We start from the raw sequence: 94,838 nt of genomic DNA, 5'->3' as shown, positions 1-94,838 counted from the left end.
ATAAATTATATAATATATTGACTTAATTAATTATTATATTATAAAATATGCGTCTATAATAATTTTTGTTATGTTAACACAATATTTAAAATTTCATTTTAAATTAAAATATTAGTTGGTAGTTTATTTAATTATTAATATCTTGTATAATTTTTATTTTGTTATTATTTTTAATATATAATAAGAAATAGTCAATATTTTAATTAACATGTTGTAAAAATTAATTTAATCAATCAATTTAGTAATTTTAATTATTTTATATTAACTTATAATTATTAAAATAACACTATAGTAGTTGGATTTTTAATGCTTACCAGCAAATATTTATTATTTACCTGTAAAAAAAATACTTCTGATAATGAAATAATTAGTTATCAATTAATGTTACGTGCAGGACTTGTTCGTAAATTATCTTCTGGTTTATATATTTGGTTACCTACTGGTATTCGTATATTAAAAAAAATTGAAAATATAATACGTACAGAAATGAATGAAATAGGTGCTTTAGAAATTTTAATGCCAATAGTACAACCTGCTGACTTATGGAAAAAAAGTAATCGTTGGGAACAGTATGGTCCAGAATTATTAAAAATTACAGATCGTCATAATAGATTATGTGTTCTCGGTCCTACACATGAAGAAGTAATTACTGATTTAATAAGCAATGAATTAAAATCATATAAGCAATTACCCTTAACTTTATATCAAATTCAGACTAAATTTAGGGATGAAATACGTTCTAGATTTGGCGTTATTAGAGCCCGTGAATTTATTATGAAAGATGCTTATTCTTTTCATCTATGTCAAGATTCTTTAGAAAAGACATATAATGTTATGTATAACTCTTATTGTAATATTTTTAATAAAATAGGATTAAATTTTCGAATAGTACAAGCAGATAATGGATCGATAGGTGGTAGTATTTCCCATGAATTTCAAGTAATATCTAATAATGGTGAAGACCGTATAGTTTTTTCAAATAAATCTAATTATGCTGCTAATATTGAGTTTGCGGAGGTATATACACCAAATGTTAAAATTTATCCTTTACCAACAGAGAAATTATTAAAGATTAATACTCCAAATGTAAATAGTATTTCATCTTTAATAAATTATTTAAATATTCCAATTGAAAAAACTGTAAAGACGATCATAGTAAAGGGAAAAAAACACAGTAATGTTAATCTAGTAGCGTTATTAATTCGTGGAGATCACGAATTGAACGAAAAAAAAGTAGAAAAACTTGAATTAGTAGATAAACCTTTAAGTTTTGCTAATGAAGAAGAAATACGTCTTATAATTGGTGCAGGATCAGGATCCATTGGACCATTAGGTTTAAAAATTCCAATGATTATAGATAACACTGTATCAAAAATGAGTGATTTTATTGCAGGAGCTAACATTGATGGTAAACACTATGTAGGTATAAATTGGGGAAGAGATTTACAATTAACTAATATAGCAGATATTCGTAATGTAGTTTCAGGAGATTTAAGCCCTGATGGAAAAGGTATATTAAAAGTTAACAATAGTATTGAAATAGGACATATCTTTCAGTTGGGCACTAAGTATTCTGATACAATAAAAGCAACAGTACAAACAAAAGATAGCACTAATAAAACTATATTAATGGGTTGTTATGGAATAGGTATAACAAGAATTATGGCTGCAGTAGTTGAACAAAATTATGATAAATATGGAATTATATGGCCTATTTCTTTATGCCCATTTCAAGTAGCAATTATTCCAATCAATATGCATTGTTCTGCGATTGTTAAAGAAGTTTCTAAAAATATATATAACACATTAATATCAAAGAAAGTTGATGTTATTCTTGACGACAGAAAAGAAAACCCAGGTGTTATGTTTGCAGATATAGAACTGATCGGTATACCACATATTATAATAGTTAGTGAAAGAAATATGAAAAATAATGCAATTGAATATAAAATACGTCGTACTGGTGAAAAAAAGATTATTAAATATGATAAGATTATTGATTTTTTATTAGAGAGTATTTAATAATTAAATTGTTATTTTATAAAATCGAATTTAAACGTTAAATATTTTTTCATTGTTATTTTTTTCTTTATTTTGATACCAAATTAATTGCCAACTATTCTGACTATTAGTAGATAATCCTTCATATGTAACGAATAGATTTGGTGCACATATAAGAATATTATTATAATATATTAAAGGAATCCGATTACGTTCCCATGGTGGGATGTTTAATTTTTGCCATATATTTTTTATTTTAGTTTTGTTTTTATGACCAACTAAATGAAAATAACCTTTTGCATAAAATTTAATACTAATTAATTCATCAAAATTAGGTAAACGTAATATTTTTTTACTATAATCAGCTTTAAGATAACCTAATTTTTCGGGTAATGTTAATATTTTGTTGCTATTTTGCCAAATTATTTTAATGTTTTTAATCGTTGGTCTGGTAACTGGCAACCAATATAGGAAATTACGAAATCGTCGTATTTCATTTTTTCCTAATTGTAAGCATGGCTGGATATCATTTCCTACTATAATTTTATGATAAATTAATTTTAATATATGATACGATGGCATTAATCCTCCTCTTTTTGCAATCCACCTTCTTAATAATGCATAAACTTTTATAGGATTCATTTCTAATAGTGGTATTAAGTATAAACTTCCGTTATCTTGCATAAGATCATTGAGTTGATTAATTAATAATTCATCAATTAAATATTCTTGTTCCTTACATAATAAACAACTTCTTGATACAGTTTTCGTAAAATTAGGCCATTTAGAAATTATTTTTGGCAATATAGAATGACGTAAAAAATTACGATCATATTTTATATTATTATTACTTTCATCTTCTATCCAGACAAGATTATATTTTTTTGCATACTGTTCTATTAATCTACGAGGATATTCTAAAAATGGTCTTAATATTTTATTTTCCCCAATTATAATGGAGGAATGTATTGCAGATAATCCAGCAGGTCCACTCCCACGTTTAAGTGCTAATATCATTGTTTCACATTGATCATCACGATTATGAGCAGTTAATAGTATTTCTTGTGGTTGCAAAGATGATATTAATGCTTTGTATCTTTCTTTACGAGCAGCAGCTTCAATACCTTGTTTATTATTTTGTTTTTCTATATTAATATTTAATATACTACAATTTATTTTCCATTTAAAACATATTGATCTACAATGATCAGCCCAATTATTTGATCTTGAGTTTAATAAATGGTTTATATGTATAACACGTATATTAGATTTAGGATAATTTCTTTTACATATATATAAACAATGTAATAAAACAGTCGAGTCAATTCCTCCACTAAATGCTACCACAATTTTAGAGTTTCTTTTTAGCAAGCAAGAAATGTTGTTAAAAAACATATACTAATAACCTATTATTTAGTAATAACTACAATCTATTTTTTATAAATCACATTCATATTAAATATGAATATGAAAATTTAAGTTAACCATATCCGTAACTCATTAAACGTTTATAACGTCTACTTATTAATTTATTTACACTTAACTTATCCAGGTAAGCTAAATCTATTATTAACTGTTTTTTAATGTTATATGATATTTCAGAAGGATTTCGGTGAGCTCCTCCTAAAGGTTCAATAATAATTGAATCTATTAATTCAAGTTCTTTTAATCTATTAGCAGTAATATTCATAGCTTCTGCTGCTAATGGTGCTTTATTAATATTTTTCCATAAAATAGAAGCACAACCCTCTGGAGAAATCACTGAATACGTACTGTACTCTAACATATTTACTTTATCACCAACACCAATAGCTAATGCACCTCCAGAACCACCTTCTCCAATAATATTACATATAACTGGTACTTTTAAAATTGACATAGTACGTAAGTTATTTGCAATAGCTTCGCATTGACCTCGTTTTTCAGCGCTTATTCCTGGATATGCACCTGGTGTATCTATAAAAGTAATAATAGGCATTTTAAATTTTTCTGCCATTTTCATCAAACGTAATGATTTGCGATAACCTTCTGGAGCTGGCATACCGAAATTTCTAATTATTTTTTCCTTGATTTCACGACCTTTCTGATGACCAATTATCATAACTGGGCGTTTATTTAAGCGAGATATTCCACCAATGATAGCTTTATCATCAGAATATAAGCGATCTCCAGATAATTCATCAAAATCATCAAATATATTACAAATGTAATCATAAGTATAAGGACGTAATGGATGACGAGATAACTGTAAAATTTGCCATGAATTTAAATTAGCAAAAATTTTGCGAGTTAAGTTAATACTTTTTTTTTTAAGTTTTTAATTTCTTCATCAATATTTATATTTGCATAGTCTAAATAATTGATTGAACTAAGTGAATTAATTTTTGCTTCTAGTTCTACTATTGGTTGTTCAAATTCTAAATACTTAAGATTCATAATTTACCTGTTTTAATTAAACTCAAGTTCTATCTTACTATTTCCTAATAGTAACTGTAACTCATTAATTGTGAGTTCATCTGGAGAAATTAACAAATTTTTACTAAATTGTAATTTTGATTGGATATCTTTTTTATTTAAATAAACACTAAGAGGAATTTTTTGTGATTTATTATGCTCGATTAATTTATTAATTTGGTGTAAAAATTTGCTGTTATACTGCTCATCGTTTATTATTATTGACAATCCACTTAGATATTTTTCACGTGCTTGTTGGATATCCATTACTTCTTGAGCAATCAATTGTATACCATTACGAAAATTATCAATTTTAATTTGTCCTTTGATAATTATAATATTATCTTTTATTAATAATGATTGATATTTTTCTAGTATTTCTGTATAAAATATTACCTCTAATTTACTAGTACTATCATCTAATATACAAATAGCAATACGATTTCTATTTTTAGTTATCATTATTTTTATTTCAACTGCTACTCCAACAACAGAAATTATCTTTCCTGGTTTGATTAAATAAGCATTTTTTAGATTAATACCGTGAGAGTAATAATTAATTTCTTTAAAGTAACAATTTATAGGATGGCCAGTAAGATATAAACCAAGTGCTTCTTTTTCAGCATCAAGTTGTTTTTTTTGTGACCAAGGAAAAACATTCTTATAATATTGTTTAATTTTTTCAGGTTTACTAGTATCAATTTCAAACATATCAAACTGTCCTGTTGTTTGTATATAGCTATTTTGATGAGAAATCTTAATTGCTTCATTAATGGAATTTATCATTGCAGCACGATTTAAATTTAAACAATCTAAAGCACCAGACATAATCAATTTTTCTATTACCCGTCGATTTATTTTTTTCGCAATCACAAGTTTGCAAAAATCAAAAAAATTCTTAAAATATCCCTGCTTTTCCCTTATACCAATAATAACTTGAATATGAGTTTTACCTAAACCCTTAATAGCACCCATACCATATAAAATCTCTTTTTTTTCACTTATAAATTCGTATAGGCTTTTATTTATATCTGGTGGAAGCACTTTTATTTTCATACGAAAACATTCATCTATTAATCCAATGATTTTTTCTGTATTATCAATATCAGCAGTCATAGCTGCAGCCATAAACTGGGCGGGAAAATGAGATTTCAACCATAAAGTTTGATAAGATAGTAATGCATATGCAACAGAATGAGATTTATTGAAACCATATCCAGCAAATTTTTCTAATAAATCAAATATTTTTGTCGCTAATATGGCATTAATTCCTGATTTTTTTGCTCCTTCTATAAAAAATGATCTTTGTTGAGCCATTTCTTTTGGATTTTTTTTACTCATAGCACGACGTAGTATATCTGCTTTTCCAGGTGTATACTTAGCAAGTATTTGAGCTATTTGCATAACTTGTTCTTGGTAAAGAATAATACCGTAAGTAGATTCTAATATTGGTTTTAAACTTTCATGCTGCCATTTAATATCAGGATAAGATATAATTTCTCTTCCATGTTTTCTATTAATAAAATTTTCTACCATACCAGATTGTAATGGTCCTGGACGGAATAGTGCTATTAATGCAATGATATCTTCGAAACAATCAGGTTTTAATCGCTTAATTAAATCTTTGATTCCACGAGATTCAAGTTGGAATACAGCAGTGGTTTCTGCAGACTGTAGCATATTAAAACTAGTTTTATCTTTTAATGAAATTTCATGAATATTTAGTAATGGTTTTTTGTGTTTATTATTACATAAATTTATCATTTTAATTGCTAAATTTATTATTGTAAGAGTTTTTAACCCTAAAAAATCAAACTTAACTAATCCAATATATTCCACATCTTTTTTATTAAATTGTGTAACTGTATTAGAACCATTTTCATCGCAATAGATAGGTGTAAAATCAGAGATTTTAGTTGGAGAAATGACTACTCCACCAGCATGTTTACCTATACTACGATTTATACCTTCTAGTTTTTTTGCAGTGTCTATAAGAATCTTAGTATCATCATCTGTTTGATAAAGTTCTAATAACCTTTTTTCAACTTTCAATGATTTTTCTAATGTCATACCTATATCAAAAGGAATTAATTTTGCAATCCTATCTACGAAACCATAAGGATATCCTAATACACGTCCGACATCTCTAATAACTGCTTTAGCTGACATAGTCCCAAAAGTAACAATCTGTGAAACAGCATCTTTACCATATATTTCATAGACATGATCGATGACCTGATCTCTTTTATCCATACAAAAATCAATATCAAAATCAGGCATTGATATACGTTCTGAATTTAAAAATCTTTCAAATATAAGATCGAATTTTATAGGATCTATATCTGTAATATTAAGTACATAAGCAACTAAAGATCCAGCACCAGAGCCACGCCCAGGACCTACAGGAATATTATTATTTTTTGCCCATTGAATAAATTCCATCACTATTAAAAAATAGCTAGGAAAACCCATTTTATTTATAGTGTTTAGTTCAGATTCAAGACGTTCATAATATTGTATTCTTTTAGTATTCCTTTCTTTCTGATCTTTAAAAAGATATTTAAGCCTATTATCTAAACCTATTTTTGATTTATTAATTAAAAAATCTTCAGGACTCACATTTCCTGTAGGAAATTTTGGTAAAAAATGTTTTCCTATTTCTAGTATAACATTACATCTTTTAGCTATTTCAACACTATTTTTTAGTGCTTCCGGTATATCTGCAAACAACTTGCACATTTCCTCTTCGCTACGCATGTATTGTTGCTCACTATAAATACAAGGACGTTTATCATCATTAATAGTATAACTATTATTTATAGCTACTCTAATTTCATGAGCATAAAAATCTTTTTTATTAATAAAACAAACTTCATTAGTTGCTAATACAGGAAGGTTTTCAGTAATAGCTAGATTTATTGCTTCATTTAGATAATCCTCTTCATGAGGACGTCCCGTTCTTATTAATTCTAAATAATAACGATCAGCAAAATTTTTTCTATAAAAATCCAAACACTTTCTTACTAATGGTTTTTTATTTAATAGTAATCCACGACCAATATCACCGTTACGCCCGCCAGAAAGAATAATCAATCCTTCTTTTAACTCACTTAACCAATCTAAATCTATAACAGGACCAGAAACTCCATATCCTCGCTTATAAGCACGCGAAATAAGTAAAATTAAATTATTGTAACCAATATTACTGGAAGCTAGAACAGTGAGTTTAGTTGATATATTATTACTAAATAATTTATTATTAACATTAAAATCAGCACCAATAATAGGCTTAATACCCATATCATAAGACATACAATAAAATTGTATTAATCCAAACATATTAGTAAAATCAGTAATTGCTATAGAAGGCATACCTAGCAAAAAGGCATTATTGACTAAGGAATGAATTTTTATTAATCCATCTATAATAGAGTAATCGCTATGAACACGTAAATGTATAAATTGTGGTTCTTCTTTTATATTCATAATATTATTAAATTTTAATTGTATTAATTATTAATCAATAATAGCCTTATATACTGGTTTAAAGCTCAGTCTATGATATGGTGTAATTCCATGTTTTTTTAGATTTTCAATATGCATTTTAGTAGGATAACCTTTATGTTGAGCAAAACCATATTGTGGATATAACGAATCTAGCATGATCATTTCTCTATCACGTGTTACTTTTGCGATAATTGATGCTGCACTAATTTCACTAACTTTGCAATCACCTTTAACAATTGCTCTAGTTGGAATTGACATATTAGGACAATGATTTCCATCTACTAGAATATAATCTGGTATAATTGATAGATTATCCACTGCTCTTTTCATTGCTAACATTGTTGCATTAAAAATATTTATTTTATCAATTTCTTGTGCTTCTGAATAACCTATACTCCATGCTAAAGAGTTTTGTATAATTTTTTTATAAAGAAATGTTCTTTTTTTTTCTGATAATTTTTTTGAATCAGATAAACCATTTATAATTTTAGTAGATGAAAAAATTACTGCTGAAGCTACTACTCTACCGACTAAAGCTCCTCTACCTACTTCATCTATACCAGCAATTAGTTTATCTTTAAACATTTACCATTCTTCCAGTACCATGTAGTATTTTATATATATAAATTAAATTTATCATTTAATAAAATGAAAGAATTTTTAGTTTTATAAAATATAAGAAATATATAAAATAAATTTTTAAATTTAATTGTTATATCATTCCTATCTAATTAATCCTCTAGTTGATTGATTAAAAAAATCACAAAAAGGTTTTATTATAATATGTTCTTTTGACATTATTTTTATTTGTGATTTAATTTCATTTAGACTTTTTCCACTTCGATAAAGTAAATTATAGATATATTTAATAGTGAGAATAGATTTTTTACTAAAATGACGACGCTTCAAACCTTCAATATTAATTCCTGAAGGAACAGCATGATTGCCATATGCAATAATATAGGGAGGTACATCTTTTACCACTCCTGAACAACCTCCTATCATTACATGTTCACCAATAGTACATTTTTGATGAACAGCTGTCATACCTCCTATTATAGTAAAATTCCCTATTGTAACATGACCTCCTAGCATTGTATTATTAGCAAAAATACAATTATCACTAATTACGCAATCATGTGCAATGTGAGTATTAACCATTAATAAATTATTATTACCTACAGTCGTAGTACCTCTTTGAATTGTACCCCTATGAATTGTAACACCTTCTCTTATACAATTATAATCACCAATATCAACGCTCATAGGTTCACCTGTATATTTTAGATCTTGATTTACTTCACCTATTGTAGAAAACTGATAAATTTTATTATATTTTCCAATTTTAGTGTGACCATTTATAACAACATGTGATTTTAATATTGTTCCTTCACCAATTTCAACATTTGATCCAATAAAGCAAAAAGGACCTATATAAACTTTTGGCCCAATAGTTGCACCTTTTTCAACAATAGAACTAACATGAATATTATTAGAATAATTATTAAGCATATTTCTTTAATTACGTGCACATAGCATAGTAGCTTCACAAACTATTTTCTTATCAACAGTAGTTACCCCCTTAAAACGAGTAATACCACAACGAGTTTTTTCAAATGCAACTTTCATAATCATTTGATCTCCTGGAACTACAGGAAGCTTAAAACGAGCATTTTCTATACCCGCAAAATAGTAAAATTCTTTGGGTTTTAATTTACCAATACTCTTAAAAGCTAAAATACCTGTTGCTTGAGCCATTGCTTCTAAAATTAAAACTCCAGGAAAAACATGTTTTCCTGGGAAATGACCCTGAAAAAATGGTTCATTAATAGAAACATTTTTTACTGCTCGCAAGTATTCGTGATTTTTTATTTCTATAACACGGTCAACTAATAGAAATGGATATCGATGAGGTAATAATTCTAAAATATCTTCAATTTTCATAGTGCGCATTTTATTAATCAAAACACTTTTCCTACTTGAAAAAACTAAATTAAGATCATAAATATAGCGTTGATAAATTCACATAAGAAAGATTTTTAATTAACCGTTAATAAATTATAAATTAGGGAAATAAAATTTTACATCTATAAAAATATTAAAATTTATTCAAATAGATATAATTATTAAAAATATTTCGAATATAAAAAATTAATTTCTATTAAATATATTTTCTTAAAATTATCAATCATTATATAAATTAAGTACATAATATGCTTCATTAGTGAAACATATTATGTACAGATGATATTAAAATCAATTGTTAAATTTTGTAAATATATTTATTTAATATTTTTTAATACTTCTTTAGTAATATCTTTTGTATTTGATACATAAGCAGTTGATTTAGAATCTAGTATTAAATTGTAATTATGTTTTTTTGCAATTTTTTTTATTGCATTTTGAATTCTGATTAATATCTTATTTCTTTCTTCTATTTGACAGCGACGTCTATCTTGTTCAAATTTTTGAGCTTTAAGTGAAAAAATATTTTGTTGTTTTATAATATCTTTTTCAAGTTGTTTTTTTTCAGTTAATTTCATAACCGATTTATTACGATTTAATTTATTAAGTTTATCTTTTAAATTACCTTCTTGTATCTTTAATTCATTAGCACGAATTTTAAATTCATTTTCTATTTTTTTTGTAAAATTAGTTTTTTTAGGTAATTTTTGTAAAAGATCATATATATTTACAACAGCAATATTATCATAAGCTTGTACATAATTTGATAAGATTAAAATAATAAATAAAGATGTTAAATAAAAAAATTGTTTCATAAACATTATCCATAATCCGCTATTGCTATAATCAATTCACTAGTAATACAATATTTATATATCAATTAAAAATCGACAATATATTGTTTATAATAGTTTATTAACATTAATATTATTACCATGTTTTACCAATATAAAGTTGAAAATTATCTATTTTATCTCCATTATACGTTTTTATTGGTATAGCATAAGAAAATTCTAAGGGACCAATAGGTGATGCCCATTTAAAAGAAACACCAGCAGATATTCTAATATTACTAGGAGAATTATAATCTGGCATATTTTTAATATTTTTACCTTTATAAGTTGTTTTCCATTTGGTATCCCATACATTCCCAAAATCACAAAACAAAGATGTCCTTATAGATTCAGCTAATTTTTTATTTAATAACGGAATAGGAAATATCAATTCTAAACTACCGTTAAATAATGCATTACCTCCTATTGTATCTGTTGATACTGTACATTCTTTAGATGATATACAATTAGGGGACAATGACTTTAAAGTTTTTAAATAAACTGATTTCGGACCTACAGTATTCGTTTGAAAACCTCTTATTGTTTTTGGACCACCAGAATAAAAATTTTCATAAAAAGGCATTTCGTGATTTCTAAAAAAACCTGCACCATAACCTAGCCTAAAGCATCCTACCAAGATCCAAGTATTACTTTCATTGATTGGCAAATATTTACTACTATCTAGGGAAATCTTAAAAAAATTATTTCGTGCTTTTAAAACATTAATTTTACTATTTAAATTTATAGAAGATCCTAACAAAGGAAATAATGATTGTTCTAAAGTATCATAATCCCATCCTATGTTAATATTGAAATCATTGGTTAAAAAATGTGCATCTTTTTTTGAAATATCAAAGTTTTCAATATATTTCAAGTACCTATATACAGATATTTGAGGAGAAATATTGTAAATATTATTTTTAATAAAACCTAATCCAACATTTAATGTATTTTCATTATTAATCGGAAAACCTAATGAAGTATCTATACCGTAACTTATATTATTATATCCATAAGATTTATCACTTGATGTCATTCTATTGTAAAAAAAGTGATTAGTTAAACTGATACCATTCACTGTAAAATAAGGATCTATTAATAAAAGATCACCTTGTTTTTGTACCATATCTTTGACAGCATTTATTTTAAAAATATGTCCAGTACCTAACCAATTATTCTGGTTTATATTAACCTGAAAATTCAGAAGATTTTTTTTACCATATCCAACTCCTAATTTAATTCCTCCAGTCTTATGTTCTTTTACTTTATAGATTAAATCCACTTGATCTCGTTGGTTTGGTAAAAAATTTTTTTCTAATTCAACTTGATCAAAATAACTAGTACCTTTTAAAATATTAGTACTTTGATCAACTAAATTGCTATTGAGCCAATCGCCCTCTATTTGTTGCAATTTACGACGCAAGACACTATCTTTTGATATATAGTTACCTTTAAAATAGATGTGACGAACATGGTATCTTTTTCCTGAATTAACATTAAAATATATTTTCACTTTTTTATTCAAATCGTCTATCTTATAATTTACCCGTATGATTGGATATGCATACCCGTAATCAACGATTATACTATTAATTTTATGTTTGGCTTTTTTGATATTTTCAATATTATATATATCACCTATACCAATTTTAATGTTATTTTTTAATTCTTCTAACTTATTATTAAGATTACTGCGAAATTTCACCCCTGATATTTTATATTGATTGCCTTCATTAATATTTACAGTAATATAAATTTTGTTTTTGTTAGGTGTTAGACTTAATTTAGTGGATTTTATTTTAAAACGTAAATAACCATTTTTAAGATAAAAATTACGCAAATTTGTAAGTGCTTCTTCTAATGTTTCTTTCTTATAAGTATGAATTTTAGTTATATCCCACCAGTTTATTTTATCTCTTAATTCAAATAAAGATATTAGTTTTTTATAAGTAAAATTTTTATTCCCAATTATATTAATTTGATCAATTTTTGTAAAAACACTTTCTTTTAATATGAACGTAACATTAGCATAATTATTAGGCAATGGTGTAACAACGCTTTTTATATTGAAATTATACTTTCCTATATTATAATAAAATTCTTCAAACGATTTTTTAGTTAAGAAAAGCAAACTCCGATTTAAAACATTTCCAGCAGATATATTTGAATGTTCAAGTATTTTTTCTATTTTATCTTTTGGAATAACTTCACTACCTACTATATTAACTTTAGATATAATAGGTAATTCCTTTACTTTAATGGTTAAGGTATTTTTATTTTTTATAACCTTAACTTTTTCAAAATTATTTGTTGAATATAATGATCTAATAATGTTTTCAATTACATCACCGTTAATTTTATCACCAACCTTTATATTTATTTTAGGTGATAGTGAATCTATAGAAACTCTTGAAAAACCTTCACAATTAATATTATTAATTCTATTAGATGCATAAGTACTAATACTAATAGAAATTAATATAGTTAAAAATAATTTTTTTATTGTCATTTGTATTGTAATTTTCCTCCCAAATCTGTTTTTATAATGAATTGTAATTGCTTATAAAATGTGAAATATCATTAGATAGTGCAATTGTTATGAAAATAATCAGAATACTAAAACCTATCCAAGAAAAAATATTCTGTATTTGATTAGATAGAGGTTTTTGTATTATTTTTTCTATTATTAAAAATAATAGATGTCCACCATCTAGAATGGGTAAAGGAAGTAAATTAAAAACGAAAAGGTTGATACTAATTAAAGATAAAAATGATAAGTAATGAGCTATTCCGCGTTTAGCTGATATACTTGCTCCATGAGCTATGGTAATTGGACCACTCAAATTGTCTACGTTAAAATTACCATTTACTAAATTACATATCGAAGAAATAATTAGTTTAATTAATTGTGATGTTTTTATGATAGAATGTTTAAATGAAGAAAATAAATTGTATCTGTGTATTATCTTGTAATTTTCAGGGAAAATAATTTGTGGTACTATTGACAAATTATTTGTATTACTACTTTCAATAATTTTATCTACATTAAGTTTGAATTGTAAAATCTTATTTTTACGATTTACTTCTATTTGAATATCTTTTTTTTGATAGTCTTTTATATAATTTATAAAAGGTTTTGCATTTACTAATTTATTACCATCTAATTTAGTTATAATATCACCTACTTGTAAATTATGTTCATTTGTTATGTTAATATCATTTGATTTAGTTACTAGAAATTTGATGATAGGAAGTAATGGTACAATACCTACAATATCTAATGGATCTTTAACTTGTTGATCGAAATTCAATTTATTTAAATTCAATTTTTTTGTATAAATAATATTTTCATTAATGTTAGAAAATGTTAACGTGACACTAGATTTTTTATTTTTAGAAATTAATGCCATACGTACTGTATCCCAGTCTGGTGTATTAATATCATCAATTTTCTTAATTTCCATGCCAGCAGTAATTTGTAATTTTTCTATCGGTGATTCTTTTATAACTTTTCCAATAATTGGAGAAAGTGTTACAGTACTTTGGAAAAATACTATAAAATACATAAAAATCGCCATTATTAAATTAGCAACAGGACCAGACAAAATAATTAAAACTCTTTTCCAAATTGGTTTTCTATTGAATGTTTTATGGAGTAAATGCAAAGGAACTTCATCTGAACGTTCATCTAACATTTTAACATAGCCACCAAAAGGAAATATTGAAATAACAAATTCAGTATCATAAATATTAAATCTAATAATAGATTTACCAAATCCAATAGAAAAACAAATTACTTTAACACCAAAAATTTTGGCCATAAAAAAATGGCCACATTCGTGTACTGTTACTAATAAACTAAAAGTAATTATAAAAAGAGCAATATTCCAGATCATATTTGACATGTTTGTAAAATCCTCAAAACTATTTAATAGAAGCAGCTATAAATAAACTAAATATCGGAATAACTGAAGTTAAACTGTCTATACGATCAAGAATACCGCCATGTCCAGGAATTATATTACCACTATCTTTAACACCAATTTCACGTTTCATCATACTCTCAGTAAGATCTCCTAAAAGAGAAGCAAAAGTAATTAAAATTGGAAATATTAATAAATATTTTTTTGGAAAATCTATTATTTGTAACTGAAAAAACAAAATATTTATTAAAAATGAAAAAATTAAGCTACATAAGAAACCTTCCCAAGTTTTATTTGGAGAAATTTTAGGTGCTAACTTATGTTTACCAAAAATATTTCCAAAAAAATAAGCACTAGAATCTATGCAACATACTAAAAGTATAATAAATAAAATTTGCCAAGATCCAGTAAATCTATCTTTACTATAATTTAAGTATCTAAATACATCTAAGATATAAAAGAAAGGAATAAGAGTAAAAATACCAAAAACAATACGTATTAGATTAGAATTTTTCCAAATAATAGAAGATATAGGATAGGTTAATACTAGAAATAATGCTATTATCCACCAGAATACAGAGAGGTATAATAATAAAATTATTATTGAGGAATTAATACTATATTGGTAAATATGAAGAAAGATCATCAATATAAATAATATTATACCAAATAAAATAGATATTAATATGCGTTTATAAAATAAAACTATTCCAGATAATTTACTCCATTCCCAAGCGGCGAGCAAACATATAGATAAAATAATTAGCTCAAAATTGAATTGAGATAATAAAAATAATGTACAAATCGTAAAAAAAATCAAAATTAATGCGGTAAAAAAACGGTTTTTTAGCACAGATACCCCCCCTATCTTATTTAGTAGTATCCGTTAATATCCTACCATAACGTCTTTCTCTTAAATAAAATGATTTCAAAGCAGTATCAAAAACATTTTCATCAAAATCAGGCCACAAAACATTAGTAAAATAAAATTCAGCATAAGCAATCTGCCATAATAGAAAATTACTAATTCTACACTCACCACCTGTTCTTATTAATAAATCTACTGCAGGTAATTCCTTAGTAGCCAGATGAAATTCCAAACTATCTTCTGTTATATGCTCAGGTGATAATAATCCCTTTTTTACTTTATTTGCTATTTTTTTTACACCTTTGATTATATCCCATCTGCCATCATAATTAGCAGCTATGTTAAGTATTAATTTGTTATTATTTTTAGTTAACATTTCAGCATAGTTAATACGATCTTGAATAAGATTATTAAAAACAGTAATATCACCAATGATACGTAAGCAAATACCATGCCGATTAAGAAGTTCTACTTCTATTGCTAAAGCTGACATAAACAATTCTATTAAAGATGTCACTTCTTGTTCCGGACGATACCAATTATCCCTGCTAAAAGCATACAGTGTCAATATTTTAATATTATGATTTAAAGCAAAACTAATAGACTTCTTTACTGATTCAACACCTGCTTTATGACCATAAATACGAGATTTTTCTTTATTAATTGCCCAACGACCATTTCCATCCATAATAATTGCTACATGAGATGGATTGTTCTTTTGGTTAATATGAAATGAATTATCATAAGACATAATACATAATTTATTTCTTCCAATACGAAAAAGGTTTTATTTTATTATAGTATGATTGAGAAAAATTTAATATATTAATGCATTTATCATGTATTGTAGTTAACTATAACATTGTCAATTAAATCAATCAAACAGTATTACTATAATAATTATTATTAATAATTAAATAAAACTAACTTTTTTTCAGCAATATTTCGGGATATTCGATCTATTTCTAGTACTGCTTCTAATGAAGTTGGTTCTTTACAAGAAAATGCTGTTAAAACAGCTTTATTTAAATAAGCAATATCAGTAAATTTAATTTTTCTATTTAAAAAAGCTTCTACAGCAATTTCATTAGCAGCATTTAAGATAATAGTTGCTGCTTGTCCATCGTTACAAGCATCTAGCATTAATTTTAAACATGGATAACGGATGAAATCTAGTTTTTCAAAAGTAAAAGAAGAAATATTAGCGAAATCAAGTGGGGTTACACCTGTCTTTATTCTTGAAGGCCAAGCCATAGTATTAGCAATTGGTATTCGCATATCAGGATTTCCTAACTGTGCTAAAACACTACCATCACAATATCTTACCATAGAATGAATTATTGACTGAGGATGTAATATAAGTTCTATTTGCTTGGCATTAGCATTAAATAACCAACGAGCTTCAACATATTCTAAACCTTTATTCATCATTGTCGCAGAGTCCACAGAAATTTTACGTCCCATAGACCAATTAGGATGTGCACAAGCTTCGTCAGGAGATATTCTATTTAAATTTTTTAAATCTATATTAAGAAAAGGTCCACCAGATCCCGTAATAATAATTGATTCAATACCATTGTCTTGTAATTCAGCAAATCCTAAATGATTTTGAACCTCAAATGGTAAAATTTGAAAAATTGCATTATGCTCACTATCAACTGGAAGTAATTTTGCATTATATTTTTTTACTGCTTCCATAAATATACGACCGCAAGTAACTAAAGATTCTTTATTAGCAAGTAATACTGTTTTTCCAGCACGAATTGCTGACAATGTAGGTAGTAATCCTGATGTACCAACTATAGCTGCCATTACTTGATCTACTTCATTAAGTCTAGCTAATTCACATGCCATTTTAATGCCAGACAAAACTTCAGTATGTACTTTAAGAGATCTTAATTTCTTACGTACTTTTTTAGCTGCTAGTTCACTAGCCATAGCAGCATAAATAGGTTGAAATAATTTACATTGTTGCACCATTAATTCAACATTTTCACCAGCAACTAGTGCTATAACTTGATAAAGTTCCGGATTAACACGAATTACTTCTAATGTATTAATGCCAACAGATCCTGTTGAACCCAACAGGGTTAATCTTTTCATGACACTTTCCATATGAAGCAAAAAAATTATTTACTATTATAAAGTTATAATAATATTTAAAATTTCATTAATTCATTTTCTTTATTAAAAAGAAAAATATCAATTTGAGTAATATATTTCTGAGTTATTTTTTGAATATCACCTTGCCATATATATTCTTCATCTTGACTTATTTTTTTTTCTTTAAACATATTTCTAATTTTATCGTTATTATCTCTTCTAATATTTCTTATTGAAATACGAGTTTGTTCAGCAGTATTTCTTACAATTTTAATTAATTCTTTCCTCCGTTCTTCAGTTAACATGGGTATGGGAACATAAATATTGTTACCTTTAGAAATAGGATTTAAACCTAAATCAGATGCTTTAATAGCATCTTCAATAAGATTTATGATAGAGCTATCAAATACATTTATTTTTAATGTTCTTGTATTTTCTACATTTATGTTGGATAATTTGTAAATAGGTGTTAAATTGCCATAATATTTCACTGTAATATTATCTAATAAAGTAGTAGAAGCACGTCCTGTACGAATTTTATTGATTATCTTCTTAAATAAAATAATACACTTATCCATACGTATTTCAGTATCTTTTTTTATATCATTAATCACTTTACAAAACCCTTGTATCTATATTAATTAATGTTTTAAATAACTGATAAATTTTGTTAAGTTGATTCTTATTTTTTTATTAATATTAATTTTTAATTATAGTTCCTTCTTTTTTTCCTATAACTATACAACGTAGTGCACCACGTTTATTTATGTTAAAAACATGAATCGGCAAATTATGAGCACGAGCTAATGTAAATGCAGTTAGATCCATTATTTTTAATTCTTGATTTAATACCTGAGAGTATGTTACTTGTTCATATAATATAGCATTGACATTATGAGTAGGATCAGATGAGTATACGCCATCTACCTTAGTAGCTTTCAATACTACATTTGCTTCAATTTCAATTCCACGTAAACAAGCTGCAGAATCAGTAGTAAAAAAAGGATTGCCAATACCAGCAGAAAATATTACAACATGGTTTTTTCGTAAAAGGTCAATAGCTTTTGACCAATTATAATCATCACAAACTCCGGTTAATGGAATTGCTGACATTAAACAAGCATTTATATAAGCTCGATGTAAAGAATCACGAAGCGCTAAACCATTCATTACAGTTGCCAACATACCCATATGATCACCTACTACTCTATTCATTCCTACTTTAGAAAGACCTTTACCGCGAAATAAATTACCTCCGCCAATAACTATTGCAACTTGTACTCCTAATTTAACTAGTTCTTTTATTTCTTGTGCTACAAGATCAAGAAAACTTGCATCAATACCAAAACTTTCATTTCCTTGTAATGCCTCACCACTTAACTTCAGAAGAACACGTTGATAAACAATATTGTTGTTATTTATCATAGTAAATTATCCCTGAGAAAATTATATAAAGGAAATATAAAATCTGGTCGATTGTCTATGTCTGTTATGATTATTTTATCAAAATATAACAAAAACAATGCGATTTATTGCTTATATCGGAAAAAAACCGCTTTAAATGCGGTTTTTAAAAAGAATAAAATTATTTATTCCTTAATTTCAATATGAACTTATCTTGTTCTGATTTTTCACCAACTTCAAAACGTATAAATTCAATTATCCTAGCATTCTGTTCTTGCAAAATTTCATTAACAGTTTTATTTGAATCCATGACGAAAGTTTGTCCAGTTAAAGATATATCATTCTCAAATTTTCTCATACGGCCCTCTATTATTTTCTCTGCAATTTTTTTTGATTTAGTAGATTTTATTGCAATAGCCATTTGAATTTCACGTTCTTTTTCAAGAATATTATTAGGTATATCTTCTGGTTTAACAAATACAGGTTGACTTGCTGCAATATGCATAGCTATTTTTCTAATTAATATTTCATTTATATTTATACCTGATACTAATACGCCGATACGATCTCTATGCATATACATACCAAGTTTTTCTCCTTCCAATATACCTAATCGGTTTATTTGAATATTTTCACCTATCTTAGATACTAAAGAAACTCTTTCTTGTTCAAATTGTTTTTTAAGAGAAACAAGATCAATTGCGGGATCTAAACTTATTCTATTTATTAACTTATCAGCAAAATTTACGAAACAATTATTTTTTGTTACGAAATCAGTTTCACAATTCAACTCTAAAATGATGCCATAATTATTAAATATTTTAACTCTGATAATACCATTAATTGCAACGTTATTTACCTTTTTTAATGCTTTAATAGCACTGGATTTACGCATATGTTCTATAGCTAAGTTTATATCACCATTTACTTCAATTAACGTTTTTTTACACTCCATTATGCCTGCACCAGTATATTCACGCAGTTTTTTGATTAATGCAACACTAATGTCAGCCATTTTAAATCCTTAGTTAATACTTTTATAAATTATTTGTTATTAAAATAATAAAATTTACTTATTTTAATCTTATTAAATTACAGCATGAATTTTATAAGGCACTATAATAATTCCATTAAATATTGTCTTTTATATGAAAATCATGATGATCTTGAGAGCGACTTTCATTTATTGAATTTACTAAAATACCGAGATATAAATTAACTGCACGCATTGCATCATCATTACCAGGAATAACAAAATCAATACCATCTGGATCAGAATTTGTATCTACTACAGCAAATACCGGTATACCCATATTATTTGCTTCTTTAATAGCGATATTTTCCTTATCAGCATCAATTACAAATAGAGCATCAGGTAACCCACCCATATCTTTTATACCACCTAGACTATTTTCTAACTTAGATAATTTACGTCTACGAAGCAAAGCTTCTTTTTTAGTAAGTTTATTAAGAGTACCATCTTGAGACTGCATTTCAAGTTCTTTTAAACGCTTAATAGATTGACGAACAGTTTTCCAATTCGTTAACATACCGCCTAACCAATGATTATTCACAAAAAATTGGTCACATTGTAATGCAGATTCTTTTATTGCTTTACTAGCAGCTCGTTTAGTTCCTACAAATAAAATTTTACCTTTACGAGAGGAAATTTTGCCTAATTCAATAATGGCTTTATTGAACATTGGTACGGTTTTTTCAAGATTAATAATATGAATTTTATTACGTGAACCGTATATGAAAGGTTTCATTTTTGGATTCCAATAACGAGTTTGATGTCCAAAATGTACACCAGCTTTAAGCATATTACGCATAGAAATAATTGCCATTAATACCTCTTAATCTATTATAGTTATATCTGCATGTTATAAGTATGTATTATTTTATATAAATCATTTTTTATGACATACAGTTATTAATTTTGATAATTGTTTATTTATAATAATATTTGATTATTTAATAACACTAACTCAATAGTAACATATTATCTTTAAGTATATTTTATAGAATAATTAAATATACAGACCAAATAAATATAAACTATGTATAAATTAAATGTACGTTTGTATAATCATATGCATTCATTTAACATATGAATGTTAACATAAAAACATTATTAATGTTAGATAAAATCTTATAATTTTGGAATTAATATAATGTCTATCCATTTAAAAAATAAATTGGAAATTGAAAAAATACGTATTGCTTGTCATTTAGCTGCTGAAGTATTAGAAATGATTGAGCAATATATCATACCTGGTATAACAACAGGAAAATTAGACGAAATATGTCATGAATATATGGTTTACCAACAAAATGTTATTCCTGCTTGTTTAGGATATAAAGGATTTCCTAAATCTGTATGTATATCTGTAAATGAGATAGTATGTCATGGTATTCCTAATGATAATCAAATATTAAAAGACGGAGATATTGTTAATATTGATGTAACGGTTATTAAAGATTTATATTATGGAGATACTTCTAAAATGTTTATGGTTGGAGAACCAACTGTTGCAGGGAAAAATTTATGTAAAATTACTCAAGAAAGCCTTTATTTAGCATTAAATATTGTTAAGCCGGGAGTTAATATAAATAAAATTGGTCACGTTATTCAAAAATATGTAGAATCTCATGGTTTATCTATTGTACGTGATTATTGTGGACACGGAATAGGAAAGAATTTTCATGAAGAACCACAGATTCTTCACTATAGAGTAAAAGATAATAAAACTATTATGAAAAAAGATATGATTTTTACTATTGAACCTATGGTTAATATTGGTAATCATAATGTTCATACTATGATTGACGGATGGACAGTAAAAACTAATGATCAAAGTTTATCAGCACAATATGAACATACAGTTTTAGTCACTAATAGTGGATGTGAAATTTTAACATTGCGTAAAGAAGAATTAATTCCATCTTTATTAATTAATAATTAATTCATTTTTAAATCATGTTGTTTTATAGTGTAAATAGTTATAATTGTAGATATGGTTATTTAACAAATATTTTATTATATTTATAAATATTAAATTTAATTTATAAAATTATTTTAGATAACATAACCTATTCAAAAAGATTGTAAAATGGAAGATACATGCAAAACTTAAGAAATATTATTGAATATGCTTTTGAAAAAAAAAATAATCTAACTGTAAAAACAGTAGAAAAAGAAGTAAAAAACGCTATTAATCAAACTATATGTTTACTGGATGATGGAACATTGCGGATTGCTGAAAAAAAAAATGGTAAATGGATTACTCACCAATGGATTAAAAAAGCTATCTTGCTTTTTTTTCAAATAACTAATAGTAGTTTAATTTACGGTGCTGAAACAAATTATTTTGATAAAATAAATATGAAATTTTTTAATTGGAATGCTTTAGATTTCCATAAAAAAGGTATAAGAGTCGTACCACCGGCATCTGTAAGAAAAGGAACTTATATAGAAAAAAATACTGTAATAATGCCTTCTTATATAAACATAGGTGCTTTTGTTGATACTGGTTCTATGATTGATACTTGGGCTACTATTGGTTCTTGCGCACAAATAGGTAAGAATGTTCATATTTCAGGAGGAGTAGGAATAGGAGGGGTATTAGAACCACTACAATCAAATCCTACTATAATAGAAGATAATTGTTTCATTGGAGCACGTTCTGAAATTGTGGAAGGTGTTATTGTAGAAGAAGGTTCAGTAATATCCATGGGTGTCTATATAGGTCAAAGTACTAAAATTTATAATAGAAATACTGAAGAAATAAGTTACGGTCGTATACCGTCTGGTTCTGTAGTGGTTTCTGGAAGTTTGCCATCTAAAAATAATAATTACAGTTTATATTGTGCTATAATAGTCAAACAAGTAGATTATACAACCCGTGCAAAAGTCAGTATAAACGAAATATTACGTAATATTTGATATTTATTTTTAAATAAATAATGTTTTATTATGTAATAATAACATATTATATTTTGTATTTTTCATACCAGGTAAAAGTATGATCATACCTGGTATTAGATTAATGTAGCTAATTAATTGCATTAAGAAATAAATATATTTTTCTTTTATTTCTTTGTATATTAAAAGCTAAAAATGAATATTTTTTTTCTAAAATTCTCCGTAAATCTCCTAAATTCATAATGGTTTTATGATTTACACTTGATATTATATCACCATTTTGTAATCCAATATTTGCTGCTGCACTTCCTGGTATAACACTATCTATATATACTCCTCTATTATTATAAGAATCTCCGTTAGTTAATCCAGCGCCTTCTATTGCGTCAGAAATAATTGCAGAATCTAGTATAATTAAATCCACTTTATCTAACTTAACTAATAAATCAATAAATTTTCTATCTCTTAATAAATGTAACTTTATTGTAGTTCCAATAGGTAAAAAACCAATAATATTATTAATAGAAGATAGACTATCAATTGGTTTATTATTAATCAACGTAATTACATCACCTAATTGCATACCATATTTAGCAGCAACTGAATTAGGTATAATGCGGTTAATAAAAATACCAAATTTAGTATTAAGATTCAGATCTTCTATCATTTTTAGATCAACTGAAGAACCTAACACACCTAATGTAATATGTTTTACTTGTCCATCATTTATTATTTGATTTGTTATTACTTTAACTACATTACTGGGAATTGCAAATCCTATTCTAGTATTACTGCCATCAGGAGTAAAAATTGCAGTATTTATACCAATTAATTCACCTTTTAAGTTTACTAAAGCGCCTCCAGAATTACCATGATTAATGGCTGCATCTGTTTGAATAAAATTTTGATAGTTATAATAATCATTAAATCCCGTACGTCCAAGTCCAGATATGATTCCGTAACTTGCCGATTCTCCAATACCATATGGGTTACCTATTGCTATTGTATAATCTCCTATATTTAATCTATCAGAATTGGCTAGTTGCATGACACTTAAATGTTTCACATTTTTTAATTGAAGTAAAGCAATATCTGATTGAATATCTTGACCAATTAATTTTGCGTAATAGCGCCTATTATCACTTAACCTAACTTCAATTTTAGCAGCATCATTTACTACATGATTATTAGTTACTATATAACCTTTTTCAGCATTAATTATTACTCCTGATCCTAAAATCTTAAAGAATTCACTATCATTGTGTTCATCGTTTTGCATTTTTAATAAATATTTTGAATTAGTTTTATTAAAGTAATATGATTTGCTATCATAAGAATGTTGCTTATTATTGAATTTCACTACATAATGTTTTGTAAGATTAAAATTTCCTTCTGCAATGATGCTAACTACTGCAGGCATGGTTTTTTTTAGTATTGGCGATAAACTAAAATATTTTTGATTATAATTAGCTTCAGCTTTATCAATACCTATAAAATTATTAATTAATATAATAAAGTTAAATGCCCAAAATATTAACAATATTTTTTTCATTTATTAATGATCTCTTGTGAGTTAAAGTTTATACTACTAAATTAATAAACATGAAAATATAAAATTTTTTTAAGTAATATTATTAATTATCTTATTTTGTTAATCGTTTTAATAATGATACTAATACTAAATAAAGTGACAATATATTATATGTCATATGACATAATTGATAGTTAATTAACTTAATTAAATAAAAGTGTATAACGTTATTTTATTATATTTTATAATAAATGAATGTTTTAATTATATTAAAACACTAAAAATATTATATTAGCAATAATATTTTTATTAAAAGAACTAATTTCGGATACTGTATAATTTAGTAAAATAGAAAAATGAATTTCATTATTGCAAACTTATAAAAATGTTTTAATCAAAAAATATTTTATTTAATCTAATTTTTAAAAAATCTTAGAAAGAGATTATTTATGAAAATAGGAATAATAGGAGCAATGCAAGAAGAAATTGATTTTGTGCGTAATATGATGGATAAATGCAAATTGTTTTTAGTAGGAAGATGTAAAATTTATGTAGGATTATTAAGAAATATTAAAGTAATACTTCTAGAATCTGGAGTCAGTAAAACTTTAGCTTCAATTAATACTACAACATTAATTAATTTATATAAACCTGATATAATAATTAATATAGGTACAGCGGCTGGTATTTCTTTAGATTTGGAAATAGGAGATATTGTAATAGCTAATCAAGTTTGTTATCACGATGTTGATATGACTGCTTTCGGTTATGATGTAGGACAAATCTGTGGTTACCCTAGAAATTTTTTTCCTGATAATAAATTAGTTATTCAAATGGAAAGTTGTATTAAGAAATTAAATTTTAATGCTAAAAGGGGATTAATCGTTAGTGGTGATATATTTGTTAATAATATAAAATACTTAATGAAAATTCGCGAAAATTTTCCTCAGGCAATTGCTGTGGAAATGGAAGCTACAGCTATTGCTGTTGTTTGTTATAATTTTCAAATACCTTTTACAATAATACGTTCTATTACTGATTTTGCAGATAAAAAATCACGTGTAAATTTTAGAAAACATTTAATTAGTAGTTCTAGAAAATGTTGTATAGTAATTGATCATTTTTTAAAAAATTTTCAGTTATAGAATATATCCAATAACTCATTGATAATCAAGTAAAATTTAAAGTTACCGATATAATAACACCTTATTTTATATAAAAATAATGATATTTTATTATATTCCAAATGAAGAGCCACAACTACATGTTGTTTTAGCATTAGGATTTATTACTATAAAACGCGAACCTTCTAGATTCTCTCTATAATCTATAGAGCTACCATTAAGATATTGAATACTTATAGGATCAATAATTAGCATTATACCTTGATTTTTAAAAATTATATCTTCTTCATTTTCTTGTTCATCTAATTTAAACCCGTATTGAAATCCACTACATCCTCCACCTGATATATATATACGCAATTTTAATGATTTATTTTTTTTATTATTAATTAGAAAATTAATTTTATTAATAGCTGCATCAGTAAATTTTAATGGCATTAATGATTTTTTATTCATTTTTTAATTCCAATTAAAATATATTCAATAAAGTTTAATAAATTAACATATTAATATATAATTTTATAATTGAATATGAATAATTCATTATCTAATCTTTCTCTATATTATATATATGTAAAATAATATTTGATATAAAATAACATCATTTTTAAAGATAAATTTATTTTAATTACAATGAAAAATTCTAAAAAATTATTTTCTATTGCAAACAATTATATTCCAGGTGGAGTAAATTCTCCAGCAAGATCTTTTAAGCATGTAGGAGGAACTCCCTTTTTTGTTCATAAATCCCAAGGTGCTTATTTATATGATGTAGACAATAAATGCTATATAGATTACGTTGGTTCTTGGGGATCTATGATATTAGGTCATAATAATTCTAAGATTAGTAAAGCAACGATTTCAACATTAAAAAATGGTTTAAGTTTTGGAACTCCTACAGAAATAGAAATTCTTATGTCACAATTAATTTGTAGTTTAGTAAAAAGTATAGAAATGTTACGTATGGTTAATTCTGGAACTGAAGCTACAATGAGTGCAATTCGTTTAGCAAGAGGATATACTAATCGTAGTAAAATTATTAAATTTATAGGTTGTTATCATGGTCATGTTGATTACTTATTAGTAAATTCTTTTTATGATGAGTTGGCTAATAATGATAATCCAATAATATCATCTGGAATTCCATTTGATTTTATAAGAAATACCATAGTTTGTGCGTATAATGATTTAGATTCAGTTCGCAAAATTTTTGAAAATTATCCTACAGATATTGCTGCAATTATTGTTGAACCAGTAGCTGGTAATATGAATTGTGTTTTACCTAAAAAAAAGTTTTTACAAGGATTACGTACCTTATGTGACGAATTTAATGCATTGCTCATTATGGATGAAGTAATGACTGGATTTAGAGTTGCATTAGGAGGAGCTCAACAGTATTATGATATATATCCAGATATTACTTGCTTAGGTAAAATAATAGGTGGTGGTATGCCTATCGGTGCTTTTGGTGGCAAAAAAGAATTAATGAATAAATTAGCACCAATGGGTAAAGTCTATCAAGCTGGAACGTTTTCTGGAAATCCATTAGTAATGGCAGCAGGATATACTTGTTTACAACAAATTAAGAAACCAAATACCTATGAAAAGTTAAATCATTTAACTAGCTATTTATCATCTGGCTTACGTTTAGCAGCAAAAAAAAATAATATTCCAATAATAGTTAATAATATCGGGAGTATGTTCGGATTATTATTTACTAAGGACAATAATGTGACTTGTTATTCTGATGTTTTAAGATGTAATACTAAATTATTTAGAACATTTTTTCATATGATGCTAAAAGAAGGAATATATTTTACTCCTTCTCCTTTTGAAACAAATTTTGTATCTCTTGCTCATACTATGAATGATATTCAAAAAACTATAGATATTGCTGATATTTGCTTTTCTAGATTATAACTTATTTTTTAATTATGATTAAGTAAATTTAATAATCTATTTTATCTATCTTAATTTCAAGAAAAATATAAACTCATTTTTTATCATTAAATCAACAAATTAATTGATAATAAGTTAATATGATTTATTGTACATATAAATTCTTATTTAATAAATCATTTATGTTTTATTTAGAATAATTTCTGTATCATATATCTTTACTATTTAATATAAAATATATTTTGTACTTTCTACTATAATTAAGTTTAAAATAATTTTATGTAGATAATACTATTTATATATTAGTAATTTAAAAAATTAATTACTGATATTAAATTATATTATTTAGTTTTTATTATTCTTTTGGGGGAAATAATATGAAAGAAGAAAAAAAACGTAAAATATCATCTTTAAGTATTCTTGCTATAGCTGGAGTGAAAAGTTACCAAGAAAAACCTAATGAACAATACATGAACGAAGATCAATTAGAACATTTTCGTAAAATCTTAAAAGTATGGCAAGCTGACACGCAAAAAGAAATTGATCGTAGTTTAATTAATATGCAAGATGAAGCCTCTAATTTTCCTGATCCTATAGATAGAGCTTCACAAGAAGAAGAATTTAGCTTAGAACTACGTACTAGAGATAGAGAGCGTAAGTTAATAAAAAAAATAGAAAAAACATTAAAAAAATTAGAAGATGGCGATTTTGGTTATTGCGATTCCTGTGGTATTGAAATAGGTATTCGTCGTCTAGAAGCTAGACCCACTGCAGATTTATGTATTGATTGTAAAACAATAGCAGAAATTCGTGAAAAACAAAGAGCTTATTAATATATTATAAGATATAAAATATTAGCTACTAGCTATTGTCGTATAGTTATATTAATTTATACAATATAATATATAATATGAAAAAATAAATTTTATAAGGAATATATATAATATAATTAAAATAATAAAATTGTTTTAAATTAAATTTTATCTATATGAAAATAATAGGTGTTACAATGATAAATAATGAACTCAGCTTTTTATAATGATTACTTTTTCTTAATAAAATTCAAATATAATTAGTTCTGATTTAATCTGTAATTAAAGTTATTGAATAAACTCATACAATATCTTGTTATTATAAATTATTTGTTATGAGATCGATATTGTTTTTTATATATCTCATATTATTAAAAAACAAAAAATAATTTTGAATATGAATTTGTTTTTTATAATTATAAGGAGGCACCAACAAAGGTTTGAAATATTATCATGATAATGATTCCACGTATAAGACATATGATATCTCGCAAAAACATTAGCAAAAATGCTCTTAAAGTGCTTTATCGATTAAATAAAGCTGGATATGAAGCTTATTTAGTAGGTGGTGGAGTACGCGATTTATTATTAGGAAAGCAACCTAAGGATTTTGATGTAACAACTAATGCTACTCCTGAGCAAATGATTAGATTATTTCGTAACTGCCGATTAGTTGGTCGTAGATTTATTTTAGCTCATATAATTTTTAGTTCAGAAATAATTGAAGTTGCTACTTTTAGAGGAGATAATTCAGAAAAGCAATATACAACCCATTATAAAAATTTTCACTTTAGCAAAAGTGGTATGTTACTAAATGATAATATATTTGGTAAAATAGAGGATGATGCTTACCGTAGAGATATTACTATTAATAGTTTATATTACAGTATGGCTGATTTAAGTGTACGCGATTATGTAGGTGGTTTTCGTGATCTTAGAGAAGGCGTCATTAGGCTAATTGGAGATCCAGAGACACGTTATCGTGAAGATCCTGTGCGTATGTTACGAGTAGCAAGATTTGCTGCAAAATTAAATATGAGCATTGCTCCAGAAACAGCAGAACCAATACCAAGACTTGCCCTATTATTACAAAATATTCCTCCCTCACGTTTATTTGAAGAAGCTCTTAAACTATTTCAAACAGGTTACGGTTATCTTACTTATTGTAAATTATGCCAGTATAAACTATTTCAGTTATTGTTTCCAACTTTAGCAAACAATTTCACAAAGAATAGAAATAGTATAACAGAACGTATGCTTGTGCAATTATTGAAAAATACAGATTATAGAATAAAAAACCATTTACGCGTTAATCCTGTATTTTTATTTGCTGCAATGTTCTGGTATCCACAATTAAAAAGTGCTGAAATAATAGCACAAAAACATTCTAGTGATCTAACATATTATGATGCATTTTCGATTGCAACACACAATACTTTGGAAGAAGCATGTCAGGTATTGGCTATTCCTAAACGTATAACATCTTTAATTAAAGATGTCTGGAAATTACAATTGTATATGCCACGTATATATGGAAAGCGTGCGAAAAAATTATTACTGCATCCTAAATTTAAAGTAGCTTATAATTTATTAATATTACGTGCTACAGTAGAAAATACTCCAGAATTAATAGAACTTAGTAAAAATTGGAGTCAATACAAAACATCAAAAAACAACATTATAAAAAAAATTAGCACTAATTCAAATACACTAGGAAATGATATAATAAAACAAATTAACAATAATATATGACTATAGTTTATCTTGCTTTAGGAAGTAATATCAATAATCCTATATATCAAATCAAATCTGCTTTAGCTGAATTAGATAAAATTCCACAAACAAAAAGAATTGTTACTTCTAAATTTTACCTTACTCAACCATATGGTTTTAAAAATCAACCTAATTTTATTAATATTGTTGTTTCTATGCATACCAATTTATCACCAGAAATATTACTCAAATTTATACAAAACATTGAGAGAATGCAAGGTAGAATTCGTGATAATAATTTGCACTGGGGACCACGTAATATAGATATTGATATAATTTTGTTTGGCAATTTGATGATTAATAGTAATTGTTTAACAATACCGCATTACGATATGATTAATCGTGCTTTTATGTTAATACCTTTAGTTCAAATAGCTCCAAATATTACATTACCTAATGGTGAATCAATTAAGAATATTTTAGATAAATTAGATATTAGCACGGTTAAAATATTGAATATATAAACTACATTACCTAATTATATTTTTATAATAAATATTTTAGATTGAGAATACAATGCAATCAATTATGATCTCTCATTTAGAAAAATGGAAAAAAAAAGGGAAAAAGTTTGCTGCTTTAACCGCATATGATTTTACTTTTGCTAAGTTATTTTTCAATGAAGGTATTAAAGTTTTATTAGTAGGTGATTCTCTTGGTATGACTATTCAAGGTCATAATTCAACTCTTCCTGTAACCATAGATGATATTGCATACCATACTGCTGCTGTATATCGTGGAGCACCAAATGCATTAATAATATCTGATTTACCCTTTATGACTTATTCTACTCCTAAGATGTCTTTTAAGAATGCAGCTAAGTTAATGCGTATTGGAGCTAACGTAGTCAAATTAGAAAGTAATCCATGGGTTATTGAAACAATAAGTATGCTTTCTGAACGTTCTGTACCAGTTTGTGGCCATATAGGTTTGACGCCTCAATCAGTAAATATATTAAGTGGATATAAATTACAGGGTTCAAATGAAAAACATGCAAATCTTTTATTAAAAAATGCAAAAGCAATTGAATCTGCAGGAGCAAAATTATTAGTTTTGGAATATGTCCCGAGTAAATTAGCTAAAGTTATTACTGATACATTAAATATACCCGTAATAGGTATTGGAGCTGGTAATTATACAGATGGGCAGATATTAGTCATGCATGATATTTTGGGTATTACTGATGGTTATATTCCAAAATTTGCTAAAAATTTTTTATCTGAAACAGGAAATATACGTTCAGCAGTGCGTCAATATATTTCTGAAGTAGAATCTGGAATTTATCCTGATTCCGAATATTAATTTTAAGATTAAATGGAAATTATATCGTGTTGATTATAAAAGAATTACCTATACTAAATTATAATATAAAAAAATGGCATAAAGAAAATAAAATTATTTCATTAATACCTACTATGGGCAATATACATGATGGACACCTAAAATTAATTAGTGAAGCACGTAGAAAAAGCGAAATAGTTATAGTATCTATATTTATAAATCCCATTCAATTTGATGATATTAATGATTTATTAATTTATCCTCGTACCTTAAAAGAAGATTATATAAAACTGCAAAACTCTATGGTAGATATGGTTTTTATTCCAGAAATATCTCAAATGTATCCACATGGATATAAAAATCAAACTATTGTAAAAGTACCAATATTATCTTCTATTCTAGAAGGTATACGACGTCCTTCTTATTTTCAAGGAGTAACAACTATAATTAGCAAGCTGTTTAATTTAATAAAACCTAACTTTGCATATTTTGGTGAAAAAGATTTTCAACAACTAGTAATTATACGTAAAATGGTCAGTGATATGAATTTTGATACTATTATTATTGGTGTTCCGACAGTACGTAATAAAGATGGTTTAGCATTAAGTTCTCGAAATAATCACTTAAATAAACAAGAAATTAAGTTAGCATCTTATTTAAATAAAGTAATGGATTATATGGCTAATCAATTAATTATTAATAAAACTAATATTAGGCAAATAATTATAGCATCCAAAAAAATGTTATTTGAAAAAGGCTTAATACCAGATGGTTTAACCATTTGTGATGAAATTAATTTAAAAAAATTAACACCAACAAGTAAAAATGCAGCTATTATCGTAGCAGTAAAAATTGGAAATACCAGACTAATTGATTATAAAAAAGTGATCTTATAAATGACATGTTTTATTTTACTAAAAACAATAATATTTTTTTATTATGTATGTATTATATTTATTTAACTCTTATAACTTTGCCAATATAAGGCAAATTTCGATATTTTTGTTTATAATCTATTCCAAATCCAACTACAAATTCATCTGGTATTACAAATCCAACATATTCAATCTTAATCTTTATTTTTCTTTGTTTAAGTTTATCTAATAATGCACAAATAATTAATGATCTTGGCTGACGTGATTTTAATATATTATATACACTTTTTAACGTATTTCCAGAATCAATAATATCTTCAACCAGCAAGACATCTTTATCCTTAATATCTTCATCAAGATCTTTTAAAATTTTTACATTATCAGACCTAGACATGCTACCATAATAGCTGGAAGCAGTAATAAAATCAATTCTATGAGGTATCTTTATTGCACGACATAAATCTGCCATAAACATAAATGAACCACGAAGTAACCCTACAATTACTATATTAGTATTTCTATTATTATAATAATTATTAATATCATTACCTAATTCAATTATGCGCATAGCAATTGCATGCTCTGGAATCATCACTTCAATAATATGTTTCATAATATGTTGTTTGTTTAGCCTAATCAGTATATTTAATTACATCATATTGAGTCATTGCCATTATTTTTCTAATATTTAACCGTTAACTTAAGTTACATAAAAGTTTATATATTGAGTGATAAAATCATTTATATTTAATAAAATTATGTTGCTAATAAAAAAGATATTAAAAAATATTGTTTATTAATATTATTTTAAATATGTATAATACCTCATTAACCTATTTTTTTGTATTTATTAAATCAGTAATAGTACCTTCAAAAATTTCCGATGCTAATCCTATAGATTCATATAGAGTAGGATGTGCATGAATAGTTAATGCTATATCTTGTGCATCACAACCCATCTCAATTGCTAAACCTATTTCTCCTAATAACTCACCACCGTTATTGCCGACTATAGCGCCACCAATAATACGATTGGTTTTTTTATCAAATATTAATTTGGTAACACCATTCTCACATTGAGAAACAATAGCTCTACCAGATGCTGTCCAAGGAAAAATAGATGTTTCATATTTAATGCCTTGTTCTTTTGCTATTTTTTCTGTTATGCCTACCCATGCTACTTCTGGTTCAGTATAGGCAATAGAAGGAATTACTTGTGGATCAAAATAATGTTTTAAACCAGAAATTACTTCTGCTGCAATACGACCTTCATGCATACCTTTATGAGCTAGCATAGGTTGACCAACTACATCACCAACTGCATAAATGTTTGGAATATTTGTGCGCATCTGTTTATCAACATTAATATAACCGTTATTGATTTTTACTCCTGCTTTTTCAGCATTTAAATTTTGACTATTTGGCATGCGACCAATAGCAACTAATACTGAATCATAATGATTCACTATATTATTATTATCTTTATCTAAAATAGAAACATAAATACCGTCACTTTCTAATTTTATTGAATGGATTTTTGTTTTTAACATTATATTAAATTTATTACCAACACTTCTCATAAAAGTTTTAATAATGTCTTCATCAGCAGCTGGTATTATTTGATCATACATTTCTATTATTGAAATTTCTGATCCCAATGACTCATAAATTGTAGCCATTTCTAAACCTATTATGCCACCACCTATTATTAATAAATTTTTAGGTATGCATGTTAACTTAAGAGCATCAGTTGAATTCCATATTCTAGCATCCTCATGTGGGATTAATGTTGATTGAATTGAACTAGAACCAGTAGCAATTATTGCATTGTCAAACTGAATTACTGTATTGTTACCTTTATAATTTACTAATAAATTATTAGAATCAATAAATTTTCCTAATCCCTGAATGATATTAGTTTTACGAATTTTTGCCATTCGTAATAGACTATTACTAAAATTATCAATAACTTGTGATTTCCAAGATCTTATTTGATTTATATCGATAGATAAATCTTTAAAATTTACACCTTTATTGCTTAAAGATTTCATTTCTCTAATTATTTTTGCAATATGCAATAAAGCTTTAGATGGAATACACCCTACATTTAAACATACCCCACCTAGATTATTATGACATTCTACTATAACCGTTTCTAATCCTAAATCACTACAACGGAAAGCAGCTGAATATCCTGCAGGTCCTCCTCCTATTACTACTACTTGTGTTTTAATATCAATATGCATTTCAACCTCTTTTTATATAATTGATTTTATTTCTTAAATCATCAATATTCTAATATCTGATAATATATTAGTAATTATATTTAGGAAACGTGCACCATCTGCACCATCAATTACTCGATGGTCAAAGGAAAGTGAAATAGGTAACATTAGACGAGGTAAAAATTTTTCACCATTCCAAACTGGTTCTATAGAAAATTTTGAAATTCCTAAAATAGCAACTTCTGGAGCATTTATAATGGGTGTAAAAAAACATGTGCCAATACTTCCTAAACTAGAAATAGTAAAAGTTCCATTTTGCATTTTTTCAACATTTAATCTTCCCTTGATTGCTTCTTGCGAAATATCAATCAATTCTTTTGATAACTGTAGTATAGTTTTTTCTTCAATATTTTTAAATACTGGAACTAATAATCCCTTTGGAGTATCTACTGCTATGCCGATATTAATATATTTTTTTAATATTATTTTTTGTAAATCTACAGATAACGAACTATTAAATTTTGGTATTTGGATAAGAGCAAAATGAACAGCTTTCATAATAAATGCTAATAGATTAATCTTTATATTTGCGTCCTTTTTCTTTATTTCTATATTTTGTTTATTACGAAATTCTTCTAGATTAGTAATATCAATTTTGTCAAAATGTGTAACATGTGGAATTGTTACCCAATTACTACTTAAATTAGCACCAGAAACTTTTTGAATTGAACTTAGTGGAATTTCTTCAAAACTACTCTGATTGATATTACTAATATTTTTATTAGAATAATGAATTTTATATTCAGTAGAATTATTTTTCTTCTCTTTAGATGAAGATTCAAAAAAATTAACTGTCTGTTTTATATAATTATAAATACATTCTTTTAAAATACGGTTTTTTCTACCCTTACCTTTAATTTTAGATAAATCAATACCAAACTTATATGCTAACCTACGAATTACAGGACTTGCATGAACATATATTTCATTATCAATACGATCTATATTATCTATGTTTTCATTTAAAATATTACTATTACATTTTAAACTTATTTCATTAGAAACTGAATTACTAAGTTCGTTAATTGTTTTTAATACCATAATTGAAGAACCAGTTTTTACTTTATCACCAAGCATAATTATAATGCTTTCTACTACACCACTATATGGAGAAGGTATTTCTATTGAAGTTTTATTACCCTCTACAGTAATCAAAGATTGATCTATTTTTACTAAATCACCGATTTTTACTAAGATTTCAGTAACTTCTAGTTCTCCTTGCCCAATATCAGGAATTTCTATTGTGACATTCATAAATATACTACCTCTTATTAAGCTAAACGTGGATTAATTTTATCAGCATTAATTTTAAATTTTTTAATAGCTTCTACTACTAGATTTCTATTTATTTTACCACATTTAGATAATTCAGCTAAAGCTGCAACTACAATATAAGAGGTATCAATTTCAAAATGATGGCGTAAATTTTTACGACTATCAGAACGGCCAAAACCATCAGTTCCTAACACTCTATAATTAATTGTAGGAATATAATTACTCACCTGTTCAGCAAATAACTTTATATAATCTGTTGAAGCAATAGTAGGTATATTCTGAAGTACTTGAGCAATATAAGGTATACGAACTTTTTCATTTGGATGTAACATATTCCATCGTTCACAATCTTGACCATCTCGAGCTAATTCAGTAAAAGATGTAACACTATACACATCAGACCTAATTTTATAAAAATCATCTAATATTTCAGCAGCTTTACGAACATGTCTTAATATAGACCCTGAACCTAATAACTGAATTTTTGTTTTTCCTTCTCCTATTGTTTCTAATTTATAAATACCTCTACATATACCTTTTTCTACTCCTTTAGGCATAGCTGGCATATGGTAATTTTCATTTAGAGTAGTAATATAATAATAAATATTTTCTTGAGATTTTCCATACATGCGAACTAAACCATCATGCATAATAATAGCTAGTTCGTAAGCATATGCTGGGTCATAAGATATACAGTTTGGTATAGTTAATGAATGAATATGACTATGACCATCTTCATGCTGTAGTCCTTCACCATTAAGAGTAGTTCTGCCAGAAGTACCTCCTATTAAAAATCCTCTTGCTTGTTGATCTCCTGCTAACCACATTAAATCACCAATTCTCTGAAAACCAAATATTGAATAATAAATATAAAATGGTATCATAGGTAAATTATTTGTACTATATGATGTGGCAGCTGCAAGCCAAGACGAACCTGCACCTAATTCATTAATTCCTTCTTGTAATATTTGACCTTTTTTATCTTCCTTATAGTAGGCAACCTGAGCATGATCTTGAGGTGTATATTTCTGACCATTTGGATTATAAATGCCGATTTGTCGAAATAATCCTTCCATCCCAAATGTGCGAGCTTCATCAGCAAGAATTGGAACTAATCTATCCTTAATTGAATTGTTTCTTAACATTATGTTTAAAACACGTACAAAAGCTATAGTAGTTGAAATTTCTTTATTTTGTTCTTGTAGAAGTGCTTTAAATTCCTCTAATTTTGGAATATTTAGAGTTTCTGTAAAATTAGATTTACGTATTGGTAAATAACCACCTAATTTTTTTCTTTGATTGTGTAAATAATTATATTCATCTGAATTTTTTTTGAAAGTAATGTAAGGTAATTGTTCGATTATATTATCTTCTATTTCTATATTAAATCTATCTCTAATATAACGAAGATTATTGATATCCATCTTTTTTACTTGATGAGCAATGTTTTTACCTTCAGCAATTTCTCCCATACCATAACCTTTGATTGTATGAGCTAAAATCAATACTGGTTTATTTTTTATATTTTGAGCTCTTTTTAACGCAGCATATATTTTTTTAGGATCGTGCCCTCCACGGTTTAATAACCATATTTCATCATCAGACATATCTTTAACTAAATCAAAAGTTTCTGCATATTTACCAAAAAAATATTTTCTTACATACGCTCCATCACGTGATTTAAACGTCTGATAATCACCATCAACAGTCTCATTCATCAATTGTATTAATTTTCCACTTTTATCTTTATTTAATAACTTATCCCAAAGACCACCCCAAATTACCTTTATTACTTCCCATCCTGCACCAACAAAAATACCTTCAAGTTCATTAATAATTTTTCCATTTCCAATAACTGGTCCATCTAGGCGTTGCAAGTTACAATTAATAATGAAAATTAAATTATCTAATTTTTCACGAGTTGCAATAGTTATTGCACCTTTTGATTCTGGTTCATCCATTTCGCCATCACCAAGAAAAGCATAAACAGTTTGTAATGATGTGTCTTTTAAACCACGATGCAAAAGATATTTTAAAAATTTAGCTTGATAAATTGCTGATAGTGGACCTAAGCCCATAGAAACAGTTGGAAATTGCCAAAAATCCGGCATTAATTTAGGGTGAGGATAGGAAGATAGACCATGTCCACATACTTCTTGACGGAAGTTATTCATTTGTTCTTCAGTCAACCGACCTTCTAAAAAGGCTCTCGAATATATTCCTGGTGATATATGTCCTTGAAAATATACCAAATCGCCTCCATCATTACTGTTTGGTGCTCGAAAAAAATGATTAAAACAAACCTCATAAATGGTGGCAGAAGACTGAAAGGATGAAAGATGACCGCCTAATTCCAAATTCTTGTTTGAAGCTCTTAATACAGATATAATGGCATTCCAGCGAATTGCAGAACGAATACGGCGTTCTAGAATAATATCACCTGGATAATCTGGTTCTTCTTCAACAGCAATAGAATTAACATAATTGCTAATGAATGATTTTGAGTTAATTTGTAAACCGCTTTTGCGGGCAGTGATCAATAATTTATTAATTAAGTACTGTGCCCGATCAATACCCTCTTCACGGATAACCGATTCAATCGCCTGTAACCATTCACGAGTTTCAATCGGATCCACGTCATTATATAACTCATCTGACATGGTACTTTCCTTTTTTCCTCAACTATATATTTTATAGTACATAATAGCAATCTAATAAATGAAAACTAAGAATAGTGATTATCATAAGGAGTATTTGTGATTACTATTTAATTATAATTTCTTTTTTATTATTTATAAATTTATTGAATATATCAACAACACATAATGATATCTTGTTGAGTATACCTAAATATTACAAATTTACATAGAATTATTTTACCTAATAATTTATCATCAACTTATTTATCTCCTGTATCATGTATTTATAAATATAATTTTAATGATATGTCTATAATTATATAAAATATCATGGATATTATTTAAGTTTACTCATTACTATTTTTATTAATTATTTCAAACAAATAATATAATATTATATAACTTGATCACAATGTAAAAAGTAATAATAATTAACAATTTAAATATGTAATCTAAATAATTATCATAAAATTTTTTGTTTTATTTTGACATTATATTTGAACTTTATTTTTTTTTAAATAAAATATGACCTATGCAATAATATATGTTTGTGTATTGTAAAGTTGTTATTTTACATAATAATAGTCATAAAATTCAAAAAATACTGAAAATAGTATTTTAACAAAAATATTAATAGTTATTATTTAATTTATAATATTTAATATAAAAATATTATAAATTAAATAATAAGTTATTACAAATTCATATCTTATTACTAATTTGTAATCTTTAACTACAATAATTTTAGTTATATTTAAGTTAAAATAATAAAATTAAAAATTACCAATTGTTAAAATAAATTATTTTAATTAAATTTATAAGTGTATCATAACACTTTAGTAAAAATAAATTATATGGATTATATGTTAAAAAAAGAAAATTCTAAAATATTTCAGAGGGAAGATAATATGTCTACCCGGAGATATAATTTCCGTGATCGTTATCAGGAATTAATAAAATTAGTCAAACAAGATATACAAGAATCTGTTAGCAGAGCTTTACAGGAAGATTTAGGAGAGCAACTTAACGTTTATAACGATATTACTGCTAATTTGTTACCAAAAAATGTCATAGTATATGCTCAAATTTTAAATCATGAAGAAGGTATTTTTTGTGGCGTGGATTGGGTACAAACAGTATTTAATTTATTGAATCAACAAGTAAATATTAATTGGTATATAAAAGATGGTCAAAAAATCATCCCAGGTCAATTATTATGTGAAATTGAAGGATCAGCACGTATCTTAGTAATATGCGAACGTACTATTTTAAATTTTATACAGACTCTATCTGGTGTGGCTACTAAAACAAATTACTATGTTTCGCTTTTGGATAATACAAATACAAAATTACTAGATACACGTAAAACTTTACCTGGATTACGTACTGCTCTAAAATATGCTGTAGCATGTGGAGGAGGAAATAATCACCGCATTAGATTATCTGACGCTTTTTTGATTAAAGAAAATCATATTATTACTATTGGTTCTATCCATAAAGCAATTAAAATGGCATTATCAATGTTTCCTCACTATCCTATAGAGATAGAAGTAGAATCAATAAAAGAACTAATCCAAGCTATTGATGCAGGAGCAGATATAATAATGCTAGATAATTTTAGTTTAGAAGAAATAAATGATGCAGTAAAAGTTAATAATGGACGTGTAGCTTTAGAAGTTTCTGGTAATGTTAATGATGAAATAATAACAGAAATTGCTAAAACTGGAGTAGATTATATTTCTATTGGAGATTTAACTAAAAATATACATTCTATTGATATGTCAATTAGATTAAAAATGAAATAACTAAGTAAAAAATTTTTATATTTGATAAATAGTATTAAATCAGAATGATTTATTAATATATTATTATTGATAACATAAGGTATCAAAAAATTATATTAACTATTATTTTATGTTCCATTATATTAATAACTATTATTTATTTTCTGTTGATGCTATGTTTTATTTAAAGTGTTATTTAATTTTATTCAGAAAAAGGGTTGTTTTGTGAAAAATATTCCTTATGTAGTAGCACTGACAGGTGGTATTGGTAGTGGAAAAAGTACTATTGCAAATATTTTTGCTAAATTCAATATCACAATTATAGATTCTGATGTAATAGCTTATGAAATAGTTAAACCAGGATCATTTGCTTTAAAAGAAATTATTAAACGTTATGGTTGTTCTATGTTAACTGAACATGGTTCTCTTTCACGTTCTAGTTTACGTGAAAGAATTTTTCAATACAATGAAGAAAGATATTGGTTAAATAATCTTTTGCATCCGATTATTAATATAAAAACTCAAGAGTTAAAAAAAACTGCAAAATCACCCTATATTCTGTGGGTTGTACCTTTACTGATAGAACAAAGAATACAATACCAAGCCAATCGTATATTAGTAGTAAATGTTAGAGAATCAGTACAATTAAAAAGAACACAAACTCGAGATAATGTTAAACTTACTCAAGTAGAAAAAATAATTGCAATTCAGGCAACTCCCAATCAACGCATGGCTTTTGCTGATGATATTATTAACAATACTGGTACAATACAAAACACATTTTTGCAGGTTATTAAACTCCATAAATTTTACATAAAGTTAGCAAAAATTAAGCGGGGATAATATAATGAGTACATCTGTACTGTTCGAACATCCGCTAAGTGAAAAGATGCGAACATGGTTAAGAATAGAATTTCTTATTAATCAATTAGATGAAACTACTCCTATTAACAAAACTATTAATGCATTAATTTTTTTCCGGCTTATTGACGAATTATTAGATATTTTTGAAAGAGGTGATATAAGAACTCAATTATTGCAAGAGCTAGAGCGTCAAAAACAAAAATTACTTATGTGGGCTGATATTCCAGGTGTAGATCTAAAAATAATTGATAGAATAAACAATAAATTAAAAATACAATCAGAGCAATTAATGAACTCTCCTAGAATGGGTCAACAATTAAGAGAAGATGATTTAATTGGTATTATTCGCCAAAGATTAAATATTCCTGGTGGATGCTGTAGTTTTGATTTGCCAGGGTTACATATCTGGTTACATTTTTTACAAGAAACTCGTAATACTCAAGTTCAAGCTTGGCTTGAAACTTTATCACCCGTACATAAAACGTTATCTATGATTTTAGATTTGATTAGACAAGGAGGAACTTTTAGAACTCAAACTAGTCTTAATGGATTTTATCAAAATAATGCTGTAGGAGCTGATTTATTACGTTTACAGATAGAAATGAAAGATTTTATATATCCAAAGATATCAGGTTATAAAAGTCGCTATTCAATTCGTTTCGTACCTCTTGATAAAAAACATAACATAATACCATTGAAATTTGATTTTCAGATAGCATGTTGCTGAATATAATTATTAGTAATAAGTTATTGATTTTACTTATCATAAAATTACATTAAATTAATCATTAACATTAATTAACTTTAATTAGTACATAAATTTTCCTAGATTAAAGTACTAGTGCACCGTGACAACGTTTGTACTTTTTGCCAGAATTGCATGGACATAAATCATTCCTTCCGATTTTATATTTAAAAATTTTTTCTTCTTTTTTTATTTCTAGTGTCAATTTATGTAAAATAGTAATTACTTCATATTTTATGTTTTCTAACATTGCAGTAAACATTAAGAATGATTCACGTTTGTATTCTTGTTTAGGATCTTTTTGTGCATAACCTCTCAGATGAATTCCCTGACGTAAATAGTCCATGGCAGTTAAATGATCTTTCCACATTAAGTCCAAAGTATGTAACATTATTTTTTTTTCCGTACTACGCATAAGCACAGAACCTATATTATATTCATATTGTTTATATTGTTCTGTTGCTTTATTATGAATATATTCACACAGAACATCTTGTTGCATATTAACTTCTTTATTTCTATTAAACCATTCAGAAAGATTAATAGATAAATTAAAATCTATAATTAAAATATTTTCTAAAATAATAATGTCCCAATTGTCTTCAGATTGTGTAATAATATAGTTATCAACTACTTTTTCATATACATCTTTTCTTATATTATTAATAATTTTACTTATATCATCAGAATCTAAAATATTGTTACGTTGGTTATAAAAAGCATATCTTTGTTCATTTGTTACATCATCATACTCAAGTAATTGTTTACGAATATCAAAATTACGATTTTCAACTTTTTGTTGAGCATTTGCTATAGCTTTTGTAACCCATGGATGTTCAATAGCCTCTCCTTGTTTTATTCCTAATTTACGCATTATGTTAGCAATGCGATCAGAAGCAAAAATACGCATTAAAGTGTCTTCCATAGATAAATAAAAACGAGAAGACCCAGCATCTCCTTGACGACCAGATCTACCACGTAATTGATTATCTATACGTCTAGATTCATGACGTTCAGTTCCTATAATATGTAATCCACCAGAAGATATTACTTCATCATGAGATTTTTGCCATAATGACTTTATTTCTTTCATTTTAGTTTCAGAAAGGTCTTTTATTTTAGCTATTTCTGTTCGCCAATTTCCACCTAATATAATATCAGTACCGCGACCTGCCATATTAGTAGCTATGGTTACAGTGCGAGGTTTACCAGCCTGTGCAATGATATCAGCTTCATTAGAATGAAATTTAGCATTTAACACACTATGTTTAATTTTTGCATTTTTCAGTCTATTAGATATAATTTCAGATTTTTCTATTGAAATAGTCCCTACTAAAACCGGTTGTCCACGTTCAATACATTGACGAATATCTGTAATTATAGAATCTATTTTTTCGTTTTCAGTCATATATATTAGATCTGAAAAATCTTTTCGGATCATCGGTCTATTAGTGGGAATTACTACAGTATTAAGTTTGTATATAGAATTAAATTCAAAAGCTTCCGTTTCTGCTGTACCAGTCATTCCAGCTAATTTATCATAAATTCGAAAATAATTTTGAAAAGTAATTGACGCTAATGTACGATTTTCATTTTGGATTTTTACATTTTCTTTTGCTTCAATTGCTTGATGAAGACCATCTGACCAACGGCGACCTTGCATGATACGACCAGTATGTTCATCTACAATTAATACTTCCCCATTTTTGATAATATAGTCAACATCTTTAACAAATAATACATGAGCACGTAAAGCAACATTAACATGATGCATTAATATTATATTGATTGATGAATAAAGTGATTCTCCAGATTTTAAAATGTTTTCATCAACCAATAGTTTTTCTATTTTAGTCAAACCGCGTTCAGATATTTGTACTTGACGTATTTTTTCATCAATCCAAAAATCACCTTCGCCTTGAAAAGTTTCTGAATCTTCTTTATCTTGCTGTACTAAATAAGGTACTATTTTATTAATTTTTATATATAAATCTGAGCTATTTTCAGAAGGACCTGAAATGATTAGAGGAGTACGAGCTTCATCAATTAAAATAGAATCTACTTCATCTACTATTGCATAATTTAATTTTCTTTGTACACGTTCTTCAGGAAGCAATGCCATATTATCTCTAAGATAGTCAAATCCGTACTCATTATTAGTTCCATAAGTTATATCAGCAGCATAAGCTAATTTTTTGCTATCTGTAGACATACCTGGTAAATTTATACCTACGGTTAAACCTAAAAACTCAAATAATGGACGATTATTTTCTGCATCTCTTCTTGCTAAATAATCATTTACAGTTACTATATGAACTCCTTTTCCTGTCAAAGCATTCAGATATGCTGGTAATGTTGCAGTTAATGTTTTTCCTTCCCCTGTACGCATTTCAGCAATACAACGATTATTTAATACTAATCCTCCTATTAATTGTACATCAAAATGACGCATTCCAAATATACGCTTACTGGCTTCACGTACTGTTGCGAATGCTTCAGGAATTAAGCTTTCTAGTACTGCTCCTTGTTTTAATTTTTTGCGAAAATCATTGGTTTTATATTTCAGTTGATCTTCTGAAAGATTTTCAAAATCAGATTCTAGTTCATTAATACTTTCTACTATTTTATTTAAATTTCGAAGAATACGATCATTGCGAGTAATAAAAAAACTAGTAAATAATTTTATTAAGTTCATCATTTTTCTCAATTTCAATATAAAAATAATATATGATAAAAATATAAAATTTTTATTATTTTTATCTAATTACTAATTACTAAATTTCATAGAATTAACTATTATTTATTTTATATTTTTTTACTTAGTTAGTGTTGTCTTACTACTATTTATAAAATATGAAGCTATGATGATATATAGTATATTATTACTAAATAATTATTAAATATCTTACTTATTAGTAAGTATTATTTATATATAGCATTTTTTAATAAAAATATTCAATGCATTATTTTTAGAATATTTATCATAAATCATATATACATAATATATTATTTTCACAATTATTTTTTACGTTATGCATAATATCAAAAATGTCAAATAATTTCTTAAAGAATAAAATATTTTTAACATGAAATACTAGTACTTACATATACATCAAAATAATTAGATTATATATTATAAATAAAAAATTTTTAACGTTATTAGAATAAATACTTTTGTTACTATTATTTAATATATTATCTTTTGTTTCAATTACAATTAATATATAATATTATGAATAATATAACATTAAAACGCTACTTTATAGTTAATTAAATTAACACATATTCTTGATTATTTCTCCTTAATAATATAAGGCTATGTATTATATGATAATTAATCAGTTTGTTTGCGTAAAAAAGCTGGAATATCCAAATAATCAGGCTCCTTATTAACTTTTTGCATTTGGCTAAATAATTTTGCGGATTTTTGATCTTTTTGCATTAGGGGCATTCCACTTTGATGATATCTACAATCTAAAGCTGTTTGATGGTTTAAGGATTTGTTAGGTACTATTTTAATTTCTTGAGATTTGTCATTACCAATACCTGTTGCAACCACGGTAACGCGTAACTCATCATTCATCTCTGAATCTAATGAAGTACCAATTACTACAGTAGCATTATCTGAAGCAAAAGCACGAATAGTGTTACCAACCGTTTCAAATTCATCTAAACGTAAGTCAAAACCTGCTGTTATATTAACTAATACTCCTCGAGCTCCGGATAAGTCGATATCTTCTAATAATGGACTAGAAATCGCTATTTCTGCTGCGTCTTCAGCACGGTCTTCACCACATGCTACACCAGAACCCATCATAGCATATCCCATCTCAGACATTACAGTACGTACGTCAGCAAAATCAACGTTAATAAGTCCTGGACGAGTAATAAGTTCTGCTATCCCCTGAACAGCACCTTTCAGTACATTATTAGCTGCACCAAATGCATCTAATAAAGATATACCTCTACCCAATACTTTTAATAATTTATCGTTAGGTATTATTATGAGAGAATCAACATATTTAGATAACTCAGCTATACCTTTTTCAGCAAAAGCCATACGTTTTTTTCCTTCAAAATTAAATGGCTTTGTTACTACTGAAACTGTTAAAATACCTAAATCTTTTGCTAATTCAGCTACAACTGGTGCAGCACCTGTACCAGTGCCACCTCCCATACCTGCTGTAATGAATATCATATCAGCACCTTCTAAAGCAGAGCGAAGAGATTCTCTATCTTCTTCAGCAGCATTGCGTCCTACTTCTGGATTTGCACCAGCTCCTAAACCTTTTGTGATTTTGTTTCCAATTTGTATAGTTTTTCCTACTGCTGTTTTACGTAAAGCCTGTGAATCAGTATTCACAATAAAAAATTCTACTCCTTCAATTCTTTCACGTACCATATGCTCTACAGCATTACCTCCTCCACCACCGACACCTATCACTTTAATTACTGCTTCATTGTTTAATTCAATAGATTCTAACATCATCTGCTCCTCGATGTATTATATCCTTAAAATAATATTTGCTTTAAATAAATTTTTAATTATATTTTATTGTTTATTATAGATTGTGTATAACTACAATAGTAGATATATAATTTATGAATAATAACTCTTAAATATCATAAGTATTATTTTATATACGTAATATTAACACTTCAATTTTACATACAACTTTATCTGATGATAAATAATATTATTAAACTTACAAAGAAACATTTATCTAAATATAGTATATTGATCTATTAAATGATAATTATCTATTTATAATTATCAATATGATAACATTAAAATATATAATTAATTATTTGATTTTAAGAAATAATTAACGTAAATTATTATCTTTAATAATAAATATCAGGACAAACCAAAAAAACAATTTATAAAATATGACAAAATTTTGTAAATATTTACTTTAATATAAATTATTAATTTATATGATGCAGTTTAATATCATAGTGATATACTGGAACAGTTCAGTTATTATATGATTTAAAAATAACTTTCATTGTTTGCTAATTCTAAAATACTGATAACTAATCTTGAAAAAGAAATTCCTGCTTTTTTTGCTGCTAGAGGAATTAAACTATGATGAGTCATGCCAGGAGAGGTATTGACCTCTAATAAATAAAATTCTCCTAGATTATCTTTCATTACATCGATACGCCCACAACCTGTACATCCTAAAGACTGCCAAGCAGATAATACTAATTCATTTAATTTCGATTTTTGCTGCATAGTCAAACTATTTATAAAATGATATTCCGTACTATTAGATAAATATTTAGCTTGGTAATTATAAAAATTTTTATCTGTTTTTATTTGTATTAATGGTAGTATTTCATCTCCTAAAATACCTACGGTATATTCTTCTCCACTAATAAATTGTTCAATGATAATATTATTATCATAATTTAAAGCTTTTTCTATAGCTATTGGCAATTCACTAATTTTATCTATTTTACTAACACCTATGCTTGATCCTTCTCTATTTGGTTTTATAAACAAAGGCAAGCCTAACATAGAAATAGAATTTTTTGTTGTTATGTCTAAACCTTCCATTACTTGCTTGTATGTCAGCGATACAAACTTACTAGACTTTAATCCTAAACCTTTCCATAATAATTTGGTTCTTATTTTGTCTATAGAAATTGATGAAGCCATTACTCCACTGCCTGTATATGGTAAATTTAAAAAATCTAAAACTGCTTGTATTTTACCGTCTTCACCACCTCTGCCATGTAATGCAATAAATACTTTATTGAAACCATATTCTTTAAGATTTAGTATAGATTGGTATTTTGTATCAAATGCATAAGCATTAATATTTTCTTTACGTAGACTAGATAATATTGCATGTCCTGACATAAGTGAAATATTACGTTCTGATGAGATCCCTCCCATTATTACTGCTATTTTATTATTTTTTTTCATAAAAATTTTATTCTATTTTAATTTTAATTTATAACATGCAATATTGTGTGCAATTTTACCAATATTACCAGCTCCTTGTGTTAAAATAATGTCATTGCCAGAAATATATTTTAATAAAATTTTTGATATATGTTGAGGTTCTCTAATTAAAATTGGATTTAATTGACCAATTTTTCTAATAGCATCACATAAACAATGACTATCAGCGCCAGGAATGATTTTCTCTCCAGCAGAGTAGACATTTAATATCAGTAATACATCTACTTTTGATAGTACATTTGCAAAATCGGTAAGCATATCTCTAGTACGAGTATAGCGATGTGGCTGAAAAATCATTAACAACTGACGATTAGGCCATCCTGATCTTATTGTATTAATTGTTGCATCAATTTCATTTGGATGATGACCATAATCGTCTATTAATATAGCGGTTCCAATATTTCCATTTATATCCTTTGTAGAGAATGTACCTAAAAAATCAAATCTTCTTTTGGTGTTTTGAAAATATTTTAGGGCATTAACAATTGATTTTTCATCAATTCCTTCGTTATAAGATACAGCTATAGCAGCTGCTGCATTCAAAGCATTGTGTTTTCCTGGAATATTAAGCTGTATTTTTAAACATACATGATCTTTTATTATCAATCTAAAAAAACTCTGTGTACCATCTTGTACATAATTTTCTATTCTAAAATCAGCATCTTTACTAAAACCATAAGTAATAGTGGGACGCTTTATATAAGTCATTAAATCTCTTATCGTTATATCATCTAAACACATAACGGTATATCCATAAAAAGGTAAATTATGTAAAAATTTAATAAAAGTTTGTTTTAAATTTTCAAATTTTCCTTGATAAGTATTCATATGATCCGAATCAATATTTGTCACTATAGCAACTATTGGCCTTAAATATAAAAATGATGCATCGCTTTCATCTGCTTCAGCAATAAAATACTTGCTACTGCCTAAATTTGCTTGTATATGTTCTGTTTTTGAAATACCACCATTAACAAACGAAGGATCTGAACCATTTTCTATATATATACTTGACAACATGGCTGTTGTAGTAGTTTTTCCATGTGTTCCTGCAATAGCAATGCCATAACGGAGACGCATCAATTCTGCTAACATTTCTCCACGACTTATTATTGGAATATTTGATTTTCTTGCAGAAATTAGTTCTGGATTATTGTCAGCAATAGCACTGGATACTACAACTAAATTAGCATTATTTATATTTTCTGAACAATGGTTCAAATAAATTTTTGTACCTAATTTAGATAAGTATTTAGTAATAACATTAGGCATTATGTCAGAACCACTGATATTATAACATCCTTCATGTATTAATATTTTAGCAATACCTCCCATACCACAACCACCAATACCTATAAAATGAATATGACTAACATCATGCATTTTTGTTTTTATATTATGAAATTTTATTAATTTTTTTTTATTCATTATTTTAACGTAATTTATTTATTTATAATTAAATGTACATATAAAGAAAAAAGACAATATTTTTATTTTATTATTTTTTAGAAATATTAATAATTTCTTGAGCAATAAGTTCAGTTGCATCATATTTTGCTAATTTTTTAGATTTTTGTGCCATTTCAAGTAATAAAGGTCTATCCCAACATATAATTGTTTTTATTATATCATCTGATAAGTTATCTTTTTCAGGTTCAAATATTTTAGCAGCTCCTATCCGAACAAGATTTAAAGCATTTAGGTATTGATGGCAATCCTTGTGTTTAAATGGTATAAAAATAGCTGCCAACCCTACGGCTGCAACTTCACTAACTGTTAATGCTCCTGCTCTACAAATTATCAAATCTGCCCAAGAATATGCAGAAACAATATCATCGATAAAGTCAGTAACAATATGTTGATCTTGACCTAAATGCATATAAAATCTAATTACCTTTTGTTTATCATTTCTTCCAGTTTGATGCCATATAATAATTCTTTTACCTAAAGAATAGGCAACTTTTAATAAAATGTTATTAATAATTCCCGCACCTTGACTGCCACCTATGACTAAAATTCTTATTGGTCCACTGCGGTCTATGAAACGTTCTTTTGGATTTGCTAACTTCAATATATCTTTTCTTATAGGATTTCCAACTACATAAGCTCCTGGAAAAGCATTTGGAAATCCTTGTAGTACTTTATTTGCTATTTTTGCTAAACACTGATTAGTTAGACCAGCAATACTATTTTGTTCATGTAATATTATAGGTATTCCATAACTCCAAGATGCTAAAGCACCTGGTCCTGAAACATATCCTCCCATACCTAAAACCACATCTGGTTTATATGATTTTATAATTTTTCTTGATTGAAAAAATGCATTAAATATAGAAACTGGTGCTAATAATTTAGTTGTAATATTTTTACCTTTTAATCCATTTATTTTAATGAAATGAATTTTAATATCATATTGCGGAACTATTGTGCTTTCCATATGGTTAGGAGTTCCTAACCAATGCACATTCCAACTGAATTTTTCTTTCATATAGTGAGCAATAGTTAATCCTGGAAAAATATGTCCTCCAGTACCTCCTCCCATAATCATTAATTTTTTGCTCATTTATAACCTCAAACGATTATTTATTTCACCACATATCTAGAATATATAACTAAAATCTTTATCTATTGTATAGCTAATATTATTTCAATAATGAATTATTTTTTTTACTATTTTAATAAAAGTATTACCTCTATGTTCAAAATTATTAAATTGATCAAAACTAGCACATGCAGGAGATAAAAGAACTATATCATTAGGTCTAACTGAAAGAGATATTTGCTTTATTGCTTCTTGCATAGTTTTAGTACGTATTGAAATGTTTGGACACAAATCAGCTATTTTATCGCCATCTTTGCCGAAGCAAAAAATTTTAATTTTTTTAACTATTATAAGATTTATTAAAGAAGAAAAATCTGCACCTTTACTATCTCCACCTAATAATAACCATAATGTACCTTCTGAAGAAATACTACACAATGCAGATTCAGTACTTTTAATATTAGTTGCTTTAGAATCATTTATCCATTTTACTCCATTATGTTCACATACTATTTGTAAACGATGTTTTAATCCTGTAAATGATACTAATGCTGATAAACTAGAAAGATATGGTAATCCTATAGCTTCAGCTAAAGCTAAAGCTGACATTGCATTTATATAATTATGTTGGCCGATGATTTTCATTTCTTCTGTATTGAATATTTGATCATGATATATACTATTTATCCAAAACTTGCCATTTTTATTAATAAGATGATAATCACCCTGATTAATTCCAAAACTGATATATTTTTGATTGAAACTAAATTTAGGAATAGTTAGTTTTTCATCTTTATTAATTACGCAAATTAGAGCGTTTTTATATATACGCATTTTTACAGCACGATATTGATCGATACCTAATGGATAACGATTTAAATGATCTTCAGATACATTTAATACTGTAGCAACATTAGCTCTTAAACTATAAGTAATTTCTAATTGAAAACTAGATAGTTCTAAAATATATAATTGTTGTAATGGAATTTTTAACAAATTCAATACAGGTATTCCAATATTACCACCCACAACCACTTTATAACCAGCTGTTTGTGCCATCTCCTTTATTAAATTAGTAACGGTACTTTTACCGTTTGATCCCGTAATTGCTATTATAGGAACATTTAATTCTCGACAAAATAATTCTACATCACCAACAATTTCTATTCCTTTATTAGCTGCTATTTGCAATGCTGGATTATTTAAACTTATTCCTGGACTTACAACTATTAGATCAGCTTTTAATAAATGGTCAACATGAAAACCACCAAAATAACATTTAATACCTTTAGGTATACTTTTTATACTAGGAGGGAACAAACGAGTATCAATAAGAATAGGATTTACGCCTTTTTTTAAAAAAAAATCAATACATGATAATCCGGTCATACCTGAGCCAATTATAATAATTTCTTTACCTTTGTATTCAATCATAAGCACCGAATATGTAATGAAAATAATCCTAATAATACAAATATAAAAGAAATAACCCAAAAAAATAAGATTATACGAGGTTCAGACCACCCTTTTAATTCGTAATGATGGTGAATAGGAGCCATTAAAAAAATTCTACAACGAAATAATTTAAATGAACTTACTTGTAACATAACTGAACAAGCTTCAATTACAAATATTCCACCCATTATTAATAATAATAGTTCTTGACGCAATAATACAGCAACAGTTCCTAATGCTCCACCTAATGCTAATGAACCAACATCTCCCATAAAAATTTTTGCAGGATAAATATTAAAACATAAGAAACCAATTCCTGCACCTACAATAGAAGCACAAAATATGACTAATTCTTTAGCGTGCATTATATAAGGTATATGAAAATATTCAGAAAAAACTGTATTACTAGTTAACCAAGACACTATGATAAATCCTGTAGCTACAAATATTATAGGAACAATAGCTAATCCATCTAGACCATCAGTTAGGTTCACTGCATTTCCCGTTCCTACTATAACAATATATGATAATATAATAGATAATAATCCTATATGTAATGTAAAATCTTTTAAAAATGGAATTACCAGCTGTGTTGAAATATTATTGGTACTAAAAAAATATAACAATGATATGATAATAGAAATAACAGACATCCATAAATATTTCCATTTAGCTGTTAAACCTTTTGAACTTTTATAAATAACTTTTCGGTAATCATCTATAAAACCAATTATACCAAATCCAATAAATACTGTTATTACATACCACATATAAACATTAGATAAACATGACCATATTAAAGTTGAAACTAAAACTGATATAATTATTATTAAACCACCCATAGTAGGAGTACTACGTTTACTTAGATGAGATTTAGGACCATCATTACGCACTATTTGATTTATTTGCAACCTTTTCAACCAGCAAATAAAATAAGGTCCCATATATAATGAAATATACAAAGATGTTAATAGGCTACCAATAACACGAAATATTAAATTTGAAATTATATTAAAATAAGAGTAAAATCCATCTAAATAATCAAATAAAAAAACTAGCATAATTTTTCCTCTAATAACCCTTTTACTACTAGTTCCATTTTAGCATGTCGTGATCCTTTAATTAAAATAGTGATTTTAGTATGTTTATATAACAAGAACTTTAAGCGTTTAATTAGTGATGTTTTATTTTTATAATGTTCACCTACTGGACTATGTTCACTTATTAGATGACTAATATTTCCTATACTTATTATAAGATCTATTGACATATTAATAGCATATATACCTAATGAACTATGAAGTTGATTGCTATCTTTCCCTAATTCTGATAAATCACCTACTACCATTACGCGATAACCTGGCATTGATGATAATAATTCTATTGCAGCTTGCATTGAACCTATATTAGCATTGTAGCTGTCATCCAATAATATTTGATATTTAGATAAATAGATAGGAAATAATCTACCTGGAATTGGTTTAAATGTTTTAAGACCATTGCTAACAGATTTTAGTGAAGCTCCTAAAGAAAGAGATAATGCAGTAGCCGCTAATGCATTATAAACATTATGTCTTCCTATTAATGGAATATTTAACTCTACTGTGCCATAAGGTGTTTTAACAATAAAATTAGTGTTATTATTTTTAATAAAAATATCGTAAGCAAAAAAATCACTATCTTTATTTTTTAAAGAAAATTTCCATACCTTTTTTCTAATTAAGTATTTTTTCCAATTTAACCAATCATTGCTATCATCATTGATGATAGCAACTCCATGACTAGGTAAATTATAAAAAATTTCACCTTTTGCTTTTGCAATATTATTTAATGATCCAAAACCTTCAAGATGTGCTAATGTAATGTTATTTATTAATACACTTTCTGGTTCTACTAGTTTAGCTGTATAATGTATTTCACCAAGATGAGATGCTCCAAGTTCGATTACTGCATATTTATGTTCATTTGTAAGACGCATTAATGTCATAGGTACTCCGAATTCATTATTCAGATTACCTCTATTACATAAGGTTTTTCCGCATTGATTCAAAATAGCAGCAGTCATTTCTCTAACAGATGTTTTACCTGAAGATCCTGTTAATGCAGAAATACGTGTTTTTACCTGTTTGCGTACCCAAAAGGATAATATTCCAAATGACAAACTAGTATCCTTAACGACTACTTGTGGTACAGATATAGGTAAATATTTATTTACTAATAAAGCATGAGCACCATTTATAATTGCATCATTAGCAAAATTATGTGCATCAAATTGTTTACCAACAATAGCAATAAATAAATTTCCTGGTTTTATTAATTTGGTATTTGTGGAGATATTCTTAAATAAGATATCATTTCCATAAAGTTTACCGTTGGTAATTTCTGCTAATTTACTTAAATATAATGAGATCATTGTATATTATTCAATAACGACTGGACGATTTTATGATCGGAATATTTAAAGTAGTTATCACCTATAATTTGATATTCTTCATGTCCTTTTCCTGCAATTAAAATTAAATCATCATTTTTAGCTTTTGTAATTGATTCAATAATTGCTTTTGATCTATCTCTTATTATATGAACACTAGATAGATCTTTAAAACCATTTATAATATCTTGATTTATTTCGTTTTGATCTTCTTTACGTGGATTATCTTCAGTAACAATAATAATATCTGCAAATTTCTCAGCTATTGAAGCCATGATAGGTCTCTTACTTTTATCACGATCACCACCACAGCCAAATAAACACCAAAGTTTTCCCTTACAATATATACGAGATGATATTAAAGCCTGTTTTAATGCTTCAGGAGTATGAGCATAATCTATTATTACTTTTGGTTTATTAATATTTAAAAATATTTCCATACGACCTTTTATAGGTTTTAATTTATATGCTACTTCTAGTAAAAGATCTAATGGATAATTAAGAGAAAGCATAGTTGCTAAAGCTAGCAATAAATTAACAATATTAAAATTACCAATCAATAAACTATTAATTTTACCAGGACCCCAGCTTGAATCAAAATCAATACTGAATACATTTTTTTGGAATTTTATTGAATTAGCTTTAATCCAACGTTTATTAATATTTATAGAGCGATTTTTATATATACTTACTGCAATTGAGTTAGGAAAATCAAACAACCATTCGTAACCTATTTTATCATCTGCATTTATTATCATTTGGTTTATTTTATGTTTTAAGAAAAATAATTTTTTAGCTGCAACATAATTGCTTATGTTTTGATGATAATCCAGGTGATCATGAGTTAAATTTGTGAATATACCCGCTGAAAAAACTATATCTGCTACACGATGTTGCATTAATGCATGTGAAGAAATTTCCATTGCTGTAAGGTGTATATTTTGTTTATTTAATATATATAATAATTTTTGTATATTTATAGCAGATTCTGTTGTATTATTTGTTTTTTTTAAATTTCTAATTAATCCATATCCCATAGTTCCCATTACTGCACTTTTTTCACCAAGTAACTGTATCCATTGTGCTATCAAATGTGTTACGGTAGTTTTGCCATTAGTTCCAGTTACGCCAATAATTTTTTGTTTTTGACCTGGATTTCTGTAATAAATTTTACCTAAAGTTGATAATTTTTTGTTAAGTTCTGATAAATAAATAATAGGAACTCCATTTATATAGATAATTTTACCATTAGAAACATTATTGCCTGCTTCAGCTAATACAGCAACAGCGCCATTATAAATTGCTTCTTGAATGAAATTCCTTCCATCTGTATAATGTCCTAAAACTGCTATGAATAAATCACCTTTTTTTACTGTACGACTATCTAATCGTATTTCATTAAAAAAACATGTTGGCACATGTGAAATCCATTGATTGATCAAATAATTGAGATTTTTAACTTTTTTCACTAATTTTCTCTTTTATTAAGACAAATTCTAATAAGAACAATAATAAAAATTAATTTTACTCAATATTTTTTTAAAATTATATTAATTGATTTTTTTAATTAAAAAATAGTTTAAGTATTATAAAATATATGTTAGCTTATTTTTTCAGCTATACGTAATATAGCACTACGTGATCTATAATTATTTTTTAGTTCTAAATGGCTTGGGAATAATTTACCTAATGACCTTAGTTTAATATTATTAAACTCCATGATTTGTTTCTCTGTAATTGGTAAACCATAAGGTACTGGTGCAGGTTTACTAAAATCTCTTATGAAACGTTTAACTATTCTATCTTCTAATGAGTGAAAACTAATAATACATAAACGTCCTTTAATAGATAACAATTTAATTGAACTTACTAGTATAGTTTTGAGTTCTTCTAGTTCTTCATTAATCCATATACGTATGGCTTGAAAACTACGTGTAGCAGGGTGTTTAAATTTATCTTTCACTGGTATAGCACATGCAATAATTTCAGCTAGTTCCTTAGTTCTGGTTATTGGCAACTTATTATTTCTTTTTACTATTTCATGAGCTATTCTTTTTGCATATCTTTCTTCCCCATATTTTTCTAACACAAAAGCAATTTCCTTTGCGTTTGCATTTAATAACCAATCTTTTGCAGATATATTAGAATTTGGGTCCATACGCATATCTAATGGTCCATCATTTCTAAAAGAAAATCCGCGATTAAAATCATCTAACTGAGGAGAAGAAACTCCAAGATCTAATAAAATACCACTAATTTTACCTAATAAATCAAGCTTAAATATATATTCTTCTAATTCAGAAAATTTTTTTTTCATGATTGTAAAGCGTGAATCTTTTATGTTCATACCTTCTACAATAGCTTGGGGATCTCTATCTATAGCAATCAATTGTCCGTTATTTCCAAGTTTTGAAAGAATAAATCTTGAATGTCCTCCTCTACCAAAAGTTCCATCTATATAAATACCATTTTTTTTAATATTTAAGTTATTAACGGCTTCAGATAACATTACAGCATTGTGCTCAAATTTTTTCATATTATAGGTAAATTATTTAAATAAATTAAAGTGTTAAAAAATTATTTTTTATAGATATAATATATTTCAAATAAATAAGTTAAAATAATCACTTACTATATTTTGAAAACTAATTTACTAAAAATCATTATATATCAGAAAATCAAAATAGTTTCAAAATTTAATAAAAATATTTTGTTAGATAATTAGATATTATACATAAACAAAAAATGTATTATTGAATAATACCATTACCACGTAATAGACCGATAATTCCTGAACGAACTATTTCAATAATATCTGATATATTTTTAATAACATTCAGAAATGAGTCTAATTTGCTAGTAGTTCCTACAAGTTGAACTGTATAAATTATTTTAGTAACATCAACAATTTGACCTCGAAATATTTCTACTGTTCTTTTTATTTCTTCTTTTTCATAGCCAGTTATTTTTATTTTTACTAGCATTATTTCACATTCTACGCAATTTTTTTGTTTTAATTCAATTACATGTGAAACATCAATTAATTTGTGTAGTTGTTTTTCTATTTGTTCTAATACATTTGCATCACCAAATGTTTGAATGGTCATACGAGATAAAGTAGGATCATGAGTAGGAGCTACAGTTAAACTTTCAATATTATATCCACGTTGTGAAAACAAGCCAACTACACGAGATAAAGCACCAGCCTCATTCTCCAATAAAATTGATAAAACACGACGCATAATTTAAGTTCTCTCCGTTTTGTTCAACCACATTTCATTCATAGCACCACCGCGAATTTGCATAGGATATACGTGTTCTTCTTCATCAACATTAATATCTACAAACACTAATTTACCTTTGGAAATAATATCTAATGCTAACAATAATTTTTCCTTTAATTCGCAATAATTTTTGATTTTTATGCCAATATGACCATATGATTTTGCTAAATCAACAAAATTAGGTAATGATTTCATATATGATTGTGAATGTCTTCCTGAATAAATCATATCTTGCCATTGTTTTACCATGCCTAAAAAATTATTATTTAAATTTAGAACCAAAATTGATAAATTATACTGCAGGGCAGTAGAAAGTTCTTGTATATTCATTTGAATACTACCATCACCTGTAATGCAAATTACAGTTTCTTTTGGAAGGGCAATTTTAACACCTAATGCAGCTGGTAAACCAAAACCCATAGTTCCTAGTCCACCAGAATTAATCCAACGACGAGGTTTATCAAAATAATAATTTAGAGCTGTAAACATTTGGTGTTGACCTACATCAGAAGTTATATAAGCATTTCCTTTTGTTAACTGAAAAATAGTTTTAATTACTGCTTGAGGTTTAATTTTATTACTTCTTTTATCAAAAGATAAGCATTGTTTATTACGCCATGAATAAATTAATTGCCACCATTCTTGTAATTTATTAAAATTCTTAAATTTAATTTTTTTAATAAAATCTAACATAATATTTAAAATTTGTTTAATATCACCTATAATTGAAATATCTGATATTATAGTTTTAGATATTGAAGTGGGATCTATGTCAATATGCATTATGGTAGCTCCAGGACAATATTTTTTTATATTGTTAGTGGTACGATCGTCAAAACGTACCCCAATACCAAAAATGAAATCAGAATTATGCATGGCCATGTTTGCTTCATAAGTTCCATGCATACCTAACATTCCAAGAGATTGATTATGTGTCCCCGGAAATGAACCTAAACCCATTAATGAAGTTGTTACTGGAAGATTTAGGTATTCAGCTATCTCTAACAATTCATTTGAACACTCAGAATTAATTGATCCACCTCCAGAATAAATAATTGGTTTTTTGGAATTTAAAAGTTTTTTCAATGCATCTTGTATTTGTACTATATTTATTTTAAAAACAGGATTATAAGAACGTATATTTACTGATTTTGGCCATTTGTAAGGGAATTTATAATTAAGATCTAATATATCTTTTGGTAGATCTATTACTACTGGTCCTGGTCTACCACTTGATGCTAACCAAAAGGCTTTTTTAAAAATAATTGGAATTTCTTTTGTACATTTTACTAAAAAACTGTGTTTAACAATAGGACGAGAAATACCAACCATATCACATTCTTGAAAAGCATCATATCCAATTAAAGAAGAAGAAACTTGTCCAGATAAAATAACTAAAGGAACAGAATCCATATATGCTGTAGCAATACCAGTTATAGCATTTGTTGCTCCTGGTCCTGAAGTTACTAATACTACACCTACTTTTCCAGTTGCACGTGCTAAACCATCAGCCATATGTACTGCTCCTTGTTCATGGCGTACCAAAATATGATCAATGCCACCGACAGTTTGTAAAGCATCATAAATATCCAATACTGCTCCTCCTGGATATCCAAATATTTTTTTTATTCCCTGATCTATTAAAGAACGCACAACCATTTCAGCTCCTGACAACATCTCCATTATTTGCTCCCAAAGCTCAATAAATTTAAGTTTGTTTTTTAATTGTTCTTTGTAGTGTTTGTAATCAATAAATTTAAATTTCTAAATTATAATAAATATATAAGGTATGAATTTTTTGTTTTAGATAATTTTAAATACAAAATTATACTTTACATATAAAAATAAAATTATTTTCATGCAGAAAGTTTATATTTATTATATCAATAGTAGAAGATGAAAATTTTATACTTGTACTTTTGTAATTTATTTTAAAAATTGGAAATGTTTTTCAAATAAATTAAAAAAAGACAAACAAGTTATATTTATAAAAGATCAATATGATTTATTCACGTTAATAATTATTCAAATTATGGCTATTTTAGTCTGTTCAGTATAAATATATTAATTTTTTTAAAATAAAAAACCCGTGCTTATCACGGGTTTTGCCTCTTATTAATGTATCATCAAGCAAAAAACAAAAGGATAAAAATAATGAACGATAACGTTATTATTTTTGACACTACTTTGCGGGACGGTGAACAAGCGTTACAAGCTAGTTTAAATGTCAAAGAAAAATTACAAATTGCTTTGGCATTAGAAAGAATGAAGATTGATGTCATGGAAGTAGGATTTCCAGTGTCATCTCCTGGAGATTTCAAGTCTGTTCAAACAATTGCACGTATTATTAAAAATAGCTGTGTTTGTGCATTAGCTCGTTGTATTGAAAAAGATATAGATATTGCTAATAAGTCTTTATGCCTAGCTGAAAGATTTCGTATTCACATATTTATAGCTACTTCTCCTACACAAATTTCAACTAAACTTCGCAGCACTTTACCAGAAGTAATTGAAAGAGCGGCATATATGATTAAATATGCTCGCAAATATACTAATGATGTTCAATTTTCATGTGAAGATGGAGGTAGAACACCAATTGAAGATCTATGCCGTATAGTAGAAATAGCAATTAATTCTGGTGCAACAACAATCAATATTCCAGACACGGTAGGATATACTATTCCAAACGAATATGGAAATATTATTAGTCAATTAATAAACGTAGTTCCAAACATTGATAAAGCAATACTATCTGTACATGCTCATGATGATTTGGGAATGGCTACAGGAAATACTATAGAAGCATTACAAGCAGGAGCACGCCAGATTGAGGGTACATTAAATGGTTTAGGTGAACGTGCTGGTAATTGTGCATTAGAAGAAGTTTTACTGGCAATTAAAACACGTCAAAAATTATTAAAATTAAATACAAACATTAACTATCAAGAAATTTATAGAACCAGTCAAATAATTAGTCAAATATGTAATATGCCTATTCCAGTAAATAAAGCAATAGTTGGTTCTAATGCCTTTTCTCATTCTTCTGGTATTCATCAAGATGGAGTATTAAAGAATCGAGAAAATTATGAAATTATAACACCCGAATGTATAGGATTACATAAGCTTCAATTGAATCTTACATCACGCTCAGGAAGAGCTGCTGTAAAACATAGAATGAAAGAAATGGGTTATAAAGAAAGCGATTATAACCTAGATGCTTTGTATGATACTTTTTTAAAACTAGCTGATAAAAAAGGACAAATATTTGATTATGATTTAGAAGCACTAGCATTTATTAACAAACAAAATGAAGATCCAGAGTACTTTAGATTAAATTATTTTAATGTAAAATCAGGATCTAATAAAATTGCTAAAGCATGTGTAAGTTTAATTTGTGGTGTTAATAAAAAATTAGAGACAGCTACTGGCAATGGACCAGTAGATGCTGTATATCAAGCTATTAATTTAATTACTATGTTTAATGCTGAACTTTTAAATTACAAGTTAACATCTAAAGGGCATGGAGAAAATGCATTAGGTCAAGTAGATATATTAGTAAATTATAAAAACAGAAATTTTCATGGAATAGGTTTAGCAACTGATATAATTGAATCTTCGGTGAAGGCTATGATTAATGCTTTAAATAATATTTGGCGTTCTAAACAAGTTGAAAAAGAGTTAGAACGTAAATCAAAAAATCAAAAGGAAATAACATCAGTATGTTAAAAAAGTACTGTATAGCATTGTTACCTGGAGATGGTATAGGTCCAGAAGTAATGGCACAAGCTGTAAAAGTATTAGATGTTGTCTGTAAGTGTTTTAATTTAAACATCGATACAATTACTTTTGATGTAGGTGGTGTTGCTATCGATAAATATGGCACACCATTGCCTGAAACAACAATCCAGGGTTGTGAAAAAGCTGATGCAATTTTATTTGGTTCTGTAGGTGGTCCAAAATGGGAACATCTCCCTCCTGATTTTCAACCAGAGAGAGGATCTTTATTAGTACTGCGCAAACATTTTAATTTATTTAGTAATTTAAGACCAGCAAGATTATACAAAGGGATAGAATACTTATGTCCTTTGCGTATTGATATCTCGAAAAAAGGTTTTGACATTTTATGTGTCCGTGAATTAACTGGTGGCATTTATTTTGGTACACCTAAAGGGCGAATAGGTAAAGCCATGACTGAATGTGCATTTGATACTGAAATTTATTATCGTTATGAGATAGAAAGAATAGCTAAAGTTGCATTTGAATACGCACTAAAACGTCGTAAACAAGTTACTTCTATTGATAAAGCTAATGTACTACAAACTTCTATCATGTGGAGACAAATAGTTAAAGAAATCTCTAAAAAATATCCTGAAGTAATATTAAATCACATGTATATAGACAATGCTACTATGCAATTAATTAAGAATCCATCTCAATTCGATGTATTGTTATGTTCTAACATGTTTGGAGATATCATTTCTGATGAATGTGCAATACTAACTGGTTCTGTAGGTTTATTACCTTCTGCTAGTTTAAATGAAAGCGGTTTTGGTCTATATGAACCTGCTGGAGGTTCAGCACCAGAAATTGCAAATCAAAATATTGCTAATCCTATAGCACAAATTTTATCTTTATCACTCTTATTGCGTTATAGCTTAAAATTAGAAAATGTAGCTAATAGTATTGAAAATGCTGTAATTAAAGCTTTAAATGCAAGATATTATACTCAGGATATATCAAACATAAAACCCATAACCACAGAAAAAATGGGTAATGTTATTACTAAATATATAATTCAAGAGAATTAAAGAAATGAAAACGTTATATCAAAAAATATTTGATGCACATATTATTCATAAATATAATCATTCTACAGGATTATTGTATATAGATAGACATTTAGTTCATGAAGTTACTTCTCCTCAAGCTTTTCAGGGGCTTAGGATTAAAAATAGAAAGGTACGTCAGCCTTATAAAACTATTGCTACTATGGATCATAATGTTTCTACAAAAACTAGAGACATTAATGCATCAGGAGAATTATCCCGAATTCAAATGCAAGAACTGGTAAATAACTGTAAAGAATTCAACATTACATTATATGATATACATCATCCTTTTCAAGGTATTGTACATGTTATAGGCCCAGAACAAGGCATAACCTTGCCTGGCATGACTATTGTGTGTGGTGATTCTCATACATCAACTCATGGTGCTTTTGGAGCTCTTGCATTTGGAATAGGAACTTCAGAAGTAGAACATGTGCTAGCTACACAGACTTTAAAACAAGATAGATTTAAAACAATGAAAATTGAATTAATAGGAAATATTTCTAATGGTGTAACATCAAAAGATATTATTCTTTCTATCATAGGAAAACTTGGCAGTGGAGGTGGTACGGGATATGTAGTAGAATTTTGTGGTGAAATAATTAGTAACATGAGTATGGAGAGCAGAATGACCTTATGTAATATGGTAGTCGAGATGGGAGCAAAAGCTGGCTTAATAGCACCAGATGAAGTAACTTTTAGATACTTAAAAAATAAACATTTTTCTCCACGCGGAGAAAAATGGGAACAAGCAATTAAGTACTGGAATACATTAAAATCAGATCCTGATGCTAATTTTGATTCTGTGATAAAAATCAATGTTTCAGACATAGGGCCTCAAGTAACATGGGGTACTAATCCTAGTCAGGTAATATCTATTGATCAATTAATACCAGATCCTTGTTCCTTTAATAGTATAACTGAACGAAATTCAGCTGAAAAAGCATTAAATTATATGAAACTTAAACCTAATACAAAATTAACAAATATAAATATAGATAAAGTATTTATAGGATCATGTACCAATTCTAGAATTGAAGATCTCCGTTCAGCAGCGATGGTTGTCAAAGGTAAAAAAATTGCATCCAAAGTATATGCAATGGTAGTTCCGGGTTCAGGATTAGTAAAAAAACAAGCAGAATCTGAAGGTCTAGACAAAATTTTTTTAGAAGCTGGTTTTGAATGGCGTCTCCCAGGATGCTCTATGTGTTTAGCAATGAATGATGATCGGTTAAATCCTGGAGAACGTTGTGCTTCTACGACTAATAGAAATTTTGAAAGTCGTCAGGGTTGGGGAGGATTGACTCATCTTGTTAGTCCTATCATGGCAGCAGCTGCTGCTATAAATGGACGTTTTATTGATATAAGAACATTTAGAAAAATAGGGAAATAAAATCAAAATGTCAAATAATTTTTTTCAACATACTGGAATTGTAGCACCATTAGATGTTGCTAATATAGATACTGATGCAATTATTCCAAAACAGTTTTTACATAAAATATCACGTTTAGGATTTGGAAAAAATTTATTTCATTACTGGAGATATGTAGACACATTAGGTAATAAATTAAATTCAGATTTTGTTCTTAACAAAAAGGAATTTCAGCTATCAAGTATATTATTAACTCGTGAAAATTTCGGTTGTGGATCATCTAGAGAACATGCTGTTTGGGCTTTAATTGATTTTGGTTTCCGTATAATTATAGCACCCAGTTTTGCAGATATTTTTTATAAAAATAGTATTAATAACCAACTTCTACCAATACAAGTAAGTGAAAAAGAAGTTGATGAAATGTTTGATTTAGTGACCAATAACCATGGTGTTATGTTTAAAATAGATATCAAAAAATTAAAAATAATTACAGAAAATAAAATTTACCCATTTGAAATAGATTATATTCATCATCAATGCATTATTAATGGAATTGATGATATTCAATCTACATTAAAATATGAGACATTAATTGAAAATTATGAACAAAATGATCTATATTTTTATGCTTAAACATGTAAAAACTGATTTTTTTATATTTTTAATGTATTCAAAATAATTATTACATATGATATTACTGAATTATTTAAAACAATTAATAACTATTCTAAATTGCAGTTCTTAATATATCTGATTTTTCTACCTTGGTGAATAATAGACATTTCTTATAATAAAAATAATTGTAAGTTTTTTAATTAGATGATAATAATTTTAAATATTTAATAATATTAAAATATTAAATTAATTATTATGATTTAATAATTACATTATAAAGTAAAAATTAATCTTGAAAAATAACTATCAAGCTATCATTAGCTTAATCTATTATAATAACTATAATATCCTAGGTATGATATCTTATTAATAATAAGATATTATTATTAAATTAATGATGATAATAATAAAAAGTATAAACGGATAAGACATAATATGAAAAATTGGAAAATATTAATTATTATCATGCTGATAATAAATACAAATTTATTTGCAAAAACTAGATTAGCTGATAGTGTAGCTGTAGTAGTTAATAATGATATCATTCTTGAAAGTGAAATTAATAATACAAATTTTATAAAATATATTAAAAATTTACGGATATCAAACATTAATATTTTACGTAATAAAATGGTTCAAGACCAAATTTTTGAAAAAATAATTTTTCAACTAGGCAAACAACGAGGATTAAATATTACTGATGATAAATTAGATATTATCATCAAAGATATGTCTATTAAAAATCATATTAATTTGAATGAATTTCGTAAAATTCTAAGTGATAAAAATATAAAATATGACACATATCGTAACCAAATACGAAAACAAATAATAATTGCTATTATCAGTAATAAAGAAGTACTAAAAAGGGTACTAGTTTATCCTGAAGAAATAAATAGATTGAGTAAACAAATTGTTTTACATAAATTTAATGAAAATCAAATTAATTTAAGTCAAATTATACTAACACTGCCAGAAAATCCGACTGAACAGCAATTACATGAAAAAATGACATTAGCTAAAAATTTACTATCTAAAATCAAAAAAGAAACTGATATTAGAAGATTAAGTAAACAATATCCTGATTTATTTAAAATAGAAAATATGGGATGGAACCAAATCAAAATGTTACCAGAAATTTTTTCTAAAGTTCTACTTAATTCAAAAAAAGGGGATGTTGTTGGTCCAATTCAAAGTGGAGTGGGTTTACATATTTTAAAAGTTAATGATATTAATAATGATAATAATATTAATTTTAGTGAAATGCAGATTCGTTTTTTTTCTATTAAACTAAATCCAACATCAATGAATCATAAAACTACTTTAACCAAATTAGATAATATTATTTTTGATTTTAATTCCAAAAAAATTGATTTAAAACTAGCTATAAAACAATTATCCAATATTTTGTCAATAAATCAAGATACAGATTCAAAATGGATATTATTTAACGATTATTCTAAGCAAAATATATATAAGATATTAAAAAAATTGGAAAATAATCAAATGAGTAAACCATTTTATTTCCATGGAAATTGGTATATTGTACAAAAGTTAAATATTCGTAAAATTAACGCTTTTAATGTAATTCAAAAAAAAATATCTCTTATGAATGTTATTAATAATAAAATGCGTGAAGAATTTGAATCTATCATACAACAACAAATTGCTAAATCTTATATAAAAATTATAAAAAAATGATTAGTAACCATCGTATAATTATCACTCCTGGTGAACCAGCCGGAATTGGTCCTGATATTATTATTAAATTAGCTCAAAAAAAATGGCCAGTTGAATTGGTAGTATGTGCTTCTCCCAAATTACTTTATGATCGTGCTTATCAACTTAGATTACCAATAAATTTATACTTTTACGATCCTAATAATATTAATAAAAATCGGCAATCAAGTAGTTTAGCTATAATTCCTATCAAACTATCAAACCCAGTAATTCCTGGTAAATTATCTAAAGATAATAGTAAATATGTAATAAAAACTTTAATTAAATCTTGCTATGAGTGTATAGAAGGAAGATTTCAAGCAATAGTTACAGGTCCAGTAAATAAATATATTATTAATGATGCTGGTATATCTTTTACTGGACATACTGAATTATTTGCACGCCTTACATTCACCGAAAAAGTAGTAATGATGTTAGTAAACGAAAAATTGCGCGTAGCATTAGTAACTACTCATGTACCATTAAAATCAGTACCAGACTTTATTACTAAAAATAATTTATATAAAATAATTAATATATTACACCAAGAGCTCAAAAAAAAATTTTCTATTAACAATCCAGCAATTTATATTTGTGGACTTAATCCACATGCAGGAGATAAAGGTTATATAGGGAAGGAAGAAATAGAAATTATTATTCCAGTAATTAATGAACTTAGGAAAAAAGGTTTAAAATTAATAGGACCATTACCTGCTGATACTATATTTCAAGAAAACTTTTTAAAGAAAGCTGATGTTATTTTAGCTATGTACCATGATCAAGGATTGCCAGTATTGAAATTTTCTGGATTTAACAAATCAGTTAATGTTACATTAGGTTTACCTTTTATCAGAACTTCAGTAGATCACGGTACTGCTCTTGAAATAGCTTCTAAAGGAACTGCCAATCCTGAAAGTTTATTTATGGCTGTTAATTTAGCAATCAATATGATTGAGAAAACTAATGAATAATTTTATATATCAAGGTCATTTTATTCGTAAACGTTTTAGTCAGAATTTTTTAAAGGACGAATATACTATTAATAAAATAATATCTACTATTAATCCTCAGGAAGACGAATTATTGGTAGAAATTGGTCCTGGATTAGGAGCTCTTACTAAACATATCTGTAAATATATTGATAAATTAATTGTAATTGAATTAGATTCTAATCTGGTACAAAAATTAAAACAAAATCCTAATTTTGGCTATAAATTAACTATTTTTCAAAAAGATGCAACAAAATTTGATTTTAATAAATGCTTAGCATCAAAAAACAAAAAGTTATTACGTATATTTGGAAACTTACCTTATCACATATCTACTATTTTAATATTCAATATATTTAAATATGTAAATTTAATTAAAGATATGCACTTCATGTTGCAGAAAGAAGTAGTTGATCGCATGGCTATAGGTCCAGGTAGTAAAGTGTATGGTCGTCTTAGTATAATGACTCAATATTATTGTAAGGTTATTCCAATTTTAGAAATTCATCCAAAATCTTTTATACCGGTACCTAAAGTAAATTCTATGTTAGTTCGTCTAGTGCCATATGATCAATTGCCTCATCCAGTAATTGACGTAAATTTATTAAACTATATTACTAAAATAGCATTTAGTCAGCGACGAAAAAAATTAAATAATAGTTTAAATAAAGTAATTCCCGAAAATATATTTAAAGAACTATCAATTGACTCTGCATTACGTGCAGAAGATATTTCAGTTGCACAATATTGTAGTCTAGCTAATTGGCTAGCAAATTCCTGAAAAAAATAGGAGAAAATGTGAGTAAATCAACTAATAATTTTATTAAAATTCAGAGTTTACATATAGAATCACAGTATTATTCAGAACAATCTCGTTATATTTTTACTTATTATGATAATAATTAGAAATATGGATAAATATTCAGTAAAACTACTTAACCGATATTTGTTAATTACTGATGGTAATGTCAAGAAAGTTGAAATTCATGGTAAATATATATTAGGTAAACAACCTTATATTACATCAGGAATTTAATTGCATTATACCACCAGCAGTATAATTCTTGAAACACCAATAGAAATTATACAATGATATTACGTAATATCCAATGAAATAGATGATAATTTTAATGTAACAGTTCCTGTTTTCAGAATTGCCATTAAAAATTACATTCATTGCAATTAACTTAAGTTAACTATATAGTAAATTTTTAATTGGATAAAAATTTATGAGTACATATCTAGTTGGTGATATTCATGGTTGCTACAAAGAATTACGTACTTTATTAAATAAAGTTGATTTTAATCCCCAAAATGATACTTTATGGTTAACAGGTGATTTAGTATCACGCGGACCAAATTCATTAAATGTACTACGCTATATTAAATCAATTGATCATTGTGTTAAGTTAGTTTTAGGTAATCATGACTTAAATCTTTTATCTATTTATGCTGGCATTAATAATGCTAAACCTAAGTATAACTTAACAAAACTTCTAAAATCTGAAGATATTGATGATTTAATTAATTGGTTACGATGTAAACCCCTAATACAAATTGATGAACAAAAAAAAATAATTATGTCACACGCTGGAATTACTCCTCAATGGAATTTAAAAACAGCAAAAAAATGTGCAAGTGAAATAGAAAAAATACTTTCTAGTGATATGTATTCATCATTTCTCAGTTCTATATATGGCAATATGCCTAATAATTGGAGTGAAGAACTTAAGGGCTTAGCTAGATTACGATTTATCACTAATGCTTTTACAAGAATGAGATATTGTTTTAATAACGGTCAACTAGAAATGTTTTCTAAAAATATTATAGAATCAAGTAATATGCCGATAAAACCTTGGTTTGATATTAAAAACAAAATATCAGATGATTACACAATAATTTTTGGACATTGGTCTGCATTAAAAGGAAAAGGTACTCCAAAAAACATTATCGGATTAGATACTGGCTGCTGTTGGGGAGGTAATCTTACTCTTTTACATTGGGAAGAAAAAAAATATTGGAGTACTAAATAATAACTGTTCCCAAAATTTAATATTTAAATATACTATTTATTATAGCGACGTAGTATTTGAAAATTACAACTATATATGTTTTCTTGATCAACACTATGAAATTTATTAAATATCAATTCCCATTCATTGATATTATAATAAGGAAATTTCTTATCACCATTAATACTAACATTAACGTGAGTTAAATATAGCAAATCAGCATAATGAATCATTTGTTCATATATACTTGCACCACCTATTATCATTATTTCATTAAATGTGCTTGAGATCTCGATTGCTTCATCTAATGATTGTGCCCACTTTATATGTTTTGAATTAATAGGATTAGAACTAACCACAATATTAAGTCTTTTTGGTAAAGCACAACCAATAGATTCAAAGGTCATTCTACCCATAATTACAGGTTTATTAATAGTGTTTTTTTTAAACCAAGATAAATCTATGGGAAGTTTCCACATCATACTATTTTTTAGACCTATAAAGTGGTTATTTTCAAATGAAGCAATAATACTGATTTTTTTCACTTTGTTTATATTTTTTAAAAATTAGCTTATTTTATTATTTAATTGTTTATGCAATTCTTGTATAGAAATGATTCTATCCATTGGATCAACATCTAATGCCATTACCGTAGCAAAACTTCCATTTAATGTAGTGTTATAGTATACATTAGATTTTAAAGCACTATTTCTAATCATTCTTGAATCTTCAATTGATTGACGACCAGAAGCGGTATTAACAATATAAGTATACTCACCATTATCTAGACGATCTTGAATATTTGGATATTCTTCATCATGTACTTTTTTTACTACACGAACATTAATACCTGCTTTTTTTAATATCAAAGCTGTTCCATATGTGGCATCTAATTCAAATCCAAAATTTTGTAATTTAACTGCAAGATCAACAATGCGTTGTTTATCGCTTTTTCTAACTGATAACAAAACTCTACCATTTTTTTTCATATTACATTGAGCACTTAACATAGCTTTAGCAAAAGCCTCCTTAAAAGTTCTACCAATACCCATAACTTCACCAGTTGAACGCATTTCTGGACCAAGTATAGGATCAGATCCTTGAAATTTAATAAATGGTAAGACTACTTCTTTGACTGAGTAATAATTTGGTATTATTTCTGTAGTAATATTTTGTTCAGCTAATGTTTTTCCTACCATTACAAGTGCAGCAATTTTTGCTAATGGAATACCAGTAGCTTTAGATACAAATGGAATAGTACGTGCAGCTCTGGGATTTATTTCAATTAAATATACTTCTTTATCTTTAATTGCAAATTGAGCATTCATAAGACCACGAATTTTTAACCCTAAAGCTAATTTTTTTATTTGCTGACGTATGGTATCTTGAATTTCACTATTTAAGGTATAAGCTGGAAGAGAGCAAGCAGAATCTCCAGAATGCACTCCTGCTTGTTCTATGTGCTCCATAATGCCGCCAATTAATAAATTATTTCCATCAAAAATAGCATCAACATCTACTTCAATAGCATCTTCAATAAAATGATCTATTAATATTGGATTATCTTTAGATATAAAGAAAATTGCAGATCTGAAATAATTTTCAAGATCGGATTCATCATGGATAATTTCCATAGCACGACCACCTAATACATATGAAGGTCTTACCAACAAGGGATAGCCAATATTTTTAGCTACTTCTATAGCCTGATCTAAATTAATTACAGTAGCATTTTTTGGTTGTTTTAAGTTGAGATTTTTTACTAATTGTTGAAATCTAGCTCTATTTTCAGCACAATCTATAGAATCTGTGCTTGTACCAATAATTGGAACACCAGATTGTTCTAATAAATGAGCTAATTTTAAAGGAGTTTGTCCTCCATATTGAATAATTACTCCTTTAGGTTTCTCGATACGTACTATTTCTAATATATCTTCTAATGTTATAGGTTCAAAATAAAGACGATTAGAAATATCGTAGTCAGTCGATACTGTTTCTGGGTTACAGTTAACCATAATAGTTTCATATCCTTCTGAACGTAACGCTAGTGAAGCATGAACACAACAATAATCAAATTCTATGCCCTGACCTATTCTATTAGGTCCACCCCCTATTATTAAAATTTTTTCCTTGTTTTGACTTGGATTGGATTCACATTCCTCTTCGTAAGTGGAATACATATATGCGGTGTTGTTATCAAACTCAGCAGCACAAGTATCAATGCGTTTATAAACAGGATGCAAATTATAAAATATTCTTAGATTTCTAATTTCAATCTCTTTTAGTCCAGTTAAATATGCTAAACGCTTATCAGAAAAACCTTTGCGTTTTAACATTAATAAAAATGACTTATCTAAACCATTTATACCTTTTAATATGATTTCTTTTTCTAATTTTATTAGTTCTTTAATTTGTATTAAAAACCATTTATCAATATTAGTCAGTTTAAATACACTATAAACGGACATTCCAGCTCTAAATGCATCAGCAATATACCAAATTCTATCAGAACTAGCAATTTTAAGAGCATTACGAATATTATTTATTAAATTTTCATTTTTATTAATACTTATTTTAGTATCTAAACCATTTACTCCAACTTCTAGACTACGCAAAGCTTTCTGTAGTGATTCTTGAAAAGTACGCCCAATAGCCATCACTTCACCAACAGATTTCATCTGAGTAGTCAAAATGTTATTAGAACCAGGAAATTTTTCAAAGTTAAAACGTGGTATTTTCGTAACAACGTAATCAATAGATGGTTCAAATGAAGCAGGTATTAAATTTCTTGTAATATCGTTTTTTAATTCATCTAAAGTGTATCCTACTGCTAATTTAGCTGCTACTTTAGCAATAGGAAAGCCAGTTGCTTTCGAGGCTAAAGCAGAAGAGCGTGATACACGAGGATTCATTTCAATTACTATTAATCTACCATTATTAGGATTTATTGCAAATTGAACATTAGAACCTCCCGTTTCTACTCCTATTGCACGCAGTACTGATATAGAAGCATTACGCATAATTTGATATTCTTTGTCTGTTAATGTTTGTGCAGGTGCTACAGTGATAGAATCTCCAGTGTGTATACCCATAGCATCAAAATTTTCTATAGAACACACTATTATACAATTATCGTTTTTATCTCGTAATACCTCCATCTCATATTCTTTCCAACCAATTAACGATTCGTCAATTAGTAATTCATTAGTCGGGGAAATATCAAGACCCTGCTTACATATTTCAATAAATTCTTTACAATTATATGCTATTCCACCACCTGTTCCACCCAGTGTAAATGATGGACGGATAATACAAGGAAATCCAACATAATTAGCAATATTTAGTGCTTCTTTAATTGTTTTCGCAATACCTGATCTCGCTGTTTCTAAACCAATATCTTTCATTATATTGTCAAAACGCTGACGATTTTCTGCTTTGTCAATACTTTCAGAATTAGCACCAATCATCTTTATATTAAACGTTGTTAACACTCCTTGGCGATCTAGTTCTAGTGCACAAGTTAATGCTGTTTGTCCTCCCATAGTAGGCAATAAGGCATCTGGTTTTTCTTTTTCAATAATTTTTTTTATTATTTTCCAATGCATTGGTTCAATATACGTAACATCAGCTAAATCTGGATCCGTCATAATTGTAGCTGGATTAGAGTTTACTAAAATGATACGATAACCTTCTTTTTTTAAAACTTTACAAGCTTGTACTCCAGAATAATCAAATTCACAGGCCTGTCCAATTATAATTGGACCTGCACCAAGAATCAGGATAGATTTTATATCTAGACGTTTTGGCATTATTAACTCCTGATTAATTCTTTGAGCAGTATTTGTACATCAATTCAATAAAATGATCAAACAATAACATTGCATCGAATGGACCAGGACTGGCTTCTGGATGACCCTGAAAGCTAAATGCTGGTTTGTCAACATGATGAATACCTTGTATTGTATTATCAAATAGTGAAACGTGTGTTACATATAAATCATTAGGTAAGTTGGTTTTATCTACTACAAAACAATGATTTTGTGATGTTATCATTATTTTGTTATTAATAAGATTTTTTACTGGATGATTTCCACCATGATGTCCAGTTTTCATTTTTACTATCTTTGCACCGTGTGCTAAAGCTAATAGTTGATGACCAAAACAAATGCCAAATATAGGGATTTTAATATTTAAAAAATACCTAATATAATCAATGGCATAATTGCACAAATTGGGATTACCTGGACCATTAGATAAAACAATACCATTTGGATTCATTTTCATTACTTCCTTTGCAGTAGTTTGTGCTGGTACTACTGTTAAAGTACATCCCTTATCTACAAGAATACGCAATATATTAAATTTAACACCGTAATCATAAACTACTACATGATAGGGAAATACATTATTTTCCTTCTGTTGTTTTATAAAACCCTTATTTAATTGCCAATTACCTTTATTCCACTTATAAATATTAGAAGTAGTAACTTTTTTTGATATATCTGTATCTTTACATCCTATAAAAGATCTTGCTTTTTGCAAAGCTAATGAAAAATCCAGATTGTTATCTGTCATTATGCATCCGTTTTGCGTGCCTTTTTTACGTAATATACGAGTCAATTTCCTGGTATCAATATCAGAAATAGCAATGACGTTTTTTCGCTGCAGATATTTTAATAAACTTATTTTATTGCGAAAATTACTAGCTAATATAGATAAATCTCGAATTATTAAACCCCTAGCATAAATTTTATTCGATTCTTCATCTTCAAAATTAGTACCAACATTTCCAATATGAGGATAAGTTAAGAGAATAATTTGAAGAAAATATGAGGGATCAGTTATAATTTCTTGATAACCAGTCATTGAGGTATTAAATACAATTTCTCCTGCTACTGAGCCAATAGCCCCAATAGCACGACCGAAAAATTGAGTCCCATCTTCCAGTACTAAAAGAGCTGATTTAACCAAGATTATCTCCTAAAAATAATAAACTCAGATATAAACAAATTCATAACATTGAAAATTTAAATATCAGTTATAATCAGCTAATATTATATTTTATTTAAAAAGATTTTTTATTATTATTTATAATAAGATTATTTAAATATATAAATATTATCTATTAATAAACGATAAATACAGATAAAAACTTTAACAATTGCTTAACTTTATTAAGTTACTAAATAAAATTTATTTTTATAAAAAGATTATAAACCTAGAACATCCCACATATTAAAAATCCCAGATTTCTTTTTTTGTAACCATTTTATTGCTTTAATTACTCCTAGAGTAAAATTCATACGATTACTAATTCTATGTGTAATTTCTATTCTTTCACCTATGCTTGCAAAGATTGCTGTATGTTCGCCTATAATATCTCCAGCTCTTATTGCAGAAAACCCTATCGATCTTTTTTTGCGCTTACCAATAATTCCTTTTTTTCTATATATTGAATGTTCATCTAATTGCCATTTCATGACATCAGCTATTATTCTTCCCATAGCTAATGCAGTTCCTGAAGGAGCATCAATTTTACTGTTGTGATGTGCTTCAATAATCTCAATATCTGAATTATTTCCTATTATTTTAGCTGTTTTTTCTAATAACTTTAGGATGATATTCATACCTATACTAAAATTAGCAGATAAAACAATTGGAATTTCATTAGATAATTTATTAATTAATTGATATTCTTCTACATCAAATCCTGTAGTACCAATAATAATGGATTTTCTATATTTATGACATATCTTTAAGTTTGTTAGGGTAACTTTTGGGTTTGTAAAATCAACCAAACAATCGAACCTATCTATTATATTAGATATATTATCTGTTACTTTTATACCAATTTTGTTATTTCCAATTAGTGTTCCTGCATCATGATCAATTACAGAAGATCCTGGTTTTACTATAACTCCACTTAAATTAATATTTTCTTTTGTCATTACACTAATTAAGTTACGACCCATACGTCCTTCAGCACCTGTAACAGCGATTCTCATTTTATCCATAATAGTACCTTTATAAAATGATTTTACATTAAATATTTTTTATTTAAATTTGATTAATATTTTACCAGCTAGCTAATTAAATAATTTTAATAAGTTATAATTTAACTATTGATTAATATAAATATATTATCATAAATTAAAAGTAATTTTTTCTTTTCTTCCGATTAACTCTACAATACTGTTATTGCCTAAATTAATTAAATATTCTATAACTTCCTCTACTAAAATATCTGGCGCTGAAGCACTGGCAGTAACACCAATATAATTGATATTTATTAACCAATCATTATTGATATCTTCAGCTGAATCAATTAACTTAGCTTTTTTACCTAGACCTCTTACCACTTCTACTAATCTATTAGCGTTAGATGAATTTTGTGAACCAATAACTAATATTAATTCTGTATGTTTAGCTAAAATCTTAACTGCTGCTTGCCTATTAGCAGTTGCATAGCAGATATCTTCTTTACGCGGACCAGAAATATAAGGAAAGCGCTCTCGTAGTTTATTTATAATTGTAGAAGTATCATCAACTGATAAAGTGCTTTGTGTCATAAAATTAACTTTTCTTTCATTTTTTAATGTTAATCTATATATATCGTTAACTGAGTTTATTACATAAATTCCTCCGTATGAATTTTCATATTGTCCTATTGTACCTTGTGTTTCCGGATGATTAGAATGACCTATAAAGATTGCTTCTATGCCATTACGGCTAGCTTTTTTTACTTCCATATGTATTTTTGTTACTAATGGGCATGTTGCATCTAACAGAATTTTAGGATTAATTTTTTTAACTGTTTTTCTTATTTTTTGAGATACACCATGTGCAGAAAATATCAAAACAGAATTATTAGGTATTTCATCAATACTTTTAACGAAAATGACACCAAGTTTTGTTAAATGATTAACTATATAATAATTATGTACTATTTCATTATATACATATACTGGAGGTCCATGAGTTTCTAAAGCCTGTTCAACAATAGTAATTGCTCGCCTAACACCGGCACAAAATCCACGAGGATTTGCTAGCAAAATTTTCATTATTATTCCAATCTGTAGTGAATTAGTAAATTTAATATAGTTGTTTTTACTTTAGTAATTTAAAATTCAAATGTTTTAGTTATTAATAATATTAAACCTATAAATATACTACAATCCGCAATGTTAAATGTAGCAAAATGGAGATTTTTTATATGAAAATCAATAAAATCAACAACAAAACCATTACTAATACGGTCAATTAAGTTACTAAATGCTCCCCCAATAATTAGTGTATATGCAGTATATACAACATTATTAAAATCACTATAATACATTGTAACTAACATAAATATAATAATAGAGATTGTAAAAACTATAAAAAACCAACGTTGCCAATTTTTACCTTCAGACAATATGCTAAAAGCAATACCATAATTACGACAATACAATATATTCAAGAAAGAAGTTAGTTTATATTTTTCATATAAATACATAACATGCATTATTTCTTGTTTGGTAATTATATCTACGAAAATTATGATAAATGCTAAAAATAAAAACCATAATATAGCTGATAATTTCATAAATTTACTCATTAAACAAATTTACGTTTTTCACTATTTCCAATCATGTTTTCATGACAACGATTACATATATTTTCTATATTAGTAGAAATACTTTTAATATCTTGCGTATAATGCCAACATCTAAAACATTTTTTTCCTTCAGCTTTATAACATTCAATTTTTAAATATTCAAATGATCTACTTTTGTGTGCTAGGTAACTTGCATCATTATAATTTAAAATTTGAACATTAGATGTTAGCAATACAAATTTTAATTCATTCTCTAACATATTTAATTTTTTAGATAATTCTGAACCTACATATAATTTAACATTGGCCTCTAAAGAACTGCCAATAATTTTATCTTTTCTAGCTTGTTCTATTACTTTATTTACTTCACTCTTTATATTTATGATATCTGCCCAATATTCATCATTTAATTTATCATTTTCTGATAAACTAAAAAGATTTTTATACCATTTATCTGCAAATATATACTTAGTGCGATTACCTAACAAATAACCCCAAATCTCATCAGCTGTAAAAGATAAAATTGGGGAAATCCACCTTACTAAGGATTCTATTATATGCCATAAAGCAGTCTGACAGCTTCTACGTTCCAAACTATTTTGCTGCATGGTATATAGTCTATCTTTAATAATATCAAAATAAAAGGAACTCATTTCTATAGAACAAAAATATAGTATACGTTTAACAATGGTGTGAAATTCATATTTTTCATAAAGTGATATAATATTTTTTTGTGTTTTTTGAGCACTACCAACTGCCCATTTATCCAATATTAACATATTATTTGGTTTTACTAAATTACATACCGGGTCAAAATCATTTATATTTGCTAACAAAAAACGTACTGTATTACGAATTTTTCTATATGAATCAACTGAATATTGTAAAATAGAATCAGAAATATTCATTTCTGTAGAATAATCAGTAGATGCTACCCAAAATCTCAAAATATCAGCTCCAAATTTCTTTATTACATTTTTGGGAGAAATTATATTTCCTATTGATTTTGACATCTTGCGTCCTTTACTATCTACGGTAAAACATTGTGTTAACACTTGACTATAAGGAGCTTTATTACTAATTGCAGTAGAAATGATTAATGAAGACATGAACCAACCACGATATTGATCTACTCCTTCTAAATACATATCAGGTTGTTGATTTTGAAACTCTTTGTGTTTTTCAACTACTGTAAAAATAGTGGAACCGGAATCAAACCATACATCAAGTGTATCAGTTAATTTTAAGTAATCATTTGGTTGAGTAATAAATTTTTCAGGATCTAAATCCCACCAAACTTGAATTCCATATTTTTCAACCAAAACTGCTACTTTTTCTATTATATCTAAAGTATCGGGATGTAATTGTTGAGTTGCTTTATTTATAAACAGAGGCATAGGAACACCCCAAATACGCTGACGAGATATACACCAATCAGGTCTATTTAATATCATAGATTCCATGCATGTTTGACCCCAACTAGGAATCCAATTGACTTGTTTAATGTTATTCAATAATTTTGTACGAAGATTATTATGGTTCATATCTATAAACCATTGTGATGTAGTTTTAAAAATAATTGGAGTTTTATGGCGCCAGCAGTGAGGATAACTATGTGATATATCTTTGATACTCAATAATGCATCGTTAATTTTCAATAAATCAATAATAATTTTGTTAGCTTTAAAAATATTAATATTATCTAATAAAGGGTGTATACCTTTGATATATAATCCATTTGGGCTAATTATATTTACTACACTATTAATTCCATATTTTTTTGCAATTGTATAATCATCTATACCATGATTAGGTGCAATATGTACTGCACCAGTACCAGTATCCATTGTAACATGTTCACTTAAAATTACAGGAGAAATATTGCCAAAGACAGGATTTTTGAATTTTTTAAATTCAAGTTGTTTACCTTGACATTCTCCTACGATGATAAAATCATATACTCCAATACGTTTTAATGAACTTTCTAATAAATCTTTAGCAATGATCAAAAATAGATCTTTGACTTTTATCAACTGATAGCAAAACTCTGGATGTAATGATATAGCACAATTTGCTGGAATGGTCCAAGGAGTAGTTGTCCAAATAACTAAAAAAATAGAATCAATATTTTGTGATACTCCAAAAACATCGCGAATTAAATTAGAGTTAACTGCTTTAAACATAACATCTATTGAAGATGAAATTTTATCAATATACTCAACTTCAGCTTCTGCTAATGATGAACAACAATCTATACACCAATATACTGGTTTTAAACCTTTATATAAATATCCTTCCTTAATGATTTTACCTAATACTCTAATAATATTAGCTTCAGTTTCAAAATTCATTGTTAAGTATGGATAATCCCAATTTCCTAAAACACCTAAACGAATAAAATCGATTTTTTGTTTTTCAACTTGTTCACTGGCAAATTTACGACATAACTTACGAAAATTTAAATTACTGTTATGATTTTTTGGTTTGCCTACTAATTGTTCAATTTTATGTTCTATAGGTAAACCATGGCAGTCCCATCCAGGTATATAAGGAGCATCATAATCTGACAGGATTTTAGATTTAATAATAATATCTTTTAAAATTTTATTTACAGAATGACCTATATGAATTTTTCCATTAGCATATGGAGGTCCATCATGTAAAATAAATATTTTTTTTCCTTTTTTAGCTTCTTTAACTATTTGGTAAAGATTATCTCTATTCCAGGAATTTAAAATTTTTGTTTCAGTACTGACAAGGTTCCCTTTCATAGGAAAATTTGTTTTGGGTAGATTTAAAGTAGATTTGTAATCAATCATTATGTTTATAATTCCATTTTTAAGTAGATCTATAGTTAATCATTATATTTCAAGTTCCATTTTATGTTTATTTAAAAAAAAATTCTTAGCAACTATTATATCTTGTGAAATTTGTTTTTTTAATATTTCTAGTGATCTAAAATTTTTTTCATTTCTTATTTTATGCAATAATGCCACTTCTATATATTTACCATATAGATTAATATTTATGCCAAATAAATGTACTTCTAAACGATAAAAAAAATCTTTTATTGTTGGTCGCATACCTATATTAGCTACTCCAAATAAAGGTTTTATAAATATACCATATACTTCAACAGCATAAATTCCTTTTACTGGACATATGTTACGATTTAAATTAATATTTGCAGTAGGAAAACCCAATAAATGTCCTAATGCGTTTCCATATACTATTTTACCGGAAATAATAAAAGGACGACCTAACATAGATTTTGCTAAAATAAGATTGTTTTTTGCAAGAGCATTACGTATAGAAGTGCTGCTAATTCTTTCATTGCTATCATAATCGTATAAATTATCAATAATATTTATCTTAAAATTATATTTAATGCTAGCTTTTTTTAATAAATATATATCACCTTTACCTTTATAACCAAAACGAAAATCATTACCTATAGAAAGATATTTTATTCCTAGTTTATTAACTAATAAATTATAAATAAAATTATTAGGTGACATCATAGAAAAATTTTGATTAAAACGTACACATAATACAGTATTAACTCCATATTGTGATAAATATTTCAATTTCTGACGAAAGGATGTTAATCGTGCTGGTGCATTCTTTCCGAGAAATAATTCAAGAGTTTGTGGTTCAAATAACATTACCATGATTGGTAAATCATATTTAATTGCTTTTTCACGAAGTTTAAATAGCAAAGATTGATGTCCTCTATGAACTCCATCAAAATTTCCAATTGTTAATACACAACCATGATGATGTTGTTTAATATTATGGATACCACGAATTATATTCATGATTAACTCTAATTACAATTAATAGAACATAAATTATCATTATGCATTAAATATTAATTTTAAGAAATATTTTTATTTTATTTACTTTTTCATTAGAAAATTTATTAAATATAATTATTGTCTATTTTATTTGTTAATTTATAAAAAATATTGCATCAAAATAACCATGAATTATTGTAAAGGAAAATATTGACAAAAAAATATTTAACATAGATAATTAAACTTTAAATTTTGATGTACTATAATAAATAATTATTAGGAAAAAATTTTGGCCAATATTAAATCATCTAAAAAAAGAGCTATCATATCTGAAAAACGTCGTAAAATTAATTCTAGCTATCGCTCTATGGTTCGTACTTTTATAAAAAAAGTTTATTCTGCAATAGAATCAGGAGATAAAACAGCAGCTCAAAATGCATTTATTAGAATGCAGCCAGTAATAGATAGGCAATCTTCTAAAGGATTAATTAGCAAAAATAAGGCAGCTCGATATAAATCTAGACTTATAAGAAGAATTAGTAGTCTATAATATATAAAAAATCAACGTGGTTTGTAAATCAACGTGGTCTGTTATTAATTACAAAAATATTTATTTAATTTAATTTTCTATTTATCTATTGTTGGTTATTGGATTTAATGAGGTCTTCAAAAAATTTTTTTACACCATCAAAAAAACGTTTAGAACGTGGACTATTTCGTTCTCCAGTTGGTCCTCCAAAACTTTTTTCTAATTCACTAAGTAGATATTTTTGTTTTTCGTTAAGGCTAACCGGTGTTTCTACCACAACTCGACACAATAAATCTCCTACTACACCAGTTCTAACTGATTTCACTCCTCTGCTTCTTATACGAAACAATTTACTTGTTTGTGTTTCAGATGGGATTTTTAGTTTAACTCTACCATTTAAAGTAGGTACCTCAATTTCACCACCTAGAGCTGCCATCGCAAAATTTATAGGGACTTCACAATAAAGATTGTTATCTTCACGCTCAAAAATTGCATGTTTTTTTACTGATACTTGGACATATAAGTCACCTGATGGAGCTCCATTTTTTCCAGCTTCACCTTCTCCACTTAGCCTAATACGATCACCTGTATCTACTCCTCCTGGAATTTTTACCGATAAAGTTTTTGATTTTTTTATCCTTCCTTGTCCATGGCAAATATTGCAAGGATTCTTAATAATTGAACCCACACCATGACAACTAGGACAGGATTGCTGAACTGTAAAAAAACCTTGTCTAATTTGAATTTGTCCAGAACCATGACAAGTATTACATGTTTGAGGTTTAGTTCCTATTTTTGTTCCACTTCCTCGACATAATTTACATTCCACCAAAGTAGGAATATAAATATCTTTTGTAACACCTAATACCACTTCTTCAAGAGTAAGTTCTAAATTGTAGCGCAAATCTGAACCTCTAGATGATCTTTGACGACGATTACTACCGAAAATATCACCAAACACATCTCCAAAAATATCACCAAAATCTGCATTACTACCCATATTAACTTTTTCAAAAGCAGAATGTCCATATTGGTCATAAGCTGCTCTTTTATTGGAATCAATTAAAATTTCATATGCCTCTTTAACTTCTTTAAATTTTTCTTCTGCCTTTTTATCACCAGGATTGCGATCTGGATGAAACTTCATTGCTAGGCGTTTATAAGCTTTTTTAATTTCACGTTCATCTGCTGACTTATCAATACCTAAAATTTCGTAATAATCATTTTTCGCCATTTTTTCACAATCCTTAACATATTCCACAGGCGCGAAATTTAGGTCGCGCGCCTATGAAAATTTTAATAAGATAATAAAACAATCAAACATAGATGAAATTATTTCTTGTTATCTTTTACTTCTTCAAATTCAGCATCCACTACATTATCATCTTTTTTACTTGTTGTAGAACTAGAATTCATATTGCTATCTTGATTTTTATCTTGTTGAGATGCCGTCATTAATTTAGTTGATACTTCAATTAATGCTTGTATCTTAGTTTCAATTTCACTCTTGTTTTCACTTTTTATCGCATTTTCTAATTCTAATAAAGATGATTTAATAGCATTCTTATCTTCTAAAGAAATTTTATCACCTATTGAATCAAGTTGCTTACGAGTACTATGGATAATTTGATCACCTTGATTACGAACCTTAACTAAATCCTCGAATTTACGATCAGATTCAGCATTTGCTTCTGCATCACGTACCATTTTTTCTATTTCTTGATCATTTAGACCAGAAGAAGCTTTAATAGTTATTTTTTGTTCTTTACCACTATTCTTATCTTTTGCTGAAACATGTAAGATACCATCAGCATCAATATCAAATGTAACTTCAATTTGTGGCATACCTCTAGGTGCAGGTTGAATTCCATCTAAATTAAATTGTCCTAAAGATTTATTGTCATTAGCACGTTTTCTTTCTCCTTGAAGTACATGAATTGTCACTGCAGATTGATTATCTTCGGCTGTTGAAAACACTTGACTGTGTTTAGTAGGTATCGTTGTATTTTTGCTAATTAAAGAAGTCATTACTCCTCCCATTGTTTCAATACCTAATGATAAAGGAGTAACATCTAATAAAAGAACATCCTTAATATCGCCACCTAAAACTCCACCTTGTACCGCTGCGCCAACTGCAACTGCTTCATCAGGATTTACATCTTTACGAGGTTCTTTGCCAAAAAAATTAGTTACTTTTGATTGTACTAGTGGCATACGTGTTTGACCACCTACTAAGATTACATCATGTATGTCAGATATTGACAAACCAGCATCTTTTAGAGCAACTTTTAATGGTTCAATAGAACGTTCAACTAAATCTTCTACTAATGACTCTAATTTCGCACGAGTTAGCTTAATATTTAGATGTTTTGGACCAGCTGCATCTGCAGTAATATATGGTAAATTAACATCAGTTTGTTGAACAGAAGAAAGTTCAATTTTTGCTTTTTCTGCAGCTTCTTTTAAACGTTGCATAGCTAATGGATCTTTATGTAAATCAATTCCTTGATCTTTTTTAAATTCAGCAACTAAATAATTTATTAAGCGACTATCAAAATCTTCTCCACCTAAATGAGTATCACCATTAGTAGCTAAAACTTCAAAAGTTTTTTCTCCATCCACTTCATCTATTTCAATAACTGAAATATCAAAAGTGCCTCCACCTAAATCGTATACTGCAATAGTTTTATTTCCTTTAGCTTTGTCTAAACCATATGCCAAAGCTGCTGCTGTAGGCTCGTTAATTATCCTCTTAACCTCAAGACCAGCAATTCTTCCTGCATCTTTAGTTGCCTGACGTTGTGCATCATTAAAATAAGCGGGAACTGTAATAACTGCTTCGCTAACTGATTCACCAAGAAAGTCTTCTGCGGTTTTTTTCATTTTTTTTAATACTTCAGCAGAAATTTGTGGAGGAGCCATTTTCTGACCTTTTACTTCTAGCCAAGCATCACCATTATCTGCTTTGATGATTTTATATGGCATGATTTTTATATCACGCTGTACTTCCTCATCTTTAAATCTACGTCCAATTAATCTTTTTATAGCAAATAATGTATTCTGCGGGTTAGTAACTGCTTGACGTTTAGCCGGTTGACCGACCAGAATTTCTGCATCCTGAGTGTAAGCTATAATAGACGGAGTAGTTCGATCACCTTCAGCATTTTCTAACACGCGAACTTGTGTTCCATCCATTATAGCTACACAAGAGTTAGTTGTACCTAGGTCAATACCAATAATCTTACCCATCTAAACGTCTCCCCTTTAACTTTTGTCAAATTGGGTTGTGATACCTAATATATAAATAATAACCATTAACTGCAACTTAAACTTATCTTGTAATACGCTTCTTTATAAATTAGTTTCACAACATCTAATGACAGGTACATGGGGATCGGTTATATAACCATCAAGGGTATTTTTAAAAAATATTTGTATTTATATTCATTTTATATAAAATAATATTAATTTATAAATCAAATACGAAATATAGATGCAACATGTATATTATTAAATATACGTGTATTTTTGGTATCTTTAATTATTATATGTATTAAATCATTAATTGTTGGTTAGTACTAAGTGATACTATTTGCTATTAAATTTGGATTAATTTTAATAATTAGGTGGTTATTTAACAATTCTAGACAATGTGGTATACATGCAAAAATACCTGGTATTTTTATATCGCCTTTTTTATCTCTAAAACCTTCTAGTGTTTCTTGAATTGATTTAGGTTGACCAGGTAGATTAATTATTAATGAACTATTACGAATTACAGCAACTTGCCTTGACAATAATGCAGTGGATACAAACCGAAGGCTAATTTGACGCATTTGTTCACCAAAACCAGGTAGTTCTCTATCTGCTATTGCTAAAGTAGCATCAGGTGTAACATCTTTTTTTGTTGGTCCAGTACCGCCTGCAGTTAAAACTAAATGACAATTCATTTTATCTACTAATTTACAAATTAATTTTTCAATTAAATGTTGTTCATCTGGTATTAGGTGAACTTCTAATTTGATTGGTGTATTAATAGCATAATTTAACCAGTTTGTTAATATTGGTATGTTTTTATCATGATAAATACCATGATAAGCACGATCTGATACAGAAATAATTCCAATTTTTATGATATTCATATTATCTCGATTTAATTGATATTATAAATAGCCATAAATTAACAAAATGTATTGAAATTTATTAATTGCTTTGCAGTGATTACTATTTTGGTTAGATTACTATGGGATTTAAAAAATATTTATTTCAGCAAAAATTCACGCAAAATATTAAAATTTGGTTTCATTGTATATGATAATAAAGGAAGTTTATTATATTTTGTTAATTCATAGGGTAATCTTATTTTTTTATTCAAAATATTTTCAATAACATCTTGAAATTTAGCAGGATGTGCAGTTCCTAAAAATAAACCATGTTCTTTTTCTTTTATACTATTTTTTAATACATGCCATGCTATAGTAGAATGAGGATCTGAAAGGTAACCAATTTTATCTAATTTACTAATAGATGATTTAGTTTTTTCATCAGACACTACACCGTAAAACAAATCTGTTAGTTTCCAAGATTTTCTATGAAAAAGTTCTTTTATTCTTGGCCAATTGTTTGGATTACTAACATCCATAGCATTTGATATAGTAGGGATAGTTATGTGTGGTTCCCATATACCACTATCTAAAAATCTGGGCACTGTGTTATTTGTATTTGTAGCAGCTATAAATCGTTTTATTGGTAAACCCAAGGATTTTGCTAAAAGCCCAGCAGTTAGATTTCCAAAATTTCCACTTGGTACTGATATTACTAAATTATTTCTTATTTCTTCAGGAAAAGCAGCTAAAGCTTCAAAATAATAACAAATTTGTGCTAAAAGCCTACAAATATTAATTGAATTAGCTGAATTTAAATGTATTGATTTGTTTAAATATACATCATCAAATGCCATTTTTACTAATGATTGACATGTATCAAAATCACTTTCTATAGCAATAGTTTCAATATTTTCTCCCATTGTACAAAATAACTTTTCTTGTAAAGGACTAATTCTATTTTTTGGATATAAAATTACAACTCTTATATTGTCCATACCATAAAATGCATGTGATATTGCGGCTCCAGTATCGCCAGAAGTGGCAGTTAAAATAGTAATTTTTTCTTTATCACAAATACATGCAAGTATTTGTGCTAAAAATCTGCCACCAAAGTCCTTAAATGCTAACGTTGGACCATGAAACAATTCTACACAGGAAATATTATGAGATATATTCTTTATGGGAACAGGGAAAGAAAATGCGTTTTTAATACACATTAACAAGTTATTTGATGTTATCTCATTTCCTATATAAGAATGTAAAATTTCGTAACTACGATCTATAAAATTAATTTTCAGCATACTATTAATAGTATCTAAATTAAAATTTGGAAGATTTACTGGGAAAAACAGTCCTTGTTTAGACCCCAAACCCTTTTTAGCAGCTTGAATAAAACTTACTTGTTCATTATGATACTTAATATTATATAATTTCATGTTTTTATCCTAATTTTCGTGCACCGAAATTATCTATGCGACAAATGTGAACAAAACCATCACTACTTCTTAAGTAATTATTTTTTAGCCATTCTGCTACAAGATTTGCCTGATCAATTTTTTTACAAATAGTAAAAATTGTAGGACCAGATCCAGAAATGCCACATACCATTGCACCTATAGTTTGTAATTCTTTTTGTACTTTCAAGAAATTTGGCAATAATTTAATACGGTATGGTTCAGCTATTATATCTCTCATTAGCATGAGAGCCAAATTGAGCTGATTGGTGTAACAAGCGTGAATAAATCCAGCTAGTAATTGGCTATGTTTAATACAATCATTTCTACAATATTGTAAAGGTAAAATTGAACGTGCTTGAGCTGTAGATATATTGATACCAGGATATGATATTACCCACAGTAAATCATTAAAAAATGGTATTTTCTGACTGATTATATTATTTTCTTCTAGAATAAATTGCATGCCTCCTAAAAAACATGGTGCTACATTATCGTAATGTATACTATGAGAAATATAACCTTCTAAATTACCCATTAATAATAATAACTCATTATTATCAAGTGGATTACCAAAAAATTCGTTAATGGCTACTAAGCCAGCTACTATAGAACAAGCGCTAGATCCTAAACCAGATCCTATAGGCAAATTTTTTTCTAATATTATTTCTACTGGTGTGATGGTGTTAATTTTTTTACAAAAATATTGCCAACATTGATATATAATATTATCTTCTGTATTATTGGGTAGTTTATTTGCAAAATGTCCTATATTATATAATTTAAAATGATTAGAAGATCTAACCGTTACACAATCACCTAAAATTGAACCATCTATCGGTGCAATTGCTACACCTAAAACATCAAATCCCACATTAACATTACCAATAGATGCTGGTGCGTAAATTTTTACCATTATTATATTCCTAACTTTTATGATAAAGTGTGAAGTAAATCAGCAAATACACCAGCTGCTGTTACATCATTTCCCGCACCATAACCTCTTAACAATAATGGAATAGGTTGATAATAACTACTATAAAATGCTAATGCGTTTTCACCATCTTTAACTTTATAAAGCGGGTTGTTTTCTGATACTTCATCAATTTTTACTTCACATATTCCACCTTTTTGAATAGTACCAACAAATCTAAGTACTTTACCATAATTGCGAGCTTTAGATACTCGATCTTTAAATACATTATCAAATTTAGATAAATATTTCATAAAATTTTCAATTTTGCTCGTATTTTTTGGCACTACGGGTTCAACTTTTATATCTTTTAATTCTAATTTATAACCTAATTCTCTAGCTAAAATCAATATTTTACGAGCAACATCATTTCCACTAAGATCTTCTCTTGGATCTGGTTCAGTATAACCTTTTTTACGCGCTATATCTGTTGCTTCGGATATAGATAATCCTTCATCTAATTTACCAAATATAAATGAAAGAGAACCTGATAGGATACCTGAAAATTTTATAAATTGATCTCCTGAGTTTAATAAACTTTTTAAGTTTTCGATCACTGGTAAACCAGCTCCAACATTAGTTTCATACAAAAATTTGCGGTTTGTGTTATTGGCAATAAAGCGTATCTGTTGATAATAATACCAAGAAGATGTATTAGCTTTTTTATTTGACGTAACTACATGGAAACCGTGAGATAGGAGATTTGTATATTGATTAGCAATTTCTTGGCTAGAAGTACAGTCTACAATTACTGGATTAGACAAATAATATTTTTTGATTAAATTAATCCATTCATTGATATCAAATTGTTTTCCAGTTTTACAGAGATTTAATTGCCAGTTGTTTAGTTCAATACCTCCTAAATTAGTTAATGATTTTTGTGAATTTGCAATTCCATAAACGTATAATTCTATTTGTTTTTCTTTTTTTAAGAAATTTTGCTGTCTATGTATTTGATTCAATAGTGTCTTTCCTACACCACCTACTCCAATTAAAAAAACTTCTATTGATTTGTTATTAACAAATAACGAATAATATATTATTTTTACACTATCTATAATATTGTTACCATTTATAACAATTGAAATTGAGCTTTTAGAATGATTGTGTAATATTGCTTTAATACTGATATTATCATGCTCTAGAGCTGAAAAAATCTTATTATATACTCCTTTAATATTAGATATTTCATCTCCTATAATTGAAATTATTCCTAAATTTTTAATTATTTTAATTGAATTACATAATATTTTTTGTAATTCAAATTCTTTGTTAAATATTTGATTAATTAGTTGCAAATCCTTTTCTAATATGTAAAAACTAATGCTAGGTTCTGAATAAGTTTGTATGAGAGAAAATATTAAAATACCAGCATTTGACACAAAAGAAATTATACGAGATAATACACTCAATATATAATTGACAGCTGGTCCAGAAATATTCAACATTACTATATCACTTAAACTAACTATACTTTTGACTAACTTATTATTTTGTTTAAGTTTTTTATTGCTAATTAAAGTTCCAGTAGATTTGACATTATAAATATTTTTAATCAAACAAGGAATTTTAAAATTATTAAAAATTTTTGCAGTTCTTAAATCAAATATTTTGCAACCAAAATAAGCTAAATCTACTGCTTCAGTATATGATATTGATTTTAATAATTTTGCATTATTAATGTAAGATAAATCACACGAATATAATCCATCGATGTTAGTCCATATCTCGCATACTTCTGCATTAATACATGCTGCTAATGCTGCTGCTGAATAATTTGAACCATCATTTCCCAGTAGTACTATTTCGTTATTTTTATTTCCAGCTATTGAACCAATCATAAGAATAATATTAGTTTTCTTAATATTCTCAAGCTCACTTTTAATTCGTTTACTAGATTCAATTATATCAATTTTAGATTCCAAGTAATTCCCATGTGAAAGTAATTTTTTTACTGGATTGATTATACTAATACTATTATTTCGAACCTTTAATATTTCTGCCATAATAACAACAGAAATTTTTCCTCCTGTAAATATAATAGAAGCATATATTTCATCTGGACAATTTTTTAATAATTTTATTCCGTTAAGCATCTTCCTTATTTTATTAAATTCTAGTTCTATGAAATTGTTTAAATAACCAAAATTTAATTTTGGCTGAATATTGACTAAATCTAATAACAAATTAGAAAAAATATTTTTAGCATCTCTAATATTAATTTTTTTTTGTATTAATTGTAATAAATAAGTCGTAGAAGACAGTACAGTTATCACTTGTCCTTGTTTCGCATTATCTTCTACAATTTCAGCTGCTAGAACCAAAAGTTTAGCATTTTCCATTGATGTTTCACCAAATTTCAGCACTCGCATGAGGCAAACTCTCCTGAGTATTAACAAAAAAGTTGATAAATATCTTTTTTAAGTAAGTTATTTTTCTTTTTTTATGTATATTCACTTTTAATATACATAGTAACAGCGATGCTGAATTTAATTTTTGTAAAATATATTGTTTTAATAATATAACGTTTAATGTAAATAAATTATTATTAAATAATTATTTTTATTAAAAATTAATTATAATTTGACGAATGTATTTTTGTTTATAATATTTTAATCATATTTAATACTTGTTATTTATTTTGAATAATAATTAAATGTGAGTGTTCGGACAAATCACTAGGTGAGATTATATAAAAAAATATGATGAAAATAATTTATTTTTTAGGAATATTATATATATAAGTTTTATAAAACAACTCATACCAGAACCAATTATATTAGTTATTTGAATACATTAAACAATATTTATCAAATTTAAGATTAGTAGTGGTATTTCCATTCACTTGATGTAAGAATGTGTTTAGGTTTTCCAGTGATATAATTGTAGTACGCATTATATAGTAATACATTTTTAACATATTCTCTAGTTTCTCTAAATGGAATAGCTTCAATAAATGCTATAACATGTAATTTTCCAGCACTTTTTTTTCTCCACTTTTTGGTTTTCGATATTCCCGCATTGTATGCAGCAGAAGTTAAAACTCTATTTTTTCCAAGATGTTTAAAAACATATTCTAAATAACCAGTACCAATCCAAATATTTATTTCAGGATCAAATAATTTTTTTAAACCTAAAAATTTTTTAATATTATAGACGTTTATTGTTTGTTTTACAGCAGTTGGTTCAAGTTGCATTAGTCCCATAGCATGCATTAATGAATGCGCTTGAGGATCCCATGCACTCTCTTGTCTTGCAACAGCCATAGCATAATTTTTTGTAATTGTTTTATTATTAGTATATTTTTTATATATACTATTCCATGCTAATGGAAATCTTTCTTTAATATTATCCCAAATTTTAGCGTTAGTAATTGTTTTTACACTTAGATACCACCATTGTTGTTCGTTAGCATAACGAGCTAACATTTTTTTTTGTCTAATAGATTTATTAGCAATTAGATTAGTCCATTCAATATTTGCTAGATTGTAATACTTCCAATAAATCAATTCTCTTATTCTTCTGATTTCTTTAAGTTTTGAAATGCTGTAATCTGGTGCGGGCGAAATATTATGTTTAAATTTATAATTCAATCCTAATTTCTGTGCTGCTACTAAAGAATAAAAACCACGTTTTTTCATTAAGTTACGTAAGATAATATCACCAATTTTTTTATTTCCTTTAAGATAATAAATACTTGACAACCAATATTGCCATTCTTCTTTTTGTTTCGCATTATGTGGTAAATGAATAAGCAACTGTTTTAACTTATTCATTTCATTATACATTAAAGATAAACGTATACGACGCTCAATTAATGATATAGATTTACTATGTATGATTACTTCGTCACGCCATTTCTTTTGTTCGTAGCTGATATTTTCACGAATCATATTACTTGCAACTATATCTTTTAGTTCTTGAATATCTGATGCACTAATATTATTATAATGATTTAAAATTGTTGTAATGGATCTTCTTGCTAATTCAATATCTTTATGTGATAAATGAAACAAAGAATATTTTATTGCTTGCAGAGTAAAAGGACTTAGTTTTGCTTTTTTAATAAAATCTAAGATAGATATAGGTTTTTCTTGAAATTTTATAATCCAATTCCCAGTGTTTTTATAATCTTCAGGTAGTATGTTAGTTAAATATCTTACTAATTTTTCATCATGTGCTTTCATTGCTACACAAATTAATTCTATTGTATTAAGATAAGATATTTTAATATATTTATCTGAAACGAAAAATAATTTATTACAATCTTTTGGTACATGAATACGATTAAGTAAAATTTTTACTAGAATATTGAAATTTATTGGCTCGTTTTTAACAATTGCTTTGGCATAATGCCAATTACATAGAGCTTTTATTTGGCTTGGTGGTTTTGGACTAAAATCAATTAAAGTTTTCCATTTTTTTTGTTGAGCTAGAGAATTTATAAATTGATTACTTATTGAATTTACTACTGGTATATCGTGATATTTCTTAATAAATTTAATTACTGATATTTTTGTTGACAACGAATTAACATCATTATTAATTTTTTGCATTAATATATCAGATTGAATATAAGGATACAGTGGATAATCTTTTAGTTTAGGCAATAATTTATCTATAATATGTATATTATTTTTTGTACAAGCTGCTTTTATGTTTTGATAGTTTCGACGCTGCTCAGTAATAGAATCAGCTTGTGAAATTGTAGTAATACTAATAGAAAAAACTAGAATCAAGTATTTATATAAATTTTTCACTTACTGTTCTTTCCTTAACCTTATATAATTAGTGTTTGTAGTTAATTCCAAAAAAATAAATTGGTATTACTTAAAAAGTATGCTAAAAAATAATTTATCTAAAAATATAGAATTGATATTATTATTACAAAATAAAATTTAATTTTGTATTAACTAAACTGATTATTAACTTAATTATAATTATATTACTTACATATTAAATTTATAGTTAATTTATTAGAAATATTCCACTTATTAATACATAAACATTACAAAAACTAATATTTTTTAAAAAATTAAACTGACAATAAAAGAAAAAATGTTTGAAAAATAACGAATAAAAAATTTTTGCCAAATATTGAATCAAGATATAATTTATTATTTTTAATTAACTATCGGTTAGTATAGTACTACTTAAAATACAAAATATTCCCATTAAATCCGCATGAACAATTTTAAATATTACTTGCTTATTTACATGATAATTTGATCTATAGGCTATTCCTAAACCAGCAGATCTAATCATTAGTAAATCATTAGCCCCGTCTCCTACTGCTATTGTTTGTTCTAAAGAAATATTCAATTTTTGAGCAATTTTTTTCAAACTATATAGTTTATATTTTGCATCTACTATTCTACCAATTAGTTTACCCGTAAGTTTACCTTGATAAATTTCTAAATCATTTGCAACAACATCTACCAGATTTAATTTTTTTCCTAAATAAGATGCATAGTACTTAAATCCGCTAGAAACAATGGCTATTTTCCAATTAAGTACTTGTAATTTTTCAACAAGTTGAATTAAACCAGGCATTAAGGGTAATTTATCAAGCACCTGTTTTAGGATACTTTCATGCACTCCTTTTAACATTGATACTCTTTGACTTAAACTATTAGTAAAATCAATTTCTCCTTTCATAGCACTGATAGTGATATTTTTCACTATATCACCTCGATTTGCTAATCTAGCAATCTCGTCTATACACTCAATTTGAATTGCTGTTGAATCCATGTCCATCAATAATAATCCTGGTTTTTGTAGAGATGGCATCTTAATTAATGGAGCTATATCCCATCCTAATTTATATAATAAATTAATATCATTTTTTGTTATCAACCCTTTTACACAAACTATTTTATATTTATCTATTTTCCAAAAATTAATGATAGTCAATTTAATATTAAGTGTTTTCTGATAATATATTAAACTTTTTTTATTTAATTCTGTTGCATATAATATCCAATATGTTTTATTTAAATAACAACATGTTTTTTCTAATTTTTTAGTATTAGAAAAAATATGAAAATTAGGCCAATGTGAAATATCATTAGGTAAATCTGACAATTTAATATAATCTGACATAAAATCCTTTATTGTTTTATTGTTCTTTTATCTATAATCAATCATAGAAACTACGTATTTGTTTCCAAAATAAACGTTTTTCCTTGTTATTATTTATAAAATTAGATAAAGAACTACAGTGTAAAAATTTAAATTTGCATAAATTTAAATTTTTTATACTACTGACTTCGCCTACGAACCAAAAAATGCAAGAATTCAATTTCTTAATTAGCATTTTTAATTGTTCTGGTTTAGCAATTAATACTTGATAGTGTTGTATACACAAGGTATGTAATATATCATTCATAAATGATATATTTATATCAATTATATCGTTAGTTATTATTACTAATTTTATATAGGATGTTATATCAAAATTTGATAAACCTTTTAATACATTTATCCTATGTAATTTATATTGAATAATCCCCATCTTTTGTAATATCAAACATCTTTTATAATTGATATAATAATTTTTAATATTTATCAAAACAAAACCCTATTAATTTTACATCCATTTCTTATCAAACAATTTTAATATTTATAAATAAATTTATATAAATATCGTTCGATAAAAAACAAATTTAATATTTATTGATTCATAATCAAATTAATAAATTATAATAAACAAAAATAATTTTATTTTTTATTTAAATTTCAATTGTTTTAATTTATTATATCATATATATGCGAGGATGGCGAAATTGGTAGACGCTTCAGTTTCAGATACTGATGTCTTTTCTCTAGACGTGAGGGTTCAAATCCCTCTCTTCGCATGATTTGAAGATTATAGAGATTATGTTTTTTAATATTTTATTTAAAATTAAAAATATTTTATACGATAGGTGTTTTTGTTTACTGTTGAGCTCAAAATTTTATCTAAACTGAATATTACTTAAATATATTGAAACTTAAATTATTTGCCGAAGGCCGGAATCGAACCGGCATGTATAAAATACGGTTGATTTTGAATCAACTGCGTCTACCTGTTTCGCCACTTCGGCCACAGAATTTATTTTTTATTATAGCAACTAATTTACATCAAAATAAAATGTTATTTTTTAAATTATATAATCTTTATGAATTATTTTTTACTTAATGTATAATATCTCTAAACATTTTAATTTTATATTATATGTTATGTAAGATAGAAAAATACAAATTTAAAAAATAATAACTAAATTATAATTATTTGTTTTTTATCATTT

Annotated in this window: 73 protein-coding genes, 2 tRNA genes and 3 pseudogenes; 24 read left to right on the top strand and 54 right to left on the bottom strand. The window is 26.9% G+C overall.

Annotated features, from left to right (window positions below):
- Positions 1-306 precede the first annotated feature (306 nt).
- Entirely contained in the window at positions 307-2,022 is a 1,716-nt protein-coding gene (locus tag FD726_RS02115) for a proline--tRNA ligase (RefSeq protein ID WP_159989942.1), read from the top strand.
- A gap of 30 nt (positions 2,023-2,052) precedes the next feature.
- Here the strand turns inward: FD726_RS02115 and tilS are convergent, their stop codons facing one another.
- The 16 genes and pseudogenes from tilS to rpsB all read right to left on the bottom strand — a co-directional run bounded on the left by tilS (position 2,053) and on the right by rpsB (position 20,905).
- On the bottom strand, positions 2,053-3,396 hold the full coding sequence (gene tilS, locus FD726_RS02110; RefSeq protein ID WP_159989941.1) for a tRNA lysidine(34) synthetase TilS: 1,344 nt from the start codon (positions 3,394-3,396) through the stop codon (positions 2,053-2,055).
- 85 nt (positions 3,397-3,481) lie between these two features.
- Positions 3,482-4,437, bottom strand: a pseudogene (gene accA / locus FD726_RS02105) (acetyl-CoA carboxylase carboxyl transferase subunit alpha).
- 12 nt (positions 4,438-4,449) lie between these two features.
- Positions 4,450-7,941, bottom strand: coding sequence for a DNA polymerase III subunit alpha (dnaE, locus tag FD726_RS02100; protein WP_159989940.1), 3,492 nt, complete (start codon positions 7,939-7,941; stop codon positions 4,450-4,452).
- A gap of 30 nt (positions 7,942-7,971) precedes the next feature.
- The gene (rnhB, locus tag FD726_RS02095; protein ID WP_159989939.1) at positions 7,972-8,547 is read right to left on the bottom strand and encodes a ribonuclease HII; all 576 of its coding nucleotides are present in this window, start codon (positions 8,545-8,547) and stop codon (positions 7,972-7,974) included.
- A gap of 138 nt (positions 8,548-8,685) precedes the next feature.
- A complete protein-coding gene (gene lpxA, locus FD726_RS02090) occupies positions 8,686-9,474 on the bottom strand; it encodes an acyl-ACP--UDP-N-acetylglucosamine O-acyltransferase (protein ID WP_159989938.1) in 789 nt (262 codons plus the stop codon).
- A 6-nt stretch (positions 9,475-9,480) separates the two neighbouring features.
- Positions 9,481-9,915 carry a 3-hydroxyacyl-ACP dehydratase FabZ gene (gene fabZ / locus FD726_RS02085; RefSeq protein ID WP_159989948.1) on the bottom strand — a complete coding sequence of 145 codons (435 nt, stop codon included), beginning with the start codon at positions 9,913-9,915 and terminating at the stop codon, positions 9,481-9,483.
- A 329-nt stretch (positions 9,916-10,244) separates the two neighbouring features.
- Positions 10,245-10,742, bottom strand: a complete 498-nt coding sequence (locus tag FD726_RS02080) for an OmpH family outer membrane protein (protein WP_159989937.1) — start codon at positions 10,740-10,742, stop codon at positions 10,245-10,247.
- Between the two features lie 115 nt (positions 10,743-10,857).
- Positions 10,858-13,269, bottom strand: coding sequence for an outer membrane protein assembly factor BamA (bamA, locus tag FD726_RS02075; protein ID WP_159989936.1), 2,412 nt, complete (start codon positions 13,267-13,269; stop codon positions 10,858-10,860).
- A gap of 31 nt (positions 13,270-13,300) precedes the next feature.
- On the bottom strand, positions 13,301-14,665 hold the full coding sequence (gene rseP / locus FD726_RS02070) for an RIP metalloprotease RseP (RefSeq protein ID WP_159989935.1): 1,365 nt from the start codon (positions 14,663-14,665) through the stop codon (positions 13,301-13,303).
- 19 nt (positions 14,666-14,684) lie between these two features.
- On the bottom strand, positions 14,685-15,536 hold the full coding sequence (locus FD726_RS02065; protein ID WP_159989934.1) for a phosphatidate cytidylyltransferase: 852 nt from the start codon (positions 15,534-15,536) through the stop codon (positions 14,685-14,687).
- 16 nt (positions 15,537-15,552) lie between these two features.
- Complete coding sequence (gene uppS, locus FD726_RS02060; RefSeq protein ID WP_159989933.1) at positions 15,553-16,302, bottom strand: polyprenyl diphosphate synthase; 750 nt, start codon at positions 16,300-16,302, stop codon at positions 15,553-15,555.
- Positions 16,303-16,457: 155 nt separating this feature from the next.
- On the bottom strand, positions 16,458-17,654 hold the full coding sequence (ispC, locus tag FD726_RS02055) for a 1-deoxy-D-xylulose-5-phosphate reductoisomerase (protein ID WP_159989932.1): 1,197 nt from the start codon (positions 17,652-17,654) through the stop codon (positions 16,458-16,460).
- A gap of 56 nt (positions 17,655-17,710) precedes the next feature.
- Positions 17,711-18,268: a ribosome recycling factor gene (gene frr, locus FD726_RS02050; RefSeq protein WP_159989931.1), complete on the bottom strand. Its 558-nt coding sequence runs from the start codon at positions 18,266-18,268 to the stop codon at positions 17,711-17,713.
- A gap of 85 nt (positions 18,269-18,353) precedes the next feature.
- Positions 18,354-19,079 carry a UMP kinase gene (gene pyrH, locus FD726_RS02045; RefSeq protein ID WP_159989930.1) on the bottom strand — a complete coding sequence of 242 codons (726 nt, stop codon included), beginning with the start codon at positions 19,077-19,079 and terminating at the stop codon, positions 18,354-18,356.
- A 160-nt stretch (positions 19,080-19,239) separates the two neighbouring features.
- On the bottom strand, positions 19,240-20,073 hold the full coding sequence (gene tsf / locus FD726_RS02040; protein ID WP_159989929.1) for a translation elongation factor Ts: 834 nt from the start codon (positions 20,071-20,073) through the stop codon (positions 19,240-19,242).
- A 115-nt stretch (positions 20,074-20,188) separates the two neighbouring features.
- Positions 20,189-20,905, bottom strand: coding sequence for a 30S ribosomal protein S2 (gene rpsB / locus FD726_RS02035; protein WP_159989928.1), 717 nt, complete (start codon positions 20,903-20,905; stop codon positions 20,189-20,191).
- A 327-nt stretch (positions 20,906-21,232) separates the two neighbouring features.
- On the opposite strand from rpsB, the gene map reads away from it, so the two are divergent.
- Together map and dapD are read left to right on the top strand one after the other, a co-directional pair.
- Positions 21,233-22,024 carry a type I methionyl aminopeptidase gene (gene map / locus FD726_RS02030; RefSeq protein WP_159989927.1) on the top strand — a complete coding sequence of 264 codons (792 nt, stop codon included), beginning with the start codon at positions 21,233-21,235 and terminating at the stop codon, positions 22,022-22,024.
- A 158-nt stretch (positions 22,025-22,182) separates the two neighbouring features.
- A complete protein-coding gene (gene dapD / locus FD726_RS02025) occupies positions 22,183-23,004 on the top strand; it encodes a 2,3,4,5-tetrahydropyridine-2,6-dicarboxylate N-succinyltransferase (RefSeq protein WP_159989926.1) in 822 nt (273 codons plus the stop codon).
- A 109-nt stretch (positions 23,005-23,113) separates the two neighbouring features.
- Here dapD and FD726_RS02020 read toward each other — a convergent pair whose 3' ends face one another.
- Positions 23,114-24,535, bottom strand: a complete 1,422-nt coding sequence (locus FD726_RS02020; protein ID WP_159989925.1) for a trypsin-like peptidase domain-containing protein — start codon at positions 24,533-24,535, stop codon at positions 23,114-23,116.
- 428 nt (positions 24,536-24,963) lie between these two features.
- On the opposite strand from FD726_RS02020, the gene mtnN reads away from it, so the two are divergent.
- Entirely contained in the window at positions 24,964-25,659 is a 696-nt protein-coding gene (gene mtnN, locus FD726_RS02015; protein ID WP_159989924.1) for a 5'-methylthioadenosine/S-adenosylhomocysteine nucleosidase, read from the top strand.
- A gap of 90 nt (positions 25,660-25,749) precedes the next feature.
- Here the strand turns inward: mtnN and erpA are convergent, their stop codons facing one another.
- Positions 25,750-26,094: an iron-sulfur cluster insertion protein ErpA gene (erpA, locus tag FD726_RS02010; protein WP_159989923.1), complete on the bottom strand. Its 345-nt coding sequence runs from the start codon at positions 26,092-26,094 to the stop codon at positions 25,750-25,752.
- Between the two features lie 177 nt (positions 26,095-26,271).
- On the opposite strand from erpA, the gene hemL reads away from it, so the two are divergent.
- The 6 genes from hemL (at position 26,272) to panC (ending at position 32,299) form a co-directional block, all read left to right on the top strand.
- Positions 26,272-27,558: a glutamate-1-semialdehyde 2,1-aminomutase gene (gene hemL / locus FD726_RS02005; protein ID WP_159989922.1), complete on the top strand. Its 1,287-nt coding sequence runs from the start codon at positions 26,272-26,274 to the stop codon at positions 27,556-27,558.
- A 356-nt stretch (positions 27,559-27,914) separates the two neighbouring features.
- The gene (gene dksA, locus FD726_RS02000; RefSeq protein WP_159989921.1) at positions 27,915-28,370 is read left to right on the top strand and encodes an RNA polymerase-binding protein DksA; all 456 of its coding nucleotides are present in this window, start codon (positions 27,915-27,917) and stop codon (positions 28,368-28,370) included.
- Between the two features lie 432 nt (positions 28,371-28,802).
- Positions 28,803-30,101 carry a polynucleotide adenylyltransferase PcnB gene (pcnB, locus tag FD726_RS01995; protein WP_159989920.1) on the top strand — a complete coding sequence of 433 codons (1,299 nt, stop codon included), beginning with the start codon at positions 28,803-28,805 and terminating at the stop codon, positions 30,099-30,101.
- Complete coding sequence (gene folK / locus FD726_RS01990) at positions 30,098-30,586, top strand: 2-amino-4-hydroxy-6-hydroxymethyldihydropteridine diphosphokinase (RefSeq protein ID WP_159989919.1); 489 nt, start codon at positions 30,098-30,100, stop codon at positions 30,584-30,586. The genes pcnB and folK overlap by 4 nt, the downstream gene beginning before the upstream one ends.
- Positions 30,587-30,638: 52 nt before the next feature.
- A complete protein-coding gene (gene panB, locus FD726_RS01985; protein ID WP_159989918.1) occupies positions 30,639-31,424 on the top strand; it encodes a 3-methyl-2-oxobutanoate hydroxymethyltransferase in 786 nt (261 codons plus the stop codon).
- A gap of 26 nt (positions 31,425-31,450) precedes the next feature.
- Entirely contained in the window at positions 31,451-32,299 is an 849-nt protein-coding gene (gene panC / locus FD726_RS01980; protein WP_159989917.1) for a pantoate--beta-alanine ligase, read from the top strand.
- Between the two features lie 58 nt (positions 32,300-32,357).
- On the opposite strand, the gene hpt is transcribed toward panC, so the two are convergent.
- The 6 genes and pseudogenes from hpt to aceE form a co-directional block, all read right to left on the bottom strand.
- Positions 32,358-32,891 (bottom strand): hypoxanthine phosphoribosyltransferase, encoded by a 534-nt coding sequence (gene hpt / locus FD726_RS01975; RefSeq protein WP_159989916.1) that lies wholly within the window; start codon positions 32,889-32,891, stop codon positions 32,358-32,360.
- A gap of 220 nt (positions 32,892-33,111) precedes the next feature.
- Entirely contained in the window at positions 33,112-34,524 is a 1,413-nt protein-coding gene (lpdA, locus tag FD726_RS01970) for a dihydrolipoyl dehydrogenase (protein ID WP_159989915.1), read from the bottom strand.
- A gap of 33 nt (positions 34,525-34,557) precedes the next feature.
- Positions 34,558-35,367: a 2-oxo acid dehydrogenase subunit E2 gene (locus FD726_RS03690; RefSeq protein WP_370514804.1), complete on the bottom strand. Its 810-nt coding sequence runs from the start codon at positions 35,365-35,367 to the stop codon at positions 34,558-34,560.
- Between the two features lie 14 nt (positions 35,368-35,381).
- Positions 35,382-35,493, bottom strand: a pseudogene (locus FD726_RS03685) (E3 binding domain-containing protein); the annotation flags it as partial.
- 162 nt (positions 35,494-35,655) lie between these two features.
- Positions 35,656-35,817, bottom strand: a pseudogene (locus FD726_RS03680) (biotin/lipoyl-containing protein); the annotation flags it as partial.
- A gap of 17 nt (positions 35,818-35,834) precedes the next feature.
- Positions 35,835-38,498 carry a pyruvate dehydrogenase (acetyl-transferring), homodimeric type gene (gene aceE, locus FD726_RS01960; RefSeq protein WP_159989913.1) on the bottom strand — a complete coding sequence of 888 codons (2,664 nt, stop codon included), beginning with the start codon at positions 38,496-38,498 and terminating at the stop codon, positions 35,835-35,837.
- A gap of 887 nt (positions 38,499-39,385) precedes the next feature.
- On the opposite strand from aceE, the gene nadC reads away from it, so the two are divergent.
- From nadC to zapD, 3 genes are all read left to right on the top strand, one after another.
- Complete coding sequence (gene nadC, locus FD726_RS01955; protein ID WP_159989947.1) at positions 39,386-40,282, top strand: carboxylating nicotinate-nucleotide diphosphorylase; 897 nt, start codon at positions 39,386-39,388, stop codon at positions 40,280-40,282.
- A gap of 213 nt (positions 40,283-40,495) precedes the next feature.
- A complete protein-coding gene (gene coaE / locus FD726_RS01950; protein WP_159989946.1) occupies positions 40,496-41,104 on the top strand; it encodes a dephospho-CoA kinase in 609 nt (202 codons plus the stop codon).
- A gap of 4 nt (positions 41,105-41,108) precedes the next feature.
- Positions 41,109-41,852, top strand: coding sequence for a cell division protein ZapD (gene zapD / locus FD726_RS01945; RefSeq protein WP_159989912.1), 744 nt, complete (start codon positions 41,109-41,111; stop codon positions 41,850-41,852).
- Positions 41,853-41,955: 103 nt separating this feature from the next.
- On the opposite strand, the gene secA is transcribed toward zapD, so the two are convergent.
- The 12 genes from secA to ilvI all read right to left on the bottom strand — a co-directional run bounded on the left by secA (position 41,956) and on the right by ilvI (position 59,239).
- Positions 41,956-44,565 carry a preprotein translocase subunit SecA gene (secA, locus tag FD726_RS01940; protein WP_159989911.1) on the bottom strand — a complete coding sequence of 870 codons (2,610 nt, stop codon included), beginning with the start codon at positions 44,563-44,565 and terminating at the stop codon, positions 41,956-41,958.
- Positions 44,566-45,204: 639 nt separating this feature from the next.
- Positions 45,205-46,356, bottom strand: a complete 1,152-nt coding sequence (ftsZ, locus tag FD726_RS01935) for a cell division protein FtsZ (protein WP_159989910.1) — start codon at positions 46,354-46,356, stop codon at positions 45,205-45,207.
- A 507-nt stretch (positions 46,357-46,863) separates the two neighbouring features.
- On the bottom strand, positions 46,864-47,805 hold the full coding sequence (locus FD726_RS01930) for a D-alanine--D-alanine ligase (protein ID WP_159989909.1): 942 nt from the start codon (positions 47,803-47,805) through the stop codon (positions 46,864-46,866).
- A 12-nt stretch (positions 47,806-47,817) separates the two neighbouring features.
- Positions 47,818-49,272 (bottom strand): UDP-N-acetylmuramate--L-alanine ligase, encoded by a 1,455-nt coding sequence (murC, locus tag FD726_RS01925; RefSeq protein WP_159989908.1) that lies wholly within the window; start codon positions 49,270-49,272, stop codon positions 47,818-47,820.
- A 70-nt stretch (positions 49,273-49,342) separates the two neighbouring features.
- A complete protein-coding gene (gene murG / locus FD726_RS01920) occupies positions 49,343-50,407 on the bottom strand; it encodes an undecaprenyldiphospho-muramoylpentapeptide beta-N-acetylglucosaminyltransferase (RefSeq protein WP_159989907.1) in 1,065 nt (354 codons plus the stop codon).
- Positions 50,408-50,491: 84 nt separating this feature from the next.
- Complete coding sequence (murD, locus tag FD726_RS01915; protein ID WP_159989906.1) at positions 50,492-51,820, bottom strand: UDP-N-acetylmuramoyl-L-alanine--D-glutamate ligase; 1,329 nt, start codon at positions 51,818-51,820, stop codon at positions 50,492-50,494.
- A complete protein-coding gene (gene mraY, locus FD726_RS01910; protein ID WP_159989905.1) occupies positions 51,817-52,902 on the bottom strand; it encodes a phospho-N-acetylmuramoyl-pentapeptide-transferase in 1,086 nt (361 codons plus the stop codon). The genes murD and mraY overlap by 4 nt, the downstream gene beginning before the upstream one ends.
- Positions 52,896-54,254 carry a UDP-N-acetylmuramoyl-tripeptide--D-alanyl-D-alanine ligase gene (murF, locus tag FD726_RS01905; RefSeq protein WP_159989904.1) on the bottom strand — a complete coding sequence of 453 codons (1,359 nt, stop codon included), beginning with the start codon at positions 54,252-54,254 and terminating at the stop codon, positions 52,896-52,898. Before murF ends, mraY begins: the two co-directional genes overlap by 7 nt.
- The gene (gene murE / locus FD726_RS01900; protein WP_159989903.1) at positions 54,251-55,741 is read right to left on the bottom strand and encodes a UDP-N-acetylmuramoyl-L-alanyl-D-glutamate--2,6-diaminopimelate ligase; all 1,491 of its coding nucleotides are present in this window, start codon (positions 55,739-55,741) and stop codon (positions 54,251-54,253) included. The genes murF and murE overlap by 4 nt, the downstream gene beginning before the upstream one ends.
- 131 nt (positions 55,742-55,872) lie before the next feature.
- The gene (rsmH, locus tag FD726_RS01895; RefSeq protein ID WP_159989902.1) at positions 55,873-56,808 is read right to left on the bottom strand and encodes a 16S rRNA (cytosine(1402)-N(4))-methyltransferase RsmH; all 936 of its coding nucleotides are present in this window, start codon (positions 56,806-56,808) and stop codon (positions 55,873-55,875) included.
- A gap of 214 nt (positions 56,809-57,022) precedes the next feature.
- Complete coding sequence (gene ilvN / locus FD726_RS01890; protein WP_304622049.1) at positions 57,023-57,517, bottom strand: acetolactate synthase small subunit; 495 nt, start codon at positions 57,515-57,517, stop codon at positions 57,023-57,025.
- A complete protein-coding gene (ilvI, locus tag FD726_RS01885) occupies positions 57,518-59,239 on the bottom strand; it encodes an acetolactate synthase 3 large subunit (RefSeq protein ID WP_159989900.1) in 1,722 nt (573 codons plus the stop codon).
- Between the two features lie 471 nt (positions 59,240-59,710).
- Between ilvI and leuA the strand changes: the two genes are divergently transcribed.
- The 9 genes from leuA (at position 59,711) to apaH (ending at position 69,114) form a co-directional block, all read left to right on the top strand.
- On the top strand, positions 59,711-61,282 hold the full coding sequence (gene leuA, locus FD726_RS01880; protein ID WP_159989899.1) for a 2-isopropylmalate synthase: 1,572 nt from the start codon (positions 59,711-59,713) through the stop codon (positions 61,280-61,282).
- Positions 61,276-62,364: a 3-isopropylmalate dehydrogenase gene (gene leuB / locus FD726_RS01875; protein ID WP_159989898.1), complete on the top strand. Its 1,089-nt coding sequence runs from the start codon at positions 61,276-61,278 to the stop codon at positions 62,362-62,364. The genes leuA and leuB overlap by 7 nt, the downstream gene beginning before the upstream one ends.
- A 4-nt stretch (positions 62,365-62,368) precedes the next feature.
- Complete coding sequence (leuC, locus tag FD726_RS01870; RefSeq protein ID WP_159989897.1) at positions 62,369-63,778, top strand: 3-isopropylmalate dehydratase large subunit; 1,410 nt, start codon at positions 62,369-62,371, stop codon at positions 63,776-63,778.
- Between the two features lie 7 nt (positions 63,779-63,785).
- Positions 63,786-64,391 carry a 3-isopropylmalate dehydratase small subunit gene (gene leuD, locus FD726_RS01865; RefSeq protein WP_159989896.1) on the top strand — a complete coding sequence of 202 codons (606 nt, stop codon included), beginning with the start codon at positions 63,786-63,788 and terminating at the stop codon, positions 64,389-64,391.
- Positions 64,392-64,763: 372 nt separating this feature from the next.
- Complete coding sequence (locus tag FD726_RS01860) at positions 64,764-66,074, top strand: peptidylprolyl isomerase (RefSeq protein WP_441340581.1); 1,311 nt, start codon at positions 64,764-64,766, stop codon at positions 66,072-66,074.
- Positions 66,071-67,063 (top strand): 4-hydroxythreonine-4-phosphate dehydrogenase PdxA, encoded by a 993-nt coding sequence (gene pdxA, locus FD726_RS01855; RefSeq protein WP_159989894.1) that lies wholly within the window; start codon positions 66,071-66,073, stop codon positions 67,061-67,063. The genes FD726_RS01860 and pdxA overlap by 4 nt, the downstream gene beginning before the upstream one ends.
- Entirely contained in the window at positions 67,056-67,862 is an 807-nt protein-coding gene (gene rsmA / locus FD726_RS01850; protein ID WP_159989893.1) for a 16S rRNA (adenine(1518)-N(6)/adenine(1519)-N(6))-dimethyltransferase RsmA, read from the top strand. Before pdxA ends, rsmA begins: the two co-directional genes overlap by 8 nt.
- A 129-nt stretch (positions 67,863-67,991) precedes the next feature.
- Positions 67,992-68,117, top strand: coding sequence for an ApaG domain (locus FD726_RS01845; protein ID WP_159989892.1), 126 nt, complete (start codon positions 67,992-67,994; stop codon positions 68,115-68,117).
- A gap of 193 nt (positions 68,118-68,310) precedes the next feature.
- On the top strand, positions 68,311-69,114 hold the full coding sequence (apaH, locus tag FD726_RS01840) for a bis(5'-nucleosyl)-tetraphosphatase (symmetrical) ApaH (RefSeq protein ID WP_159989891.1): 804 nt from the start codon (positions 68,311-68,313) through the stop codon (positions 69,112-69,114).
- Positions 69,115-69,146: 32 nt separating this feature from the next.
- On the opposite strand, the gene folA is transcribed toward apaH, so the two are convergent.
- From folA to ribF, 8 genes are all read right to left on the bottom strand, one after another.
- Complete coding sequence (folA, locus tag FD726_RS01835) at positions 69,147-69,638, bottom strand: type 3 dihydrofolate reductase (RefSeq protein ID WP_204162671.1); 492 nt, start codon at positions 69,636-69,638, stop codon at positions 69,147-69,149.
- Between the two features lie 21 nt (positions 69,639-69,659).
- Positions 69,660-72,902 (bottom strand): carbamoyl-phosphate synthase large subunit, encoded by a 3,243-nt coding sequence (gene carB / locus FD726_RS01830; protein WP_159989890.1) that lies wholly within the window; start codon positions 72,900-72,902, stop codon positions 69,660-69,662.
- Between the two features lie 13 nt (positions 72,903-72,915).
- Positions 72,916-74,064, bottom strand: a complete 1,149-nt coding sequence (gene carA / locus FD726_RS01825) for a glutamine-hydrolyzing carbamoyl-phosphate synthase small subunit (protein WP_159989889.1) — start codon at positions 74,062-74,064, stop codon at positions 72,916-72,918.
- Between the two features lie 239 nt (positions 74,065-74,303).
- The gene (gene dapB / locus FD726_RS01820; RefSeq protein WP_159989888.1) at positions 74,304-75,107 is read right to left on the bottom strand and encodes a 4-hydroxy-tetrahydrodipicolinate reductase; all 804 of its coding nucleotides are present in this window, start codon (positions 75,105-75,107) and stop codon (positions 74,304-74,306) included.
- 129 nt (positions 75,108-75,236) lie between these two features.
- Positions 75,237-76,154 carry a 4-hydroxy-3-methylbut-2-enyl diphosphate reductase gene (gene ispH / locus FD726_RS01815; RefSeq protein WP_159989887.1) on the bottom strand — a complete coding sequence of 306 codons (918 nt, stop codon included), beginning with the start codon at positions 76,152-76,154 and terminating at the stop codon, positions 75,237-75,239.
- A gap of 59 nt (positions 76,155-76,213) precedes the next feature.
- Positions 76,214-76,678 (bottom strand): signal peptidase II, encoded by a 465-nt coding sequence (gene lspA / locus FD726_RS01810; protein ID WP_236260980.1) that lies wholly within the window; start codon positions 76,676-76,678, stop codon positions 76,214-76,216.
- Between the two features lie 11 nt (positions 76,679-76,689).
- A complete protein-coding gene (gene ileS / locus FD726_RS01805; protein ID WP_159989885.1) occupies positions 76,690-79,509 on the bottom strand; it encodes an isoleucine--tRNA ligase in 2,820 nt (939 codons plus the stop codon).
- A 42-nt stretch (positions 79,510-79,551) separates the two neighbouring features.
- Positions 79,552-80,508 carry a bifunctional riboflavin kinase/FAD synthetase gene (ribF, locus tag FD726_RS01800; protein ID WP_159989884.1) on the bottom strand — a complete coding sequence of 319 codons (957 nt, stop codon included), beginning with the start codon at positions 80,506-80,508 and terminating at the stop codon, positions 79,552-79,554.
- A 268-nt stretch (positions 80,509-80,776) separates the two neighbouring features.
- On the opposite strand from ribF, the gene rpsT reads away from it, so the two are divergent.
- On the top strand, positions 80,777-81,037 hold the full coding sequence (rpsT, locus tag FD726_RS01795) for a 30S ribosomal protein S20 (RefSeq protein ID WP_159989883.1): 261 nt from the start codon (positions 80,777-80,779) through the stop codon (positions 81,035-81,037).
- Between the two features lie 85 nt (positions 81,038-81,122).
- On the opposite strand, the gene dnaJ is transcribed toward rpsT, so the two are convergent.
- The 9 genes from dnaJ to FD726_RS01750 all read right to left on the bottom strand — a co-directional run bounded on the left by dnaJ (position 81,123) and on the right by FD726_RS01750 (position 94,078).
- Positions 81,123-82,250, bottom strand: a complete 1,128-nt coding sequence (gene dnaJ / locus FD726_RS01790; protein WP_159989882.1) for a molecular chaperone DnaJ — start codon at positions 82,248-82,250, stop codon at positions 81,123-81,125.
- Positions 82,251-82,348: 98 nt separating this feature from the next.
- Entirely contained in the window at positions 82,349-84,265 is a 1,917-nt protein-coding gene (gene dnaK / locus FD726_RS01785) for a molecular chaperone DnaK (RefSeq protein ID WP_159989881.1), read from the bottom strand.
- A 329-nt stretch (positions 84,266-84,594) separates the two neighbouring features.
- Positions 84,595-85,158 carry a molybdopterin adenylyltransferase gene (gene mog / locus FD726_RS01780; RefSeq protein WP_159989880.1) on the bottom strand — a complete coding sequence of 188 codons (564 nt, stop codon included), beginning with the start codon at positions 85,156-85,158 and terminating at the stop codon, positions 84,595-84,597.
- 119 nt (positions 85,159-85,277) lie between these two features.
- Entirely contained in the window at positions 85,278-86,558 is a 1,281-nt protein-coding gene (thrC, locus tag FD726_RS01775; RefSeq protein WP_159989879.1) for a threonine synthase, read from the bottom strand.
- A 4-nt stretch (positions 86,559-86,562) separates the two neighbouring features.
- Complete coding sequence (thrB, locus tag FD726_RS01770) at positions 86,563-87,492, bottom strand: homoserine kinase (RefSeq protein WP_159989878.1); 930 nt, start codon at positions 87,490-87,492, stop codon at positions 86,563-86,565.
- Positions 87,493-87,509: 17 nt separating this feature from the next.
- Positions 87,510-89,921, bottom strand: coding sequence for a bifunctional aspartate kinase/homoserine dehydrogenase I (thrA, locus tag FD726_RS01765; protein ID WP_159989877.1), 2,412 nt, complete (start codon positions 89,919-89,921; stop codon positions 87,510-87,512).
- A gap of 450 nt (positions 89,922-90,371) precedes the next feature.
- On the bottom strand, positions 90,372-92,309 hold the full coding sequence (sltY, locus tag FD726_RS01760) for a murein transglycosylase (RefSeq protein ID WP_159989876.1): 1,938 nt from the start codon (positions 92,307-92,309) through the stop codon (positions 90,372-90,374).
- A 367-nt stretch (positions 92,310-92,676) separates the two neighbouring features.
- Positions 92,677-93,651, bottom strand: coding sequence for a phosphoserine phosphatase SerB (gene serB, locus FD726_RS01755; RefSeq protein ID WP_159989875.1), 975 nt, complete (start codon positions 93,649-93,651; stop codon positions 92,677-92,679).
- 37 nt (positions 93,652-93,688) lie between these two features.
- Positions 93,689-94,078, bottom strand: a complete 390-nt coding sequence (locus FD726_RS01750; RefSeq protein WP_255454561.1) for a DNA polymerase III subunit psi — start codon at positions 94,076-94,078, stop codon at positions 93,689-93,691.
- A 241-nt stretch (positions 94,079-94,319) separates the two neighbouring features.
- On the opposite strand from FD726_RS01750, the gene FD726_RS01745 reads away from it, so the two are divergent.
- Positions 94,320-94,406, top strand: a tRNA-Leu gene (locus FD726_RS01745).
- Positions 94,407-94,551: 145 nt separating this feature from the next.
- On the opposite strand, the gene FD726_RS01740 is transcribed toward FD726_RS01745, so the two are convergent.
- Positions 94,552-94,634: transfer RNA gene (locus FD726_RS01740), tRNA-Leu, on the bottom strand.
- Positions 94,635-94,838: the final 204 nt, after the last annotated feature.

The organism is Pantoea sp. SoEX (assembly GCF_009829945.1).
In the GTDB taxonomy this organism is placed as follows: Bacteria; Pseudomonadota; Gammaproteobacteria; order Enterobacterales; family Enterobacteriaceae; genus Pantoea_C.
Note: the sequence above shows the minus strand (reverse complement) of the source record. Positions and strands in the feature narration are given on the sequence as shown.

Bases quoted from the DNA above. Each gene is read 5' to 3' on its own strand.
- FD726_RS02115 (WP_159989942.1), top strand. From the start codon at position 307: ATGCTTACCAGCAAATATTTATTATTTACCTGTAAAAAAAATACTTCT.
- tilS (WP_159989941.1), bottom strand. From the start codon at position 3,396: ATGTTTTTTAACAACATTTCTTGCTTGCTAAAAAGAAACTCTAAAATT.
- dnaE (WP_159989940.1), bottom strand. From the start codon at position 7,941: ATGAATATAAAAGAAGAACCACAATTTATACATTTACGTGTTCATAGC.
- rnhB (WP_159989939.1), bottom strand. From the start codon at position 8,547: ATGTTTAAAGATAAACTAATTGCTGGTATAGATGAAGTAGGTAGAGGA.
- lpxA (WP_159989938.1), bottom strand. From the start codon at position 9,474: ATGCTTAATAATTATTCTAATAATATTCATGTTAGTTCTATTGTTGAA.
- fabZ (WP_159989948.1), bottom strand. From the start codon at position 9,915: ATGCGCACTATGAAAATTGAAGATATTTTAGAATTATTACCTCATCGA.
- FD726_RS02080 (WP_159989937.1), bottom strand. From the start codon at position 10,742: ATGAAACAATTTTTTTATTTAACATCTTTATTTATTATTTTAATCTTA.
- bamA (WP_159989936.1), bottom strand. From the start codon at position 13,269: ATGACAATAAAAAAATTATTTTTAACTATATTAATTTCTATTAGTATT.
- rseP (WP_159989935.1), bottom strand. From the start codon at position 14,665: ATGTCAAATATGATCTGGAATATTGCTCTTTTTATAATTACTTTTAGT.
- uppS (WP_159989933.1), bottom strand. From the start codon at position 16,302: ATGTCTTATGATAATTCATTTCATATTAACCAAAAGAACAATCCATCT.
- ispC (WP_159989932.1), bottom strand. From the start codon at position 17,654: ATGAAAAGATTAACCCTGTTGGGTTCAACAGGATCTGTTGGCATTAAT.
- pyrH (WP_159989930.1), bottom strand. From the start codon at position 19,079: ATGATAAATAACAACAATATTGTTTATCAACGTGTTCTTCTGAAGTTA.
- tsf (WP_159989929.1), bottom strand. From the start codon at position 20,073: ATGGCTGACATTAGTGTTGCATTAATCAAAAAACTGCGTGAATATACT.
- rpsB (WP_159989928.1), bottom strand. From the start codon at position 20,905: ATGGCAATTATTTCTATGCGTAATATGCTTAAAGCTGGTGTACATTTT.
- map (WP_159989927.1), top strand. From the start codon at position 21,233: ATGTCTATCCATTTAAAAAATAAATTGGAAATTGAAAAAATACGTATT.
- dapD (WP_159989926.1), top strand. From the start codon at position 22,183: ATGCAAAACTTAAGAAATATTATTGAATATGCTTTTGAAAAAAAAAAT.
- FD726_RS02020 (WP_159989925.1), bottom strand. From the start codon at position 24,535: ATGAAAAAAATATTGTTAATATTTTGGGCATTTAACTTTATTATATTA.
- mtnN (WP_159989924.1), top strand. From the start codon at position 24,964: ATGAAAATAGGAATAATAGGAGCAATGCAAGAAGAAATTGATTTTGTG.
- erpA (WP_159989923.1), bottom strand. From the start codon at position 26,094: ATGAATAAAAAATCATTAATGCCATTAAAATTTACTGATGCAGCTATT.
- hemL (WP_159989922.1), top strand. From the start codon at position 26,272: ATGAAAAATTCTAAAAAATTATTTTCTATTGCAAACAATTATATTCCA.
- dksA (WP_159989921.1), top strand. From the start codon at position 27,915: ATGAAAGAAGAAAAAAAACGTAAAATATCATCTTTAAGTATTCTTGCT.
- pcnB (WP_159989920.1), top strand. From the start codon at position 28,803: ATGATAATGATTCCACGTATAAGACATATGATATCTCGCAAAAACATT.
- folK (WP_159989919.1), top strand. From the start codon at position 30,098: ATGACTATAGTTTATCTTGCTTTAGGAAGTAATATCAATAATCCTATA.
- panB (WP_159989918.1), top strand. From the start codon at position 30,639: ATGCAATCAATTATGATCTCTCATTTAGAAAAATGGAAAAAAAAAGGG.
- hpt (WP_159989916.1), bottom strand. From the start codon at position 32,891: ATGAAACATATTATTGAAGTGATGATTCCAGAGCATGCAATTGCTATG.
- lpdA (WP_159989915.1), bottom strand. From the start codon at position 34,524: ATGCATATTGATATTAAAACACAAGTAGTAGTAATAGGAGGAGGACCT.
- aceE (WP_159989913.1), bottom strand. From the start codon at position 38,498: ATGTCAGATGAGTTATATAATGACGTGGATCCGATTGAAACTCGTGAA.
- nadC (WP_159989947.1), top strand. From the start codon at position 39,386: ATGTCTACCCGGAGATATAATTTCCGTGATCGTTATCAGGAATTAATA.
- zapD (WP_159989912.1), top strand. From the start codon at position 41,109: ATGAGTACATCTGTACTGTTCGAACATCCGCTAAGTGAAAAGATGCGA.
- secA (WP_159989911.1), bottom strand. From the start codon at position 44,565: ATGAACTTAATAAAATTATTTACTAGTTTTTTTATTACTCGCAATGAT.
- ftsZ (WP_159989910.1), bottom strand. From the start codon at position 46,356: ATGTTAGAATCTATTGAATTAAACAATGAAGCAGTAATTAAAGTGATA.
- FD726_RS01930 (WP_159989909.1), bottom strand. From the start codon at position 47,805: ATGAAAAAAAATAATAAAATAGCAGTAATAATGGGAGGGATCTCATCA.
- murC (WP_159989908.1), bottom strand. From the start codon at position 49,272: ATGAATAAAAAAAAATTAATAAAATTTCATAATATAAAAACAAAAATG.
- murG (WP_159989907.1), bottom strand. From the start codon at position 50,407: ATGAGCAAAAAATTAATGATTATGGGAGGAGGTACTGGAGGACATATT.
- murD (WP_159989906.1), bottom strand. From the start codon at position 51,820: ATGATTGAATACAAAGGTAAAGAAATTATTATAATTGGCTCAGGTATG.
- mraY (WP_159989905.1), bottom strand. From the start codon at position 52,902: ATGCTAGTTTTTTTATTTGATTATTTAGATGGATTTTACTCTTATTTT.
- murF (WP_159989904.1), bottom strand. From the start codon at position 54,254: ATGATCTCATTATATTTAAGTAAATTAGCAGAAATTACCAACGGTAAA.
- rsmH (WP_159989902.1), bottom strand. From the start codon at position 56,808: ATGAAAAAATTTGAGCACAATGCTGTAATGTTATCTGAAGCCGTTAAT.
- ilvI (WP_159989900.1), bottom strand. From the start codon at position 59,239: ATGGAGATGTTGTCAGGAGCTGAAATGGTTGTGCGTTCTTTAATAGAT.
- leuA (WP_159989899.1), top strand. From the start codon at position 59,711: ATGAACGATAACGTTATTATTTTTGACACTACTTTGCGGGACGGTGAA.
- leuB (WP_159989898.1), top strand. From the start codon at position 61,276: ATGTTAAAAAAGTACTGTATAGCATTGTTACCTGGAGATGGTATAGGT.
- leuC (WP_159989897.1), top strand. From the start codon at position 62,369: ATGAAAACGTTATATCAAAAAATATTTGATGCACATATTATTCATAAA.
- leuD (WP_159989896.1), top strand. From the start codon at position 63,786: ATGTCAAATAATTTTTTTCAACATACTGGAATTGTAGCACCATTAGAT.
- pdxA (WP_159989894.1), top strand. From the start codon at position 66,071: ATGATTAGTAACCATCGTATAATTATCACTCCTGGTGAACCAGCCGGA.
- rsmA (WP_159989893.1), top strand. From the start codon at position 67,056: ATGAATAATTTTATATATCAAGGTCATTTTATTCGTAAACGTTTTAGT.
- FD726_RS01845 (WP_159989892.1), top strand. From the start codon at position 67,992: ATGGATAAATATTCAGTAAAACTACTTAACCGATATTTGTTAATTACT.
- apaH (WP_159989891.1), top strand. From the start codon at position 68,311: ATGAGTACATATCTAGTTGGTGATATTCATGGTTGCTACAAAGAATTA.
- carB (WP_159989890.1), bottom strand. From the start codon at position 72,902: ATGCCAAAACGTCTAGATATAAAATCTATCCTGATTCTTGGTGCAGGT.
- dapB (WP_159989888.1), bottom strand. From the start codon at position 75,107: ATGGATAAAATGAGAATCGCTGTTACAGGTGCTGAAGGACGTATGGGT.
- ispH (WP_159989887.1), bottom strand. From the start codon at position 76,154: ATGAAAATTTTGCTAGCAAATCCTCGTGGATTTTGTGCCGGTGTTAGG.
- lspA (WP_236260980.1), bottom strand. From the start codon at position 76,678: ATGAAATTATCAGCTATATTATGGTTTTTATTTTTAGCATTTATCATA.
- ileS (WP_159989885.1), bottom strand. From the start codon at position 79,509: ATGATTGATTACAAATCTACTTTAAATCTACCCAAAACAAATTTTCCT.
- ribF (WP_159989884.1), bottom strand. From the start codon at position 80,508: ATGAATATAATTCGTGGTATCCATAATATTAAACAACATCATCATGGT.
- dnaJ (WP_159989882.1), bottom strand. From the start codon at position 82,250: ATGGCGAAAAATGATTATTACGAAATTTTAGGTATTGATAAGTCAGCA.
- dnaK (WP_159989881.1), bottom strand. From the start codon at position 84,265: ATGGGTAAGATTATTGGTATTGACCTAGGTACAACTAACTCTTGTGTA.
- mog (WP_159989880.1), bottom strand. From the start codon at position 85,158: ATGAATATCATAAAAATTGGAATTATTTCTGTATCAGATCGTGCTTAT.
- thrC (WP_159989879.1), bottom strand. From the start codon at position 86,558: ATGAAATTATATAATATTAAGTATCATAATGAACAAGTAAGTTTTATT.
- thrB (WP_159989878.1), bottom strand. From the start codon at position 87,492: ATGGTAAAAATTTACGCACCAGCATCTATTGGTAATGTTAATGTGGGA.
- thrA (WP_159989877.1), bottom strand. From the start codon at position 89,921: ATGCGAGTGCTGAAATTTGGTGAAACATCAATGGAAAATGCTAAACTT.
- serB (WP_159989875.1), bottom strand. From the start codon at position 93,651: ATGTCAGATTATATTAAATTGTCAGATTTACCTAATGATATTTCACAT.